Origin of the sequence: Pediococcus sp. EKM201D (assembly GCF_011800215.1) — a bacterium.
GTDB lineage: Bacteria > Bacillota > Bacilli > Lactobacillales > Lactobacillaceae > Pediococcus > Pediococcus pentosaceus.
This window is the reverse complement of record NZ_JAALFK010000006.1, coordinates 1-115,343: the sequence shown is the minus strand read 5'-3', so window position 1 is coordinate 115,343 and position 115,343 is coordinate 1. Positions and strand designations below refer to the sequence as shown.

Here is a 115,343-nt window from a genome sequence, read left to right as displayed (position 1 = left end):
ATGAAGGTGTTATTTCTACAAATCCAACTCGCAAAGTTGTTATTAAGGGTAAAGCACCTGTGAAAACACGAAATAAATTTTTGAATGAGTACGACGTAAAAAAATTAATTCATCAGTTGCAACTTGAAAATCACTTAAATTGGGATTGGTTTTTGCTATTAATCATTAAAACTGGATTACGTTTTTCAGAAGCGCTGGCGCTAACACCTGAAGATTTTGACTTTAATAAACAACTACTACGTGTTAATAAGACTTGGGATTATAAAAGCTGCCATGGTAGCTTCCAAAAGACTAAAAATGAATCTTCTGTTAGAAAAATACGAATCGATTGGCAATTAGCTATGCAATTTTCACAAATGATTCAAAACTTACCCAGTGATCAGCCTATTTTTGTTAATGAAAAGCGCATCTTTAACTCTACCGTGAATAATCGGCTAAAAAAGCTTTGTGAGAAAGCTAAAATTCCTCCAATTTCAGTTCATGGACTAAGACACACTCATGCTTCATTATTACTGTTTGGAAATGTTTCCATTGCAAGTGTTGCACAAAGGCTAGGTCATTCAAGTATGACTACTACTCAAGAAACTTATTTACATATTATTAAAGAATTAGAGGCACAGGATAGTGAAAAAATTATGCAACAGATGACAAAAATTAGTTAAAAAATAAGATATTAAAATTGCTCGGTAGCAATTTTAATATCTTATTTTTTATAGGAACATTTTTTGGAGAAGAGATTCTTTTACCACTCTAAATTTATTTAATTTTTTATTATATATGTCAATTGCTAAATCGATATTAAACATAAAATTTGTTATAAATTTCATCTCACTTTTTGAAGGCATTTGTACAACAATCTCTAAGAAATCTGATTCACGTATTTTCCATTGTCCATATATAACTCCCTGGCGTAGCCTAATCATATCATTTATAAATTTCTTTTTAGTAGATAAAAGTCCTATAAATTCACTATAAATGTGATGTTTGGCATAAAAAATACTATATACTGGTGAAATCAAAGCTTTACCGGTTCTGTTTATGCCTATAGATCCAGTTTCTAGGTTGTTAGAGCTATATATAAAATCTGACAATTCAGTTTTTTTATATTTTTTATTTGAATTACTCAATAAAAAACTTCTATCATATCTTTCTGATTTAGAAATAATACCTTTATTCTTCACAAAAGATTTTAATAAATATTCTTTATTTTCTGTCATTTGCTCATTTCGCAATATTAAGATACTTTTCAATTTTTGCTGTCCCCATTTGACCGTAAAGTTAGTGAATCTCACCTTCGGAATATCTTCTTCTTTTTCAGGAAACATTTGCTGTAACAACGCCTTTTTAAGTAGTTTTAAGGTATCAATCTTACGCTGTTGAAGCCCGGATTCCAAAATTACATGAACATTTTTTGTAATAATGATTTTTTTACTGTTTTTATTTGGATGATTTTTTGATTGTTCAAATTCAAAAAATCATCCAAATTTTGAAGTAATAATGACATAATGTTCTGTTCGTCATAATTTAATGGTACACAAATTTTTATGTCTGACATAACATTATTCATCAATTTAGGATTTCCAACTTTAGATACATATTTCCAGGCAATACGATTAATGATTTCGGCGATTAATTGATTAGCATACTTATCTTTAGATATCAAAACTCCATTAACATTTGTACTATAAAATTTTCCTTTTCTAAAATTTACGGTTCCAGCATTCGCACCATCAGTTGTCCAAGTAATAGCATCTTCGAATAAAAATTTATCAAAATATCCTAGTAGTCCATTGTTTTTAGTTTGTGAAGAATACACCGGATATTTCTTAATATCTGTTTTCACTTCGGAAACGAGTGTCGCTGATAATACCTGACCTCTTGTCACTTTAAATATATTATTAATTTTATCTTGGTTCCAAGGTTCTTTAAAATGAATAGGTCTTATTCGAGGTATAATATGATTATTTTCTGGAATAATTTGTTGTAACAACGCCTTTTTAAGTAGTTTTAAGGTATCAATCTTACGCTGTTGAAGAACGATGAGGTTGTCGATTTTTTTGAATAAAGAACCGATGGCTTGCTGTTCATTTTTTTCTGTAAAAAATAAATTTGCATTTTTAATATCATTGGAATTGATTGATTCAAATGTGGATCCCGTGCTTAATCTCCTCCAATATCCATTAGTCTTCAACCTTAAGAGTGCTTGATATACAAACTCATTTCCTGTAACACTCGCAACGCCTCGGCCGAGTACGACATCAAAACTTGTCTTAGCAACTTCACCAACGGGAGCACGAACGCTTAGTATAATGTCTCCTCTTTTTCCTTTTTTCGTTACTTGCTTAGTCCATACACGAGGAATAACCCAACCGTTTTTCAAATCAGCGTTTCCCTGAACAAGGACATCGTAACTAGAATCATCAGTGTAATTAACAGAACTTGGCGATTGCCCCATTGTAATATTTACCACTTCACCCAACTTCCGTAGTACCCAAGCGTGAAAATTCATATTTAATACTCGCTAAATCCCAAAAATACACTTAAAAAATCACGAAATCGGATATAATAAAAAGTGAATAAGTAAGATTATCATCAAAATTTATGCTTGGTAAGTTTTAGAAGGGATACCACAATGGCGGAAAATCAATTTGAAGAAGCAGTCATTAAAAAATTAACTCAAGAAGGATGGGATTATCGTAAAGATCTATCTGGAGTAAATATCAGCGTGTTAGAAAATCATTGGCGCGATATTTTAAATCGGAATAATAGTAGTAAATTAGAAGGAACTCTATTATCAGATAGTGAATTTGATATGGTAATGTTGGAAATTGCAAAAAATAAAAGTCCGTATCAATCACAATTAATGCTGTCTGGAGCTGGCGGGGTAGGTACAGTACCACTAACTCGAGATGATGGTACTCAACTTGAACTAGAAATTTTCTATGAAGATGAGGTGGCTGGCGGACGCTCCCAATACGAGATTGTTAATCAAATAACTTTTAACGAGTTAAAGGATTCATTGGGAAATAATCGGCGTATTGATATTTTGATGTTGATTAACGGATTACCAGTGGCACACATTGAGGAAAAAGATGAAGCCTTGCAGAGCCAATGGAGGGCTTTTGAACAACTTAAAAAATATGATAGTGACGGAATGTACACAGATTTAATGAGCTTTGTTCAAGTTCAATTTATTTTGTCACAGCATTCAGCACATTATTTTGCGCGTCCACGTGGACCTGAATTTTATAATAAAGATTTTGTGTTTGGATGGCGTGATGAACAAGGAAAAGATATTACTAACACGATGGAATTTATTCACCAAGTTATGGGGATTCCAGCTTTACATCGACTAGTGACGGTTAATATGATTCCAGATGCAGATAATGACAATGTTATGGTTATGCGTTCTTATCAGATTCAAGCTACTCGTGAAATTTTAAGCCGAATGAAGACCATGGATGAGAATCACTTTATCGAAAAAGAAGGTGGCTATATTTGGCACACTACTGGTTCTGGGAAAACGGTAACTTCTTTTAAAGTTGCCCAATTAATTGCATCAATGCCTCGTGTTCGAAACGTAATATTTATTGTTGATCGTGTGGATTTAATTAAACAAACACATGATAATTTTAAGAGTTATGCTTATGAACAATTTAAAAATCGAATTAAAATTGTTAACGGACACACTTTGAAACGTGAGTTGAAATCTAAAAGTGCTGCATCGAACATTTTTTTAATTACAGTTCAAGGATTACATCGCGCGGTTAAGTCTGGGTTAAAGTCGGATGAACGAATGGTCATCATTATGGATGAAGCACACCGTTCAGCAAGTGGGGATGCTGTTAAAGATATCAAAGATGGATTACCTAAAACTACGTGGTTTGGTTTTACTGGAACACCTAACTTTTATAGTGATGAATCTAAGGGAGTTAAGACAACTCGAAATGCTTCAACTCACGACATCTTTGGCAAACAATTACATCGTTATACTATCAAAGATGCGATTGGTGATGGTAACGTTTTGGGATTCGATATTACTTACTATGAACCAGAAATTGTAAAGAATGCAGACACAGATTTAACAGAAGATGAGATTGAACGTGAAGTCTATAATAGTTTGCAATATCGTGAATCAGTGGTCGAAGATATTGTGACAAATTGGCATGATAATGCAGATGGTCCTGTAATTAGTGGTCAACGTGAACCAAATGAATTTCAAGCAATGTTTGCCGTAAGTGGAAAGCAGGCGGCAGCAGACTACTATGCGTTATTCAAAAAAATGGCACCAGATTTACGTGTGGCTATGACTTATTCGAATGACGAGACTAATGGTGACGGAGCAACAAATACACAAGCTGCTTTAAAACAAGCAATTAAAGATTATCAAGCAATGTTTGACACTCGTGATTTCTTTGAAACAGATGATCCTGCTCGAAATTATATTAACGATATTACTAAGCGTTTAGCACGAAAAGGGAATTACAATAGAGGTCAAGAAAAAGATCGCTTAGATTTAATTATCGTATCTGACCAGTTATTGACAGGGTTCGATTCGAAGTATGTCAATATTATTTATATGGATAAGACTCTGAAAGAAGGGCTTTTAATCCAAGCAATGTCACGTACTAATCGAACTTTTGATAAAAACGCTAAGCCATATGGGAAAGTACGTTTTTATCGTCGTGGGTCGGTTATGGAAGAAAATGTTCAACGGGCATTGGTAATTTATACGCGAGGTGGCAGTGAAAGTTCTGTTGATCCAGTTATAGTTGGCCCAGTCGATTACCCACCAATTATTGCACCAAAACCAGCAACTGAAATTAATGAAATCAATCCAATCCTTAAACGTCTTAAAGAGATTGCGGGAGATAACTTCTCACAAATTCCAAAGTCTGAAAAAGAACAGAAAGAATTTATAGAATTAGCTAACCAAGTTAATAACCAGATTAAGCAGTTGCTACAAGGTGAATATAAGATTGGTGAGGAAGTTGCTGATTATGATGTTTTAGGACAAAATACCGGTGAGACTGTTCGCCTAGATTTAGATTCTATGGATGATTTTTCAGCTTTGGAAGCACGATTGAATGATGTGAACAAACTACTACCACCTGATGAAAAAATTGATCTAGGAGCACTAAGCGTTTCTATTAGAAAACATTCTAAAGAAATTGTAGATTATGATCATTTAGTAGACCTATTGAATAAATATATTGATCAAACTACAGAAACTAATCGTAAAGCAATTGAGGACCATATCGCTCCGATGGATGACGATAGTCGTAAAGATATTAATATTATTATAGATGAAATTGCCAGTGGAGATCATACACGTCATTTTAGTACTGAGAGTCTAGACGAGCGACGTACACTAATCCATTCCGAGCGAAAAGAGTTAAAAATTAGGCGTTGGGCAGATGCTCGTAGACATGATGCTAATGAAATTATTAGAGCTTACGATTTATATCGTCCAGGTATTACGCTAAATGATAACCCAGAATTACGAAGTAAAATCGAAGAAATCCAAGATAGTTCTAATATGGGATTCTTTGAAAAAGGGACATTTGAACAAGAAATTATCAGCTTGTTTGATAGTTTATAAATTTATTTTGCACATCAAATTACGGGTACGAAAGTATAAAAAATAATAAGATATTAGAATAGTCAAAATAAGGGGAGTGTAAAATGGCGGCTACAATCGAAGTGAATAAACAAAGTGTAAAACAACTATTGGAGACCGGAAAAAAACAAAAATTTGTGATACCTGAATACCAACGTTCTTATGCTTGGACAGATGAACAAATTCAAATTTTGTTTGATGATTTAGTGGAATATACGGAGAATGATAACGAAAATACATACTTCTTAGGAACTATAGTAGCTTACGAGAATGACCAAGGCGAACAAGAAATTATTGATGGTCAACAACGAATCACATCCTTGTTCTTACTATTAAGAGCTTTTTATACAAAATTAGAATCAATGGTAGAAACTCCAGAATCAAAGAATTTTAAAAGTCAAATCGAAACAGCCTTATGGGAACAAGATGAACTCACAGCGGTTGTTGATTACAAGAAAACTCTTATTGTCTCTAGAGTTATGGGCGATGAAGGAAATAAAATTTTTACCAATATTTTAACTACTGGGAGGGCTAATCCTAAGGCAAAAGATAATTACTCTATAAACTACAATTTATTTTTAGAGTTGATTGAAACGTATGCTGCCTCCCAACCAGAACAATTTTATTATTTAATTAGAAATGTACTTAGCCGTGCTATTCTATTGCCTATTACAGCTGACTCACAGGATACAGCACTCACAATTTTTTCTACATTAAATGATCGTGGTTTAGCTTTATCAGATGCTGATATTTTTAAGGCAAAAATGTATAACCATAAAGATAAAGCAGCTCGTATCCAATTTATTGAAGATTGGCAACACCTGGATGAGGAAGCGAATAATGCTAATGAAAGCATCCAAACTTTATTTTACTATTATATGTTTTATTTAAGAGCATTAGATGGTGATCGTAAAACAACTACGCCAGGCCTTCGTAAATATTATTCTAGAAATAATTTTGAGAAATTGTATAAAGACGATGTGATGGACAAATTAAATGCCATCCTTAACCTCTGGATATTGATTAACAACCGTATTGAGATTGAGGGGGAAGAATGGTATAAAAATATTGAAATTAAACAGGTAATGGATAGTTTAACATCCTATCCTAATGAATATTGGAAATATCCTGTTGTTACGTACTATTTGAAGTATCGTAAAGAAAATAATTTTGAAGTTGATTTTCTTAATTTTTTAAAGAAGTTATTTGCAATTTTGGCTGCTCGCTACATTGTGACACCAACGCTAAATGCTGTAAAAGGTGGAATTTTAAACTTAAATACAGAAGTTATTAAGTCATCAAATCCTAAATTTGAATTTGCCAAAATTGATGAACAAGAACTTAAAGATAAGATAAAAAAAGCTCACCGTAATACGGTTCGTATGATTTTGAAAGTTTTAGCATACCAGCATCAAGATAATTTATTACCTGAAAAATGGGAAATTGAACATATTCTTCCACAAAAATGGCAGTCTAATTATTTCTCTTCTAGTACGGACGAAGAAGTCAAAGAATTAGTCGAACACATCGGTAACAAAGTCCCTTTTGAAAAGAAATTAAATATCACGGCTAGTAATGGGTATTTTAAAAAGAAGCAGGAAAGTTATAATAAATCCCATATTAAATTAATTATTGAATTGTCTAGAAATAATAATGAGTGGGGATTAGATAAAATTCACGAGAGAGATGTACGAACAGCTGACGAAATTTTTCAGTTATTTAGCGAATGGGGATTGAATCAAATAAACGTGAATGAAAAAGGAAAAAATCTAATTGTGATACCAGATGAGAGTTTAAATAAATATCATGAGTATATAGAAATTTTTGATTTAGAAGATAATAACGAAAATCGAAAAGACTTTTTGAATAAAATTAATCCTAAGTAAGTTAATTTTTTTCTGTCTAACAAAGATTTTCCGGATGTGAAATAAGAATTTTAAATACCAGTGTAAAATCAATATAAACATCAAAAAAACGAGAAGAAAATCAACCCGATTTTCCTCTCGTTTTTAATATCTAATCACTAACTGAAAAACGCAACTTCATGTGCTGTGAGCCTAGATTAATAACATCGTTTAAAAGTTTTTGTGAATGTTGGAGTACAATGTCAGCCATTTGTTGATTAGCTTTTTCTAAGGCGTTTGTGGAAAAATCCCCTTGTTGATCAGTCTGGTTTTCCACAGCTCGAACCAGTTGCATAACTTCTTGTTCATAAGTACTTTGCAAGTTTTGATACAAAGCGTAATTGCTATCGCCAATCAAGGCGAGGATGCGACTAATCCAATAAATGTAATTGCTATCTGTAGTTACCGGAGTATCACGATAGCATGCTGGCGTATCGGTAACTTGACTGTAGAAGGGTGCCAAAGCATTGAAAGTGTTGGGACCAAAGGCGAGCCAATGGATTCCGGCAATTGCATCGGGCACACCGTTACGAAGTTCTAAAATATGTGTTTCTAAATTCCGATTAATTCCAATTGGACGAAATTTCTCGGTGGGCGCTACGGTACCATAGGGATCAAAGGGAGTTTCATCAAAGTGGGAACTCAGTAAAAATTTTAAATCTTCAATTGAAATTTTACGGTCGCTCCGGTGGATAAATGGTAAATCTTGATCCGTGGGCTGACCTTTGAAATTATGATCTAAGTATTGATGAACGTACCAAGCTCGTGGATTATTATAATGCTGATCTTTGACAGTTGAACTACCAAAGATATGACGGAAATTTAAAGTGTCAGCATCAGGATTTAGATGATTTTGAGTAATTAAATCAGGCAAATCCGCTGCATACAGATAATCCTCGGAATTGAAAACAAAATAATCAATATTTAAGCGATTTGGTGCAATCACATAGGCATCGTCTGGAATTCGGACAGCGGCCCAGTGGTGACCACCTAACGTTTCCAAGTACCAAACTTCGTCTTGGTCAGCAAAGGCAATTCCGTTCGACTCATAGGTTCCATACTGCTCTAAAAGCGACCCTAAACGTAGCACACCAGTCCGAGCGCTATCGATATATGGAAGAACGAGGGTGGTGATGTCTTCCTCCCCAATTCCTTTTTCCACTAGGGGATCAACACTTAATATCCGTGGGTTACTAGTTATCGTTTCAGTGGCAGTCATGGCGACATTATGTTGATTAATACCACCAGCTCCCCAAACGCCGTAGGTTGCGTCTGCATCAGGTGTTGAAGTATAGCGTACTCCGGTTGTTGGTAATGGAACCTCAATTTCACTATGAACAGAGTGGTAAATTTTTGAATTTTCACTCGGGTTAACTACTACAAACCGTTGTGGATTAGAAGCATCATCGCCGTCTTCATTACGCGCAATGATGGTTGAGCCATTGAGGGATGCTTGCTTACCGACTAGGATTGTTGTACAAGTTTTTTGAACCATTTTACGTTACCTCCAAGAACTATATTTGTCCCTATCTTACTCTATATTATTAATAATTTCAGACTCAAAATACCTCTAAAATCAAATTTTTTCCTACAGATGCGCAAAACTCTCCACCAACTGATGGATATTTAATCCAGCGTAAGTGGGGAGTTTTTATTTTGTACTAAAAATAATTTTTGTTCCATTCAATTATTTTCGTTTGTAAACTAAAACAGTTAGTGGAGCAAAAATGGAGATAATAACGATTCCTGCACCTAATACTATCCAAGCCGATGTAGGCCAAAATCCCGCATTCAGGATGGTTCTTGAAGCATTGATAACATATGAAACTGGGTTAAGTTCGACTAAGATTTTCATGAAAGGTGGAAGTGTCTTTACGGGAACAAAAGCATTCGAAAGAAATACGAGAAGCAACATGGTCATTAGTGAAATACTTTCTACCATGGTGGAACTTTTGGCGAACAAGCCATAAAGCGCGAAAATCCAACTTAATGCCCACCCCAGGAAAACATCAAGAATAACTACTAGAATTACCCATCCTAGACCAGCTGCTGGACGCCAACCCATTAAGTATCCAGTGGTTAAAGAGACGGTGGCTGCAATTAATAAACGTAGAATGTCTGCTAGTAACTGCCCAGCAAGTGGAGCAACTTGGGGAATCGGTAATGTTTTTAATCGATTAAAGATTCCTGTACTAAAGTCGTCACTGATTTGAGTTCCCGATCCAGTAGCAGCTGAAATCAAAGATTGCATTAAGATTCCAGGAACCAATGTGGGCAAATAGGCGTGGATGTTTCCTGCTATTGCACCACTGAATAAGTAACCGAACAATAGCATGAACAAAATGGGTTGGATAACTACATCCAGTAATTTATCTGGATTGTGCAAAGTTTTTAATAGATTGCGATAAGCCATCGTTAAGGTACTTTTAAAAATACTAGTTTTATGAGTTTCTAACATTGTTATGCTCCTTTTATAATTAGTTTTTACCAACAGTCATTGCAAAAAATACATCATCAAGCGAAGGCTGTTTAATTTGAATATCATTTGCGGATAGTTTGGCAACTTGTAAGTTAGTTAAAATTTTAGTGATGTCATCAACTTCATTAAATGACACGTTCACCATATTATCCGTCTGCTGAACTATGCCATTTGTTGCTTCAGAAATTACTTGAACAGCTTGAGTTGCTTGAAGTTCATTTTGAAAAGTTAAATTTAATTTCTTGCTGGCAATCTTTTCTTTTAACGCTTGAGGTGTACCTAAGGCAACTAGTTTTCCATGATCAATCAGAGCGATATGATCAGCTAATTGATCGGCTTCTTCAAGGTACTGAGTCGTTAAAATAACGGTTGTTCCAGATTGGACTAGTTGGCGAATGGTTTTCCACATTTGTTCTCTTGTACGAGGATCAAGGCCGGTAGTGGGTTCGTCTAAAAAAATAATTTTTGGCCGGGCAATTAAACTGATGGATAGATCCAAGCGCCGTCGCATTCCGCCAGAGAAGGTTGCCAGAGGTTTATCTGCAGAATTTATCAATGAAAATTCTTCCAATAGTTCTTGTGTACGTAGTCTTGCTTCACGAAAAGTAAGCCCATTTAATAGCGAAAAGGTCTGTAAATTTTCTCGAGCCGTTAAATCTTCATCAACAGACGCGTATTGACCTGTTAAACCAAATAAAGAGCGGACGGCTTGTGGTTCAGATTGGAGATTATGCCCCAATACTTGAATGGTCCCACTAGTTGGTTTCAATAAGGTAGTGAGCATGCGAAGTATTGTGGTCTTGCCAGCTCCATTAGGACCAAGCAAGGCAAATACCTCGCCGACTTCAACGTTAAATGATACACGGTCCACTGCGGTTTGTTGACCAAATTTTTTACTTAGTGTTTGAATTGCGATTGCAGGTGCTGTTTTCACAAGTTCTGTCTCCTAACATTTTTAAATATTATCAGGGCCCTTGATTTTATATAGTAAGGGCCCTTGATTAAAATGTCAAGGCACCTGAGTATTTTATTGTGTGAGAGCACTTGTTATAATGAACTTATGATAAATAGGAATGGATGGAATTAAAGTGGATAAACTAATTGAAAAACACCAATTGGCAGCTAAACTATTTGAATTTACGACACTGCAAAATATGGCGGATGAGCAGGCTGAACGGCATATGCCAGTTTTTAAAGGACAAAATAAAATCTTAGTGGCATTGAGTGAAGGGGATAATATTTCGCAAAAAGAGTTATCACAACGATTGGGGATTAGCGTACAAGCGATTGCTGAGTTTATTACTAAATTAGTAAAAAAAGGATATATTACTAAAACAAAATCTTCCACAGATGGGCGCGTTCAGTTAATAAAGTTAACGGAAAAAGGACGTAAACAAGCTCAAAAAAGCCTATTTTATATTCCAGAATATCTTGATTACTTGAACGAAGACGAACAAAATCAATTAGCAGCTATTTTGGATAAAATGAATGAGGGAATCCGAGATAATCTACAACTTAATGGGATTCAGAATATTGGAACTCGCTTGCGTTTTGGTCAGTTGAAACGAAAAACTGATGACTATAAAGAATAAGTGCTAAGAATATAATGGTCAATAATTAATAAAGTTCTGTAAATAAAACTAGAATATAAAAACACTCCTGTTCACATTTTAGTGAATAAGAGTGTTTTTTGTTTGATAAAGAAGATAGCTTTTTCAGTCCTTTGCACACTATCTTGAATTTCCCATATTTATAGTTGTAATACTTCCCATATCAAAACGGTGTCTAGTTGTGGAAAATTCGAAAGGTTTACCATTTTGTAAAAAAACGGTTTGCTGTACTTGTAAAACAGGCTCAGTCAAATCACATTTTAAGTACTTTTGATCCATATTATTTGGCTTATCCGCGCTAATTTTACGATATGCAGCGCCTATCTTTAAATCTAAATCATGCTCTATATGAGAGTAAATCGAATTTTTTAGAACATCATCAGATAAATCTCCTAAAATTTTAACGGGCATAATAGAATGTTCTACACAATAGGGTTCCTTATTTAAATAACGTACTCTAATAATGTCATATATTGCATCGGCCTTATTAAGTTGTAACTTTTCTTGCTCCTCAACTGTGGGTAAACGTAACTCATTTTTTAAAACTGTGCTTCTTACAATCGCACGATCTTTAAAAAGTTCAGTCGTACCTACGTACTGGTTAATACTTGTGTCTAATTTTGATAGTGAATCAGCATTAGATTTAACAAATGTACCCTTGCCTTGTTTACTGTAAATCAATCCTTCATAACTTAATAAGTCTAATGCTTTTTGAATTGTCATTCTTGATGTTTTGAATTCTTTGGATAATTTAACTTGTTCGGGAAGTAAATCTCCTGTGGGATAGGTTCCGTTTAAAATACGATTACGAATTATTGTTGCGATATCTTTATATTTTGCCAACTTAATCACCTGCCATTTACCAATCCATTATAACATATGAGTTTTTAATTATGATTTATCTTTTATTTTTAAATGACTTTACATTTAAAAATAAAAGCGCTATCATTGTTTTAAATATAAAAGAGAAGGTGAATGGATTGGCACTAAAGAAAAATTTTTTATGGGGTAACTCCGTTTCAAGTATGCAAAGTGAGGGAGGTTGGAATTTAGACGGAAAAGGCATGTCAGTTTACGATGTTAAACCAGCTACTAAAGATACTTCGGACTGGAAAAACGGAATTGATGAATACCATAAATATCAAGAAGATGTAAATTTAATGCAGGAAATGGGGATGAATTGTTATAGGTTTCAAGTATCTTGGACAAGAATTTTTCCGAATGGTGATGGCGATATAAATGAAGATGGATTTAGATACTACGATAAGTTAATTGAATCCTTATTAGATGCTGGTATCGAACCGATGATTTGCTTATACCATTTTGATATGCCATTGAAGCTGGCTGAAGAATATAATGGCTTTTTTAGTAGATATGTTACAGATGCCTTTGTAAAATTTTCTAAATCTGTTATTGATCGTTATGGGAAGTATGTTAAATATTGGATTAGTTTTAATGAGCAGAATGGATATTTATTTGAAGCCGGTTTTGATAATAGTGGGTATGTTAGCGGAGAAAGAACAATTGAAGCTCTATATACTATTGCTAACAATACGATGGTAGCACATGCTGAAATAGCAAATTATATCCACAGTAAATTTCCAAACGCTAAAATCGGAGGAATGTTAGCTTATCAAGAATTTTATCCAGCTACTAATCATCCAGAAGATGTATTTATTGCACGAAAGGCATCAGAATTTATAAATCAAAATTTTATTAATGCTTTTGTTAACGGAAGATATTCAAAAGAAGTTTTAACTTTTTTGAAGAATAATAATTTGTTATCTACAATTCAAGATGGTGATTTGGAATTAATTGCTAGCCACCGAAACGATTTTATTTCACTTAGTTATTATTACACGATTACTTTGAATCATATTTATCTAAAGAATAATACACCGCCTAATTTTTATATGAGAGATGCCAGTGAACCTAATAAATATTTAGAAAGCAGTGAATGGGGATGGCAAATTGATCCTCTAGGTTTCAGGAACGTTTTAACTAAGTTATCTAATGAAACAAATCTACCTATATTTCCGATTGAAAATGGAATTGGTGTAAATGAAAAAATTAGTGAGCAAAAACAAACTATTATAGATGATTACAGGATTAAATATCACAAAGAACACATTAAGGCCCTTTGCGATGCAGTTAATATAGATGGTGCTAATATCATGGGGTACTTAGGATGGGGATTAATTGACATACCAAGTTCCAAGGGAGATATGCGGAAGCGCTACGGAGTGGTTTATGTAAATAGAGAAAATCATAATTTAAAGGATATGAAGCGTATTCCTAAAGCTAGTTTTTATTGGTTAAAACAAGTTATTAAGAGCAACGGTGAAAATTTAGATTAGTTTACTAAAAGCAAAGGGGTGTTTTCATGGAAACAAAACTAAGTAAAAAGAAATTTATTGATCAATTCACGAATATTGCTTTCAAAATTGGTAATCAAGTTCATCTTCGATCGCTTCGGGATGCATTCGCAATTATTATGCCGTTATTTATCTTAGCTGGAATAGGTGTTTTAGTGAATAATGTTATTTTTCCTTGGATAGTATCAGGAACGATTCTAACTAAATTTCAATTTTTTGGAACCTACATAACGAACGGTACTTTAAATGTAGCAGGTATATTAATAGCACCAACAATTGGATATTGTTTAGCACGAAACAAAAATTATAATAATAAAATAACTGCTGCAATTATGGCGCTGGCAACACTAATTATAATGATGCCTATTAACATAACAGCTACTACGGTTAAGAATAGCCATATGGTTAATGTTACAGGAGCTTTATCATTCCAAAATATTGGAACAACAGGCATGTTTTCGGGGATTATTATTGGTCTCTTGGCAACCGAAATGTTTATAAAATTATCAAAGATTAAAAAGCTTCAGATTCATTTGAGCGATTCGGTGCCATCAGCAGTAGCTGGTTCATTTAATACGATGATTCCAGCATTAATTACAATGAGCTTATTTGCAATTCTAGCCTCAGTTTTAACAGTTGTATTTCATACTGATTTAATCAGTTTAATTACGTCTTTAATACAAGAACCATTGAGAAGAGTTAATACGAGCTTACCTGGATTATTATTAATTTACGGAACAGGTAATTTGCTATTTGCTTTTGGGATTCATCAAGCAGTAATCAACGGAACATTGTTAGATCCGGTTTTATTAATTAATATGAATAAGAACATGGCTGCTTATGCAGCTGGTGATCACATACCATATATTATCAATAATGTTTTTAGAGATACCTTCGGAATGTTGGGAGGTACAGGAAGTACAATTTGCCTTTTAATTGCTACACTTTTATTTTCAAAAACAAAATCAAGCCGTGATATTACAAAAATGGCACTAGTACCAAGTATATTTAATATTAATGAACCAGTTATCTTCGGTTACCCAATCGTATTTAATATTTCATTAATTATACCCTTTGTATTAATGCCAAGCTTAGGAATTAGTATTGCATACTTCTTTACAGCCATTGGTTGGATGCATAAGGTGGTTGTAATGGTACCATGGACAACTCCACCACTCCTTAATTCATATTTAGCTACTGGTGGCGACTGGAGAGCTCCAATTGTTCAAGGGTTAACGATGGTGTTAGGAGTCTTAATCTACTGGCCATTCTTAAAGATTAGTGAAAGAGTAGCTGCTAAACAGGCCGAAATAAATTTATAAACGGTTATTAATTATAGAAGATTAGACATTTATTTAATATTGAAGGCGACGTATTCGGAGTGTTAAGCGAATTCGTCGCCTATTATTATACAGATTTCTAGAACATTTAATTTACGCTTTAGAGATTTACTAAAATGCTTAACTTAATGTGTTTTTAGACTATGTTAAATGATAATTAAATGTAGATATAGATTAATTTGTTGAGAATACTAACACGTATAACATATAAATTTATATTGAAATATTTGACTTTTTTCATCCTTAATGGTTTAATTGTTTAAACCATTAAACGAAAGAAGATATATAAATGACCGATTTTAATCAATTAAAACAAGATTTAAATAGTGTAAGTGAATTTTTAGTTATTTTGGGTGATGAAAAAAGACAGTCAATTATTATTAAATTATTGTCAGAATCGAATTGTGATGGGTTGCAAGTTGGAGAGTTAACGGAAGCTACGGGTTTATCAAGACCAGCCGTTTCGCATCATTTAAAAGTTTTGAAAGAAGCTAAGATTGTTGATTATCGTACTAACGGAACGCGAAATTATTATTATCTAACTCACCATACTGAAGAAATTTTGAAGTTAAAGAATTTCATTGATGAGCTACTAGTAGTGATGGAGGAAAGTAAATGAAACGAGTTTTGATTGTAGAAACTAATGTTGCAAAATATGGCGACACAAAAGAGGCCACAAGATTGTGGCTTGGCGAGAGTGCAGAGTTTGTGGATGAACTTCAAAAAGAAGATGTTCAATTTGATTTTATTAGTCCTAAGGGTGGCTTTGTTCCATTAGATCCCAGAAGTATGAAGTACATTGATCACTCAATTATGAGAATTTATGAGCAACCTGACTTTATTGAGCGAGCACTTAGAAACACATTGAAACCGGCTGATGTTGATCCAAGTCGATACGCAGCGATTTATTATACCGGAGGGCACGGTGTAATGTGGGATTTTCCAGATAATATAGAAATTCAACAACTTGCCAGCTCAATTTATCAGGATGGTGGATATTTAGCATCAGTTTGTCATGGGATTGCCGGACTTTTTAATATTAGAGATCATAACAATGATTATGTAATTGCGAACAAAAATATTACTGGATTCACAACTAGTGAGGAAGTCATTGCTGGTAAACGAAAAATTGTCCCATTTTTAAATCAACAGATGGCTCAAAAGCGCGGGGCTAATTTCAACAAGAAACGTTTTTATAAAAATTATGCAATTCAAGACGGACGTATAATTACGGGACAAAATCCCTTCTCAGTGCGTTCAGTAGCCCAATTATTAATTCAGGAGTTAAAATAATGCAAACAGTTTTAGGAAGTAACGGACAAATAGGTCAAGAGATAGTTAAAGCGTTATATCAAAATTACACCAAGGATTTACGGCTGGTAAGTCGTCATCCGAAGAAGATACACGAGACGGATCAATTAGTTTCAGCTGATTTAACGCGGGCAGAAGAAACTAATCAGGCTATTAAAGGCAGTGAAATCGTGTATTTTGCAGTGGGATTACCCATGAATACAGCATTATGGGAAGCTCAATTTCCGACAGTCGTGAAGAACGTCATTGAAGCGTGCATCGAAAATAATAGCAAATTAGTCTTCTTCGATAATACCTACATGTACGCTAAGAATAGTGATGTCCAAACAGAAAATAGCCCATTTGTTCCTAAAGGGCGAAAGTCTGTGATTAGAGCTAATATAGCTGAAATGGTTCAAGATAAAATGAATTCAGGAGAACTACAAGCCGTAATTTGTCGAGCACCAGAATTTTATGGACCAGCGAAAACACAAGGAATTACCAATACGATGGTTTTTGATCGTGTAAAGGCTGGTCAAGCCGCTAAAATTCCGATCAACGATCGTACTTTACGGTCATTGATTTGGACGCCAGATGCTAGTAAAGCCACTGCCTTAATTGGTAATACACCGGATGCTTATGGACAAGTCTGGCATTTACCATGCGCTGAGGGAGTGAGTTATCAAGATATCATAAAAATTACGGAGCAAGTGACAAACCAGACAGTTAAATTTTCGGTAATTAAGATGTGGCAATTTAGATTGGGAAGTTTATTCAATCCTAAAATTAAAGAATTAATGGAATTGTTGCCAAGGTATAAGTATGATAACAATTTCAACTCTGATAAATTTAAAGCCAAGTTTCCTGATTTTAAAATAACTTCTTTTGAAGAGGGGATTAGTAAAATTTTTGAAAAATAAGCTAATTATCCCTGATGAAAAAAGATACCCTATTAATTATATACCATATGTATAAGGTAAAGCGTTAACTGCATACTATATATTGAATTCGTTCGTTTATTATAGTAAACTAATAACTTATATTCCATTTTAAGAGATCCTTGTTTTGAAGTTAACGGTCGAAGCATATCAATGATTTTTGTATAAAAATACTACTGAAAAAGTTGGTACGTTAATACTTACTAGGCATATCGAATGGGATGAAACTTTATTGAGAATCATAGGAACGACTAGCCGGTTTTATGGATTCAAAGTATAAAGAAAACATAGTGGTTAGTAGCGACTATCAAGCATTAATAAAGTCGTTAACTGAAAATATTGATGAAGGAGTTCAAAGCGCATGACTAGAATATATTTAGCAGGACCATTTTTTTCTGAAAGACAAATTGAGATTATCGATTCCGTTGAAAAAGCTTTAGCTAAAAACGAAACGATTACGGAAGTTTATTCTCCACGATTGCATCAAGAAGGAACGCATGAGCCTTTAACCAAACTATGGGCCAAGGATGTTTATGAACTCGATATGGAAGCTATCAGGCAAAGTGATGTCATTGTTGCTATCTTAGACTTTGATGGCAAGGAAGTTGATCCTGGAACAGCCTACGAAATTGGAGTCGCTAATATGTTAAACAAGCCGGTTGTTACAGTAAAATTGGATCGTGACATCGCCGTAAATATCATGTTAACTGAATCAGCAACCGCCTTTTTCAACGATCCAGAAGGTTTGAGTACCTACGACTTTAAGCAATGCCCATCGATTGAATATACTGGAAAATATAGATAAAAGTAAGTGACAAATTTAGCAGAAAATAAAAAACAGATGCAAAGGGCATTAAAAAGTCCTAGGTGCATCTGTTTTTTATTTTAAGCATTGATTATTTAGTTTGATTATCTACCGTATTTTTCAACATAAATGCTAAAACAATACCAACAATACCGATTCCTGTAGCTACCCATAATGCGGCTTGAGCACCATCAATCAATGCTTGATGCATTCCAAGCGCATACTTAGTTACATTAGTGGTTGCTTCAGTTGAAGCGGGAGCATTACTATTTGCTACGTTTTGCATAATTGAAACTAGCGTGGCGGTACCAAGTGCTGCGCCAATTTGGCGAGTACCATTGTTTCCAGCTGATCCATGAGCAACCAAATTCTTTGGTAAGGAGTTCATCGCCATGGTACTAGCAGGCATCATGGCGAAAGCTAATCCTACATTTCGAAGGGCGTAAAGAGTGATTACTTCCCAAATAGGAGTGGTTAAGGAAATAAAGGATAACATTAATGTAGAAACTGACATTATTGTAATTCCAAACATAATGGCTTGACGACCTTTATTTTTTTCAACCATTGAACCAGAAATTGGAGCAAGTAAAAACATGGCAATCGCACCTGGAAGAAGTGATAAACCAGAATTCATCGCACTTAAATCGCGAACATTTTGTAAATAAAGTGGCAAAATGAATTCAACAGCAACCATTGAAATTTGTGCAATGGCGCTAATTATTGAAGCGATGGTAAAGTTTTTAACAGTAAAAATTCTTAATTCAATCATCGGATCATCGATTACTAACTGACGCCATGACCAGCCTATGATTAAAAGTAAACCTACTACAATTTCAGCCAAAGTGGTGATATTACTCCATCCCTTATTTGAAACTTCTGAAACCCCATAAAGTAACATACCAAAGCCTAAGGTTGATAATAGAACGGATATTTTATCTAGTTTAGTATTTTTATGTGGAACAACGTCGGCCATGAATAATAAGGACATAACTAAAGCGATAGCAATGATTGGGGCCGTTATTCCGAAAATCCAATGCCAACCAAGATGATCAACAATATAGCCGCCTAAAGTTGGTCCAATTGCTGGTGACAAACCAAACACAATTCCTAATGCCATAGTTGGTTTTCCAGATTCGGATTTATCAAAAACTGAAAATAAGATAGTCATGGATAAACCTGAAAGAATCCCAGCACCAATAGCTTGAATTAATCTACCGGTTAATAAGATTAAAAAGCTACCAGATAATAAGGAGACGATGGTACCTAACAGAAAGATTAACGACGAAATGGAAACAAGCTTTTTTGTGTTAAAACGATCTGCCATCCATGCGGAGATGGGGATAAGGATTCCACCGATTAGAGAATAACCTGTTGATAACCAGTTAACATCGGAAACAGAAACCTTAAAGGACTGCATTATCGCCGGCTGGGCCACGGCTAAAATAGTTTGATTTAACATAGCCACAAAAGCGCTGATGATGACTACTGATACTAGTAATGGACGATTATAATTTATTTTTTTCATAATCTTTCCTCCTAAAGAAATATTTAAAAATATAGATGTATTTCAAATAACTAAATATTAAATGTACTTTTTAATATCAATTTAGTTAGCTAAATTGAACAAACACTATTCTATCCTTTAATTAAAGATTGTCAACAATTTAGTTAACTAAATTGTTAAAAAGAATTATAATAGATTTAAACTTACTAAAGGAGAACTATGATGAGCCAAGCAAGTGATATAAATTTTTTAATGCGAAAAATCCAAATAAAAGAGCATCAGTTAGCAAGTGAAGTTTCCGGACAGTATGATTTAACCGAAACTCAAGCTAAAACTTTAGGCTTTATTGAAAAATTTCCAGGTACTAACCAAAAAAACATAGCGGATTCTTTTAGTTTAAGTAATGCGAGCACGTCGGCAATTATTAAGAAGTTAGTCACTAGAGGTTTCATTGAAAAAAAGCCTAATGTAGGGTCACAGGATCGATCTAATCGCCTATATTTGACGGCTGCCGGAGTAAATATTTCAATTGATATTAGAAAAGAATTATCAAAAATTGAAAATATTATTGCTCAAAATTTAACTGAACAAGAGGCTGCTAACCTCATTATTCTATTAACCAAGGTTAAAAAAAGTTTCTCAGAATGATATGGGTGATTTCAAAACTTGGGGTTAGAAATGATGATTATTTTGTGTTATTAGTATCAATAATCTTATTTCGAGGACATTTATTCATTAATCGGTATAATAAATATATACAATATTTTTGAAAGAGAAAGTTGCTTTTGAGCGATTAGGTGAACCAATGTCATTTTTAATTCCAATTAAGTCCGCAATATTGATATTTCCAGTGCTTGCGATACTGTTATCTTTACCATTTTTAATAGTCCAATACCATCGTTACGGTGGAATCATTGCTTGGAGATCGATTGTGATCTTTACTTTTATTTTCTACTTGCTTTGTGCATATTTTTTAATTATCTTACCGTTACCTTCGATTCAGGAGGTCAGACACTTAACGACTCAGCGCTATAATTTGATCCCATTTACGGCTTTGCGGGAATTTATCTCCACAACGTACTTCAACCTAATGCGTCCACAAACTTGGATACCGGCCGTGAAGCAACCAGGGTTTATTCAACCGTTTTTTAATATCATCCTAACAATTCCATTTGGTGTATATTTACGTTATTATTTCAAGCAACCAATTCGTAAAATCGTTTTATATGGTTTTGGATTAAGTTTATTCTTTGAACTGACTCAATTATCAGGATTGTACGGAATTTATCCCCGTCCTTATCGATTGTTTGATGTAGATGATTTAATTTTGAATACTTCCGGGGCTTTCGTTGGCGGTTTAATTACGCCATTTTTGGTAAAGGCATTTCCAACGCGCGAACAAATAGATCGTAGAAGTTATGACCAAGGGCGCAAAGTTACAGTCCTTCGTCGGCTAGTAGCATTAATTTTTGATTACCTAGTGGTGGGAACTATCGTTGGGATTTTTCTGAGTTTAGTGGGCTTGGATAAATTGACGGAGAATGCTTATTTTTCATACTTTATCAGTACCCTAATCATCTTTATCATCATTCCGGTGTTAACGGGCGGTCAGACGATTGGTAAAAAAGTAGTTAAGATTCGAATTACCCAAAAATCTGGTAAACCAGCTGGAATCGGGCAATTAATCTGGCGCCAATTATTAATTTATGATGGGGCTCTTCCAATTTTGTGGGGATTTAACTACATGTTTGTGGAAGTTTTCAGTAAAATGCATCAGTCTCAAATCAATATCTTTTTACTGGGAATGCTAGGCTTATTGACGGTTTTCTTGGGTTTGAATTTTATATGGGGAATCGGATTTAAACATGGGTACTTCTTCTATGATAGTTGGGCGAACACAACACAAATCAGCGAAATAAAGCAGCCTTAAGGTTAAAAAAGAGCGTTATAAAAAAATAAGGAATACTCATCGCAATCAGGATGAGTATTCCTTATTTTTTTGACTGCTCAAGTAGAGCCGTTATTCGATCAACGTTTGTTGGTCTCGATTCTTGAAACATTCGATAATTTGTTTTTTAGTATTTCTTCTGGTGGACAACTCAGGGAGCTCCTTTAAATTAAAAAAAGCAATCGAGCTGGTCTCTAGGCTGGTAGTTAATTCACCACTTAATTTTTTACAATAAAATATTAATTTATAGTAATGGGCTAATGAATTTTCGGGGTTAGATTTATTAGTGTCATAAACCGCAATTAAGTTATTTACGGCAACGTTTAACCCAGTTTCTTCATGAACTTCTTTTACGATATTTTCAACGGGCGAAATACCAACTTCGGCAAAGCCCCCAGGAAGGGCCCATGTTTGGGCTAGAGCATCTTTGACCAACAATATTTGATCGTTTTCATCTAAGATTAAGGCCCGTACGTCAACTTTTGGGGTTGGATAACCAGCTTCTTTTTCAAATTCTAAGTTGGCCTGAGTTAAATGGGAGTTTATAAATTCTTGTGTAATCTGAAATATATCTTCAAAGCGTTCAATATCGTACGGATCTTTAGAATAGTTAATTCCAGCATTTGATATGGTTAATAACCTTTGGAAAAATTCTTTTTCGTCCATCTTTTCCACCTCGATTACTTTCCTTCACGATAACACAATCGGGGTCCACAATTCGAGTGAAACGGTGCGATTAAACTAAAAATTATCATTACGGATTGTTTGGGGGATGCCTTGCAACTTTTAAAGGAGGGGTGTACCATGTAGTTGTTCAAATTTAATAGGCGATGACGTTCGCCATTAATTTAATTGATAATCAATTTGATGACGTCTACTACATGTTTTTAAATGTGTAGTAGACGTCATTTTTTTTGGAAGGAGAAAGAAATATGGCAATTTTGATTGATGCAGTAAAGGCCCGTGAGATTTTTGATTCAAGAGGTAATCCAACCGTAGAGGCAGAGGTACAACTATCTAATGGAATAATTGGGCGTGCTGAAGTTCCATCTGGAGCCTCTACTGGGGAAAAAGAAGCAGTAGAATTGCGAGATGGGGGTTCGCAACTACAGGGGAAAGGGGTTTTAAAAGCAGTTGCTAACGTAAATAGTGAAATTAATAACGCCTTACATGGAGAAAATCCATTTAATCAGGCTCATATTGATCAAATTATGATTAGACTTGATGGTACCCCTAATAAAGCACGGCTGGGAGCAAACGCCATTTTAGGAGTTTCAATGGCAACAGCGCGTGCGGCAGCACTTGCTACCCACCAACCACTTTATCGATATTTGGGTGGGACGGACTTAGAATTACCACAAACTTTCCATAATGTTATTAATGGTGGCGAGCACGCTGATAATGGGATTGATATTCAAGAATTCATGATTACTCCAGTTGAACGTACCAGTTTTCGAGAAGGCTTTGAAAAAATCACTAATACTTATCATACATTGAAAAAAGTTATCGAAGAAGCTGGTTATACTACTGGGCTAGGTGATGAAGGTGGTTTCGCACCTAATTTAAAGAATTCCGAAGATGCTTTGCAAATGTTACATGACGCCATTATTCAAGCGGGTTACACTCCTGGTAAGGAAATTGCCGTTGCTTTTGATGCTGCGGCATCTTACTTTTATAATCGCGCCACAAAAAATTATGATTTTGAGGGTAAGACATATACACCATCGGAATTAGGAACATATTATATTGATTTACTGAATAAATTTCCAGAAATTATTTCGATTGAAGACCCTTACGGTGAGGAAGATTGGAATAATTTTGCTAAATTTACGGATAAATATGGTGAACGTATCCAAATCGTTGCAGATGATCCCGTTTGTACCAACCCCGCTTTAATCCGGGATGCAATTAGTCAAGGAATGGCCAATAGTATTTTAATCAAGTTAAATCAAATTGGGACAATTACAGAGACCTTGGAAGCAATTCGTTTGGCTCGAAAAAATGGTTATACCACAATGATGTCCCATAGATCAGGAGAAACCGGCGATACATTTATTTCTGATTTTACGGTAGCAACCAATGCGGCAGAATTAAAGGCGGGGGCGCCGGCTCGATCAGAACGTGTGGAAAAATACAATCAACTATTGCGAATCGAAGAAGAAATTGGTGTTAGTGATGCACGTTTAGCACATTTTCCAGATGACGTTAAATATGATTAGCATCCTAGGGATTAGAAACAGACCTTAAAACATAGTGAAAGAAATAAAAATCCTGTCAGAATTTTTCTGGCAGGATTCTTTATTTTAAAAGAAAACGTTTAACTAAAAGGTGATGTAATTATTAATATTTACCTAATAGTCTTTGTGTATAGGCTATTTTTTTATTTGACATAATTTAGGTAAACGTTTACCATAACATTATAATATTATTGAAGGAGGAAAGAAAATGGCTGATAGAGTATTAATCGATCCAGCAAAATTTGCAATCGAATTTGCCGAATCTATTTCAAAGAAAGATGTTGCTAGTTCTGAAATTTTGAATGAAGCAAAAAAATATTTACTTAGTTATCTAACTGCTTTTTATCTAATCGAAGATTTTAACAAAATGGAGAATTCTAACTTTAATAGTGAAAATGAGAAAAAATTTGAAGATTTATCTTTCAATGAATTAATCGACCGGGTTAAGCACCTGAATCGGTACTAAAAGGAGAATTTAGCATGAAATTAATTTTAAATACATGGATTTTTGAAAACGCTATCAAAAACGAGGCTGATCAGATTGAGTTAGTTGACCGAGTTGCCAAACTGGGTGCGGATGGTATAGAAGTTCGACGGGAGTATTTTAAAGATATTGATTTAGAGCTTAAAGCAATAGGTGAACGTGCTAGAAAGCAAAATCTAATTGTAAATTACAGCGTGCCAGATGAAATTTTTTTGGAAGACGGTTCAGTGAATCCTCGATTAGAACGTTACTTTGATGAGGGAAAACTAATGGGTATCAATAAAATAAAATTTAACACTGGGCACTTTGATCGATTTACTGGGGACTTAAAAAAAGCGCTGGGCGGATTACCTTTAGATCAAATTGAAATGAATGTTGAGAATGATCAGACTGCTGTCTCAGGAACTGTTCAAGCAATTAAGACTTTTTTAGATCAGGCTAATAAAGCAGGTCTTACACAACTGGGTTATGTTTATGATCTTGGTAATTGGGGCTTCACCCATAGCGATGCCGTTCAAAGTGCTAAAGATTTAGCAAAATATACGCATTATATTCATCTTAAAAACACAATTAAACATGAGGACCAAATGGTAACATCAGCGGACCTAGATACTGGAATGTTTGATTGGAAAAATATTATTTCATATCTGCCACGTGATGTAAGTTTCGCTTTAGAATACCCAATGGAAAATGATGAACAGATCCTTGAGCAAATTAAATTATTTCGTAGGGAAGTGGGTGAATATTAATGGTTTCAGCAATTAGTGCCATCTTGCTATTGATAACATTTGTATTTTTTATTTATTACATCATTAAAGGTGGCAACCTGGTAATCGGATTCTTTGTAATGGCCATTGTATGGTCAATTGTAGGAATGATTCCACCAGATGTGGTCATCCAAAAAGTATTTGCAGAACCGGCATTAAATTATGGCCCGACAATTATCTACATTGTTTTTGGTTCCTGGTTTGGAAGAGTATTGGTTGATAGCGGAATTGCACCTGCTATCTCATGCCAAACAAACCGTATAGGAAAAAAGCATCCTGTTTTAGCCGGGATTTTAATCTTAGTAGTTACTTCATTTATTTTTGTTAGTGCATACGGAGTGGGGTCAGTTATCGCCATCGGAGTTATTTTGCTACCAATCATGCTCTCGGTTGGTATTCCACGTGATTTGGCTTTATCAGTTTTTTCGATGGCTATTGGTGCTCCGATGTATTTAAATGTTGTCTTATACAATCAAGTGAAAGCGTTTTTCCCAAATGCTGTTTATGGTGGTAGATATTTAATTTTCGCAGCAATGGCTGGGATGGTTCAGTTGTTAGTTGTAATTATCTTTTTTGTTTTAAATCGCCATCGAATTAATCCGGACAATGCAGCGCATAATTTAGAAATTATTGGCGCCGAGCAACCAAATGAAGATGAAAAACCTGATATTAGTATTTTCACTTATATTATTCCAATCGTTCCAGTGCTAATGAATATGATTTTTAAGTGGGATGCGATTCCATCCCTCACATTAGCAACGATTTTAGCAATGCTAATGACTGGTAAAATGAAAGGTTATAAACAATTTGTTGAGTTTTTGAATAAAACGATTCAGCAATCTGTTAGTGATATTGCGGGTTTAATTATGTTTTTAATGGCGTTAATTATGTTTAGTGGAGCGGCTTCACTGGATGCACAACGATTTAAACCCATTTTTGCAGCAATATTACCCCATAGTCATTTAGTACTCGCACTGGCAATGGGAGTATTGGCACCTTTAGCATTATTTCGCGGACCTTTACATTTATGGGGAGCTGGAGCAGCTACGGCAGCGGTCCTATCAGGGACGGGATTATTTAACGAGGCATTTTTGATTCCACTTCTGTATGCGCCTGCAATTTTAGCGGTCTCAACTGACATCACCCAGTCTTGGAATGTGTGGGGATTGAATTATATGAAGGTGCAGTCTAAAGACTTTTTGAAGTATGGCGTACCGGTCATGTGGATTATTACTATTATTAATGAATTATTAGTTTATTACTTCTTTGGGTAAATAATAAAGAAATGAGGATGTTTAAAATGAGTGAAGTTATTACAATTGGAGAACCAATTACAACTTTTGCGTCAAAGGAACCCGATGTTTCACTAGTTGACGCGGTTGAATTCCATAAAATTTTAGGCGGAGCGGAATTAAACGTTGCGATTGGTGTTAGACGGCTCGGACATACGGTGGAATATATTTCGAGCGTTGGAACGGAACCTTTAGGGGAATTTGTTATCAAGACTATAAAAAGTCATCATGTAGGAACCCAGTATATTAAGCAAGACAGGCAAAATTGGTCTGCTTTTCAATTAAAGGATATGGTAACCAAAAATGATCCTCAGACGTATAATTATCGTCGTGGATCAGCAGCAGCTCATCTGACAAAAGAAGCGGTTGAAAATGTTAAACTTGATGACGTTAAAATAGCACATATGTCAGGAATTTTTCCAGCAATTTCTGCCACAGCAGAAGAAACTTTCCGCACTTTGATGGATCGATTGGTAGCTAAAGGAACGCTGATTACATTTGACCCCAATTTACGTCCATCCTTGTGGAAAGATCAGGAAACGATGCAAAAAACAATTAATGATTTAGCTGGATTTGCGGATATCGTTCTTCCAGGAATTGGAGAAGGAAAGGTTTTGATGGGTTCAGACGAACCAGAAAAAATTGCTGATTTTTATCTTAAAGGTCAACGGACAAAGACGGTAATTGTTAAAATTGGTCCGGATGGTGCATTTGTTAAAAATAAAGATGGTGAGTCCTTTACTGTTTCGGGTTTTAAAGTAGAAAAGGTTGTCGATACCGTTGGCGCTGGTGATGGATTTGCTTTAGGCGTAATTACGGCCTTATTAGAACATAAGTCGTTAAAAAGCGCTGTTTTACGGGGAAATGCAGTGGGAGCTTTGCAAGTCCAAACACCGGGAGATAATGACGGTTATCCAACGCCATCTGAATTAAAAGCTTTTTATGAAAAAGAGGGGGTCACAGAAGACTAATGAAATTACAAGTTGCAATTGACCGAGTAAAATTAGATGATGCCGTTCGCGTTGCTAATCAATTGGACTCCGTTGTTGATATTATCGAATTTGGCACATCACTGGTTAAAGATTATGGGTTATTAGCGATCAAGCATGCTGACTTAAATTTACACCATGCACAGTTATTAATCGATTTAAAGACAATTGATGAAGGACCTTATGAATTTAAACAAGGTTTTGCAGCCGGTGCCGATATTTTGACGGTTATGGGAGCTTCGTCCGTTGATACAATCAAAAAGGTTTATGAAATTGCTGAAGCACAGGACAAAGAAATGTTTATTGATATGATGGGAATTAATCAAGAACAGCGCGAACAAATTTCGACTTTTAATAAGGCTATATATGGGATTCATCATGCGGTAGATGAGGAGCATGGATTTGATGCGGTTAAGACGGTTGCTGATTTTCATCAAAAGTTTCCTGAAATCGCTCGAATTTCAGTTGCAGGTGGAATTAACTTAGAAGTTGCTCAAGAATTGGCACAGCAAGGAATTGTTGAAAGTGTAATTGTTGGCAGCGGAATTATGAAAGCAAGTAATCCAGTGGCAGCAGCCCAAAAATTTATGGAGGTAATGAACTAATGGAGTTAGTTAATCAAGTTCTCGAAGAAATCAATGAAGTAATGGGAATGGTCCAAGAAAAGCAATTGAAAGAAGCAGAAAATATTATTCAAAAAGATCGTCGTATTTTCGTTTTAGGTGCTGGAAGGTCTGGATTGATGGCAAAAGGATTTGCAATGCGATTAATGCATATTGGTTATACAGTGTACGTGGTTGGTGAAACCATTACGCCGTCCATCCAATCGGATGATGTTCTAGTTTCTGTTTCTGGATCAGGAAAAACTGGCAGTGTTTTAGAATTAACTCAGAAAGCAAAAGCCGACGGAGTTAAAATAATCGCGTTAACTAGTAACGCTGATTCTCCACTTGGAAAGTTAGGGGACGCAACGGTGGTGATTCCCGGTGCTACGAAAAATGGGGATGGGGTTAAATCCATTCAATTGTTAAGTTCACTATTTGATCAGAGTGTGCATATTACTTTAGATGTATTGACGTTATTATTGAGTCGAAGAGATCATGTTTCAAATGATTCGGCTAAGTCGACGCACTCTAATATGGAATAATACTAAAAATAAGCGAGGAAACTAGTCTGAAAGGAAATAGTTTCTTCGCTTGTTTTTGTTGTAGAACAGGATCGATATTAATGTTTGTGTAGATACGCTACCAGGCAGTATATAATGAAATATAACCAATGGTATACTGAAAATATTAAATGAGAAATAATGGCTGGTGGATAAATGACAAAAAAAGCAAATATTAAAGACGTAGCTAACTTAGCAGGGGTTTCGATTGCGACTGTATCACGTTATTTAAATAATGATCTGAGCCGTATGTCAGAAAAAACGGCTCAAAAAGTTCAAGATGCAATTACTAAGTTAAGATATACTCCCAATCTAGCTGCGCGGCAAATGATAACAAAATCTAGTAAGATGGTTGCTGTTCTGATTTCAAACATCGATGACTATTTTTCTACGGAGTTGTTTAAAGGAATTAGTTCAATCCTTGAAAGCAAGGGATATATTGCAGTTATGTTTGATTCTAATTCGGATGCTGATCGTGAAAAAAAATTGCTTAAAACCATCGGGAATCGTATGTTCGATGGTTTAATTATCCAACCGATTAATGATCCACATGCAATTCAAGAAGCACTTGGACGTGAAATTCCAATTGTGGTTGTCGATCGAGGCTTTCACCCCAATCCATGGTCACAAGTAGTTGCTGACAATTATCAGTCGGCTCAAGTGGCGACGAAGTACTTTTTGGATCAGGGATACAAACACGTAGTAGTACTAACATCGGAATTGAATTCAATTAGCTCGCGTTTGGAACGATATCAAGGTATAAAATCATTAACTGATAACATTGACATTATTCAAATTGATGAAAATACTTATAATCAATCTGCTATTTTTGCACAGTTAGCTGAAAAAATTAACAACGTGGATGAAGATATTTTATTTTTTGCGTTAAAGGAAAAGTGGTTATTGGAATTTGTTCCCATTTTAACGATGGAAGCTCAAAAAGAGCACCGTCGTGTTGCAATTACTGGGTTCGCAGATACTAAAATAGTTGCACAATTAGATCCAGAACTGCACTTAGTTACTCAGCAACCATTCTTAATGGGAGCAAGTTCGGCCGAATTAATGATTCAAATTTTAACTGACAAGAATGATATTCCACATGAAGTTATAATTGAATCTAATTTTAAATAAAGTAATAGCGATATTTTGAATTGGATTGAGCCTTTTGAAAGTTTTTCCGACTCTCGGGTGTTAATCCTGCAAGGATTACTGCGGGATATTGATTTGAAAAATTATAGAGTAGCAGTTTGGTGGAATCGACGAAAGGTTTCTAAGTTAATAAATAAAATCGCTGAAAATCAATTCATTTACGAATTGGTTTTTTTATTTTTTACCTTTTTTAATTATTGATTTCAAAAATTGAGAAAATGTAAGGTTGGATTGCTTGTAATTGTGGTACAACTCGCCCAGATTTTCTGCCCAACCACCGCTCACGAAATACACTCCAAATACGATAACCATGAGTATAATAATAAATTTGATGGGATCCATTTTGTCCTCCTTTGGATTAAGTTGATAAGTTTTTCGAGCCCATTATACTCCCGCTTAATTTCATCGCTGTTGATAAGAAACTGTGCTTAAGTAAAAAATAAGGTTTAGTCACAAAAAGGAAATTAGATATGGTGGGACCTATTTAAAAATTTTTTAGTAATTGAGCGATGCAAAATTAGGGATGAATTTCAATAGATCCTTGACACTTTTAATAATTCGTCTTATCCTAGATACATACTTACAAAAAGTAAGCAAATATAATGTTGCTTAACGGGGGGAGTTTACTATGGCAAAAATTAAAGCGGGTCAAGCATTGGCTCAAGTATTGAAAAGTTGGGATATTGATCATATTTATGGTATTACAGCAGATTCTATTAATAACACTGTGGACGGATTATACCAAGAACGAGCAGGTTTGAAGTATATTCAAGTTCGTCATGAAGAGGTCGGTGCATTAGCAGCCACTGCTGATGCCAAGCTAACTGGTAAAATCGGAGTTAGCTTTGGTTCTGCAGGTCCTGGAGCAACGCATCTGTTTAATGGTTTATATGATGCAAAAATGGATCATGCTCCAGTGTTAGCATTAGTTGGTCAATCCAGTACGGAAGTGATGAATACTAATTTCTTCCAAGAAATGAATCAGGACCCGATGTTTGTGGACGTAGCAGTTTTCCATAAACAAGTGGTTAGTGCCGACCAAATCCCATATGTGGTTGATGAAGCTATTCGGGCTGCTTATGCTCAAAAGGGTCCAGCAGTCGTAATTATCCCAGATGATTTATCGGGGCAAGAAATCGACTACACACCTATTAAAACACCTAAGATTTATCAGCAACCAGTTCACTCAGCAATTGCCGATTCAGCGATTACTGACACGATTACCGCTTTAAAAGCAGCTAAACATCCATTGCTTTGGATCGGACGGGGAGCTGCTGGCGCACGTCAACAAGTGGTTCAATTTTCAGAAGATTTTCAAGTGCCAGTCGTTGCTGCGGTGCCAGGTACGGGAATTATGCCATCAGATCATCCTAGTTTCATGGGATCGATGGGACGTCTGGGAACTAAGCCTGCTTTCGAAGTTGCTCAAAAAGCAGATTTAATCTTATTCGTCGGCACGAACTTTCCGTTTGCTCGCTTCTGGCCTAACAATATTAAGGTTATTCAAGTTAACAATAACCCCGAAGATTTGGGTAAACAACGCGATGCTGACATGGCTATCTTAGCTGATGCTAAAGAATTTTTAGATACCATTTTAGCTCAAAATGTTAAGCTACCAGCAAGCAAATGGCTAAAAGCCGCTCAAAAGGATAAAGCTAATTGGGATGCTTGGCTAGAAAAATTATCTAAAAATGATCGAGATGGATTACGGGCAGAGAGTGTTATGGCAGCCATTAAAGATTACGCTGCTGACAATACGGTCTTTGGTCTTGATGTTGGAAATAATACAGAATGGGCCATCCGTCAAATTCCGTTGAATCGTAGCCAAAAATTTACGTTATCAGGTTGGTTTGCGACCATGGGTTACGGGTTACCAGCTGGAATGGCTGCTAAATTGAGTTATCCGGAACGTCCAGTAATCACTATTTCTGGAGATGGTGGTTTTGCCATGGTCATGCAAGATTTGATTACGGAAGTTAAGTATGAAATGCCAATTGTTAACGTGGTTTTGGAAAATAAATCATTTGGATTTATCCAACACGAAAAAATAGTCGCTAACCAAGCTCCTTATGGTATTGATTTACAGGGAGCTAACTGGGCTGGAATAGCTGAAAATATGGGCGCAATTGGATTGACTGCGACGGACTTACCTTCATTAACGAAAGCTTTTGCTAAAATTGATGAACTTCAAAAAGCAGGTAACACAAAACCCATTGTGTTGGATGCTAAAATTGTAAATAATGATCCTGTGGACACTTCATTCATGCCGTTAGATCCTCAAATTTTTGATGAAGCAACTATCAAAAGTTTCCGAGAACAATACGAATTGACGGATGGACAACCAGCACTTAGTGAAATTTTAAATGATCTTAAATAAGGATTCTGTTGATAATCTATAAAACCGTTTGGCTCAATTAGCCAAACGGTTTTTTGTATATGAGTTATAGGTTTGAATTGAACCAAAATAGTAAAAATTACTAGGAATAATGAATCTAATGTTTATTAGTAAATCATTAGAATCGAAAAGATGTATTGGGGGAAATAGTAATCAAATAGCTCTTAAAAAATTCGGTTAGTCAATTTAGTAGCGTTATGATAGGCATTACGCTTATCTAAGCCAAATAATTTTTCTATCAAAAAATAATTGTATAACATAATATTTTAATTAAGGAAGATTAAAATATTATGATAAAAAATTGTGGCGGACTGTTTCTGGTGTTATAACTTTGTTGTGGAAATGTTTTGTCGCGATGACAATGTATTTCCTAATCAATAAACTGTGGAAAGAAGGTGTGAACCCGATGTGGAGCGTATTTTACAGACTTGTTAGTATGATTGGTAAAGTCGCCTGGAAATACAAAGGTAAAATTTTAAGCTACATCGAAAAAGGTTGGACAGCGTCACAGATTTATCATTATGGCAAAAAACATTGTTGGTTCTAATAACCATCGTGAATCAAGTCCTATTATGGGTAGGACTTGATTTTCTTAACTACTTTCGATTTTTTGCTTTGATTTTATCAAGCTCTTTTTTGGTTTTAGATTCTGTTTCTTTGGTTTGTTGGTCCCATATTTCTAACAGCAAGCTTTCACCAACGATAACTATAATTAGGAAACCCCAAATATCTTTTCCTCCAGCTGATGTCATATATTGGTAAAACATAAATACTGCAAAAACTATTGGTAGGATTGCTCCTAAGTATTTTTTTCTAATATTTTTACTTAAAATGTATTGACCAGCTACAAACAATAAACTTATCACGATACCTAGTAAATTTTGATTCATTTTGCTTCCTCTTCCTCTCTGATAGATAGTATTTTTTCCGCAACTGTTAATGAAATTTCATCTTCAATAACAAGGTTCATTATTTTTTCCTTAAATCCCTGTTTTTGGCTATTAGAATCAAATAATTTAATTTTTTTAATTAACTGATCGGTTTTGGTTCTAATTGTGGGATATGAAACATTGTAGTGATGAGCCACCTTTTTTAAAGATCCAGAACATAAAATAAATGTTTTGATGAAGGAAAGCTCTTCATCTGATAAAGTTGAAATCCATTTTTCCATAAATTAATATCACCACCTTTTTGTATATCATAAATCTATTTTTCATAAAATTCAATTATTTTTTAATAAAATGAAAAATAATTTAAATAAAGTTAAAAAGAGGGTGTGCAACAAAAGATAACGAGAAGGCTATTTAAAAGTTATCATGCTAAATTAATTGAATAAAATTATTAACCAACCTAAAAGTGTAACCAGCTGATGTAAATTTTGATGGTTATTGAAAATAATAATGTCAAAAATAGATAAAATATATCAAATTATTATTAGTAATTTTATTCCTTGGAGGATAGAAGGATGGAATATAAGACGGACAAAAGAATTGTTACAATTCATGCAATACAAGGCTTAGTGATAATTATTGCGATGATTTTTTTAATATTGCTATTATTACTGCTCTTTAAAGAAACCAATGTGTTATTTCGAATTTTATCAGGGATGGTAATTTTTATAAGTTTATTGACTTCGTATGAAGCACTGATATATATGCCATTAGCGTATAAGAAAAATAGGATTTCTATTGATAAAAATTTTGTGGTAATTCAAAAAGGACTTTTTATCAAAACGCTGGTAAAAATGCCTATAAGTAAGTTATATACGGTTAAATTAGTTCAAGGACCATTTGAAAAAGTGTTTAACACCAAAAATATCGTGTTAGTTACCTTAGCTGATGAGTTTACAATGCCAGTTTTAAATAGTAGATATGCGGATGTTTTAAGTAGACGTTTAATCAGGGCTATAAAGGATAATGATAAAAAATGAAATTAAAAAGAACCTCAATAATGACCGTAGTCTGGGCTTTTTTTCAATTAATTATTTCCTTAGGCATTATTTACTATCCAGCTAAAAAGATAGTAGAAAAAACAGATAATTATACGATTCATTTTGCAGTGTGGTTATTCATAACGTTACAATTTTTAACCTTTTTTAGTCAGATAGTTAGATGGATGGGTTTTAAATATGGAATTGACGAAAAAAACTTTTATGTAAAAAAAGGTATTTTAAAAATCAGTAGACGAAGTGTACCGATCTTAAAGATTAGACAGTACAAACAAATAACCACTTGGAAGTACAGAATTTTACACATGACCCATATCGTCATTGACACTGGAATTAATTCTGATGAGGGGACGATTGATTTAAACATGATCACTAGAGCAGAGAGCAAATATCTAAAAAATAGATTAAAGATTGCTGGAATTGAGGACGCAGATAGTAAAGAGGTCGATTTCTTTAGAGGTCATTTTAAGATTCAAAATCAAAATGTAAAAAGGATATATAAACCGGCAGTGATTGATATTTTCACTTCATCTATTTCTTCACTTCAAGTAATAATTTTTCTGTTTGCTTTAAACTCTTTTAAGGGTGATATTGAGTACTTTTCATTTGGAAATAAATTAGAGTACGTTTTCGTTAATTACTTGGCGCCATTGAGAGAGGGTAAATATTATTTCTTAGTAATAATATTTATTTTCTTACTGTTGATCTTTTTAGGATTTCTTCGTGAATATCTAGTTTTTGGTAATTTTGAGTTGCTTACTGATGATGAGAATTTTTATAGCTTAGAAGGTCTATTAAATAGAAATATCAATTCATTTAAAAAGAACCGGCTAAAAACCTTTGCTATTAATTCAAATCTATTGATGCAAATTTTTCATTTAAATCAAGTAGAAGTTTTTACATCATCGCCAAGTGATTTTGAAGAGAGTAAGCATGTAATATTACCTTTCATTCGGCAAAAAGATTGTTCAAAAATTTTTAGGAAAGAATTTAACTATCAACATTACCAACCAGTAAAAATAAGATTAAATTACGTAACCGTATTAAAAGTAGTAGTCTTGTTCTTAAGTCTGGAATTAGTTCTATTGTTCACGGATCTATCTTTTAAAAATACAATGAGTCAGTACTTGATTTGGATCTTTTTGATTTACTTTTTGAATCTCATAAAGAATTTAATTTGTACAAATTTACAATATCGTGATGGATTTATTAACACCCGTAGTGGACTTTTCTTTAGAAAAGAATATTTGTCAAAGGTATCAGATATTGAGCGGTATTATTTAAAGCAAGGACCTATACAGAAGTTGCTTAATACGCAAACCATAATAATATGTTTTCGGGGCGCACCAATAAAAAGAAGACGAATATATATGGTAAGTAAGAAAGAATTTAGGAATCTAGAAACCCAATTTAGGCAAAGAACTGAAACCGAGTTATCATAGTAATCTTGTATATGCCAAACTATTTTTAATCCTTTCTTATATAAATTTTGGTTGATTCGCATGTATACTTTACAAGTAAAACAGAACATCAAAATCATGGGAAGTGGATTAATGAAAAGTGAAATACAGAATAAAGCTGAAAAAAACCGCAATCAACGAAATCAAAAAGCTCACGAAAAGACTGTAGCAAGATCAGATACTAAAAGGTATATAACTCAGTTAGCCAATGTTAAAGATTTACAAGAAGTCCAACGTTGGCTAGATAATCGAATGTCAGAATTGAAAGACTAACCTTTTGAGGTTAGTCTTTTTTGTAGAATGGTGAAATATAAAGTTATTTGAATTATTATAAGATGAAGAACACAATTAACCCTTTACCAAAGATAAAAATTTACTATATAAATTTAAATAAAATAATTATTTGAAAAATCACACGATGGGAGACTAATAAATGCATTCAAAAGTTGATCAGATTGAAGTGCGGGGCGGAAATGTCCATAACCTAAAAAATATCAATGTTAATATTCCTTTAAACCAGTTTGTGGCTATCTCGGGTCCATCGGGATCAGGAAAGAGTTCACTCGCTATGGGCATCTTATATGCGGAAGGATCACGACGTTACTTGGAAGCTTTATCGACCTATACCAGGCGACGAATCAATCAAAATAAACGTTCTCAAGTGCAAGAAGTGCGTCATATTCCATCGGCGATAGCTTTACGGCAACGTCCTAGCGTCCCTTCAGAACGTTCAACAGTAGGTTCAATGAGCGAATTATTCAATGTCGTACGTTTAATTTTTTCACGATTGGGTTCAACTGTCTGTCCCAACGGGCATCGAATTCAACCTAGTTTAGAAATTGCTCAATCGATGGATTTACCAGGCGGAACGGATAGTAGAATGGGAATCATCACTTGTCCAACCTGTGGCATTGAATTTATGGCCAAGTCAGCCGAAGATTTTGCCTTTAATTCTGGTGGAGCTTGTGTAGAGTGCCATGGAACTGGTCGGGTTCGTGAATTGGATGAATCCAAATTAATTGGCGATGAAAATCAGACTTTAGCGGAAGGGGCAGTAGCTTCGTGGCATTTGCCGGGACGGAATTTTATGCCAACCGTTGCTGAAACTTTAGGAGTTAGAATAAATGTTCCTTATAAAGACCTAACACCTCATGAAAAAGATATTGTGCTCCATGGAGAGAAAAAACAATATGCGGTAGATTTTCGGACTTCGACCGGCCGAGTTTTCCATACTGATAAAACCCTTTATGAAAATGCTTATGAGGCGGTCTATGATTCACTAAAAACAGTTAAGAGTGATCGAGCAATTAAAAGGGTAAATGATTTCTTTCATTTTTCTACTTGTCCCACTTGCCACGGTTCTCGTTTAAAACCAGAACTATTGACCCAGTTAGTTGGTGGTTTAAATATTGCTGAAGTTTCAGACTTAACTTTAGGAGAACTCCCTGACTGGCAAAAGAAGACCCAGAAGGCATTGCCAGATGAGATGCAGGCAATGGCGAACGTATTATTTAAAGAACTGGTCGATACTTTACGGCCCCTATTGGAGTTGGGGTTAGATTATCTAGCTTTATCGCGAAACGGAAATAGTTTATCAACTGGCGAATTGCAACGAATTCAGTTGGCCAAGACGCTTAGAACGGAAACCACGGGGGTTCTCTATGTCCTCGATGAACCATCTATTGGTTTACATCCTGATAACATTAAAGGGCTAATTAATATTTTTAAGGCACTGATTGAGCAGGGGAATTCTTTGGTAGTAGTGGATCATGAAGTAGCAATTATTGAAGCTGCTGATTGGGTGATTGAAATTGGCCCTGGATCGGGAGATGCAGGTGGTCGAATTATTGCCGAAGATACTCCGGAAAATTTAAGAAAGAATCCGGATTCTTTAATTGGTCCATTTATGACCGGTAAGGCCAACATCATGCATGATAAAGTTCCAGCAACTTCTCAAAATAAGGAGCTGAACACCCAGTTAACGGTTAAAAACTATTTTAATTTAAAAGATATTAATGTAACTATTCCAGGCAATGAAATTACAGCTGTAACTGGTTTTTCTGGAGCTGGTAAGACTAGTTTAATTTTAGATAGTTTGGTTCCGGCCATTGAAGCTAGAGCCACTCGACAAGCGATGCCTCAGCAAGTTAAGGTCCTAGAAACCAAACTAACCAATGTCGTTAGTGTGGATGCTAAACCGATTGGAAAAAATTCCCGTTCTAGTCTAGCAACCTATACTTCCATCATGGATAATTTGCGACGGATGTTTGCTAATTTGCCAGAATCCAAAGAAAAGCACTATGGAATTGCCTATTTCTCTTACAACAATAAACAGGGTGCTTGTGAACACTGTGGTGGAGTAGGATCAATTTCATTAGATATCCAATATTTACCAGATATGGAAGAAGTTTGTCCTTATTGTAACGGAACGCGCTTCAAACCGGAGATTCAAAAAATTCTTTGGCAGGGTTATAGTATTGTTGATCTTTTAAATTTATCGGTTAAAGAGGCTCTTGTAGTTTTCAAAGATGTGCCTAAAATTGAGAAACAACTTAAATTACTCACTGAAATCGGACTGGATTATCTACACTTAGGGGAGAGCACACCAAGCTTATCTGGAGGTGAAGCTCAGCGTTTGAAACTAGTTAACCATTTAAATAAAACCCAGAAGGAGACGTTGTTTGTCTTTGACGAACCGTCTGTAGGACTCCATCCCCGCGATGTCCAAACCTTATTAGGCGTAATCAATCAGCTTAAACAAAAGGGAGCAACCATTATTATCATTACCCACGATTTAGATTTAATGGCTAATGCGGATTACATGATTGATCTAGGTCCTAAAGGGGGCGCTGCTGGAGGCCAACTAATGGGAAGTGGTGCACCAAAGGAACTAGTTCAACAGTCTCAAAGTTTAACGGTCTCGTATTTGAAGCAACATTTTGAAAAATTTGGGATGCTTGATTAAGTTTTACGGAAAATAAATATAATGAATTAAAAAAACTGATACACCAAGGATTAGGGAATCTTTGGTTGTATCAGTTTTTTGCTATCGTAATATTTTTTAAAATATACTAGTGATTTAAGGTATAGGATCGATTAAACTTTCGACTAACAATCTAATCTCATTCAATTCGTCATTTGGCATTCTATCTTTAGATACTAAAACATTGTGTAATCTGTCATCTAAACTACACCAATCGTTATTAGTATATTCAATATTTATATTAATATCAGGAAGTAATCCTAGTAGGGATGAAAGTTCGGTTGCTTAATAAATATCTTTAATACGCATCATTCTTACCTTTCCAATATAAAATTAGATTATAAATTTCATCAATAATTGAATTATTACCAGTCATATAGATATTAGTAAATAAAAATATTACAACCGATTTACAGTTATTACTCTAAAATTATTAGAATTAATTGTTACTGAAATATTCTTTTTGCAGTTGTAAACATAATAATTTTTTCCATTTTTGCTAATTGAATCCGCAGTTTTAATACAATCAGTAATTAGATTTTTGATGGTTAACTTATCCATAACCGAATCTAACTTTTTATTTATTCTCTGATAAACAAGTGTTGTATAGCATAAATGATCTAAAATTGTAGATTTTAAAAATTCATTATTCATTGACGCCTCCATTAATTTTTGAGAACAATAATCATTGTGGCAATTATTCCATCTGTTAATGCAACTATGCCGAATTTTTTATGTTTAACACTATTCCTCTTTATTCATTTAAAAGCTTACCATCATCGTTCCACGCACCGTACATTCTTCCTTCGCGTGTCATGTCTAAAAATTTATTCAATCGACGTTTGTATACGATAGGATGTTTTATTTCTTGTTGAATATTTCCTATTCGTACACGAATGTATAATGCTGGAAATGATTTAAAATTTTTTAATACTTTTTCGTCATCTCTAATTTCTTTCCATATTTCGGAAGCAATTATAAAATTTTCTGTGGACATATCGGGCAATACTGCTCGTCCTGCATCAGTCATTAATCCAATTCTTTCTAAACGCCGGACGCGCTCTTTATTGAGTTCTGTCCAATTATTACTTTTTCTTGGTGTAATACGTTGGACATGTGTTTTTTCATCCAATTTTTTGTTTATTCCGTCAATCCACCCAAAGCAAAGTGCCTCTTCAACAATATCCAAATATAAAATTGTGCCCTTTTTTGGCTTTCTACTCATAATAATCCAAGCCTCTCTTGCAACCTTATGATTTTTCATCAACCATTCACGTAATTGTTCTCTTGTACTAACAGGCAAAATTTCAATGTTATCCCATCTCATTTTTTAACTCCTATAAACTGTGATAAGATTATTCTATTGCATAATGGTGTCAAAAAATGAAAGGGTTAAAATGAAACGCGTTGAACGAATCAATACAATGATACATTATATAAATAATCGTGCGTTTTTCACGATTAAGGAATTAATGGAAGAGTTTCAAATTTCAAAAAGTACAGCAATTCGTGATGTCAACGAAATACGTTTACAAGGAATGCCCATCGTGTCAGAAGTTGGCCCTGAGGGAGGATATTTTGTAGAGCGTAACCGTATGTTACCTAGTATTCGTTTGACAGACTATGAGTTACGTGCAATATTCTTAAGCTTTTTAGCTACTTCTAACCGAGGATTACCATTTTTAGTTGATAGAAAAGCATTAACCGAAAAATTACTTTTGGTTGCTTCAGATGAGCAAAAAGATAACTTACTTGAATTACAAAACTTTGTCTGGATAGGAGGAGTCAATCCAAATCATCCTACTTTATTGAATGAATATGATCGAGCTAACCCATTGCTTGAAAAGGTGATTCAAACTCTTTTGAACACACGACATTTAATCATTACCTTAATTAATGGAGATGAACGCGATATTTATGTTCGGGGAATTTTTCAGCGTGAGTTATCCTGGTTTATAGAGGGTATAAATTTCAAAGATAAAAAACAAATCATTTTACCAATCGAGCAAATAAAAAAGATTTTTCAAAGTAAAGTCTTCATTTCTAAAAAACAGTTTAAGAAAATAGAGCCCCAACAACCAGATCCCAACGTAATTGTTTTGTTAGATAAATTAGCAATTGAAAGGTTTAAGCGTCTCAATTTACCTCATATTTTTTTGCGTTCTGATCATAAAAATATTTTATTAGAGACATTTATTCAGGTAAAAAATGAGATGGAAATAAAAAATGCCACAGATTGGTTACTATATTTAGGAGAAGGAATAAAATTTAAACGATTACCAAAAGAGATAGCTGAATGCATACAAAAAAGATTGGCAAATTTTAGCGATAAGTTGGTTGACTAGATCCGAGCATAATTAAAGTAGAAGCTTCAGCTTGTTAATATTGATTTCAGAATTAGAAAGTAAACAGGAAAAGTTGTCTAAAACTCTAATTTAGAACCGTTTAAAAATATATTAATGTTATAAAAATGAAAACTAACCTAGCAATGATGCAGGTAGACAATTAATGGAAACTATCAAGATTTGTAAAGGAAAAAATATTGAATCTGGTATTGAGTAAAGAGGAATTTTAATAATCAAATGAAATCATAAAACAAAGGCCGAAAAGACTAATCTAAAAAGATTGGTCTTTTTAGTTATAAGTAATTATTGTGATCTAATCACGACTAGTCTATGCTAGCTGCTTTAGTCGCTAGTGCCGTATATATTATGATATACACATATTCATAAAAAAATGTCGTCTTTTGATGTTTTGTTGTCATTATTTGACGTTCTTTGGTGATAGGAATCTGGTTATACTTATCACATAAGTTAAGCAATGAGATGCGAATCAGGAGGATAATTAAAATGGCAAAAACAGCTTTGATTACAGGTGCAACTGGCGGATTAGGAAAGGAATTTGTTAAACTATTTGCAGATAATGGAAATAATTTGGTTATAATTGGTCGTAATTCAAAGAAATTAGCCGACCTAAAAAAAGATGTAGAAAGTAAGTATTCGGTTAAGGTAGATACTATTGCAGTTGATTTCGCAGATGAAACAGCTGCCGAACAGATTTTTGAACAAGTTAAAAATCGAGATATTCAAATTGATTATTTAGTAAATAATGCTGGTTTAGGAGGACAAGGGACCTTTGTTGATCGAACAATGGAACAAGATATCTCCATGATGCGTGTGAATATGTTGGTCCCAACTAAATTAATGAAGCTATTTATTCCAGAACTTGTTAAAAAGGGTTCGGGTAGGGTACTAAATGTTTCATCATCCGCTGCTTTAATACCAGGACCATTACAAGCAGAATATTATGCAACAAAAGCTTATGTAACCTCTTTGAGTAATGCAATCGCATATGAAGTTAAAGGTACTGGCGTTACGGTGACTACTTTAATGCCAGGAGCAATTGACACAGGTTTCGCCAGAGCTGGTGGACTAACCCAGACGAAGATGTTCTCCCATGGAGCTAATCCAACTGATGTTGCTAAAGAAGGATATAAAGGGATGATGTTAGGTAAGTTGAATGTTTTTGCAGGATTATCACCCGTTCAGCGGCCATTCGTTAGTCTAATGCCATTAATGCCCAAGAAGGCTATTATGGGATTTGTAGCTAACCAACAATCAAATTCAAAATAAGGTGAGCAAGAATGAAAAAATTTATTGTTAATGGGCAATATCAACAACTGTTGAAACAAAATGGTTTTGATATTGGAAAAGTTTTTGAAGGCTGCTAAATTACCTGAAAATCTTTTTACACATGAACAGATTCGAGTGACCGAACAAGAGTATTACACATTAATGAATGTAATTGCTAATCAGGCAACTGATCAACAGACCCTTCTCAATCTATCGACATTTAACGGTATTGAGACTTTTTCACCACCTATTTTTGCTGCTTATTGCAGTGAAAATGGTATGAAATTTATCGAACGTTTAGGTCAATATAAGCAATTAATTGGGCCGATTGTATATCAGATTAATCAGAGTGAAGATGCTATAACAGTTACTCTAAAATCCCTAAATGATCAGGTGATTGATTCTAAATTTTTTGTAATTAGTGAGTTTATTTTCTTGGTTAACTTAATCTCAAAAGCTACCGAAATCAAAGTCAAACCATTAAAGGTAACATCCACGTTCATGGATTTTGAACCAGTGCTGGTTAATGTATTAGAAACTAAACCAGTTGTTGGTGAAACTAATAGTATTACATTTAAAATGACTGATCTCGAACTACCATTTTTAACAAATAATGCCGCACTTCGCTCATATCTTACACCGGAATTAAAACGACGGTTATCTGAATTAGACGTTGATGAGTCAGTCAGTGCTCAGGTTCGTAGTGCTTTGGTTGATTTATTACCTACTGGAGAAACAACAGCAGAAGATGTGGCGCGTAAATTAAACGTTAGCAAACGAACTTTGCAGCGTAAATTAAAAGAAGAGGGGACTAACTTTCAGAAACAAATTAATAGTGTACGTGAAATGTTAGCTAAAAGTTATCTAAAAAATACAACGTTGTCTTCGGATGAGATTGCTTATCTGTTAGGTTATTTAGAAGCTAATTCATTTTTGCGGGCGTTTACGATTTGGACGGGAATCAGTTTTAGTGAGTATCGAAAGCAAATTGCAAATAAAGAACGATAAATTCGGAATGATAATTGAGCTAATACCACAAGACAGATTGTTGAGCCCACTAGCGTCACGTTTTTTACATAATGTTAGGGTATTAGTTAGTGAGAAAAGGGATGTAATAACAAAGTATAATCATTAACAGTATATTATGTGGTATTTGATTAAAGACAACTTTCTAAAAAGAGTACGCAAACAAAAAGGATATCAACTTCAGTCGATATCTTTCTCAAATTCATTATCAATATATTCAGTATGTAAAAAGCTGTTTTATTTTTTAAAAATTGTTTTTCTGATTTTACGATATTGACTTTTTTAGTTGCAATATTATTCTTCAGGTAAATTTTCTTTAATTATTCTTGCCGGATTACCTGCAATGATTACATTATCTCCGAATGATTTAGTTACTGTAGAATTAGCACCTACGATAACGTTATCTCCAAGAGTGACTCCTGGTAAAATAACAGAACCGCCACCAACCCAGACATTATTTCCTAGAGTAACGGGAAGACCATTACCAATAAATTTTGCTCGCTCTTTTGGATCTTTGGGATGGAATGCAGAGTATATTTGAACGTGTGGTGCAAGCATACAGTGATCTCCAATCGTAACTGGAGCAATATCTAAGATAACATTGTCATAATTGCACATAAAGTAATCACCAACGTGAATGTTGTAACCGAAGTCACATCTGAAATTTGGTTGAATCCAGGGGCTTACGCCGACTGATCCGAACAATTGCTTAATTATATGAGCCTTTTCTTCTGTGGCAGTGTCATCGAGTTCATTCATTTGTTTGCAAAGGCGTCGTGCACGGGTCTCCTCGGACGCTAATTCAGGATCCATAACATTGTAAGGTTCGCCAGCTAAGAATTTTTCTTTTTCTGTTTTCATTTTATTATCCTTCCGATAAGAAATTGGTCTATGAGCCATTACAAGCATATTAGCATAGATGGGTAAGGAACAATTTTTTTATAAAAAACCAAGAAAACTCACTTTGTGGAATTGCTAGGTGTATCAAACAAAGTTACCCAACAATTTAGTAGATAGCAGTAGCATGAATAAAAAAGAAGATGGTCACATGCATAAGTTTTCAATATTTATATTGGCTTTTTTAGCACTTTCATATTCAGTTTTAGGTTTTTCCCATATCTATTTTAGAATTAAGACAGGATCGTGGAAGTAATTAATGGAAGAACTAACAAGCAAATAAAAGGAATTAGAGCGCTACAAGCGGTATAAAGATAGCCACAAAGAAGAACGGAAAAAACGGTGGCACGACCCAACGCTAAAAGGTATATCACTAAGTTATCGGACTTGAAAGATTTACAAGAAGTACAACGCTGGTTAGATAATAGAATACCAGAATTAAAAGACTAATCTAATTTTCAATTTAAAACTTGTAACAATAGAGTGTACCTTATTGCGTTAGTTTTGAATTATTGAAATGGCCGCAAAATTAAGTGTCATATTAGACTTGTAACATTTTAAGTAAGAGTAGATTTTTAAGGGGAGTGGACAAACAAAAAAAGATATCGATATTAATATCGGTATCTTTTTCCAATTCTCCCCTGAAAATTCGTTGCCATATTCGTTGCCATTTAATGCTATTTAGTGAAACTAGATAAGACACTCTTTTTTTAAAGCCTTGATATATCAATGCTTTACATAGCTGATTTAAAAATTCGCTAAGCTTTTGGCTTAGTTTTATAAAAAATAGCTTGCGAGGCTTAGGTTTTCACAAATGCAGAGGAGATATAATTATCATGGAAAGACGATATTTTATATAAATTGGTAATGCTTAGAAGTTTAAATATTTCGATAGAATGGCTCCTATACTGTGATTACATACAACTTTTGTTCGTGTGCTAAGATCCTAGTAAAGGAGTCTTTTTATATCGAATTCTGATATTCGTTATTCCAATAAATTTAAACAAACAATTATAGATTTATTTCATCAAGTAGGATAATTCCCACACTCAATTAGCTACGGCTCCTATTAAACAGTTGTTGGATCGAAAACATCCTTTTAAGATGATCCACAGTGGTATGGCGAGCCAATCCGATATACTATTCATTTATTTAAAAATACAACGATAGCGAATCAACTAAGTCATTCATACTCTCGTAAGGGAAAGTCAGCCGACAATGCTCGAATGGAAGCTTACCATTCGTTACTGAAACGAGAACTAATTAAGCATCACTATTATAAAACTATTGATCAAGTGGTTCAGGAAGTAACCAAATATAATCACTACTACAGTGAGATTAATGGTCGAGAAACTTACGTATCCCGTGAACAAAGAACCACTTAGATCTACTATGATCCGTCATATTTATTCTTAAATAGCCCTGCAATAAGCCATATTAAAAACAATTTATTCAAGGAATATTTGTGGTGAAAATAAGTAATTTTAAATTTTAAAAACACCTAAAATTATTTTAGTACTGATTAGTATGACGTGGTTTATTTAAAGTTTAATTATTATTGATATAATTTTGTGTGGAATATTGACATATGTGCCCTTTAATTCAACTCTTCTATCAATTTTAACCAAATCTTCTGATAATCGGTTTAATACCGAGCAAGTTGAATATCAAACAGCTATTGATCAACTTGTACAAGATACGGAAATTGCATAGCACTAAGATAAAAAATCTCCTTTATATTATTTGATATAATCAACAATATAAATAAAAAGTAATTATATTATAATTTGGAATTGAAAAGGACTGAAAACTTAAATGACAGTAAAATTAGAAGATGTAGCTGAATTAGCAGGCGTCTCGAAAACAACTGTTTCCAGAGTACTTAATAATCGGGGATATATTAGTGAACAAACCCGTAAGAAAGTTCATGAAGCAATAGAGGAATTACATTATTCGCCTAACGCAGTGGCTAGACAGTTATTTAAGAAAGAAACTAAGCTAGTTGGATTAATATTTCCGTCAGTGGACAATCCTTTTTTTGGGGAGTTAGCAGCAGAACTAGAGAAAAGGCTTTTTAAGCAAGGGTTTAAAGTCTTAATTGGAAATTCAATGAACGATCCTGAAAAAGAAAAAGCCTATCTTAAAGAACTCATTGGTAACCAAGTAGATGGGTTAATTGTCGGGGCCCATAATTATGATATTGATGAGTACAAAGTAACCAATCTGCCCATTGTGGCAATTGATCGAATAATTAATGACGATATTCCTATAATTGCATCTGATAATTATCAAGGCGGTAAATTAGCTACCGAATTGTTAATTAGCAAAGGCGCTAAGAATATCATTGTTACTGATGGACCACTGGATTTACAGACGCCGGCCCATAATCGAAGAATTGCTTATGAATCAGTTATGAAAAAAAATAAACTTATCCCAAAATCGTTTATCATTGATTTTAACTGGAATTTGGATAAAAAAATCAAAGAAATAAAAAGGATGTTCAAAACTTATTCTAATATGGATGCCGTTTTTGCAACAAATGATGCCGATGCAGCACTTATATGGAGAATTGCTAAACGGATGAATGTTAAAGTTCCTGAAGAATTAAAAATTGTGGGGTATGATCGTGCTACCTCAACAAGGATTTTGTTACCAGAACTAACATCCATTGAGCAACCAGTTGAAGAAATGGCTAGTTTAGCAGTTAAAACATTAATAAAAAGAATTAAAGGTGAAAAAACAGAGCCTAAACAGATTGTTCCAGTCACTTTGTGGAAAGGAGAATCGGTTTAGGTTCTTTTTATAAAAAATATATTAACCGGTTGACACATTCAAACAAGAGAGATAAAATAATTTTTGAAAACGTTTTCTAATATTGTGTCATCCGGTTAACACATTTTTGAATTGAGGAGCTTTATTATGAAAATTGATGAATCTGAAATCATTAAAGTAACTAACAATCGTTATCGATTAAACTATCATCTAATGCCAACTTCGGGATGGATGAATGATCCGAATGGATTTGTTTATTTCAAGGGTTATTATCATATCTTTTATCAATATTATCCATACGATTCACAATGGGGGCCAATGCATTGGGGCCACGCACGGAGTAAAAATTTAATTGATTGGGAACGATTACCAGCAGCGCTAGTTCCAGGAGATAAAGAAGACGAAGATGGATGCTTTTCTGGGAGTGCTATTGTTAAAGACGACAAATTATACCTAATTTATACTGGACATCATTACTACGTTAAAAATGATCCAGATAATTTTTGGCAAAATCAAAATTTAGCTTTTAGTGAAGACGGAATTAATTTCACTAAATATGAAAATAATCCAATCATCGCTAATCCACCAAAGGATAATACGATTCATTTTCGAGATCCGAAGGTTTGGGAACACAATGGAAAATACTATGTGGTGATTGGTAGTCAAAATCAAGAAGAAGTTGGTCGTATTTTGATGTATGAATCTGAAGATTTACTAGATTGGGTATTTAAGGGTGTCATTGCTGAATCGAAATCAAGTAAAATCGAAGGATTTATGTGGGAATGTCCCGATTTATTTAGATTGAATGGAAAAGATATCTTATTACTTTCTCCACAAGGAATTGAATCTGAGAATAAAAAATATCTAAATTTATTCCAAACCGGATATTTTGTGGGGCAATTAGACTATGATCAAGTATCTTACGAACGTGATAAATTCACTGAGTTAGATCATGGCCATGATTTTTATGCTACACAAACTATGTTAGCACAAGATGGTCGTAGGATTGTTTTGGGCTGGATGGATATGTGGGAAGCAAAGATGCCAGAACAAGTTGATGGTTGGGCCGGAGCATTAACCTTACCACGAGAATTAACCTTAGTAGATGATCATCTGTATATGAATCCTGTGGAAGAAGTAAAGGAATTACGTACTGATAAATGCGTAGATGAAAGCATTAAAAATACTAAATATTTGCTGGCAAAATTAGGCAAAAAGGAAATTGAATTGAACATTGATTCTCAACTTGAGGATTGGGAAGGAAATATTTTTACATTTTCGATGATTCAAAAAGGAGAAACTAAATTATCGCTGACCTTTAATAAAGATAATCAAGAATTAATTTTATATCGGCATGGAGAAGACCCTAATCGTTACGCTAATTTAGAAAAATGCATGCGCTTAAAATTACAAATATTTATTGATCGAAGTTCAATCGAGTTATTTATTAATGATGGCGAAGTAGTTTTTTCAGAAAGAATCTATTTGATTGATAATTATGATATTTCGTTAGAATCTGATAGTCCAATTGATATGGGGATTCAGGGATATTTTCTTAAAGGGTGTGAATAATATGAATGAAAGTTATTACTATGATGTGACTAAATGGAATGAAGGTAATCCTTTTGAGGATATTGGTGTAGTAATTAATAGCATTATTGCAGATATTAAAAATAAACAAAAACAATTAGATGTTAATGATGGTGGTAAGCCGGGAGCTGTCATTTACTTGCCACCAGCCGATTATCATCTAAAAACACAAGTGAAGATTGACATAAGCTTTCTCAAAATTGTGGGATCAGGTCACGGTTTTACATCTTCCAGCATCAGATTTAATGTTCCAAAAGAAAATTGGGTTAATCTGTATGAATTATGGCCGGGGGGAAGTCGTATATTGAATGAATTATCGATTGAAAAAGATAGTTCAGAAGAAAGTTTAGCAGCATTCTTAGTAAAACGTGACGGTGATCCAAGAATTAGTTCAGTAGAATTTAGTAATTTTTGTATTGACGGGGTTCATTTTATTGATGATGGAACTAATGAACCTAATGTTGAAAATACTTATGTAAACGGAAAAACTGGGATATACGTTGCAAGTGCACAAGATTCATTTAAATTTTCAGGAATGGGACTAGTTTATTTAGAACATGGAATTACAGTTTATAATGCGGATGCCTTAACAATTCATGACAATTTTGTTGCTGAATGTGGAAATTGTATTGAACTTCGGGGATGGGGGCAAGCTTCCAAGGTTACTGATAACTTGATTGGTGCAGGTTTCAAAGGTTACTCAATTTATGCTGAAAATTTCGCACAATTACTTGTAACCGCCAATAATATTTTCCCTCGAGGAAAAAGTATTATTCACTTAAAATCTGTTACTCGATCTTTAATTTCAAATAATATACTACATTCTTTTTACCCTGGAATGGTTATTTTAGAAAAAAATAGTTCAGAAAATATGATTTCTTCTAATCATTTTTTGAGAGACCATGAACCTTGGAAACCAATGCAGATTCATGACAATAATTTAATGGATGATTTTGGATTACTTTCAATTGAAGGAAATGATAATTCAGTTATCGGAAATCATTTTTCAGAAATAATTGATGAAGAATATTTAAGACCAACGGGAATTAAACCAATTATTATCAGAATTAAAAAAGGTAATCATAACTATATTTCAAATAATAATTTTGTGGCAGCTGAGGCTAACGCTAAAACTGGTGATTCTGCATATGCAGCACAAGTTAATTCTTTATTACTAGTGGAAGAAAGAAAAACGTTAAATATTGTGACAGTGCTCGTAGATGAGAGCTCAAATTCAAACACTATCTTGGATTCTGGTTATGAATCACAAGTGGAAATGAATAAAGACAGAAATTCATTTAGACCATTGCCAACAATCTAATTTTAATTCTAGGCTTTATAAAACATAGGGAGTGATTTTAATTGAAAAAAGCTTTCGGTTATTGGAACAGTTCATTTGTTATTTTTATAATGTTTGCCAGTCAAGCAATTTGGTGGTCATTTTTTCAAATATGGCTAATTAATAATTTACATTTTACGGGTTCACAAGTTGGTATTATATATTCTTTTAATTCAGCTGTGACTTTAATTTTAATGTTTGTCTACGGCGTAGTCCAAGATCGTTTAAAATTGAATTCTAGTTTGTTAATTTTTTGTGCAACGTTGATAAGTTTGATTGGCCCATTTTTTTCATGGATATATTTACCGATACTTACCAATCATTTTGCAATTGGCGTTTTGATTGGAGCATTTTATATTCCAGCAGCATTTTTGGCAACTGCACCTTTAACAGAAACCTATGCTGAAAAAGCGAGCAGACAATTTGGATTTGATTATGGTAAGGCTAGAGCATGGGGATCTTTAGGGTATGCATTGGCTACCTTAATTGGAGGTTTCATGTTTCCAATCAATCCCACTCTCAATTTTTGGAGTGGTTCTGTTTTAGGAGTTTTATTCTTGATTGATGCACTTTTTACTAGAAAAAAAGTGATAACTTATCGTCAACGTGAACAAAAGTCGGATGGCAGTTCTATTCCAACGTTATCTGAAATGCTAGATGTTGCTAAAATGCCTACCTTGTATATGATGATTATTTTGACAATGTTTACCTGGACATTCTATACAGTATTTGATCAGCAAATGTTTCCACAATTTTATACTAGTCTTTTTATAAATCAGGGAACTGGTGAACAGCTTTATGGAGTTTTGAATTCAGTTCAAGTTTTTGGTGAAGCAATTATGATGGTTTTAGTTCCATTTTTAATGCACAAGATCGGTGTGAAGAAAACGTTGTTACTAGGTATTACAGTCATGATTGTACGAATTGGATTATGTGGAATTGCCGATACACCATTATTGGTTTCTTTAATAAAAATGCTACATTCAATTGAAGTTCCGTTATTTATGCTTTCAATGTTTAAGTATTTCACTTTACATTTCAATAATAAATTGTCGGCAACGTTATACATGGTTGGATTCCAAATTGCTGCTCAAGTGGGGCAAGTAATACTATCTACACCATTGGGAATTTTGAGAGATACAGTAGGTTATCACACTACATTTTTAGTGATTTCAGCAATCGTATTATGTGCACTAATCTTCGCATTATTAACCTTGAAAAAGGATAACGAAGATGTATATGGTATAAGCTTAGCGAATTAATATAACGATTTCTTAAATCATTAAAGATAAAATAGGAGGATTAGATGCTACTAGGAAGTATTGAAGCGGGTGGAACAAAATTTGTTTGCGCAGTTGGAAATGAGAATTACCAAGTACAAGATCAAATTCAGTTTCCGACTACTACCCCAGAAGAAACATTAAGAAAAACAGTAGATTATTTTAAGAAATTTAAGATTGAAGCTCTAAGTATTGCATCATTTGGCCCAATCGAGATTAGAAAGAATTCAGATAACTACGGCTACATAACGACTACCCCAAAACCAAATTGGAGTAACATTGATTTTGTTGGTTATATCAAAAAATATTTTGATATTCCAATATTTTGGACGACTGATGTTAATGGATCAGCATATGGAGAATATGTGATGTCAACGCTATCTAATGAAAAAATAAATTCGTTGGTTTACTATACAATCGGAACGGGAGTTGGGGCTGGTGTGATTGTCGATGCTCATTTAATTGGAAGTATCGGTCATCCAGAAATGGGACATATTTTATTAAAACGGCATCCAGACGATCTTGATTTCAAAGGTATCTGTCCTTATCATGGCGATTGCCTAGAAGGGCTGGTTGCTGGACCAACTTTCGAAGCTCGTTTAGGAATTAAGGGGCAAGAGGTTGCTACAGATCACCTAGTATGGAAAATAATGGCTTACTATGTAGCACAAGCAGCATTACAAACAACGCTCACGCTTCGACCGAGTAAAATTGTTTTTGGTGGCGGAGTAACGAGTGAAAAATTCTTGCGAAAAGTTCGAATTGAATTTAAAAAGCTTTTAAATGATTATGTTCAAGTTCCAGATTTAGATCATTATATTGTTACCCCTGCGGTAAAAAATAATGGATCGGCAACGGTTGGTAATTTTGCTTTAGCGAATAAAATTTTAAATGAATAAGACCATAATAAAAATACCAAGCTTTTGAGGTATACCCCAAAAGTTAAAGTAAATATTTAGTTGTTACTTAATGTCCTCTAGTAGAATTAAATAAGAATACTTTATATCAATATTGGAAGTTACTTCGTTGTGCAAAATTTGTGCAAAATATTTTAGTTTTTAGCGTGTTTCAATCTAAAAGTCTAAACAAAAAAGCTGATACAACAAGGATTACAAACCCTTAGCTGTACCAGCTTTTCCTATTCAATGGAGTCGGCGGGAGTCGAACCCGCGTCCAAGCATGTCGCCACCATGACATCTACATTCATATTCATACTACTTAGATTTCGCGAATTAAGACGCCGTATGTCGGGGCTTCATTAAAACGCTAGTCTGTAAATCCTCTTCTTAAGCACCCAGGCCAGTACTTAAGCGCAAGTCCACTTCATTTAGGACCCGTATCTAGCCCATGGACGAGACTAGGCGGATCTACGTTAAGCTACTATTAGGCAGCTAAAGCGTAAGAATTGTTATTATTATTTGCAGTTATAATAAACTGAACGTTTTTACGTAGCCGTAACCTACGAAATGCAGTCATGGCTCGACCCATACCTGTCGAATCCATAACGACCCCAAAATAGAACCTATGATTTATTATATCATAGGATGCCAGGTTTTAACGGCGATTTTTATCGTTTTCAATCGGAATTGGTCGATAAGCTAACTGTTGTTGACCTTGGAGATTGTTTAAAAGACGGTCAAGCAATTCTGAATTTTGGAGGTTCTTTAAAAGGTAATCCAGCAAAGCATTTTTAGTTTTTTTCATGAGAAATTCCTCCTTCTATATGCACTCATCATAATACATGATTCAAGAAAGTCAAACAGTTTTGCCTATTGCTTAACTATTCCTTAAATGTCACAATTTAAGTAACTAGGAAAAGAGGAGGAGAGCCATGAGCCAGATTGATGAAATTCATCGAGTCGAGATTGAGATGTTAAAAGTTATTATCGAAATTTGCGATAAACATGATATTAAATACATGCTAATCGGTGGAACATTACTGGGGGCGATCCGGCACGACGGATTTATTCCATGGGATGATGATGTCGATCTAGGGATGACGCGTGAAAATTACGATGAGTTCGCTAGGGTCGCGCCAGTTGAGTTCCAAAATACACATTACTTTATGCAAACGGCGGATACGGATCCCAATTTTGCATTTAGTTATATGAAGGTTTTAGATACCAATACTTATATAGAAGAAAAGAATAATGTTAATGATGCCCACAAGGGAATTTTTATTGATATTTTTCCTTTTGATAAGGTTCCTCGTCAACCTGAAATTCGCCAGGCAGTCTACAATCGCTTTAAGATTAATGACGCCGCAATTCTCGTGCGACTAGGGTACAACATTATCAAAACACCGTTCCGTAAAGCGCCTAACGAGAAGCCTTTAGAGTTGTTCATGAGTGTAGCCAAGTTAAAAGAGCGACGTGAAAATATCATGCGCCTGTATGATAATGAGCCATTTCATCATTATAAAAATTATGCTTCTCAGTACGCCTATGATAAAGAAGTTTTAAGTCAGTCCGAATTAACAGAACTAACCACGCATAAGTTTGAATCCATTGAGGTTTCGATTCCCCAACACTACGACCGTATTTTGAAACGGATGTATGGTGATTACATGCAGCTGCCACCAGAAAAAGAGCGCGTTTCTAAGCACATTGATACGGTGATTATTAATGGAAAACGAATCGAATAGAACCGAGGAATTTTAATGGAAAAACTAAAAGAACGCATGGATGCGTTTAGTGACGCGGTCATTGCGATTATCATTACAATTATGGTATTGGAATTGCCAATCCCCAAGCATGATTTATTTAGCGAATATATGCAATTTGGTAAAGCAGTTGGAATCTTTTTTATTAGTTTTTGTTTTGTAGCAAATATTTGGTACCAACATTCTATGTTATTTAATGATGCAAAAACAATGAATGATCATATTTTTATTCGAGAATTCATTTTTTTAGCTTTCTTAAGTTTGATGCCAATTTTTACAAAAATTATTACTTACGATACCAATCGGACAACGGTTTTAGCTTATGGAATTTTAAATATTATTGTTAATGGATTGTTTGTAAGGCTTAGCTATGCGGTCATCAAACAAAAATATACCGATCAACAAGATATTAAACGTATTTTTCATAAGGTCTACGGTAATCATAATAACTTTTTGGGTTATGCCAGTATTACCATCTTGGTTTTAGCGTACTTTTTCCCTAAAGCGATGGTGGTCGTTTACTTAGCGATGCCCGTTATTTCTTTTGTGACGACACGCCATGATTATACGGACTTACAAGATGTCGCACAGTTACCTAAAAATGAAAAGGAACAGTTCTTAGAGACGTCAGGTAGTAGTCTTCGTGAATTACGTCTAATGCAACGTGAAATTATGCGTAAATATCGTGGAAAAGGCCGCAATAATCCTGAAATGCAGGCCGAACTAACGGCGCTATTCCAGAGTCACCCAGAATTGAAAAATAAAAGAGGCCGTCGCTTTTAATGCGATGACCTCTTTTATTTAACTATCTTAACGAGTGGCTGCGATTGCTAATTCACGGATGTTAACCGCTTGTGGCATATCATAAATGAACTTAACACTTTCAGCAACATGTTTGGGATCCATGGTGATACCACCCATACTCTTTTTCCATTCGCCATAATCGACCAAGGCATTTTGGTCAGTAACGTGGGTGAGGAGTTCAGTTTCAGCAGCGCCTGGGGCAACCATTGAGATTCGGACATTTTTACCAGAAACTTCTTCTCGGATAGTTTCGCTAAGTCCATGAACACCGAATTTAGAAGCAACATAAGCCACATGGTTAACGAAGGTCTTCTTACCGGCTAGGGATGACATATTAATGATGGTTCCATGTTCACGCTCTAACATGCTGGGTAAAACAATTTGGGTTCCATTTAAAACTCCCATAACATTAGTATCCAACATGGTTTGCCACTCGGTTGGGCTTTGGGTAGTCACGTTGCCTAATAGCATCACTCCAGCGTTGTTAACGAGTAAGTCAACTGGTCCAAATTTAGCTTCAGCATGTTCAATAGCTGTTTTAAATTGAGCTTGATCTGTTACATCGACGCTTTCAATCATGACGTTTTCAAAGTTAAGTGGTAAATCTTGAATCTTTTCAACTCGTCGACCTAGTAATAATTCAGGGTACCCCGCCTGATTAAAAATTTTGGCTATTTCTGCTCCAAAACCAGAGCTAGCGCCAGTAATAACAATTAATGGTTTATTCATATTATGTACCTACCTTTGTTTTATGATATATTTGATGTTACTACTTGGAGTTAACTCCAAGTCAAGGAGAAATTTTAGAAATGAAAACATATTTAATTGGCGATATTGCTAAAAAAATGAATGTAACAACCGATACTTTACGTTATTACGATAAAGAAGGGCTATTACCTTTTGCTAAAAGAAATGAAGCGGGTAGGCGAATTTTCACGGAAGATGATTTAGGATACGTGGAAGTGATTAACTGCCTGAAAAAATCGGCGGTGCCTGTCAAAGAAATTAGTCAATTCATCGAGTGGTGTATGCAAGGGGATCAAACCTTAGAACAACGCTATGACTTTATGGTTAAACGAGAAGTGGCCTTGGAACGCCAAATTAAAGAATTAGAAACGCAGCTCGCGTTCTTAAGATGGAAGAAGTGGTATTACGCCCGGGCTAAAGCCGCTAAAACGGAATCAGTTAATTTTAAGCCAGGTACTCAGAGATCAGATCCAGCCTTATATGATCATTATCAAAAACTCCATCCTGCTTCAAATAAATTTATCGAGTAAAAGTGCAATTTGAAATTTACAAAACTGAATTTATATGCTAATCTAACGAGAAGTAGATATAATTATCAACCGTAAGAAGAACGAGTATTTAAGGCCCATAACTTAAAGCGAATTGAGGATAGTGCGAGCTCAAAAAGTTATTCTTTTAAGAAAAACATCTTCTTTGTTTCTAAGCTGAAATCACAGTAGGCTTAGACGGGACCGGCCCGTTACAGCTTGGAAAGCATTTCAATGCTTATTTTAAGATGTTTAATTTAATTAAACGAATTTTGGGTGGTACCGCGAAAGTCCTTCGTCCCTTCTGGGGAGGAGGACTTTTTTATTTGTACCGGACTTTTTACGAGGATAAGAATGGAGGATTTATTCATGGAAAACACATTAGTTAAAACACTCTACTCTCAAGCAGAACATGATGCTGACGTAGAAGTGGAAGTAACTGGCTGGTTAAAAACCATCCGTTCTTCAAAGAAAATCAGCTTTTTAGAAATTAACGATGGTTCTTACATCAAGAATGTTCAGGTTATCATGGACAACAATGCCCTTGAAAACTCTGAAGAAATTCGTAAGGCAGCAATCTATTCTACAATCAAAGTTGTAGGTAAAGTGGCTGATACACCTAAGGCTAAGCAACCATTTGAAATTCAAGCTAGTTCAATCACAATTTTAGGTAGCTCAAACAGTGACTACCCATTGCAAAAGAAGGAACATACTCCTGAATTCTTGCGGGAACAAGCTCATTTACGTCCTCGGACAAATACTTTCTATGCTGTTTTCCGGATTCGTTCATTGGTTTCTTTTGCTGTTCATCAATTCTTACAAAGCAACAACTTTGTTTACGTTAACACACCGATCATCACCAGCAGTGATACTGAAGGTGCCGGTGAAATGTTCAAGGTAACAACGCTAGATTTGAACAACTTACCTAAGAACGAAGCTGGGGAAGTAGATTCAAGCAAGGACTTCTTCAAACAACCTACCAACTTAACTGTTAGTGGACAATTGAATGCAGAAGCTTTTGCTTTGGCTTTTAGAAATGTTTATACATTCGGCCCAGCTTTTAGAGCTGAAAACTCACATACTACGCGTCATGCTTCAGAATTCTGGATGATTGAACCAGAAATGGCCTTTGCTAACCTTCAAGATATTATGAATACTTCTGAAGATTTGTTGAAGTATGTAGTTAACTATCTTTTGGGAAATGCTAAGGAAGAATTGGAATTCTTGAACGGTGCCGTTGATCCAGAATTAAAAGCTCGTTTGGAAGCTACTAAGGATGCTGACTTTGCCCGAGTTTCATACACAGAAGCCATCGACATCTTAATGAATGCCGACCAAGAGTTTGAAAACCCAGTCGAATGGGGCATTGATTTACAAACTGAACACGAAAGATACTTAAGTGAAAAGGTATATCAAAAACCCGTCTTTATCACGGATTATCCTAAGGACATTAAGGCCTTCTACATGCGTGAAAATGAAGACCACAAGACTGTAGCTGCAGTTGACCTTTTGGTTCCTGGTATCGGTGAATTAATCGGTGGTAGTCAACGTGAAGAACGTCTCGACAAGATCAACGAAAAGATTGCCGAATTCCATCTCGATCCTAAGGAATACGAATGGTACGCTGAACTAAGAAAATACGGTGAAACTGAACATTCTGGTTTCGGAATTGGATTCGAAAGATTACTTATGTACGTAACTGGAATCGAAAACATCCGCGATGTAATCCCATTCCCTCGTACACCAGGAAATGCTAGTTTCTAATTTAATCGTTAAAATAAAAAGCACCCAATCACAGATTGGATGCTTTTTTATTTGAAAAATTTTCCTACCAATGAAACGCCACCTGCACCCCCATAATTAACATCCGCACCCCAATTGTTGCCAGAATCAATCCCATCAACTTCGTAATCACGTTCACAATGTTATTACCCAATTTAGCCATAATTTGTTCCCCGTAGATAAAAATGAAATAAGTAATGACCGATAGAACGACAAAAGCACTAATCACGATGAAGGGATTGGTACTACTCGACAAGTTCATAGTAGTGGCGATGGTTCCAGGACCAGCCAGCACCGGCATAGCCAGTGGAGAAATCGCTACGTCAGTATTGTTACTGTTGACGGAATCTTTAACCGATTGTTTGGGATCATGCTGAATAGGGGACACGTTCCCTTGAATCATGTGATAACCAATCAAACCTAGGATGATTCCACCCATGATCCGCAAAGCCGAAAGATTAATACCAAAGATACTGAAAATGTAATTACCTAATAATGCAAAAAGTGCCACAATCACGGTCGCGACGATGAAGGCTAAGCGCGCAATGGCATTGACCTCTTTTCTACTATTATCAGCAGTCAAACTCACAAACATGGGTAAGTTAGCAAAAGGGTTCATAATTGCGAAAAAGGCGGTAAATGATAGCAAAAAAGCTTGAACTAAATTCATAGTGCACCTCCATTAATTAAGTTAAATTAGCTTAACTTAATTATATGGGGGAACGATTTAAAACCCAATTAATATGGCTGGTTAAGAGGGGAAAATCGGTCTTTAAAAGCGAATCTCCAAAAATACCCGATTTTTGAAAAAAGAGCTTGTATTTAGCTAAACGTGTATAATATAATGCTTATAAAGATAGATAGCATTAGCCAGCACTTATCTATCTTTATGCGTTTTTATACATGCTGAATGCTGGGATTCAGTGTGTCAACATCCCTAAAGACACCCATAATTACGAATTATAGTATTAATCCAAAATAGAGGAGGCTAAAAATTTTACATAAAAATAAGACTTTTATATATTATGAAAATATTCACAATATATAAATAAGAGTCATTAGTAAGATCTGAATTATTGATGATTAGATTAGTTGTAGTATCGGGGAAGCAGATTAAAAAAGGGGTATTAATAAAATGAAGAAAATTATTTTAAGTGCAATGTTATGTGGTGGTATGTTATTAGGTGTTGCCAACAGTGGCGTAGCTCATGCAGCTGATAAGCTAACCGGGAATACAACCGCAACTGCTACAGTTACTAAAGGTGATGTCACGTTAGACATTGATTCTACAATCAATTTTGATCCACAACCTTTAAGTGGGGATGTAAACTTTGGTTCTCAAGATGTTAACTATAAAGTTACAGATTATTCTGGAGATACTAAAGGATACCAACTATCTGCTAAATTAGGTGACACAGATGCAACTCGTACGGTAAAAATTGGTGACACGACACTTTCTGATGCTGCAGCCGTAGTAGCATCTAAAGATTCTAATATCGTCGGGGAAAACGCTGATAAATTATCTGTAAGCCTTGAATATAATGGAATAAAAGAAGTAAAGGATTATAGCACTGCTATTCAATGGAATTTAACTAAGACTCAAACAGAACAAATTACAGAATAGCACCATTATTCCGAGGAGAGACTTAGTTCTCTCTTCTTTTTTTGAAAAGAGATCGATATGAAAAAAATATTCACGTTGGTATTTATATTTGTAATCAGCATTCTAACTGCGACGAATGTACATGCTGATCATAAACTTGCTAGTTATTCAGTGACACCCATTTTTTCGGAACATCAGACGGATGGAGCCGATAGCTATTTTGACATCAGATGGCCACCAGCTAGTAAGGAATCATTTGGTATTAAAATCACAAATAATACTAAAAAGACCAAGCAATTTGAAATTGAAGTGAACAAAGCTCGGACTAATCGTAACGGTATTGTTGACTATTCTGATCGTACTCCGGAAAAAGCTAATACGGTTTACAAATTAACTCAAATGATTAGGTTGCCTAAAGAAGTCGAAGTTGCTCCCAACAGTAGCCAAATTATTCATGGCAGCATTAGTTTTCCAGCTAAAGATTTCAATGGAATTTTGATGGCTGGATTACATTTTACGGAGAAAACGACAACAGCAAAGAAAAATACAGTTTCTAACACGATTGCTTATAACATTCCGTTCGTAATCCGCGGAAATCATGACCAACGTCCCACACCACGGTTATCCCTAGATCAATTGAAGATGACTAAACCTAACTTGAGTACTTACGAATTAGATGCAAAGCTGACCAACCATCATCAAAATTTACTTAAGAGTGTCAAAACGGTTTCGTCCATCAAAAATATGGATAATAAAACCCTCAAAAAGGAAACTAAGCGGATTGACATTACGCCCGAAACAACTTTTGAGAATCCTATCCAAGTACCTAAAAATATAAAAGCAGGTCAATACAAGCTTGTTTTGACCATGCAACATGGAAAAGATCATTGGAAATTTGAAAAGAACTTCAAGATTAAGCCAGCTGATTTGAAGGTCGCTAAGCGCCATCAGATTCAAAATCATTCGGCCTTATTCATCGGACTGGCGGTAATTGCGCTCATCGTAATTGGCGTTGGCTGGATTATATTCAAGAAGCTAAAACGAAAATAGTTTTTTAACCCAAAAGAAGGCTCGCCGTTAAGCGAACCTTCTTTTTATTTGTCGTCTTTATGCATTTTATCTTTGAGTTCTTCCATGGCGCCTTCAGCTGATTCCTTGACGTCTTTAAGCTTATCTTTGACTTTACCAGTCATATTTTGAGCTTTACCTTTAGTTTCTTCTTTTTTGTCGCCAGTTACTTTGCCGGCACCTTCACGAACTTTACCTGTAACTCTATCTTTAGTATTTTCCAATCTTTCGTTATCAGACATAAAACAATACCTCCTAAAAGTTAAGTTTTTTGGTTCATCTCCATTGTAGCAAGTCCACCATCTAAAGTAGTAATGATATGCTCAACTTGAGTCGATGGACAAAAAGTTGTATCATGAAACCGAATTCAAAATTTAATAAATATCTGCACTAGGGGTGTTCTTAGAAGAACTGAGATACGCTTGTTCAGCGTGATCCCTTTGAACCTGTAAGTTAGTACTTGCGAAGGAAAGTGTTTAATTGTTGAAACCAAAACCATCCTTCTGTCTACAAAAGGGTGGTTTTTTCGACATTAAGGGCAGTGATAGATATTGGTAAGGAGCTTATTATGAACCTTCAAGATATTGCCAAAATCCGGGAAGTTAATCCGGTAGTAGTTAATTATGCTAATTTTGTTACCCCATTTTTGGTGGCGAATGGCTTAAATGCGGTGGGAGCTTCTCCCATCATGAGTGATGAAGTCAGTGAAGCGGAGGAACTCGTCCAACTCGCATCGGCCGTGGTGATTAATGCGGGCGCTTCTCGTAAAGAGAGCTGGCCACTGATGAATAAGCTGTGTGAAGCAGCTAATCAATATCAAAAACCACTCGTCTTAGATCCCGTCGCAGTCGGTGCCACCCAGTACCGCAAAGCCCTCAATTTGATGTTACTAGAAAAATATCATTTCGATGTGATTCGTGGAAATATCGGAGAAATCGCCGTTTTAGCCGGTATCGATTGGCAAACGCGCGGTATCGACGCTGGAAATGGGACCGGCGACATGAGCGCAGTTGTCCAAGCTTGTGCCCAGAAATTTAACAACGTGGTGATTGCTAGTGGTGAAGTCGATTATATCAGCGACGGTCAACAAGTGATCACGGTGCACAATAACACTAAGTTGTTACCAGCCATCGTGGGCTCCGGCGATTTATTGTCCAGTATCGTAGGAGCGTTCAGCGCCGTAGCTGAAAATACTTTAGATGCTGCTGTTACCGCTAGTTTGGTTCTCTCGTGTGCGGGAGAACGCGCAGCGGCACAACTCGATCAACAAAATCGACCAGGCAGTTTTTTGTCCTATCTTTTAGACGAATTAGCTAATATCACCCCTGAACAAGTTCAAGACCTTATGAAAATTGGAGAAGCATAAATCATGAAAAGTAAATTAGTACCTCAAGTTTTAACCATCGCCGGCACCGATAGTGGTGGGGGCGCCGGCATTCAAGCCGATATGAAGACGATGCAGGAGCGTCACGTTTTTTCGACCTGTGTGGTGGTGGCCGTTACCGCTCAAAACACGTTAGGCGTGCTCGATGTAGAAGTTATGCCCAAACGAATGATTGACCAACAATTTAAAGCTTTGGCGGAAGATCTAGATATCAAGGTAGCCAAGACTGGCATGCTTGCTAACACCGCGGTGGTGAACGCCGTGGTGGAAAACTATCAAAAATACGACTTTGGGCCACTCGTCGTCGATCCCGTCATGATTGCTAAAGGGGGCGCAAAGCTCCTGAGTGATGATGCGATTGATGCCGTGCGTACCCAACTCGCACCGCTGGCTTACTTAATCACCCCCAACTTACCGGAAGCAGAAAAATTAGCTGGGATGGAAATCAAAAATAATGCCGATGTGAAAGAGGCCGCTCGTCGCCTGCAACAACTCGGGGTTAAAAACGTCTTAATTAAGGGCGGTCATTTTAGTGATCAACCTGAAAGTCGAGATTACGTCCTATTTGAAAATGGCGAAGAAATGGAATTGACGGGACCCCGTTTTGAAACGAATAACACCCATGGCACAGGCGACACGATTTCTTCCGTGATTGTTGCCGAACTAGCCAAGGGAGCATCTTTGAAAGCAGCCTTGTGCACCGGTAAAGCATTTATCAATGCGGCGATTAGTGATGGGATTCAAGTTGGCCATGGACATGGTCCCTTGAACCATTGGGCTTATGGCGAGGAAGAACAATGAAATTCAATTCAGATATGTTAAAAATTTATTTTGTGGCCGGCACCCAAGATGTTGCTAATAAGGCGGACTTCTTACCTAAAGTGGAAGAAATCTTACAAGCTGGAGCAACGGCCTTTCAACTACGGGAAAAGGGTTATAACAGTATCGATAATCCAGCTGAATTAACCGAACTGGCTGAAAAATGCCATCAGTTAACCCAAAAGTATCACGTACCGTTGTTCATTGATGATGACGTGGACTTAGCTTTAGCCATTCATGCTGAAGGCATTCACGTGGGTCAAAAAGATGAAAAAATTGAGTCAGTTTTAAAACGGGTTCAGGGTTCGATGATTGTCGGGTTATCTTGTAATACTGAAGTGCAAGTCAAACAGGCTAACCAACTCGATGGAATTGATTATCTGGGAACCGGGACGGTCTTTGAAACGACCTCTAAAGCCGACGCGGGAGCCGCACTCGGTGTAGCCCAACTCCAAGAACTCGTCGAACTGAGTCGCTATCCAATCGTCGCCATCGGGGGTATCACGCTTGATAATCTCCCCCAGACGATGGCTACGGGAGTCAAAGGCTTTGCGGCCATTAGTATGTTTACGCAGATGACGGCAGTGCCCACCCAAATGCAAAAAATTAAAGCGATCGTTAAGGGATGAGGAGGAAAGTTATGTTTTCAGCACGTTTAAAAGCAATTGCTCAACCAGTCCTCGCCGACATTGAAAATCATCCATTCGTGCGAGGGATTCAAGCGGGGGCCGTTCCGGCAGCGGCCTTAATGGTCTACGTTGAACAGGATACCTGTTTTTTAGATGCCTTCGCTAAAGTCTATGCGGGCGCCCTTTCCAAATGTACTACTAAAGACCAGATGCGCTTTTTTGAGGAACAGATTCGCTACACTTTAAATGACGAAGCTGGTGCGCATCAAATCCTATGTGACATCGCTGGTCAAAAGCTCAGCGACCATCAACATGCCGAACAGCGACCAATTACCTACCTATATAATGAGCATCTTTTTAACGCTTTACGAACGGGAGATTTAATCGACTTAATTGCGGCAATGTTACCTTGTCCTTGGACGTATACTGAAATTAGTCAGCAAATTGTGGACGGAGCAGCACCAGATAATCCCTTCTTACCCTGGATTGAATTTTATCAACCCCAACCAGGCCAAATTGATGACAGCATGGTAAAAACTTTATTTGGTATGGTTGACGAATTAGCAATAGGTCTCAGTGAGGAACGCCAACATGAAATCGAACAACGTTTCTTGCGAAGTTGCGAATTAGAGTATGAATTTTGGGAACAAGCATACTATCAAAAAGATTGGAAATATAAAAATTAGGCCAAGCGTGTTAGTATAAAAGTAAATAGGTGACGAATTTAAGAGGAGGTGACTTAATTGTCAGACTCCTTTTATTATTTACCCGTCATTAACAACCCAGAGAGAAGAAGAGGAATTACATGAATCCACAGGCAGTTTTGAAATCAAATTTTGGATATGATGCGTTTCGACCAGGGCAGGAGCAAGCCATCAACGCAGTTTTGGACCACCAAAACGTTTTGGCCGTCATGCCAACGGGCGGTGGAAAATCACTATGTTATCAAATTCCAGCCTTGATGCAGGCGGGACTAACCTTAGTTATTTCGCCTTTGATTTCTTTGATGAAAGATCAAGTTGATGCCCTAGCAGCCAATGGAATTGACGCCACCTTCATCAATAGCTCCTTAGATTATGCGGAAATCAACGAGCGGTTTAGCCAAGCGCGTCAGGGTGCGGTGAAGCTGCTTTATATTTCACCAGAACGCCTCGATTCCGAATACTTTGATCGTTTAGCAGAACTACCGATTGATTTGATTGCCATCGATGAAGCCCACTGTATTTCACAGTGGGGGCATGATTTTCGACCGAGCTATCTAAAATTAACGGATATCATCCATCATCTTCCGACCCGACCAACGATTATCGCTCTTACCGCTACGGCGACGCCTCGGGTAGCTGAGGATATTAAGCAACGCTTAGCCATCCAACAGGAAGTTCAAACTGGATTTGCTCGACCTAATCTTTCATTTAAAGTGGTCAAGGATCAAGACAGTGACCGTTTTTTGATCGACTACTTAAAATTGAATCCAGATCAATCGGGTATTATCTACGCCAGTACGGTGAAAGAGGTCGAACGGCTCCATCGACTTTTAACAAAAAAGCATTTCCAAGTGGCCATGTATCATGGACAACTTTCGAAAGAAGAACGTCGGCAAAATCAAGATGACTTTCTGTATGATCGAGTGCTAGTTATGATTGCAACCAACGCGTTTGGGATGGGGATTGATAAGAGTAACGTGCGCTTTGTCATCCACGACCAGATTCCGGGCAGTATCGAATCCTACTATCAAGAAGCGGGGCGTGCAGGGCGAGACGGTCTACCGAGTGAAGCCATCTTGTTATACAAATTGCGCGACGTTCAGATTCAGCACTACTATATCGAACAATCCGAACGAGACGAAGCCAGCATGACGATGGAATACCAAAAGCTACAGGCGATGAGTCAGTATGGTAATACGCAAAAGTGTTTACAGCGCTACATTCTAAATTACTTCAATGAGGATGCTCCAGACTGTGGGCAATGTAGTAACTGTTTGGATACGCGAGCTCTACAAGACGTGACGATTGAGGCTCAGCAAGTGTTGTCTTGTATCCGGCGGATGGGGGAACGATTTGGAAAAGAAATGGTCGCCCTCGTACTGACGGGTTCGAAAAATCAGCGGGTAAAACAGCTGCACTACGAAAAATTATCGACATACGGTTTAATGCAGCAGCGGACCAAGAAGAGCGTGACCGAATTAATCGATTTTCTCACAGCGGCTGGATACATCGCCCCAGACGGCGGCCAGTTTCCCGTCTTGAAAATCACCGAGGAGGGCTTACGCGTCCTTTTAGGTCAACAAAAAGTTGCTCGGAAAGTGGCAGCTAAGGCGAATAAGTCCTTACCAGAAAACGACGCGCTGTTTGAAGAATTGCGGGCGCTTCGTCGGGAACTAGCTGAAAAGCAAAACGTTCCACCGTTTGTCATCTTTTCCGATCAAACTTTGCGAGATATGTGTACAGTCATGCCAGATACGCTCGATGAAATGTTAGACGTAAAAGGAATCGGGGAAAGCAAACTCCAAAAATATGGCGAACAGTTCTTCCAAATTTTACGAAATTATCAAGAAGCTTAGTATTTGTTAAAGTGCTGAGCTTTTTTTGTTAGAATTTATAAGGATAGGTATAAAATGTTGCTACTGCCAATGAGTGAGGAGAATGCTACTTGCGAATCAGAACACTGCTAACCTGGTTGTTGCTTTTCTTGGGAGCAACGTGGGTCATCAAAAATAACATAGTCCAGATACCAGATAATGTGCAACAGACATTTCGTAACGGAGTTAGTCGGGTGACGACTAACTTAAATTCGATTTTGGATTCAAACTGGAATTTTAATCAGAACAAGACGTCGACCAAAAAGGATGTCAGCGACGACGCAACCCCGGTGGAATCGATTGTCAAAAACAAAAATTTATCGAATAAATACTACTATAGTTATCAAGCGGGAACCCCGGAGGCTGTCCAGAACGTTTTTAAGCGTGCCATTGCGACTTACAATGCCACGGGGATTGTTAAAATTGTTCCAGGAGCGGAACAAGGCTGGCTAAATCATTTAGAGCTGGGAACCTATCGTAAAAATGTACCGCTAAACCAATCTCGCACGATTGAGCTAGGGATTGGTGGACCAAAAATTATGGAACAAACGGGCGTAGTTAGTCGAATCGCCAACCATGCGTCCGCCAAACTCAACATTTACTACAACAAAGCCGTTTCACAAGCTGTCGCCACCCATGAAGTCGGGCATGCCTTGGGCTTAGATCACAGCCAAGCTGAGGATTCGGTCATGTACCCGTTGGATCGTGAACAAACGGCTTTATCGCCATCCGATCTTGCTGGTTTAAAATCAATTTATGGAGAAACTAAGTAAGAGCTACTAATGCAAATTAGGAGCTCTTTTATTTTGTTACAAAACATTACGGCAATATTACAATATGGAGTAAATGCCCGATAACAAAGCCCGTTTTCGGGTTAAGACGTTGAAAATTTATAGATTAAATGATAGATTTAATTGTGACTTATTAAAAATGGAGAGATACTGTATGAAAAAAACACTAACGTGGTTAGGAGTGGCGGTTGGTTCGTTAGCCGTTTTTGCTGGTGCAGGGTTCGGTGTAACCTTGGTCAATAAGGACTCACTTGCTACACATATGATTGCAAAGTACACGGGAAAAAGTAATACTTCCTCAAGTAGTTCTAGTACCACATCTTCTTCAGTAGAAGACTCAGCAACCTTAAAAGTTGCTAAGAGTTCCAATTTAGATTCGATTTTAAATAATGGTGAATATAACGGTTCAGCAGCCTTAGCGACGGGTAAGAAGATTCTTACTAGTTCACGAGGCTATGCTAACCATGCTGCTAAAAATGAAATGACGGCGAATAGCCAATTTTTAGTGGGGAAAATCCAAGATACGATTAATGCTGGGATTATCATGCATTTAATCGATACAGGGAAAGTTAAGCTCAACGATAAGCTTTCAAAATATGACAGCGAAGTTGCTGGAGCGGAATCCGTGAAGGTCGCCGATGTGATGAATCAGGCTTCAGGGATTACGGCGGATACCATCTCCAGTAGCGGTAAGACTAAGAGCTTAGTCAAGGAAGTTAATGCGAATGCTACCTTTGATTCGACAATGCAAGGAACCTTTGCAGACTCTAGAGCCAATACCATTTTACAAGCGGCGATCATCGAAAAGGCTACTGGCGAATCATATCATTCGGTTGTCAGCGATTTGATTGATCAGTTAGAACTCTCGAATACCGCTTGGGGAATGAAAAATAAGACTGTCGATTACTACCGGGTGGATAATGTAGGTTCAGCATCGAAGGTAAGCAATTCCACTTTAGATACAGCGGAACTCAATCGCTTGGGTAGTGATCAGTTGGTGAGCTCGCCAGCCGATGTCGCTCAGATGTATAACTACCTATTTAACAGTGATTATGTTTCCAGTTCGACTTTAGACAAAGTCTTCGGTCAGGCTAGTGGCCATGTGGCTGGCTTTGCGGTTAATGGGGATGCCTTGAGCCTCACCCAAGCCGTGGGCGGTGGACGTAACCGTATCGAATGGAATCTTAAGCAAAAAACCGGAACATTCCTATTTAGTAATTACATCAATGGGGAAAATAACCTGTCATCAATTTCAAAAAATATGTTTGACTATCTAAAATAAACCTTGGAGGAACTCATGGAATCAGTAGAATCACAACAAATTAGTATCGGTCAGATTTTGGCGATACTACGTAAACACATTGGATTAATTTTTGCTAGTACGTTTATCGTAACTTTATTAGCCGCCTTTATGACTTTTTTTGTTATGACACCAAAGTACAGTGCTACGACTCAAATTTTGGTTAATCGTAAGTTATCAGAAGATATGGCAGGGGCTCAATACCAACAAGCACAAGCCGATGTTCAAATGATTAGTACATATAAAGATATTATTACTAGCCCCACGGTTCTGAAGACGGTTAATACTAAATTACAAGGCCAACCGGGATACGGAAAGGGCAATGTAGATAGCTTAAAGGGTTCGCTTTCAGTTAACAGTCAACAAAATTCTCAAGTCTTTTCGATTACGGCTAAGAGTACGAATCCTGAGACGGCAGCCAAGATGGCGAATGAGACAGCCACAACTTTTAAAAGTAAAGTGGTTAAGATTATGAGTATTAATAACGTATCTATCGTTTCTAAAGCAACCCCTGATGATCAACCGGTTAGTCCAAGAACCAAGTTAAATATTGTAGCCGGTTTGGTAATTGGCTTGATTTTAGGAATTGGTTTGGCATTCTTACGCGAATTCAGTGATCGGACCGTTACGTCTGAAGAATTCTTAACGGAAGAATTAGGACTTAAAGGTTTGGGGATTATTAGTGAAATTAACGCAACTGATATTCGTCGTAAAATCACACCAAAACTTGGAGTACCAATGAGTGATGGTGATCAATCTAGAATGCGGAGAAGGGTGTAGGTAGTCGAAATGTTTAAGAAGAAGCAAAAGTTAGATAATGAAAGTCTTAAAAATGGTGTGGGATTAGTCACCTTTACTGATCCAACCTCCACGATTGCAGAACAATTTAGAACCGTACGGACCAACATCCAATTTTCGTCGGTTGATAAGTCATTGAAGTCAATTGTTTTTACTTCATCGGCGCCATCAGAAGGAAAGTCAACGGTAAGTAACAACGTGGCGGTCACTTGGGCGGATCAAGGTAAGCGGGTTTTGATTGTTGATGCCGATATGCGTCGTCCTACCGTGCATCGTACCTTTAGTGTTAGCAATGCTGTCGGATTAAGTAACCTCCTTGCGGAGACTGGTAGCTTGAAAAATGCTATCCACGAAACAATTATTAATAATCTTTCCGTAATGCCAAGTGGCCCAATCCCACCTAATCCATCAGAATTATTAGGTTCAACTAAGATGGTGGCGTTGTTAAAACAATTAACAGAAGTATTTGACATGGTAGTAATTGATGCGCCACCTGTGAACACAGTGACCGATGCTCAAGTTTTAGCGGCTCATGCAGATGGAACCATTTTAGTGGTTCCTCAAGGAATTGCTGAAAAAGCCGGTGTTCGTCATGCTAAGCAGATGTTAGAAACAGTCCAAGCAAATATTTTAGGAGCAATCTTAAACCGAGCAACCGCTGAAAAATCAACAGGTTATTACGGCGGTTACTATGGTGGTTATTACGGGACGGATGATAAATAATGACGAATTTAATTGATTTACATTGTCATATACTGCCAGGTGTCGACGACGGTGCCAAAGATTTACCAATGGCACTCGACATGGCCCGTGAAGCAGTTAAACAAAACATTACACATATTTTATTAACTCCGCATCACATGGACGGTATGTATACGAACCACAAAGCAGACGTGATTCGTAAGACAGCGGCTTTCCAACAAGAACTAGATGCGGCCGGAATTCCTTTGACGGTTTTTCCAGGTCAAGAAGTTCATTTAACGGGAGAACTGTTAGATGCAATCGATAATGACGATATCTTGTTTATGGATGAGGGGGGCAAGTATTTGTTATTAGAATTGCCTCACAGTGGAATTCCGGAATATACGGAAACGATAATTTTTGAATTGTTGGCTCGGGGAATTACTCCGGTAATTGCCCATCCAGAGCGCAATCATGGCTTCCAAAAAGATCCCGATCGGCTTTACGACTTTGTGGAGATGGGGTGCTTAACCCAACTTACCAGTAGTAGCTATTTGGGAGTGTTTGGAGAAAAGGTAGAGCAATTAACGCAAAAAATTATTGATGCGCGTTTAGGCTTTGTCTTTTCATCGGATGCACACAACTTTGAAGGACGGCGTTTTCTAATGCAAGATGCCTTTAATAAATTAACTAAAGAAACAACAGATCGGAAAGCCGAACTTTTCAACTATAATGCTAAGTCAATTGTGAATGGGGATTCAATTAAGACGGAAAGCATTCTGCACGTGTCTTCGACGAAGACAAAGAAAAAGAAAAGATTCTGGCTATTTTAATGGAGATTAAGATGGTTGAAAACAAAAAAGTTCTAATAGATGAACAAGCTCAAAATCAGCGATATGTCTATCGCTTTTTCAAGAGAATGCTAGATATTGTAGCTAGTGTAATCGGTTTAATTGTATTATCCCCAATCTTTTTAATTGTTAGCTTAGCCATCAAGGCCGAGGATCGGGGACCAATCTTTTATTCACAGGTAAGATTGGGAAAAGGTCAACGGCCTTTTAAAATGTATAAATTTAGATCAATGATCGTTGATGCTGATAAAAAACTTGAAAAACTACTTAAACAAAATGAAGTTGAAGGCGCGATGTTCAAGATGAAAGAAGACCCACGAATTACTAGAGTGGGTCGTTTTACACGTAAACATAGCTTGGACGAATTACCTCAACTATTGAATGTCTTAGCAGGCGATATGTCTTTAGTTGGTCCTCGCCCCCCATTAGAAAGAGAAGTAGCAGACTATTCTGAACATGATAAACAGAGATTGATTGTTAAACCAGGTTGTACGGGTCTTTGGCAAGTAACGGCACGAAATGACGTTGATTTTAGTGGAATGGTAGATCTTGATTTACAATACATTGAAAAAAGTGGTTTGATGTTTGATGTGATTATCCTCTTTAAAACAATTGGAATTGTTTTTAAACCTAATGGAGCATATTAATAAAGGGAGAAAAAAATTGGAAACTAAGAATGTATTTATTGTAGGTGCAAAAGGAATACCGGCAAAATATGGAGGATATGAATCATTTGTTGAACAATTAACTGCTAGGAAAGTATCTGATAATATTCACTATTTTGTTGCATGTAGAAAAGATTTATCAGATAACAAAAATGATATTTTTATGCATAATAATGCGACATGTTTTAATGTGGATGTTCCAAATGTTGGTCCAGCAAGAGCAATATTATATGACATTAAGGCCATGGAATGGTCGATTAAGTATATTAAAGAAAATAATATTGAAAATCCACTTATCTATGTATTGGCATGTAGAATCGGTCCTTTCATAAATAAATATAAAAAGCAATTGAAGCGTTTAGGCGGAAAATTGTACGTAAACCCAGATGGTCATGAATGGTTGAGAGCTAAATGGAGTAAACCGGTTAGAAAATACTGGAAAATTTCTGAACAATTAATGGTAAAACATGCAGATTTACTTGTTTGTGATAGTTTAAATATTGAAAAATATATACAAACACAATACAAGAAATATAATCCTCAAACGACTTTTATTGCCTACGGGGCTGACATTAAACAATCTACTTTAGAAAATGATAGTATTGAGCTTCTCGATTGGTACAAAAAATTTGACCTAGAGGCAAATAATTATTATCTAATTGTAGGTAGATTTGTACCAGAAAATAATTATGAAACAATGATAAGAGAGTTCATGAGGAGTAACAGTGAAAAAGATTTAGTTATTGTAACTAATGTTGAGAAGAATACATTTTTCAATAATTTGAAAGAAAGTACTGAATTTGAGTCAGATAAGAGAATTAAATTTGTTGGTACTGTATATAACCAAAACTTACTCAAAAAAATACGAGAAAATGCATATGGATATTTACATGGACATTCAGTAGGGGGCACTAATCCTTCCTTACTGGAAGCACTGGCAAGTACGAGATTAAACTTACTTTATAACGTAGGGTTTAATAAAGAAGTAGCTGAAAGTAGTGCTTTATATTGGAATAAAGAGACGGAAAACTTATCTTCTTTAATCGATTCTACAGATAGATTAGAAGAAAAAGAAATAAATGAACTGGATGAGCTGTCCACTTCAAGAATAAGTGATAATTATTCGTGGAATAAGATAGTTAATGATTATGAAAAGCTATTTAAGAAAGTGAACGATAATGGATAAAGAATTACGTAAATTACAACTAATTGATATAAATATTTTAAATGAAGTTGTTGATATTTTAGAAGAAAATAAACTTAGATATTTTCTAATAGCTGGCACACTTCTGGGAGCGGTACGGCATAAGGGGTTTATTCCATGGGATGATGATATGGACATTGCTATGCCACGGAAGGACTATGATAAATTTTTAGACATATTTTCTAAAAAATTACCACCATATTTACATGTAAAGAATTTTATGACAGATTCAACATTTAAATATTACATTACTAGAATTATTGACGATAGATATAAGGTTCAAGAAATACGAAACGAAAATATTGATGAATCAATTACGAATATTTCTATTGATATTTTTCCAATAGATGGTGTTCCGGATAATTCTTTAAAAAGACAAATATACTATTTTAAAATTCTGACATATCGTGCCTTAATATCACTTATACAAAAAGAGAATATAGATAAAGCTCGGAAACGTAAAATGTGGGAGAGAATCGCCATATTTATTGGCACTAAGGTCCCTTTAAGGAAAATTATTAACCCAAATAAGTTACATTATAGAATTGATAGGCTTTTAAAGAAACAGTCAAATAATAGTAAGTATGCTGGAAGCATAATGGGAGCGTATCGTACAAAAGAAATTATGCCAAGGAAATATTTCGGGGAAGGAAAAAAGTATACTTTCGAAGGAAGAACTTTCAGAGGACCTACTGATTATGATAGTTATTTGAAACATATGTACGGAAACTATATGGAGCTACCTGACATAGAAGAACAAAAAAATAAGAGGCATTTTAAGATACTATAGGGAGCGGGGGTTTGATGTTAAATAAACGAATTTTACAGTCTTTAAAATCATATATGAAAGCTGGGGAACTCCCATTAATGTTGGGGTTATTGCCATATTTTCTTAGTAAAGAAAAAGTAAGTATGGAATTATTTAGAAGCAGGCTAAATTATTCTATGTATAAGAAAATAAAAAAAAGATATGTTGGAAAAAAAGTTAAAGACTATACCCAAAAGGTAAAACGGCCTCTTAAAAATCCAATTTGGTTTATGTGGCTTCAGGGGATAGATAGTGCTCCCGTATTGGTACAAAAGAATTTTTCTTATTTGAGAAAGAATTTTGGTGAACAATTAATAGAGATTAATTCAGAAAATTTATCTAAATATATTGATTTACCTGATTTCATTTTGAAGAAAAAGCAAGAAAATAAGATTACTAATACACATTTCTCAGATTTAGTAAGGATTCAACTATTAGCAACATACGGAGGAACGTGGATTGATTCTACAGTTCTTGTAGAAAAAAAATACTTCAGAGAATTGCCTGATATCGTAATTCCACGTACATTAAAACCTGGAAAAGATGGCAATATCATCCCTATATCTAGTTGGTTTTTAAAATTTCCCGCTAATAATCCGTTAATAGTTCGTACAAGAAATCTTTTATTTAATTATTGGGAGAAAAATAACCAATTAATAGATTACTTTTTATTACATTACTATATAGTTATAGCTTCTAAGGAATTAGATGGCTACATTGAAGATTTACCTCCGATTGATAATAGTCTTCCTCATTATTTAATGCTTGAAATGAGGAAGAGACCATTAGATGTAGACGAAATCAAAAATAAAATGAAATACTCAAGATTAATTAAGTTAACAAATAAAACAATATCCGCGTATGAAAATGATAACTATAGTAGGTTGATAAGTATTTTAGAGACATGGAGTTAATAATGAACTTGAAAATATCTATTATTGTACCAGCTTATAATTTAGAAAAATATATTTCAAAAACTTTAGATTCTTTAAGAAAGCAAACTTTTGATAATTTTGAAGTATATATTATTGACGATGCTTCTACAGATAAAACAGTAGAAAATGTGGAAAGGTTTTGTGAAATAGATAAGCGTTTTAATTTAATTAAATTACCTCAAAATGGAGGAATATCGCATGCAAGAAACGTTGGGATCCAAGTTGCTAAAGGTGATTATATAATTTTTGTAGATGGCGATGATTCCTTGAGCAGGGATGCTTTAAAAAAATTGAATCATGAAATAAGTGTAAGTAATGAAAGAATCGATGCAGTCTACTTCAATTTAAAGGTAGTCTCTGATGGTGATAATACTGTTACAGTTAGAGAAAAAAGATACGAAAAAAATAGGGTGAAGGATGGAATTCTGGACACAAAGCAAGCTTTATGGGCCTTATTTTCGAATAAAATAAAGCACACTACTCCGACTTATCTGTTTAGACTTGATATCTTAAAAAATAATGATATTAATTTTCCGGAAGATAGAGACTATGGGGAAGACTTTGCAACAATTTATCGTATTCTTGCTAAATCAAAAAATATTAAGATAATAAGTGATCGTTTATATTTGTATACACAACGCGTGGGATCTGCAACACATACGTACAATATCAAATATGCTCAAGATAATTTAAAAACAGTGCGCGAGATTGAATCATTCTTAAAGAAAAATTCACAATTCCAGTTTTTAAAAAATAACAAAGATCTATATTTAGTTCCAAGATTAATCACTTCTTTAAGTATAGTATCGAAAATAAAAAACAAAAATACTGAAGAATTCACTTTAACGAAAGATATCGAAAAGATGATTAATAAAAGAGCAATACTGTTTTTATCAAAAAAATATTCTTTGGAAGTTAAATTTAAAATTCTTCTTAATAAAATACATCTTTTAAAATATGTATTTTATTTTAAAAGATAAAATATAAGGAGTCATTATTATTTTCATGGGAAAAGAACGTAAAGGAAATTTATTCTTAAGGATAGTCATAGTATGCATTTTATTATTACAAGTGAACTTGTTCGATTTGATTCCAGAAAATTCTTTTTGGGATAGTATCAATTCAAATACCAATAAATACTTAGTATTAATAATCATTTCTTTAGCATTAATTATTAAGTTGTTACTAAATGGAATGTCAAATAGTCCTAAGAATACGATAGACAACTCGGTAATTTTTTTCTTTTTAGCTACTTTAATTGTGATGCTTGGATCAATGTGGGTTTATGAACAAAGTTTTTATACTTCATTTGCAAATGGTTATTATTATTTAGTTTTTCCACTCAGCTATTTTTTGTTAAAAGACTACTTCAAATATCAAAAAAATATTAGCTTTTTTATCAACACTGTTGTTTTAATAGGAATCATATATTCTGTTTTATATATTTTGAAATCGAAATACGGAATAAGTATTGTCCACCCTGTAGCTGTTGTTGATTTAAATAACATGTTATCTGGGAATGGCAATTCTGGTTTTGTTAGATACCAAGTTCCTGCGGATTATATTTTCTTTTCAAGCTTTATATATAACCTTGCAGTTATTAATGAAATAAAAAAAATTAGCATTCCTTATTTTTTGATTCAAGGAATATTTGTATTTAATCTATTTTTTGTTGGGCAAGTACGTACTTATTTTTCAATAACAGTAATTTTTATCGTATTTACTGTTTTTATGAAATTAATAAAAAGATCTGGAATATTAGCTCCTATATTGTTAATGCTCTCTACACTAAGCGGGATAGCCATAGTATTTTATTTAATTAAAAAATTAGGTTTTTTCGAGGGTGATAGAATTTCCAGTACATTAGTACGTACAGAAGCAATTCCATATTATTTATCCCAGGCATTTAATCACAAATTATTTGGGATCGGCTTTCCAGATACAGGTACACATTATTTATTGATACACGGTTTTTCTCATATTTTTAATAGTTCAATTTTTTACATTGAAGATACTGGGATATTTGGAATAATCGGTGTTTTTGGACTCATGGGCATTATATTTACTTTATGGTTGCTTAAGGGCATATTCAAAGATATCATTCGAAATGATCACAAATTTCAACAAATCGGCGTAGTAGTACTATATTTAAGCTTATTTGTAACATTAATCCCACTAAATTCTCCACGGGTGATTTTAATGGCTTTTTACTTACTAAGTATAAAAGAATTTAGAAAGTTTTCTGCTATAGACAGAATAGGTAATTTTTAATGAAAAATATTTTTATAATATTAAATTACAATTCCTTTTTTAAGGTAAAAAAAATAGTAAAACAATTGGTTAGATATAAGAACGTTGATGAACTAGTAATTATTGATAATAATTCAAAAGAAATTGATGTGGAAGCGTTAAGAGAATTAAAGAATAAAAAAATAACGGTTTTTTATAGAAAAATAAATGACGGTTACGCCAGAGGAAACAACTATGGTGTGAAAAAAGCTATGGAGCTCTTTGGGGAAAAAAATATTTTTTTTATTGTTAATCCGGATATAATTGTAACCGATGAAGCGATTAAAGTTACAAGCAGTTTTATATTAAATAATAAAGATATTGCAGGCGTGGTTGCACCTACTGAAGAAAGTAAGAAATCTGCTTGGAAAGCTACTACTCCATACACTAATATGTTGTTTGATGGTGGTTTTGTTGGTTGGCTGGCCACGAAATTTAAATTGAATAATAAACTAAGATTTTATTTAAAAGAGATAGAACAGAATCAGGAAAGCATCCATGTGGACGTTATTTCAGGAGCTTTTTTTGGATTTTATGGTCCTACTTTTAAATTGGTTGGTATGTTCGATAATAATACTTTTTTGTATTATGAAGAAGAAATCTTATTTATCAAGTTAAATAGAAAAGGCTTTAAAAATTATATACTATCAGATGTAAGTTATATGCATACTCATGATTATTCTAAAAATAAAAATAATGTAAAAACTGTAAAAATTTCCAATCAGAGTCGTAAGTATTTATTTCAAAATTATTTTCACCTTAATTTTTTTGAAAAGTTATTAATAAATTTGGCTAATTTTGACGCAATTATGTTAGCGGGGAGTAGAGATATTAAAAACTCATTAATTAAAAGTAAAAGTGATAGCTAAGGAGGAGTTTCTACAAATGAAAGGTATAATTTTAGCTGGTGGTTCAGGAACAAGGTTGTATCCAATAACAAAAGCAACAAGTAAACAATTAGTCCCAATTTATGATAAACCAATGATTTATTATCCATTATCTGTACTAATGTTAGCTGGTATTAAAGATATACTATTAATTTCAACTCCTGAATTTACAGAACAGTTTGAAGAATTATTTGGCGATGGGTCTCAACTGGGGTTACACATTGAATATAAAATACAAGAGCATCCAAACGGTTTAGCGGAAGCATTTATTTTAGGTGAAGATTTTATAGGTGATGATTCAGTAGCACTAGTGTTAGGAGATAACATCTTTTATGGTGCAGGACTTTCGAAACTTCTACAAGAAGCAAGTCAAAAAGAATCTGGTGCTACAGTATTTGGTTATCAAGTTAAAGATCCAGAGCGTTTTGGGGTTGTAGAGTTTGATAAAGAAGGCCACGCAGTATCTATTGTCGAAAAACCTAGTCATCCTAAGAGTAATTTTGCAGTTACAGGTTTATATTTCTATGATAACGACGTCGTAAAAATTGCTAAACAGATTAAGCCATCTGATCGTGGAGAACTTGAAATATCGGATATTAATGATACATACTTAAAAAATAATAAGTTAGACGTCCAAGTTATGGGACGTGGTTATGCATGGCTAGACACCGGTACACATGATTCATTGCTAGAAGCTTCAAGCTTTATTTCTACGATTCAGAAACAACAAAATCTGAAAGTAGCCTGTCTCGAAGAAATAGCCTATCGTATGGGATACATCACACGTGAACAAGTTTATGATTTGGCACAGCCATTAAAGAAAAATGATTACGGAAAATATCTATTGAGATTAATCGAGGGGTAATTTAAATATGGGAAAATTAAAAGTTACAACTACAAACTTACAAGATGTAAAAATTATTGAACCAGCTGTTTTTGGAGATAACCGAGGCTTCTTCACTGAAACATATTCAGAAAGAGATTTTAAAGAAGCAGGAATAAACATCGATTTTGTACAAGATAATCACTCACTTTCTGCTCAAGCGGGTGTTTTGCGTGGTTTACATTTTCAACGAGGTAAGGCAGCTCAAACAAAGTTAATTAGAGTAGTCTCTGGTGCTGTTTTAGATGTGATTGTTGACGTAAGAAAAGGTTCACCAACATATAAAAAGTGGGAAGGATACATTATATCTGAAAGTAATCACCGTCAATTACTTGTTCCAAAAGGCTTTGCTCATGGTTTTGTTACATTAACTGATAATGTAAACTTCCTCTACAAGTGTGATAATTACTATGATGCGGAGGCAGATGGTGGAATTTCATTTAAAACTCCTGAATTAAATATTGATTGGCCTATTGATTTTGATACAGCAATCACTTCTGAAAAAGATGCGGCGCAACCAACATTTACAGAATTTGAAAAAGATAACCCATTTGTTTATGGTGAAATATAAGGAGACTTATGATGAAAAATATTATTGTTACTGGTGGAGCTGGCTTTATAGGTTCAAACTTCGTACATTATGTGGTAAATAACCATCCAGAAGTTAATATTACAGTTTTAGATAAACTTACTTATGCAGGAAATCGTGCAAACTTGGCAGGATTACCCGCTGATAGGGTTAGCTTAGTTGTAGGTGATATTGCGGATGCAGAATTAGTTGATAAACTAGTTAAAAGTGCGGATGCCGTAGTCCATTATGCTGCTGAAAGTCATAATGATAATTCATTAATTGATCCTAGCCCATTTATTCAAACGAACATTATTGGTACATATACGTTGATAGAAGCTTGTAGAAAATACGGAGTAAGATTCCATCATGTATCTACTGACGAAGTTTATGGAGATTTACCATTAAGGGAAGATTTGCCTGGACACGGTGAAGGAAAAGGGGAAAAGTTTACTCCAGAATCTAGATATCAACCAAGTAGTCCTTATTCCTCATCCAAGGCGAGTTCAGATTTGTTAGTGCGTGCATGGGTAAGATCGTTTGGTTTAAAGGCTACAATCTCTAATTGTTCAAATAACTATGGCCCTTATCAACATATTGAAAAATTCATTCCTCGACAAATTACTAATATTTTAAGTGGCATTAAACCTAAGCTCTATGGTACTGGAAAAAATGTTCGTGACTGGATTCATACTAACGACCATTCGAGAGCAGTTTGGACCATTTTAACTAAGGGTAAAATTGGGGAAACATATCTTATCGGTGCTGACGGAGAAAAGAATAATAAAGAAGTCTTAGAATTGATTCTCCAAGAAATGGGACAATCTAAAGATGCCTATGAAATGGTAAAAGACCGTCCAGGTCATGATTTGAGATATGCAATCGATTCAAGTAAACTGAGAAGTGAATTAGGCTGGGAACCTAAATTTACTAACTTTGAAGATGGACTCCAAGATACAATAAATTGGTATAAAGATAATGAATCTTGGTGGAAAGATGAAAAAGCTGAAGTAGAAGCAAAATATGCTAATAACGGTCAATAAACAATTATATGGTAGGCATTAAGCCTACCTTTTTTGGAGGTAAAAATGGATAATTTAATCATTGGGGCTAATGGACAACTTGGTACAGAACTAAGAAAATTATTAGATGAAAAACGTATTGATTACACTGCAACTGATTCCAAAGAATTGGATATTACAGATAAAGTAGCTGTAGAAACTTTTTTCGATAAAAACACTCCTAAATATGTTTATCATTGTGCTGCATTTACAGCTGTGGATGATGCAGAGGAGGAACCAGGTAAGGGTTTAAATCAAAAGGTTAATGTTCAAGGTACGAAAAATGTTGCAGAAGCTGCTGAAAAGATTGGTGCTACTTTAATTTATATTAGTACGGATTATGTATTTGATGGCAATAATACTGGAATGTACACAGAAAATGATCAGCCTAATCCTAAGAATGAGTATGGAAAAGCCAAGTGGGAAGGAGAACAAATTGTTTCTTCTACCATGAGTAAATATTACGTAATTAGAACTTCTTGGGTCTATGGTGAATTTGGTAAAAACTTTGTTTTTACAATGTTAAATCTAGCTAAGACACATGATAAGTTAACTGTAGTAAACGATCAAATAGGACGTCCTACTTGGACGAGAACGTTGGCTGAATTTATGTTATATGCAACCGAAAAGGACTTAGAGTATGGACTTTATCAACTTTCTAATGAGGATGAATGTTCGTGGTATGAATTTGCTAAAGAAATTTTAAAAGATAAAAAGGTAAAAGTTTTACCAGTTACTTCAAAAGAATATCCTCAAAAGGCATATAGACCTAAACATTCAGTTATGGATTTAAGCAAAACTAAGAGTACAGGTTTCAAAATTGTTGATTGGAAAGAGGCACTTTCTAAATTTTTAGAAAACGTGGATTAGCGAGGATTAATTAAATGAAAGTTGTTAAGAACTATTTATATAACGCCTTCTATCAGATATTTGTTCTGTTAGTTCCTTTAGTTACTACGCCATATCTTTCAAGAGTGTTGGGTCCTCATGGTGTGGGAATTAATTCTTATACTAATTCAATTATCCAATATTTTATTCTTGCAGGTAGTATTGGAATAGGCATGTATGGTAATCGTCAAATAGCTTTTGTTAGGGATGATAGAGAGAATTTAACAAGAACTTTTTATGAAATATTTTTCCTGAGGATTATCACAATATCGATTGCTTATGTATTTTTTATTGTTTTTTTGTTATTAACTAAAGAATATAGATTATATTATATAGCTCAATCAATTTCTATTATCGCAGCCGCTTTTGATATTTCATGGTTTTTTATGGGTGTTGAAAATTTTGCTGTAACTATATTCAGAAATTTAGTCATAAAAATTCTATCTTTGATATGTATATTTACTTTCGTTAAGTCCTTTAATGATTTATTTATTTATATAGCTATTCTTTCTCTTTCACTCTTATTTGGAAATTTAACTTTATTTCCAAGTTTAAAGAGATATGTAGGTAAGGTTAATTGGAAAAAACTCGGTATATTAAAACATTTAGCTCCTTCAATTTCTTTATTTATTCCTCAAATAGCAATTCAAATCTATCTAGTTGTTAACAAGACAATGCTGGGTTCTCTCGACTCAGTAGTCGCTGCTGGATATTTTGATCAGTCGGATAAAGTAATAAGATTAGTATTGGCAATTGTAACAGCTACGGGTACTGTAATGCTACCTCATGTTGCTAATGCATACATGCGAGGGGATGTGCAAAAGACGAAAGAATCCCTATATAGTAGCTTTTCATTTGTCTCTGCATTATCGGTACCAATGATGTTTGGTATGATAGCAATTACGAAAAAATTTGTTCCTTTATTTTTCTCAGAAAAATTTATTGCTATAGTTCCTCTTATGCAAGTAGAATCGATTGTTATATTAATAATTGCATGGGGCAGTGCGATAGGGGTCCAATATTTGTTACCCACACAGCAAAATAAAAACTATACAATGTCCGTAGTATTAGGTGCGATAGTAAATATTATTATAAATGTACCGTTAATTTTATGGTTGGGTGCTTTCGGAGCAAGTATTGCCACGGTTTGTTCAGAGATAACTGTAAGTGGGTACCAATTATTTTCTATTAGAAAACAGATCAGTTATAAAAATTTATTTCATGATTTTGGAAAATACATTTTAGCGGGTTTTTTAATGTTTATGATTGTTTTATTGTTAGATAACAGACTAGGTTATTCTTGGGGAATGCTATGGTTGGAAGTGATTATAGGAGCTTGCACTTACCTATTATTTTTATATCTGTTAAAAGCAGATATCTTAAAAGAAGCTAAAAAAATTTTAAAAATAAAATAAAACTTAATTGGTAAATCTATTTTAAAAAAATTGAAGGGAAAACTAATTTAAAAAGTTAGTTTTCTTTTTTGGGTGTTATCTTTTATAAAAGATTATGGGTCTATTAATAATAGAGAAGGAAAAATAAATATGAATTTAAATTATATTGCAAATTGGGATGCTAATCGAAGAACTACCTGGTCGGGAACAACGTATTCGTTATTATTAGCAATGGAAGAAAGTAACCATGTTTTTGATGTTAATATGAATGATAGCCTTGTTCAATTTTTGTCCAAGATTAATTTAAAAATGGTCGAACATATAGGAGTTGATTTATTCTCTCGATATCTTCAAAAAAGATTAAGAAAATTAGCATTGAACCAAATATCAAATGATTCTGTTAATGTTCAGGTTCATAGTATTGTAAATTTACCCAATTCATATATTTATGAAGATTTAATTTGGGAAGTACTAGCGTATATTAGAAATAATGATCCTAGCTCGTTTTCAATTAGCGGTTTTCAAAAAATCAACGACAAAACTTTTAAATATCAGTTAACTCGTCAGAGAGAATTAATCGGGAATGATAAAACGATTTTATCAATGTCTCACTGGTTAACAAATTTTATCAATAAGGAAACTTCACATAGGGCGGTGTACGTTGGTGGTGGTATTAACACTCCATTAATTAAAACGTCAATTAAAAAAAGAGATAATCAGACATTTTTATTTGTTGGTAGAAGTTTTTACCGTAAAGGGGGGGATATTGTAGTTTCGGCATTCAATAGGTTGAAATTGAAATATCCTAATGCCAAGTTAATTATCGCTGGCCCAGATAAAAATAAAATTTCAAAGAAAACTTTGAATATGAATGGAATAGATTTTATTGGTGATGTATCTGTAGATAAAATTGGCCAATTAATGACAACTGCAACGTGTTTTGTTATGCCATCGAGATTTGAAGCGTATGGATTGGTTTTTATCGAGGCTATGGCTAATGGAATGCCAATTATAGCTCGGGACAAATATGAAATGCCTTATTTTGTTTCTGAGGGCTCCGGCTTGGTTATGCGTACAGAGAAGAACGAGAGTTTAGAAATAGATAATTTATTAAAGTGCATGACAGAATTATTAGAAAATAGAAATCAATATTTAGAAAAGGCTCAGGAAGTTGCTCCTAATATAGCCAAAGAATATTCTTGGGCGGCAGTAGCTAATCGTATAACAAATGTAATTGAGGATGATAAGTTATAAGCTATAATTCCATGTGAATCGGTTATTTTTTACGACTTTACATATTAGGATAAAGTGTATAAATACGCCTATGTATAGATTTTTATTTAAAAATAACAAGAAAATTAACTATTTAACTCTTGGAAACTATCGGTGATAGATGTTAAAGCTAATATTATGCAATCTTAGATAAAACTATTTTTTATGAGAAATTTTCTAAACCTAATATTGTCCATTTAGCTGTAAGTAATAAAATAGATATTGTATCTATATTTATGCTATTGAAAATGAAATTCTTTCCAGTCTTGTTCTGTTATAAGTCTATATGTGAGAGAAATTAGAGATACTTCGACATGTAAAAAAACTAGCGAAAAGGGATTTCCCTTTTCGCTAGTTTTTTAATTTTTATCTTGCATTAACGGTTTAACAAATGCTGAAAAGAGAATGTAACCAGCAATGACTCCGCAAGCATTAGTAATGACGTCAGTGATATCAACGGTTCTTTGAATGTTGATCAACACGTCGAGTACTAACTGCATCCCTTCATTGAACAAGCCGGTCATTCCAGCCGCTATCACTACGAGGAACCAATTCAGATGTTTATGGAAAAGGATTCCTAGATAAACTCCTGCTGGAATCGTCATCACGATGTTCATGAATGAACCCATCGAACGTAAGGCTGACGGAATATAAATGATTTTAGCATGATGCCAATAGAAGTAGCGCACGTCATAGTAGTAAGGGTCGATGAAATATTGTCCTGGTGTAAACAACAGCCATGCTACACATACTAGATAAATTGCTAGACTTCCATATACAATCGCTCTTTTAACACTTGGGCGTCGCTCAAATGCTACTAAACAACCAATCACGATCAACAGGGAGAGACCGAGAAACGGTAGATATTTAATTACGAACATAAGTAGTCTCCTCCTTAAAGATTTACCATCTATCTTATGATGATTTGCGCTTGGTTACAAGGTAAACCGGAATTCCTAATAAAGTTATAACTATTCCGGTCGTGGCCAATATTGGTTGGTCGATAATTGTCGTGACTAAGACGAAAATTCCACCTAGAATAGCAATTACTGGTAAAAATGGATAGAGGGGGACTTTATATGGTCGTACTAAATCTGGTTGCGTGTGACGTAGCTTAATGACTGCATAGAAAATCAAAACGTTAAAGATCCACATGACAAAGATTAACATGTCGGTCAACAGGTCAAAGGAACCAACAATCATCATTAGTCCAGCGATTACTAATTGGACGATTCCAGCCACGTAAGGGACCGCTGTGCGTGATAATTTACTTAGATGATTACTCATTGGCAGAGAATCTTCTTTAGCCATGGCGTAGGGGATGCGCATTCCGGTCATCGTATAACCATTCAAAGCTCCATAAACGGAGATTAAGATTCCAATGGTGACTAGTTTTCCACCGATATTACCAAAGAGCTGTCCCGCAGCGGTAGAAGCTGCATTTAGATTGCCAGCTAAATCGCTGATTGGGAGGGTCTTCAAAAAGACCAGATTAATGCCAAGATAGACGATCATGATGCCAGTTAGTCCCAAACCAATCGCAAGGGGCAAGTCTCGTTTAGGATTCTTCATTTCTCCAGCAATTGCGCCAATTCCTAACCAACCATCATAGGCAAAAAGGGTTGATAACAATCCGCCACTAAAACCGGTTAAAGTTTGAGAAGTCGTAAAATGCTCCGGAACCAAGCTAAGATGGACATTGCTTGGAGCAAAAAGTCCAAAGGCAATAATCACCGCAATCGGAATTAACTTGGCAATCAAGGCCACCGATTGGAGACGTGCACCGTGCTTGGTACCTAGTAAATTAATTCCCGTAATTGAGGCCCCACAGATGACCGCAATTGGTAAGATTAGTCCAGCTTTCAAATGAAAGAGGTTGGTAAATTGCGTTCCAAAAATAATGGAAAGGGCAGCGATGTTAGCGGGGAAGTAAATTAAGGTCTGCGCCCAGCCTAATAGAAAACCGGTTAGTTTCCCATAAGTGACTTCGAGGTATTTAATGGCGCCCCCGGTAACCGGTATCGCCGAAGCTAATTCGGCACTGGTCAGTCCGGCGCAAATCGTTAGTAGACCACCAGCTAGCCAAGCTAACAGGCTTAGTCCCGCGGATTGCGTGCTAGCTGTTACACTAGAAACCTTGAAAAAGACTCCCGCTCCAATCACCGTCCCCATCACGGTCGAAAAGGCTGCAAAGAGCCCGATGTTCTTTTGCAGGTGAGTATGTTCGTTTTTATTCATAAATTCTTTCCTCTATATGCTTTAAGACTTATTTTACTATTATAAATAATTTTGCTCAGGAGTGGTAATTATCTAACAAATAAATCACCTTTCTAGCTGGAAGATGAATTTAATATTTAGCTATCATGGCTTGTAGTTGCTTTAAGTAGCTGGTCTTAAGCTGTTCGGGTGCTTCAATCGTCAGGTGTTTACCAAAGGAAACTAGGTAGTGAGTCATATAGGCCAATTCAGCTTGATTGTAGCCGCCTACGATGTAAGGCACATCATCAATCATTTCTAAGTGCATGTTGGGGTAACTATGTTTTAAGAAGAGTTCCTTACCAAAGGGCGTTAACCGGCATTTGAATGGAATGTTATGGTAGGTACTTTCATACTGGTCCTGTAAAGCTTTGAGTTCCGCCAGCGTTAAGGTGGGGGCCTTAGTCGGATTTATCTTTAAATCATGCATATAATCACACCGATAAGTGCCCCAGCGCTGGGTGTCCGGATTATAGGCACTCGTAAACCAAATTCCATTACGATAGAAGAGTTCGTAGATTTGGAGCTGAATGTGGACGTCCTCATATTGCGTGTAATGAATTCGGATAACCTGTTCTTCTAAGATGGCATTCAGAATGATTTCAAGGTTGGCGACGTCACCAACGGGAGCCACGTTATGATAGTGAACGACCGCAAGCAGGTTGGAAATATCCTGCTGATTTTCCGGAGACATTGTCGCAAATAGTTTTTGTTGAATCCGAGCATAAGATTCGTCAAAAGGAGTGACAGAAAGTACTCGCAAAGCCTTCAAGGCAAAGAAGATGGCTTGGACTTCCTTCTTATTAAAATAAATTGGGATGAGGTTGGATTGATTCAATAAGCGGTAACCTCCGTTGCGTCCCGGTTCGGTATAGTAGGCTAGGCCCATCGCTTCTAATTCTTGAATATCGCGTAAGGCTGTCCGTTTAGATATGCCAAATTCAGTGATGAGATCCTTTAGCTGAAAGGAATACTTGTCTCTGAGAAAGATTAATTCTTGGTTTAAACGTTCTGATTTTTTCAATTGCTAATCTCCTATTTAAAAGGTGCCATGTTTTGGCGCCTTTTTATTATATACTCGGTTTAACGAAGTGAAAAGGGAGATTTTAAAGATGAAAACATTAATTATTAACACCCATCCAGATTTTACTAACGAGGAACACTACTCCATTAAGCTCCAGAAGTTATTCATGGAGAAATTCCAGGAGCGTTTTCCCGCTGACCAACTAACACTTTTAAACCTTTATGATATCGAGGTCCCTCGCATTGAAAAAGGCCAACTCATGGATGTTTGGCAAAAACAAATCGCAGGAGAACCACTATCAGCTACGGAACAAGCAGTTGCCGATCAATCAGCGCACTTACTGGCTCAATTCAAGGAACACCACCGGATTGTAATTGTGGCACCACTCCATAACTTTAACGTCACGTCCCGCATGAAAGACTACATGGATAATATTATGATTGCCCGGGAAACCTTTAAATACACCGAAGACGGATCCGTGGGATTGATGACCGATGATTATCGGGTGCTATTACTCCAAGCTAGTGGCTCCATCTATACAAACCATGATCGTTATACGCCTTTGGAATTTTCTCATTTCTATCTCCAAAAAATGTTTGAAGAAATCATGGGCTTTGACCAATTTTCAATTGTGCGGGCCCAAGGAACGTCCGTCATTACTCCTCAAGCCGTTTGGGCCAATGTTCCAGCTGATATGCAAAAAGCTTTTGATCAATTCTACGCTGACTAACTAGTAGTAGGCTACCGAGTTAAATCGATTCGAATATTGGATTAGATTAGAGTACAATATTCAAAAAGGAGGTAGCCCATGGAGCGTAAAAGACATGCTAAGTATCGGCCTAAATTTAATATGCGATTTGTCCATCACCGTCGACGAATAATTTTAGGAGCTTTTCTGCTCGTGGTGCTACTAGCCGTGGCTGGCGTCTGGGTAGTTAAAAACCAACAACGCGGGGCACGGTTGGCGCTAGCGCCGTATCCCATTCATGGCTGTGTGATTGATCAGGAAAATGGCATTATCGATTTTAATTCCTTACAAAAGCAGCACATTTCATTTGTGTATCTCAATGCCACGACCGGGGCGACTTACTTTGATGATAGTTTTAATACAAATTATAGTCGGATTCAATCCACTGATCTTAAAGTTGGGATTGTGCATAACTTTAGTTTCCAAAAGCGTCCCAAAGCCCAACTGCGTTTTATTAGCCAAAAGGTCAAGAGTAATACGGGACAGCTGCCCGTGGTGATTCGAGTGAGTTACTATGGGGATTATAATGCTAAGCGGGTTGATTGGAAAAAGGCGGGTCCCGATTTAGCTGACTTGGTTAAATTGCTAGCTAATTACTATGGACAGGCGGTTGTGATTAAGACGACGCCGGCCATTAAACGACAACTGGATCCTACTTACATTAAACAAAGTAAGTTTTGGCTAGAAGAACCCCAGATTAAAAAACACAATCGGCGGGTTCAATTTGTCGAATACGATGCGGAACAAAAATTTAAAAATGATCATAGTGATTTGGAACTTCCCGTCTCCTATTTTAATGGTTCACAAAAGACTTGGAATGAACAAACCAACTAAAAAGAGTTGTAGGTAACCGAACGGGGTTACTCACAACTCTTTATTTTTTTTAGATTCAATAATGGCATAGGTTTCGTTATTCGCTTCGTCATAAATGCTGATGGGACGATAATCATTCGCTTTAATTATTAAATGATAGCCAAAACGGTCGATAAAGGTAATTCCGTAATCATCTAGAGCTTCTACGACGGTCTTGAGCAATTTGCCATCCAAATAGACATCATAGTTAGGACGGATGTCTAATTCATGCTCCCGATCAGTAGTTTGATCGTGATACAACCATGTTCCAGCAAAGAAAAATGGACTCACGCCTTTAGGATCCTTAGCCGGTTTTTTTGAATCAAGTCCAATGAATGAAAATAGTTCACCGAACGCATTTTTTTGCCAGTTCATCGCTTCAACTCCCTCTCTCAATCTTCCGTTTAAATATACCATTAATTAAACCGGGGAAGTAGTGAAAAGACTCTGTTTTTAGGAGTTGTTAATAAAATGAATTAAAGTGAAATAATTCCGTAATACTGTAGTTTTAAGGTAAAATAGAAGTATGAAATTAAAAGGAGGAACTACCATGATTAAATTTGGAATTATTGGTACTAATTGGATTACACAACAATACGTTGACGCTGCTCACGCTACCAACGAATGGAAGCTAGTTGGGGTATATTCACGGACCATTGAAAAAGCAAAATCATTTGGTGAAAAGAATGGTGCTACTAAGTTCTATGATCAGATTGAAGACTTAGCTAACGACCCCGAAATTGATGCCGTTTACATTGCTTCGCCAAACAGTTTGCATTTTCAACAAGCCCAACAAGTCTTGGCAGCGGACAAAGCTGCGGTAGTAGAAAAGCCAATCGTCGCTAATCCGACGGAATGGGAAGAACTCTATCAAACTCTAGAAGCCCATCCAAAAGCTCGTTTATTTGAAGCGGCTCGGCACCTACATGAACCTAATTTCCAAGCCATTCAAAAACAAGTCGGCGAGTTGGAATTAGTCCAAGGGGCTACGTTAACCTATGCTAAATATTCCAGCCGTTATGATAGCTACCTCGCTGGCAACGAACCAAACATTTTCTCATTGAAATTTGCTGGTGGAGCTCTCCAGGACTTAGGTGTTTACCTTGCATACGATGCAGTAGCTTGGTTTGGGATGCCGGAAGAAGTGGCTTACTTCGCCCAAAAGTTGCGGACAGGAGCTGATGGTAAGGGCGTTGCCATCCTACGCTATCCCGAATTTGATGTGACTTTAAATATTGGGAAGAACGTTAATTCAGAACTTGCGTCTGAAATCTATGGCGTTAAGGACAGTATCGTCATGGATAATGCGGCTGAGCTTAATCAAGTTGAATATATTGACGCTCAAGGTCAACGAACGGTGATTAGTGAAGCACCAGATGACAATCCGATGATTGCAGAAGCACGGGACTTTGCGCGCGTTATTAATGATCCGGAAAATGAAAAAAACGCCACCGATTATCAAAATTGGCTAGAAATAAGTCGAAATGTAAATAAACTACTATATAATCTCCGTCAAAATGGTAAGATATATTTTACCAATGAAAAAGAAGAGGACTAAACATTAATGAATGATTTATTTAAAAAGCATTTTAACGAAAAGGGTTTTGCAGAACCGACTTTGATTCAACAAAAAGTCGCTGAACCCCTTCGAAATGGGGAATCGGTGCTCGGACTATCACCCACTGGTTCGGGAAAGACCCTCGCATTTGCCTTGCCGTTGATGGAAAAAATCACGCCTGGCGATGGAACTCAATTATTAGTACTATCTCCATCACAAGAACTTGCCATTCAGACGACGGATGTTTTCCGCGAATGGGCAGCTTTGATTGGACTTCGGGTCACTTCGATTACAGGGGGTGCCAACGTCCAACGTCAAATCGAACGCTTGAAGAAGAAACCGGAAATCGTGGTCGGTACTCCTGGTCGAGTTTTAACGTTAATTAACGAACGTCGCTTAAAAGTGAGTGAAATTCAAAGCTTGGTCATTGATGAAGCCGATGAACTTCTAACTGGTGAAAACCTTGAAGGAACCCGCCAAATTGAAGATCAACTCCTAGCTGATGTGCAATTAAGTTTCTTCTCCGCTACTAACGATTTAGCGCTAGATGATTTGGAAGCTTGGTTTGATGTGCATCCACAAGTGGTGGACGTCCGTGCTGAAGACAACACTCGCGGTCACGTTCAACATGGTTGGATTGAAGTGCCTGAAAAGATGAAAGCGCGCATTTTAAAACAACTTAGTCGAGTCAAAAACTTCCAAGGTCTGGTCTTTTTTAACCACGTTTCGACGATGGAAAAGACAGCGGCTTTATTGAAGCATGAAGGCGTAGATGTCGGTAAAATTGCGGGACATCAAGTCCAAATCGATCGTGCAGCGGCCATGCGACGTTTTAAGAAAAAGGAATTGTCACTATTAATGGTAACTGATGTAGCGGCTCGAGGCTTAGACATCGATCGTTTACCAGCGGTGATTAACTACGATATTCCTCACAACGCTACTACCTATACGCATCGCGTGGGGCGGACTGGTCGGATGGGACAAGATGGGTATGTCATCAGTCTGGGAAATGATCATGATATTCGTGACTTACGAAAGATGACAAAGGAATTGGGCATTGAGGCTGAAAAATTAGCCATCCAAAATCGGAAAATCATTTTGGCTAGTGAATACGTTGAAGCACCTAAAACACCATCAATCAAGGCAACTTCAACCAAAAAATCAGCTCCTGAACAAAAGTCACAAGCTGGGACTAAGACTCCTAAAAACTCTAAAGCAAAGAGTCAAAAGCAATTTGATAACCCTCCCGCAACCCCCAAGAAGAAGGGTAAAAAGAAACATTCTAAGCGTAAAGGAATGCGGCGCGTTAAGAAAGAGTTATAAATTTATTGAATTTTGGTTAATTATATTTTTTATAGTTAAAAAAAGGCCTAAATAGTGTAATATAGTCACTGTTGAAAGGTGGGTATATTTTTATGCGTAGAGAACATACAAAAAAATCGCATACTGTGCGAAACACGATTTTAATCGTTCTGGCAGTTATTTTACTTGGAGGAGGGGTCTACGGTTTTCGGAAGTATCAAAATGTGAAAAATGCCGTGGATAATACCTATAGTAGTGCAGGAATTAAAAAACAACGTAATACAAATAGTTTGTTAAATGGTAAGAAGCCCATTTCGATTTTATTAATGGGAACTGACACGGGGGCTTTAGGTCGTTCATATAAAGGACGGACGGATAGTATGATGGTGGTAACCATTAATCCGAAGACTAAAAAGACCACGATTACTAGTATTCCGCGTGATTTAGGTGTTACTATTCCAGGTTATGAATCGAAGTCACCTTCTAAGATCAATGCTGCTTACGCCTTTGGTCAAGCTGGAACGGCGATTAAAACTGTTCAACAAGTGTTCAACGTTCCGATTGATTTCTATGTTTTAGTTAACATGGGTGGTATGGAAAAAGTTGTTGACGAAGCTGGTGGAGTAGACATCACGCCAACTTTGAGCTTTACGTATGATGGATATACCTTTACTAAAGGGGTTAAAACCCATATGAACGGGAAGAAAGCCTTGGCTTATTCAAGAATGCGCTACGATGATCCTCAAAATGACTATGGACGTCAGACTAGACAACGAGCAGTGTTAACTGCTATCATCAGCAAGAGCAGTTCTGTATCAAGCTTATTAAACAAAGATTTTATAGATTCAATTTCTAATGAAACTAAGACCGACTTTACCTTTAACGATCTAGTCGACTTGGCTAAAAACTATCGTTCATCAACCGGTAGCATTGAAGAAACCCATGCTCAAGGGGATGGACAGATGGTTAATGGTCAATCCATGGAAATTGTTTCAAACACCGAATTACAACGGGTGACTAACTTTATTCGCAATGGATTAAGTTTAGAACACGAAAAGACGGGCACCGCAGCCCTGTCTGCAAGCAGTGCTAACACTAGTGATAGTAGTGTGGAAGCAGCTAATATCAATGCAGGAAATTAAGGAAAACTAAGGAGATAGAATCATGGCAGCAGAGTCAGAAGCAGTAAAAGAAGAAAAAAAACCATTTGATGTTGGTGACGAAGTTACCGTAGCAAAGACCGATTTGCTACCAACTGGATTCGAAGGAACCGTTGGTAAAGTTTATGAAAACTCAATTTTAATTGAAATTGATCCGAACAGCGTTTCTAATCCACGCTCGGAGGAGTTGCATGACCTTCACGGACGGGTAGTCGTTCGAATGAGTGAAGCTAAGAAAAAATAGGGTTAGGAAAACTCTAAAATTTGGCGTAACTTAACCGCCAATTTTAGAGTTTTTTGTTAAGATGTATTATTTTTGTAAGCAAAAAAGGGTTGTTTATGATAAAATACATGAAGTTAGATTGTGTACAATAAAAATACTACATTAAAGACGTATAAGGAATTATCTGTACATTATTAAGTTTATCTAAACTTAACGATGTATGAGGCTTTTGATAAGTATTTTATAGTTGCTTTTGCTATTATAAATATTGTAAGCATATCCAACGGTATATTGTAATATTATTGATAGAGAAAAGGGGAATGACAATGTCAAAAAAGATTGATCTTAACTCTGATGAACTGATTGGCAGTCGCGAAGCTAGCTTGATGTGGGGCAAGCAAAAGGATTATGTTCGCACAATTTATAACAAATATCCAAAGCGCTTTCCGGAAGGCACCATCCGTAAGTTCGGTAAGCAGTTAGTTGTAACTCGTGATGGTATGGAAAAAGTCACAGGAGTTAAATACGAAGAACTAAAAGAAGAAGACATCAACAAAGCTAAAGAAAACAAATAATTTTTTGACTTAGAGTACAGGTAGCTGGATTAGACTTCTAATTTAGAGGTCGACGCCGACTACATCGATAGAAATTAGGAAATTCTTTTTTACAGTCCTAACCGAAAAGCCATTTGATCCAATGTTGTTGGGCTAGATGGCTTTTTAGTTTAATTTGATATAAAAAAATCACCCAATCTTAATTCGATTGAGTGATTTTTTGTTTTGGTTCGCATATGATTAACGAATCCCAGTATTATCAACACTTCTAGCTGTATTCAAATGTCCCCGGCGAGAATCGAACTCGCAACCTATCGCTTAGGAGGCGATTGCTCTATCCAGTTGAGCCACGGAGACTTAACTAGTTTATTTTCGCACGATTTTTTAACGATGTAAAGCAGTGGATGAGCCTTTTTATAACGTTTTATGGGTTATCTTTCGTTAAAATTGAATTGATACGGTCTTTTTAGGACTTTGGTTGTGCTGATACAAAGAAGAAAGCGAACATTAAATGCTTGTTTTATATTTAAAGTTAGTGTATATTATTTCGTGGTGACAAAAGTACACCAAATTTATGCACTTCGAGGGGACAAAAATGAAAGTATTTGACTATGAAGACATCCAATTAATTCCAGCAAAATGTATCGTCCGTAGTAGAACCGAATGTGATCCTACAGTGGTCTTGGGAGAACATCGTTTTAAACTACCTGTGGTTCCAGCTAATATGCAAACTATCATCAATGAAGAGATTGCTGAAAAGTTAGCTGAGGATGGATACTTCTACATTATGCATCGTTTTGAACCTGAAAGAAGAATGGACTTTGTTAAAAAGATGAAAGACAAAGGCTTGATCAGTTCAATTAGTGTTGGGGTTAAAGACGATGAATATGCACTAATTGATCAACTTGCTGAAGAAAATCTTACTCCCGATTACATTACCATCGACGTGGCTCATGGTCATGCTCAAAGTGTAATCGACATGATCCACTACATTAAAGAAAAATTACCAGCTGCTTTCGTGATTGCAGGAAACGTTGGAACGCCAGAAGGAGTCCGTGAACTGGAAAATGCTGGTGCCGATGCAACTAAAGTCGGAATCGGACCTGGTAAAGTATGTATTACTAAGATTAAGACCGGCTTTGGAACTGGTGGTTGGCAATTATCAGCTCTCCGTTGGTGTGCTAAAGTGGCTCGTAAGCCATTAATCGCTGATGGAGGAATTCGGACTCATGGTGATATTGCTAAATCAATTCGATTTGGTGCAACTATGGTGATGATTGGTTCATTATTTGCCGGACATATCGAATCACCAGGTGAAACTAAGGTGGAAGATGGCGTGAAGTATAAAGAATACTTCGGTAGTGCTTCGCAATACCAAAAGGGTGAAGCTAAAAACGTTGAAGGTAAGAAGATTTGGATCCATCAACGTGGACATTTACGTGATACACTCCAAGCAATGCGTGAAGATCTCCAATCATCGATTTCCTATGCGGGCGGTAGAGATTTGGAAGCCATCCGTAAGGTCGATTATGTGATTGTGAAGAATTCGATTTTTAATGGTGATGTATTGTAAAAAAGAGTGTGGATGAAACCAACCCGGTTTTGCTCACACATCTCCAATACCAAAATCTAAAAAAATAACTCAACTTAAGCGCAAATCTGAACTAAAGGTTTGTGCTTATACTGGGTTAACCAGAAAAAAAGGCATCAATCGCAATTTGCGACCGATGCCTTTTTTTAATTAATTATTATTATTTAGCCCAGTTACCATTTCGGAAAACCGGAACGATGCTACCGTCGGGTTTAATTCCATCAATGTGCATTTGATCCGAGCCAACCATGAAATCAACGTGGGTCTGACTGATATTCATGCCATGACGTTGTAATTCATCTGGAGTCATCGAACTTCCGTTTTCGATGGTAAATGGATAAGCTTCTCCCAACGCCATGTGGTCAGAAGCATTTTCATCAAAAAGGGTGTTGAAGAAAATTGTATTTGATTGTGAGATTGGTGAATCATCGGGAACCAAAGAGATTTCACCGAGTGATTTCGCACCATCGTCGGTTTGGAGGAGGTGTAAGAGTACTTCTTCACCACGATCAGCGGCAGCTTTAATTACCTTACCCCGTTCAAAAGTGAGGTGAATTCCCTCAATAATCGTGCCTCCATAGCTTAGCGGTTTCGTCGAAGTGACGGTACCGTCGATGTGGAGATTATCTGGGGCAGTGAAAACTTCTTCTGTAGGAATATTAGCGACGAAGGTGTTCCCAGCTGCATCCTTTGCATCAGCGGCGACCCAGATATGACCTTTAGGTAAACCTACAGTAAGATCGGTTCCAGGGGCCTGGTAATGCAAGGCAGCGAAAGCTTGTTGATTAAGCCAGTCCGCATGGTGAGCAAGGTCCGCAATTTTATTTTGCCAAGCTGCAACCGGATCTGCTTGATCGACCAGCGTGGTTTTGAAAATGGCTTGCCATAAAGCTTGGACGGCCTCATCGCCCTTTAATTCTGGAAAGACCAATTCAGCCCACTTAGGATCAGCGGCGGCCACCACCAGCCAGCTAATATCGTTGTTAGTAGTGACTTGCATGATTGGGCGCTTAGCTAAACCTTGGGCAGCTTGGTAAGCAGCGATGCGTTTGCTAGGAACCTCGGCGAGGGCATTAGGGTCATCACTAATTAAATTGATACGAGATACGCGCTGATCGGCTAAGAATTGCCATTTATCTTTTTCGTAATCAAAAACTTGACCAATCCGTGCTTCAGACGCATGCATTAAGAATTGGCGAGTAGTTTCAATATCGCTCCATTCTAAAATTACGTCTGCGGCTCCTAAAGCATAGGCTTCGGCGGTAATCAGGTTGGCTAGATGTTTTTGCGTTACGGAAGCATTTAGAATAATCGTTTGTCCTTTTTGAACATTCACGCCAACACGGGTGATTAATTGGGCATACTTCTTTAAATTTTTTTCAAGTTCGCTGTCATTCATACTGGGAAAACCTCCTTATTTTTTTACTATCCTAGCATATTTTATGCAGGAATGCTGATATAATATTCTTAGAAGTTGAAGGGTGGCTATAAAATGAAGCAGATTAAAGTAATGAGTATCTTTGGGACACGACCAGAAGCCATTAAGATGGCACCAGTGGTTAAGGCCATGAAAAATGACGACCGGTTTGAACCCATCACGGTGGTGACTGGCCAGCACCGTGAAATGCTCGACCAAGTTTTACAAATTTTCCAGATTAAACCAGATTATGATTTGAACATCATGGAAAAGAGTCAAACTTTGAGTAGCATTACAAGTAAGGTCTTATCCGGCATGGACGAAATTTTAAATCACGATCGCCCGGATTTAATTTTGGTACATGGAGATACAACGACAACTTTCTCAGCAGGCTTGAGTGCTTTTTATCACCAAATCCCTGTTGGACACGTGGAGGCTGGTTTACGGACTTGGAATAAGTATTCCCCATTTCCAGAAGAAATGAACCGCCAAATGACCGATGTGCTAACAGATCTTTATTTTGCTCCAACCACAACCAGTGAAGCAAACTTGCTTCAGGAAAATCATCCACAAAAACAAATTTTTGTGACTGGTAATACGGCGATTGATGCCTTACATGATACGGTCCAAAAAGATTACCAAAATGAGGTTCTTGATGAAATCAAGGCCGAACATCGGATTATCTTAGTTACCATGCATCGCCGTGAAAACCAAGGCGTTCCGATGCAACGAGTGTTTAAAGCCATCCGCCAAGTGGTCGACGAAACTCCTGATGTGGAAGTGATTTTCCCTGTCCATCTCAACCCTAAGGTTCAACAGATGGCAGAAGAGGAATTGGGCAATGACGCTCGAATCAAATTAATTGCTCCTTTAGATGTACTGGACTTCCATAACATTGCTGCTCGGAGTTATTTGATTATGACTGATTCCGGTGGAGTCCAAGAAGAAGCCCCATCCCTCGGCAAACCAGTCCTCGTGCTCCGCGATACGACAGAACGTCCCGAAGGGGTTGCTGCCGGAACTTTGAAGTTAGTCGGTACCGATCCAGTAGAGGTTAAAAAACAAATGACCTTGTTGTTGAATGATGCGGAGGCTTACAACCAAATGGCTCAAGCTAAGAATCCGTATGGAGACGGGACAGCGTCGAAACAAATTCTAGACGCCATTGCTAAATGGCAAAATCAGTAATCATTGTATTCGTTTTCGATATAATAAAGGAGCTGTGACTAAGCTACGATAACTTGTCGGTTATCTAGCAGCTGTCACAGCTCCCTTTATATTATTAATAGCTATTGGGCGTTAAATTTATCCACTAGGCTACTTGCAAAATTATCCAAACGGTCTAAATCTTCTTGGGATTCAGGGGCAAGGTTAATTTTAAGATTTTCCGCACCTTGAATGGCGTGGGCTTTAGTCATGGCTTCACTGAACTTATCGACCGCTAAGCAATAATATTCAGCGTAAAAGGTATCTCCAGAACCAGCTACTCCAAAGATTTTACCAGAAAGGTCAAGTTCAGCGAGGTCATCAAAGAAATCCATTCCTTCTTCTGGTAGAGCTCCTTCATCGTAGGTGTAAGGAACAATGACGTTAATGTCATAATCTTTTAGTTCGGAAGCATCCGTTTGTGAAATTTCAGTTTCATCGACTTCAACGCCGAGGTCTTCTAGGGCTTCAGTGATGATGTCGGCACAATCTTCATTGTTACCAGTGATAGTGGCAAAAACTACTTTAGCAGTGGGCATATTTAAGTAACCTTCTTTCCAATTAATTCTTATCAAAGTATAGCAAAAAAGGAGCTGATTAACATTAATTCAGCAGAAACTAAAAAAATTACCATGATTACCGCCCAGAAAAAGGCTGGTCGCTACAATGTTTTTCTTAATGGTGAATATGCATTTCCCATTAGTGAAGAAACCTTTATCCATTTTCGTTTAAGTAAAGGGATGGAAATTACGGGCGCGCTCTTAGAAGAGATTGGTGAATATGAGACGAGTGCGGAAGCCTACAATAAGGCTTTAAATTTCTTAACGGGTCAATTGCGGACGCAAGATGAGGTGGCTAAGAAACTCCTCAAGCTGGATTTCCCAGAAGAGGTTGTCGGTCCTGTGTTAGCTAAGCTGACTGATTTGAACTTGCTGGATGATGCCGAATATGCCAAGAGTTACGTTCGGACGATGATGAAGACGGGGGACAAGGGACCGCGTTATCTAATCAACCATTTGCGTCAAAAAGGGGTTTACGAGAATTACATCCAAACGGGCCTTGCTCTTTTCACTGCCGAAGACCAAGTGGAGCTGGCGGTCCAAGTCGGCAGCAAAATTCAAAAACGCCAAAGTAATTCCGCCCTTAAACAACAGAAACTCAAAGTTCGACAGACTTTGATGAATAAGGGCTTTAATTCGGCTACGATTGATTTAGCACTCCAGAAAATCGAATTTAAGGTTGACGAGGAGGCTGAATATGAAAAGTTAGTTAAGTTGGGTGAACGTTTAATTCGAAAACATGCGGGTCTCCCTGCCTATAGTAAAAAAGCCAAAATCAAGCAGGCTTTGTACAACAAAGGCTTTGAAATTGACTTGATTGAACGGTTCATGCGTGAAAACGAGTTATAGAATTCTGTAGGAAAGCTTAAAGCATGGTGCAAATCTAAGGCTGATTTTGTTATAATTGAAGAGAAATTCAAAGCTTTCAGCTGTAGAAAGTGGGCTTAGGCTATGTCTCAGTACTCAGAAAGACCAAGAGAGGGCGAGTATATTGCGATAAAAAGCTATAAGCATGATGGGAGTTTGCATCGGACTTGGCGTGAGACCATGGTCCTGAAAAACAACGAAGATGAGTTTATTGGATGTAATGACCATACGGTGGTCATTGAAGATGATGGTCGTCGTTGGGTGACCAGGGAGCCTGCGCTAGTGTATTTTAATAAACATACGTGGTTCAATGTGGTGGCGATGATTCGAGACAGTGGGGTTTCGTATTATTGTAATATTGCGTCGCCGTTTGTGTTGGATCGCGAAGCCTTAAAATATGTCGATTATGATTTGGACGTAAAGGTTTTTCCAAATGGCGAACGGCGCCTACTTGATATGGACGAATTTGAACAATTCAGTAAAAAATGGCGCTATCCTCAAGATACAATCAAAATTTTATTGGATAGCGTTCGCGAATTAACGGGTTGGATTGATGAAAAACGTGGGCCATTTTCGGTCGAGTTTATTAATATTTGGTACAAACGTTATCTAAATATAGCGGAGCGAAATACTCGATAAAAAAGGAGGTGTGCATAACACTTCCTTTTTGTGTAAAAAATACTAAAATTAGAATGACGATATCATGCGAGGAGTACGTTATGTTTGAAAAATTTAGAAAAACGCCATTGATGTATTGGTCTTTGGAACTACTGATTGTGGCGACTTTAATCTGGGTGTGTACGAAGATTGATTTCCTGTTTACCCCGATTGGGACGTTTATTAGTACCGTGTTCATGCCAATCATCTTAGCTACCTTTTTGTATTATATGCTCAATCCCTTGGTAAAGTTGTTAACTAAGGTCCGTTACAAGAAGTTTAAGATTCCCCGCACCTTAGCAATCGTAATTGTGTTTGTCCTGTTTATCACGTTGATTGTATGGGGAATTAGTTCTTTCTTACCGAACTTAATTGATCAGGTTTCCCAAATGCTGGGGAACTTGCCTTACATTGTCAAAAGGTTGCAAAAGACGATCCCACAATTGTTAGAACATTCGTGGTTGAAGAAGATTGACTTTGCGCCCTTTATCAAAAATATCAATAGTGAGATTGGTAAGTATGCGGAAGGCTTTTTAGCAGGGACGGCCCTGCATATCGGTAATCTGATTTCTACCTTAACTAATGCCACAGTGGTGGTGATTACCGTGCCAATCATCTTGTTCTATATGCTAAAAGATGGTTACAAATTGATTCCCACAGTTGCCCAAGTGGTTCCACACCGGAATCGTAAGAATGTGGTGGATTTATTTAATACCATGAGTGATACTTTATCTTCGTACATTTCAGGACAAGTCATTGAATGTTTGTTTGTCGGGACGTTTACGGTCATCGGTTATATGATTATCCAACAGCCCTACGGGTTACTTCTCGGAGTGATTGCGGGAATCTGCAATATCATCCCTTATGTGGGTCCATATTTTGGAATTTTCCCATCTTTACTAGTGGCAATTGCTCAATCACCGGGCCAAGTTGTTTCAGTGATTATTGTGGTATTGATTGTTCAACAGGTGGACGGAAACTTTATCTATCCTAATGTGATTGGTAAGTCACTCCAAATTCACCCGTTGACCATTATTATTTTATTGTTGGTGGCTGGAAAGATTTCTGGCATTCTCGGAATGATTTTAGCGGTGCCAGCATATGCGATAGTTAAAGTCTTGATTAACTTCATTCATCACATCTGGAAGTTAGATCAAGAAACCATTGAAGAAAAAATTAAGCCTCAAAAATAATAATAAATTGGTAGATATAATGGTAGTATGGTAATATCTACAGAGTTAGATAATATAATTCAAGGAGAATAAATCTTGACAAAAGTAATTACTTACGGAACTTTTGACTTATTACATAAAGGTCATATCCGTCTACTCAAGCGTGCTAAGGCACTAGGGGATCATTTAACCGTTTGTGTTTCAACTGATGAATTCAATGCCATTAAGGGCAAAAAAGCTTATACGTCTTTCGAAGATCGTAAGTACATTTTGGAAGCGATCAAGTATGTTGATGAAGTTATTCCAGAACGTGATTGGGATCAAAAGATTAGCGATGTTAAGGACCATGACATTGATATCTTTGTGATGGGTGACGACTGGGAAGGTCAATTTGATTTCCTAAAAGATTATTGCAAGGTCGTCTACTTGCCACGTACGGCTGGTATCTCAACTACTAAGATCAAAAAAGATCTTGGACTAGGCGATTACAAAAAAGATTAGGACTACAAACTAAGATTGGGATGTCTAGACGATTCCAATCTTATTTTTTAGAGAGAAAGGAACTACTATGAATCAACAAGATTTAAAAAATGCGGTGGAAAAACGCCGGACGTTTGCCATTATTTCCCATCCGGATGCTGGTAAGACGACGATTACAGAACAACTATTGCTCTTCGGGGGCGTTGTGCGCGAAGCCGGAACGGTTAAAGCCCGTAAATCTGGCAATTATGCTAAGTCGGACTGGATGGAAATTGAAAAGAAACGTGGAATTTCGGTTACTAGTTCGGTTATGCAATTTGATTATGCTGGTAAACGAATTAACATCTTGGATACTCCTGGACATGAGGATTTCTCAGAAGATACTTATCGAACCTTGATGGCCGTGGATTCAGCTGTCATGGTAATTGACTCCGCTAAAGGGATTGAGCCCCAAACTAAAAAGCTTTTCCAAATTTGTAAAATGCGCGGTATTCCAATTTTCACTTTCATGAACAAGTTGGATCGGGATGGACGTGAACCCCTAGACTTGGTTAATGAATTGGAAGAAGTCTTAGGCGTAGAAGCTTATCCGATGAACTGGCCGATTGGAATGGGTAAGGGACTAGCCGGATTGTACGATATTTACAACAACCGCATTGAACTACATACTGATGAACCAGAATTTTTGGAACTCAACGCTGAGGGTGAACTCAAGGAAAGCAATCCGATCGAAGAGGAAAGTGTTTTCCAAGACGCCATGATGGAAGTTTCTTTAATGAAAGAAGCCGGCAATCAATTTGATGAAGCCAAGATTGCTACTGGGGAGTTGACTCCGGTCTTCTTTGGTTCAGCTTTGACTAACTTTGGGGTTAAGACTTTCTTAGATGCTTATCTCCAATACGCTCCTGCACCAACTTCACATAAAGATGAAGCCGGTGAAGAAATCGAACCAACTGAAGAAGAATTTTCAGGATTTGTGTTCAAGATTCAAGCTAATATGAATCCTAATCACCGTGACCGGATTGCCTTTTTGCGTATTTGCTCTGGAGAATTTGATCGTGGGATGGATGTCACTTTGAACCGGACGGGTAAGACTTTACGTCTTTCTAATTCCACTCAATTCATGGCAGACACGCGTGAAAACGTGGAAACAGCGGTTGCGGGAGATATCATCGGACTTTATGATACGGGTAACTTCCAAATTGGCGATACTATTTACGCTGGCAAACATGCCATTCAATTTGAAAAATTACCACAATTTACACCGGAACTATTTATGCAAGTTTCTGCTAAAAACGTGATGAAGCAAAAGTCCTTCCATAAGGGAATCAAGCAATTGGTTCAAGAAGGAGCTGTCCAGCTTTATACTAACTACACTACTGGAGATTATATTCTCGGTGCCGTAGGTCAACTTCAATTTGAAGTTTTCCAATTCCGGATGCAAAATGAATACAATTCCGAAGTAGTTATGCAACCTATGGGTAAAAAGACTGCGCGCTGGATTGACCCAGAACAACTCGATGAAAAAATGTCGTCTTCACGTAACTTATTGGTTAAAGACCGTTATGGACAACCATTGTTCTTATTTGAAAACCAATTTGCAGAACGTTGGTTTGCTGGTAAATACCCAGATGTTAAACTAACGGCCAAACTCTAAAAACTAAATCTTTCTAAATTAACACCTCAAATGGGGTTAATTTTTTAGTTTTTAATATATAATGGTTAAGTTGTATCAAGAAATATCACGTGGAGGAACGATAGCATGAATCGTTTATGGGGTAAATTTCGACAGGGGCTAAATACTAAATTTGGCTTCTTCATGCTAATTACAGGTTTATTTTGGATTAAATCGTACATAGCATATCAAACAAAATTCACGCTGGGTGTTCAGGGTGGCATGCAAGAATTGATTCTCGCCATCAGCCCGCTGGGTTTTGCCATACTTTTGTTCGGGATTGGATTGTATATCCGTGGTAAGTGGGCCTACTGGTACATGATTATTATGGATATCATCTTATCGACTTGGCTATTTGCCAACATCCTTTATTATCGCGAGTTTTCAGATTTCATTACCTTTAATTTAATTAAGGGTTCTGGGTCAGCCTCCGATAATCTAGGAAAGAGTTTGATGGGAATTCTACGAACTACTGATTTCCTAGTTTTTATTGATGTAATTTTCGTTATTGCTATTTTAGCGTTTGGATTCGTTAAGATAGACCAAAGCAAGTTCAAGTTAATGAACTCCTTTGCGGTGACGGTCCTATCGATTGGGGTTTTAGCAGCTAACTTGGCTTTAGCTTATTCCAACCGTTCAGGATTATTGACGCGGACCTTTGATAATAACTACATTGTTAAGTACCTAGGACTACAAAGTTTCACTTTGTATGATGGGGTTAAGTCATTTGAAAACAGCAATAAGAAAAAGGAAGCTAAGGGTTCACAATTAGATCCGATTAAGAAGTTCATCAAAGAAAATAATGTTCCCGCTAATGTTGAATACAAAGGGGTGGCTAAGGGTAAAAATGTCATTATCATCCATTTGGAAAGTCTTCAACAATTTGTAATTAACAAAAAATGGAAAGGCGAAGAAATTACGCCGAACATTAATAAGTTCTACAAGGATAAAAATACTTTAGCTTACGACAACTTCTTCAATCAAGTTGGTCAAGGTAAGACGGCAGATGCCGAAATGATGCTGGAAAATTCCTTATTTGGTTTGGCAGAAGGTTCGGCGATGGTAACTGACGGGACCACTAATACTTTCCAATCGATGCCCGCTTTAATGCAACAAAATGGGTATTCGACGGCCGCTTTCCATGGGGATGTAGCTAGTTTCTGGAACCGAGACAACGCTTATAAGTCATTTGGTTATCAATACTTCTTCAGTAAACAATATTACACATTGAAGAAGGGCTACGTTAGTGGATACGGGATGAAGGATAAGCTTTTCTTACAACAATCGGCTAAGTACTTGGAACAATTACCACAACCGTTCTATGCTAAATTGATTACGGTCTCGAACCACTATCCATACGGAATCGAAAAGAAGAACGTTTCTATCGACAAATGGGATACCGGTGATTCAACCGTTGATCCGTATGTGCAAACTGCGCATTACTTAGATCAATCAATTGGGGAATTACTAAATTACTTGAAGAAAACTGGTTTGTACAATAAGAGCACCATCATGATGTATGGTGACCATTATGGGATTTCTAACAACCATAAGCCGGCCATTGCCAAGATCTTAGGTTTGAAGGGTGTAACCAACTATGATCTTGCCATGTTCCAAAAGGTTCCTTTCATGATTCATTCACCTGGTCTAAAGGGTGGTGTTAACCACAACTACAGTGGTGAAATTGATGTGATGCCAACCTTATTGAATTTACTCGGCATCAAGACGCCAGGCGCTTACCAATTTGGACATGATATTAATTCAAAACAATACAACCAGATTGTGGCGTTCCGAAATGGGGACTTTGTTTCGAAGAAGTATACCAAGTACGGGGGCGACCTCTACTTGACGGCCACTGGTGAACAAGTCACAGACGAAACACCTGCTCAAAAACAAGAAGTGAAAAAGATCCAAGATTACGTTAATAAAGAACTCGAATATTCAGATAAGATTATTAATGGTGATCTCTTGCGCTTTGCCAAGTTGGATTGGTTTAAGAAGGTTAATAAGTCAGACTACAGTTACAATATGAAGTCGGCGCTCGAACAACTAAATAAAGCTCAAAGTTCTAAGACGAGTTTGATTGAACAAAACCACGGCAAATCAACGTTGGATGATTATGAAACGGATGCTCCTGAACTAGAAAGCAATGCTGATAAATCATCTAGTTCAAGCAGTAGTTCTTCAGATAGCTCAGCTTCGAAGTCTTCAAGCAGTGATTCAAGTAGTAGCTCTAGTTCATCATCTGAAAGTAGTAAGTAACTTAAAGACTGAGAAGAGACCTTTAGGGGTGCTTCTCAGTTTTTTTATTAAGAGAGGAAGCGATTTTATGGCAAGTCATTTGATAATTCTACTATTAGTGGGACTAATGGCCGGAATTTTTGGAGCCATCCTGGGAATTGGGGGCGGAATGATTATTACTCCAGTTTTAACGGTGGCAATGGGATTAGATATTAAGTATGCGATTGGGGCTAGTATCATCGCGGTGATTGCAACGAGTTCGGGGGCAACCATTGCATATTTAAAAGATGAGATGCTTAATTTACGAGTAGCGATGTTTTTAGAAATTGCGACGACCGTCGGGGCGATTGTTGGGGCAATTATGACCGGAATATTTAACTCGACCGTCCTTTTTGTGCTTTTTGGTTCTTTCTTGGTATTTTCTTCTTGGAATATGTACCGCAAGTTGCGTCGCGGCGGTGGTGAAGAAGGTAGTACTAAAAATGATCGTTTAGCAAATCAACTCAACTTAAATGGTAGCTACTATGATAAAGCTCTTAAGAAAAATGTTGATTACCAAGTAGAAAATGTTCCCGGCGGTTCAGCCGTAATGTTTGGGGCCGGATTAGCCAGTGGATTATTAGGAATTGGTAGTGGAGCTTTCAAAGTTATGGCAATGGATAACATTATGAAGATGCCACTTAAGCCTTCTAGTGCTACCAGTAATTTGATGATGGGAGTCACCGCTGCTGCCAGTGCCATGGTCTATTTCTTTAATGGTTCCATTCATGCTGATATTGCAGGACCATTAGCGATTGGAATTTTATTTGGAGCTCAATTGGGAAGTCGGATTATGCAACACCTACAACCCCGTTGGATTCGAATGATTTTTATTCCCGTTCTTTTATATATGGGATTGCAAATGATTCTTAAAGGATTTGGGGTGAACATCTAATGAATGCTAAAAAACAAGAGATGCAACACGTGGAATTAGTCATTGGGCGTGTCCTTCAAGTGGGAGTATATATTTCAGCGCTAGTGATTCTATTAGGAATTGGTCTATGGTTATTTAAGAATGGTTCTGGATATTCGGGGGCTTTACCGACTCGGATTACGCCTATCTTTCATGGGGTGTTAGCTTTTAAACCTTATGCGGTTTTGATGTTTGGAATTTTCTTATTAATTTTGACACCCGTTTTACGAGTAATTGTTTCAATATATGCCTTTGCTAAAGAAGGCGACCGTTTGTACGTGGTCATTACTACAATCGTACTAGTAATTCTAATTATTGGTATGGCAATTGGTTATCGCGGATAAAAAAAGAAGAGGTTAGGTAAACCATAATTGGTTTATCTAACCTCTTTTTATTATTTAATCTTTTTTAGGAGCACCAGTAATTTCAATTTGATCATCTTTAATCTTAGCGTTTAGTTGCTTTTCTGCTGGATGGTCAAGATAGAAGTCCGCGATGCGATCTTCAATTTGTTCTTGAATTACCCGACGCAATGGACGAGCACCCATCTTAGGATTGTAGCCTAAATCAACTAAGCGTTCTTCAACTGGTTTGGTTACATCAACGTGTAGTCCTTGAGTTGCCAACATGCTATTAACGTCTGCAATCATTAAGTCGACAATTTGCATTAAGTTTTCCTTAGTTAAGGCTTGGAACTCAACAATGTCGTCAAAACGGTTCAAGAATTCAGGCTTGAAGTAATTTCCCAGTTTGTCAAGGACGGAGTGGGTCTTACCTTGAGCAGCTGCTCCAAAACCAACATCAGCTTGTACGTCACCAGTTCCGGCATTAGAAGTCATGATAATGATGGTATCTTTGAAGCTTACTGTCCGACCTTGTGAATCAGTTAGACGACCATCATCCAAGATTTGCAAGAACATATGCATGACATCTGGGTGAGCTTTTTCCACTTCATCTAGGAGAACTAAGCTGTATGGATGACGACGAACTTGTTCAGTTAATTGACCCGCTTCTTCGTAACCAACGTACCCTGGAGGCGAACCGATTAGTTTTGATATTGAATGAGGCTCCATGTACTCACTCATATCAAAGCGAATCATGGAATCCTTAGAACCAAACAATTGTTGCGCAAGTTGCTTAGCTAACTCAGTCTTACCAACTCCGGTAGGACCGACGAAGAGGAAGGAACCAATCGGACGACCAGTTCCGTTTAAACCAATCCGGTTACGACGAATGGCCCGAGAAATCTTATCGACAGCTTCATCTTGTCCAATGACGTGATCTTTCAAGTTTTCTGAAAGATTTTGAAGTTGTTCTTGTTCCTGCTTTTGCAAGTCACCAACTGGAATGTCAGTCTTAGTTTCGATAATCTTTTCCATATCTTCTTCAGTGACCGTTGGTTGTTCTTCGCTACTTGTTGCACCATCTTTGTTCTTTTCAAGCTTAGAAACTTGATCACGGTAGTAAGCTGCTTTTTCGTAATCTTCTGATTGAAGGGCAGCTTTCTTTTGAGCTTCCGCTTCATCAATCTTCTTTTGAATGGTTTCTGGATCAGCGATGTTAATCGTTAGATTCTTCTTAGAACCAGCTTCATCAAGGAGGTCGATGGCCTTATCAGGAAGGAAGCGATCTTGAATGTAGCGTTTTGATAATTTTACGGCTGCTTCGATTGCATCATCCGTGTAGTGAACATGATGATAATCTTCGTATTTCTTTTGAATTCCTTTTAGAATCTTAATAGCTTCTTCTTCACTAGGTTCATCGACTTGCACTGGTTGTAAACGACGGGCAAGGGCCGCATCCTTTTCAATGTCTCGGAATTCTTTAAGCGTTGTAGCACCGACTAATTGGAAGTCGCCTCGGGCAAGGGCTGGTTTAAGAACGTTACCAGCATCCATGCCGCCTTCAGCATTACCAGCTCCAACAATTTCATGGATTTCATCGATGAAGACGACCATGTCTTTGTTAGCTTGAACTTCTTTCATTAGTTGTTGCATACGTTGTTCGAATTGACCACGAATTCCAGTACCTTGAACTAGAGAAACTACGTCCAAACGCACGATTTGTTTATTAACTAGCTTTTGAGGAACAGAACCTTCCACAATCCGCTGAGCCAATCCTTCTACGACAGCAGTTTTACCAACCCCAGCTTCACCAATTAAAACTGGGTTATTTTTAGTACGACGATTTAGAATTTCGATGACCCGTTCAATTTCGCTGTCACGACCGATTACGGGATCAATCTTACCTTGTTTAGCTAAATCAGTTAGGTTCAAGCCATACTGACTTAAAAGTGATCCGCCGTTGCCACGGTTGTTAGGATTACCACCTGAACCATTTCCACCACCTGGTTGAGTAGGGGGAACTTGTTGTCCATAGAGGTTTTCGGGTTGTCCCATGTTACCGCCTTGCATCGCACGGAAGATATCATCTAAGTTTCCAAATCCAAATGGATCTTGTGCCATACGAGCACCTCCGTTTCTATTAATGTTATTATTTCGTTGATTTTTTAAAAGTTGATAGCAATTCTGACACAGATTAACTTCTGTACGTTGACCATTCACGTTCGTATAGAGGTGAATGCTTGCTTCGTTCTTTTGACAGTTTTGACAAAGCATCTGCTGTCTCCCTTCTTTCAAAAATATGAAACGATAATTAGTCAAATAATGTTTGACCAATATTGACCATACCTAAATTATACACACTCTATTTCAGAGTGCAAGTAGTTTGATTTGAAAAAAAGATGGATAATCAGGTAATATTATTGTTGATAACAAAGTACTTAATGGTATAGAATAAATAGACCGAAGTGAGGTGACAACATGCGAGATTATTTACAGCTTTTGAATGATTTAAAGGATGGTTCAATCAAAGAGCTAAAGATTACTGCAGAGGAGTTCCAAGATTTCCAGCCACGTTTTATGGAATTTCCTGAAAGAAAGCAAGTAATTGGAAAAGCAGACCGTGGCGGGATTGTTGTTTATCACTTTGAACGTATCAAAGATAAATAGCGGATTTATTTAAGTTTTATGTAAGGGCTTGCTTTGCAACTAATAAATTGATATTATTCTTATCAAAGGCTTATAAATAATTAGTGTACGTTCACTACTTATTTGGGTCAAAAATATATGTGTAATCAAAAGGAGATATTTTATTATGGAAAAACGCGACTTTCATGTAATTGCAGAAACAGGTATTCATGCACGTCCAGCAACATTGTTGGTACAATCAGCTAGCAAGTTCAACTCAGACATTCAATTAACTTACAAAGACAAATCAGTTAACTTGAAGTCAATCATGGGTGTTATGTCACTTGGTGTTGGCCAAGGCGCAGACGTTACTATCTCAGCTGATGGTGATGACGAAGCAGACGCAATCGCAGCACTTGAAGATACAATGAAAAAGGAAGGACTATCTGACTAATGGCTGGCACATTAAAAGGTATTGCGGCCAGTGATGGGATTGCCATTGCTAAAGCATATTTGATGGTGGATCCAGATCTTTCTTTTGAAAAGAAAAACATTACTGACGTTGATGCAGAAATCAAACGCCTTCACGATGCTTTGGAAAAGTCTAAAGAAGAACTTTCACTCATCAAAGCTAAGGCTGCAGAAAACCTTGGTGCTGAAGAGGCAGAAGTTTTCGAAGCTCATTTAACCATTCTTTCTGATCCAGAATTGATTGGTAATATTGAAGACAAAATTAAAAACGACACAATTAATGCAGAAGAAGCTACTAAAGAAGTTACGGATAACTTTATTTCAATGTTTGAAGCAATGACTGATAATGCTTATATGCAAGAACGTGCCGCAGATATTCGTGACGTTACTAAACGTTTGATGAGTCACTTGTTGGGTGTGGAACTTCCTAACCCCGCTTTGATTGATTCAGAAGTCGTTATTGTTGCGCACGACTTGACTCCAAGTGATACAGCTCAATTGGATCGTCGTTACGTTAAAGGCTTTATTACAGATATTGGTGGTCGTACATCACATTCTGCAATCATGTCTCGTACCCTTGAAATTCCAGCAGTTGTTGGTTCTGAAAAGGCTACTACTAGCGTAAAACAAGGCGAAATGATGATTGTTGATGGACTTACAGGGGATGCAATTATTGCACCTACTGATGACGAAATCAAAGCTTATCAACAAAAGGGTGAAGAATTTAAGGCTCAAAAAGCTGAATGGGAAAAACTTAAGAATGAAAAGACCGTTTCAAAAGACGGCGTTCATTTTGACTTAGCTGCTAACATCGGTACACCGGATGATTTACAAGGTGTTCTTGACAATGGTGGTGAAGCCGTTGGTTTGTTCCGTTCTGAATTCTTATACATGAATGCTTCCGAGTTACCATCAGAAGATGAACAATTCGAAGCTTATAAGAAGGTTGTTGAAGGCATGAACGGCAAGCAAGTTGTTGTTCGTACGATGGATATCGGTGGAGACAAGGAACTTCCTTACTTACCACTTCCAGAAGAAATGAACCCATTCTTGGGTTACCGTGCAATCCGAATTAGTTTGGATCGTACAGATTTATTCCGTACACAACTTCGTGCTTTGCTCCGTGCTTCAGCATTCGGTAAGCTAGCAATTATGTTCCCAATGATTGCTACAGTAGCCGAATTTAAGAAGGCCCGTGCTATCTATGATGACGAACGCCAAAAGATGGTCGATGCTGGACAAGAAGTTGGTGAAATCCAAGTCGGTATGATGATGGAAATCCCAGCTGCTGCTATGATTGCTGATAAGTTGGCTAAGTATGTAGACTTCTTTAGTATTGGAACAAACGATTTGATTCAATACTCATTCGCTGCTGATCGTGGTAACGAAAAGGTTTCATACTTGTATCAACCATATAACCCATCATTGCTTCGCTTAATCAAGCAAACTATTGATGCTTCACATGCTGAAGGCAAGTGGACTGGTATGTGTGGTGAAATGGCCGGCGATCAAATCGCTGTTCCAATTTTAATGGGACTTGGTTTAGACGAATTCTCAATGAGTGCAACTTCAATCTTGAAGACTCGTTCATTGATGAAGAAGTTAACAACTGACGATATGAAGAAGTTAGCTGAAAAGGCTGTTACAGAAGCTGAAACTAACGAAGATGTAATCAAGTTAGTTCAAGAAACTGTTGACAACATTTAATCTAAAGCAAACTATTTTAGAACCGCTGACCTTAGTGTCGCGGTTCTTTTTTATTCTCTAGGAGGAAAATCAATGAAATTAAAATTAAAGTCGGGAGCCCAAATCTTTTTTGAAGATGAAGGACAAGGTACACCTATTCTGTTTTTAACGGGCTTTGGAGGCAATACTGAAATTTGGTCGGGGCAAGTGAACTTCTTTTTGCAAAGAGGCTATCGAGTGATTCGATTAGATTATCTAAATCACGGTCAATCTGATCGAGTGGACGTTGATCTTCAAATCGGAGATTTAGCGGATGAAGTTTTACAATTAGTAGATTATTTACAATTAAAAGAACCCATCGGAATTGGTAATTCGATGGGAGCAGCAGTATTGTGGAATATTATTAACCTTCGAGGCTGGGATTTCTTGAGTAAGGCCATCTTTGTGGATCAGTCACCTAAGATGTTAAATGATCAACAGTGGCACCTCGGATTTAAAAATTTAGCGGAGGATAATTTTGATGAAGTAATGAACGAACCGATTGTCCGTCCAGCCTATAAACACATTGATGATTTTGTCTTCAAAAATTCTAAGGCCATTGATTCGGCCTATCCATTTTCTCAACCTCAGAACCGAGCTTTGGTTAAAGGGCATGCGAAAAAGGATTGGCGCTTTGTCTTAGAACAGGCGACGAAACCAGTGTTGTTTATAATGGGGGAAAAAAGTCCCTTCTTTGATAGCACCAAGACCGCTGAACTATCTGCCTTAAATGCTAATATCACGGTTAATATAATGAAAAATGTGGGGCACATTCCGATGGCAGAGGACCCCGCTGAATTCAATCGATTAGTATTACAATTTGTCTAAGGTTGACGGGCGAGGTTTGCATATCACATTTTAAACCAATATAATTAACACCAACACATAGTTATTTAGTATGGAAAGGGAGATTTGCTGTGAATATTGGATTGTTTACCGACACCTACTTTCCGCAGGTAAGCGGAGTAGCTACATCGATAAAAACACTACGAGACCAGCTTGAAAAGCAAGGCCATCAAGTGTATATCTTCACTACTACAGATCCTAAGGTCGATACCAATGTATACGAACGGAACATCTTTAGGTTTACGAGTGTTCCGTTCGTATCTTTTACAGATCGGAGGATTGCAGTTAGTGGATTTATTCGGGCTGCTCAGCTGGCCAAAGAGTTAAACTTGGACATTGTTCACACGCAAACTGAGTTTTCACTAGGCTGGATGGGAAAGTTTGTGGCTAAGTCTTTGAAAATACCACTTATTCATACATATCACACCATGTACGAAGACTACTTGCACTACGTTGCTAATGGTAAATTGCTCAAGCCATATCATGTTAAACAGATGACGCGGGCCTTTTGTTATCATATCGACGGAATTGTTGCTCCTAGTGAACGAGTTTTAGATACGATTGAAGGGTATGGCATCAACGTTCCGATTCGAGTAATCCCAACCGGGGTCAACCTAGAACAGTATCAAAAACCAAATAAGCGTAAGCAGTGGCGAGAAAAATTGGGTTACGACGAAAATAGTCCTATTCTTCTTTCACTAAGTCGTTTGGCCTACGAGAAGAATATTCAAGAAGTGATTGATAGTTTCCCAGCCATCTTAAAAGAGGTACCTAATGCACAACTGCTAATTGTAGGGGATGGGCCAGCGCGTGCCAGTCTGGAAAACCAAGTGCATGACTTACATTTAGAAGATAGTGTCCAATTTACCGGAGAAATCAACAATGATCACGTCTATGGTTTTTATCAATTAGCTGACTTATTTGTTTCAGCTTCAGATACTGAATCACAAGGTCTTACATATATTGAGGCTTTAGCATCGAACTTAAAGGTGGTTGCTAAGTCAGGTCCTTATACAGATGAACTACTAGATGATATTTCTTTAGGAAAAGTGTTTAATACTGAAGATCAATTAGTAGCTGCAATCAAGGACTACATTGAACATCCAGATGCTTATAATGATCCAGCACCACGTGAAAAGAAACTCTATGAGATTTCAGCGGATTATTTTGGTAAGCAAGTTGTTGATTACTATAGTAGTGCAATTAGTACACATACAGATTTAGAGTTAGACGAAGATTCTGAATAGAATCGGGTTAAAATCAGAATAATTTTGTTTAATGTTAGGGGTTAAGGTATGCCAATTAAGGTCAACATGTTTTCATCAGCTAGCAAGGTAAAGGGGCAAGGCGTCGGCAGTGCGTATGAAGAACTCATTCGTTTGTTGAAGACCCATTTTCCAAAGCAAATCGATGTTTCAATCAATAAATTTACTAAGGCTGATATTAGTCACTATCACACCATCGACCCTAATTTCTATTTATCAACCTTTTCTAAAAAAAGGGGAATTAAGGTCGGGTATGTGCACTTTTTACCGGAAACGATTGAGGGAAGCTTAAATATCCCACAACCTTTCCGTTCTATTTTTTATAAATACATTATCTCGTTTTATAAGCGGATGGATCATATTGTAGTGGTGAATCCTACGTTTATTGATAAATTAGTTGCTTATGGGATTAGTCGAGATATTATCACTTATATTCCTAATTTTGTCCGTAAGAACGAATTTTACCGTTTTACAGAGGTAAATCGGGATGCAGTACGGGAACGGTTGGAGGTTAATAACCGTTTTACCGTGCTAGGTATCGGACAAGTCCAGGAACGTAAAGGGGTTAAAGATTTTATCAAACTTGCGGAAAATAACCCCGATAAGTATTTTATCTGGGCAGGAGGCTTTTCATTTGGACGATTAACCGATGGATATGCCGATTTGAAGCAGGTGGTTGATAATCCACCGCATAATTTAAAATTTACGGGGATTGTAGACCGTAACACGTTGGTAGAATACTACAATGCGGCCGACCTATTTCTATTACCTTCATACAATGAATTATTCCCAATGTCGGTTTTAGAAGCCTTTAGTTGTGGTGTTCCAGTCATGTTGAGGGACTTAGAGTTGTATCATTCCATTATTAAGGGGTACTATATACCTACTCAAGATTATGAGGATATGAATACTCAACTCAAATTAGTATCAGAAGATAAAGAAAGGCTGAATAAGTTTAAGCAGCTATCAGACGAAGCTTCGGAAGAATACTCTGAAGATCATCTAGCTGATATATGGTTAGACTTTTATTCATCTTTGACCAAATAGGGGGAGTTTATCTATGTCAAGGAGGAATAAAGTAGTCCTTGTGGTGATGATTCTAGCTGGTATTATAATTTTTGGCTTTTCATTACGAAACGTTAATTTGAATCAGATGGCACGAGATGTTGTCCATCTGAATATGTGGTGGCTACTTGTAGCTTTGGGATGCATTATGCTATACCTTGGGTTAGAAGCAGTAGCTACTAAAATGTTAGTTCAAAGCAACGGGGATCGTTTATCATGGAGGGATGCTATCCGAATTCCACTGATTGAACAGTTGTTTAACGGGATCACGCCCTTTTCATCGGGGGGACAGCCCGCTCAATTGGTGGCTTTAATGCAAAATGGGATTGAAGGTGGTCGAGCGAGCTCGGTTCTCCTAATGAAGTTTGTGGTATTCCAGTCCATGGTCGTCATCAACTTCATTTTTAGTTTATTGATCGGCTTTCAGTACCTTGAAGAGAAAATTCGTTTCTTATCTTGGTTCGTCTTATTTGGCTTTTTAATCCATTTAGCGGTGATTATTGGCTTGTTGATGATTATGTATTGGCATAACTTCACTAAGCGGCTGATATCGGCTATTTTTATCCCAATTAAGCATTTTGTCAGTAAGGAACGTTACACAACTTGGAAAGTGACGTTAAATGAGAAGGTCGACTCCTTCTATCAAGAGAGTGTCAGGATGAAATCACAGTGGAGATTACTAGCTAAAGTAGCTCTGGTGACCTTCTTGCAACTTCTTTTTTACTATCTAATCCCGTACTTTATCCTATTAGCTTTAGGAAAGAGCGGTGTTAATATCGTAATGGTTACTTGTTTACATGTGCTAATCTTCATGGTTATCTCTTTATTCCCAATTCCAGGGGGAGCAGGGGGAGCTGAATACGGCTTTAGTGTCATCTTCGCTCAGTTTGTTGGTAATAATAGTAAGCTAGTCTTAGCTATGATGATCTGGAGAATCCTAACCTATTACTTTGGAATGTTCGCTGGGATGGTTGCAACTGTAGTTAAACCACATAAAGTAAACCGCGTAAAAGTCGTTAAAAACGAGTGATTTCACTCGTTTTTATTTTTTTTTCAAAAAAGGGTTGACCAATCCCCGTTATCTTGATAATATATTTAAGTGCTCTTCTGAAGGGCACGTACGACTGGTTAAACTTCAAATCTTGATAAAAAAGAAATGAAAAAAGTTCTTGACAAGATATAACGAAGTTTGGTAAACTGGTCAAGCGAGGTTAACGCCTCGGTCGTTGAGAACAAGGAATTGTTTAAAAAAGCTTTTAAAAAAGTTGTTGACAATAATTGCTCTCGATGATATAGTTAAATAGTTGTCAAAAGCGCTAACAACGTTGATATGGCAACGATAGTAGACCTTTGAAAACTGAACAAAATTTTGACAATCAATAGTGTAGGGTCTTACAAATCGCAAGATTAT

110 protein-coding genes, 1 tRNA gene, 1 other RNA gene, 2 riboswitches and 1 other annotated feature (1 of these 115 running past the window's edge) are annotated in these 115,343 nt (G+C 36.4%); of the genes, 86 read left to right on the top strand and 26 right to left on the bottom strand.

Going from position 1 to position 115,343, the window contains the following annotated elements; genetic code table 11:
• A protein-coding gene (locus HFC68_RS08690) for a site-specific integrase (protein WP_167399814.1) crosses the window boundary here: on the top strand, positions 1-662 show its 3' portion. 268 nt of this gene lie to the left of the window's left edge; the window shows 662 of its 930 coding nt (coding positions 269-930); the start codon falls outside the window, past its left edge; its stop codon occupies positions 660-662.
• 48 nt (positions 663-710) lie between these two features.
• On the opposite strand, the gene HFC68_RS09310 is transcribed toward HFC68_RS08690, so the two are convergent.
• Positions 711-1,325, bottom strand: coding sequence for a hypothetical protein (locus HFC68_RS09310; RefSeq protein ID WP_218574223.1), 615 nt, complete (start codon positions 1,323-1,325; stop codon positions 711-713).
• 71 nt (positions 1,326-1,396) lie between these two features.
• Positions 1,397-2,509 carry a restriction endonuclease subunit S gene (locus HFC68_RS09305; protein WP_167400603.1) on the bottom strand — a complete coding sequence of 371 codons (1,113 nt, stop codon included), beginning with the start codon at positions 2,507-2,509 and terminating at the stop codon, positions 1,397-1,399.
• Positions 2,510-2,632: 123 nt separating this feature from the next.
• Between HFC68_RS09305 and HFC68_RS08680 the strand changes: the two genes are divergently transcribed.
• A complete protein-coding gene (locus tag HFC68_RS08680; protein WP_167399813.1) occupies positions 2,633-5,602 on the top strand; it encodes a type I restriction endonuclease subunit R in 2,970 nt (989 codons plus the stop codon).
• Between the two features lie 83 nt (positions 5,603-5,685).
• Complete coding sequence (locus tag HFC68_RS08675) at positions 5,686-7,506, top strand: DUF262 domain-containing protein (RefSeq protein ID WP_167399812.1); 1,821 nt, start codon at positions 5,686-5,688, stop codon at positions 7,504-7,506.
• Between the two features lie 130 nt (positions 7,507-7,636).
• On the opposite strand, the gene HFC68_RS08670 is transcribed toward HFC68_RS08675, so the two are convergent.
• The 3 genes from HFC68_RS08670 to HFC68_RS08660 form a co-directional block, all read right to left on the bottom strand.
• Positions 7,637-9,019: a C69 family dipeptidase gene (locus HFC68_RS08670; RefSeq protein ID WP_167399811.1), complete on the bottom strand. Its 1,383-nt coding sequence runs from the start codon at positions 9,017-9,019 to the stop codon at positions 7,637-7,639.
• 192 nt (positions 9,020-9,211) lie between these two features.
• Positions 9,212-9,982: an ABC transporter permease gene (locus HFC68_RS08665; protein WP_167399810.1), complete on the bottom strand. Its 771-nt coding sequence runs from the start codon at positions 9,980-9,982 to the stop codon at positions 9,212-9,214.
• A 19-nt stretch (positions 9,983-10,001) separates the two neighbouring features.
• On the bottom strand, positions 10,002-10,937 hold the full coding sequence (locus tag HFC68_RS08660; RefSeq protein ID WP_167399809.1) for an ATP-binding cassette domain-containing protein: 936 nt from the start codon (positions 10,935-10,937) through the stop codon (positions 10,002-10,004).
• Between the two features lie 154 nt (positions 10,938-11,091).
• Between HFC68_RS08660 and HFC68_RS08655 the strand changes: the two genes are divergently transcribed.
• The gene (locus HFC68_RS08655) at positions 11,092-11,595 is read left to right on the top strand and encodes a MarR family winged helix-turn-helix transcriptional regulator (protein WP_159250957.1); all 504 of its coding nucleotides are present in this window, start codon (positions 11,092-11,094) and stop codon (positions 11,593-11,595) included.
• A gap of 138 nt (positions 11,596-11,733) precedes the next feature.
• Here the strand turns inward: HFC68_RS08655 and HFC68_RS08650 are convergent, their stop codons facing one another.
• On the bottom strand, positions 11,734-12,456 hold the full coding sequence (locus HFC68_RS08650; protein ID WP_099299869.1) for a GntR family transcriptional regulator: 723 nt from the start codon (positions 12,454-12,456) through the stop codon (positions 11,734-11,736).
• Positions 12,457-12,506: 50 nt separating this feature from the next.
• On the opposite strand from HFC68_RS08650, the gene HFC68_RS08645 reads away from it, so the two are divergent.
• The 6 genes from HFC68_RS08645 (at position 12,507) to HFC68_RS08620 (ending at position 18,361) form a co-directional block, all read left to right on the top strand.
• Positions 12,507-13,970 (top strand): glycoside hydrolase family 1 protein, encoded by a 1,464-nt coding sequence (locus HFC68_RS08645; RefSeq protein ID WP_099299870.1) that lies wholly within the window; start codon positions 12,507-12,509, stop codon positions 13,968-13,970.
• Between the two features lie 26 nt (positions 13,971-13,996).
• Complete coding sequence (locus HFC68_RS08640) at positions 13,997-15,310, top strand: PTS sugar transporter subunit IIC (protein WP_167399808.1); 1,314 nt, start codon at positions 13,997-13,999, stop codon at positions 15,308-15,310.
• 307 nt (positions 15,311-15,617) lie between these two features.
• The gene (locus tag HFC68_RS08635) at positions 15,618-15,947 is read left to right on the top strand and encodes a helix-turn-helix transcriptional regulator (protein ID WP_060743387.1); all 330 of its coding nucleotides are present in this window, start codon (positions 15,618-15,620) and stop codon (positions 15,945-15,947) included.
• Entirely contained in the window at positions 15,944-16,621 is a 678-nt protein-coding gene (locus tag HFC68_RS08630) for a type 1 glutamine amidotransferase domain-containing protein (protein WP_167399807.1), read from the top strand. The genes HFC68_RS08635 and HFC68_RS08630 overlap by 4 nt, the downstream gene beginning before the upstream one ends.
• Entirely contained in the window at positions 16,621-17,538 is a 918-nt protein-coding gene (locus HFC68_RS08625; RefSeq protein WP_060743388.1) for an NAD-dependent epimerase/dehydratase family protein, read from the top strand. Before HFC68_RS08630 ends, HFC68_RS08625 begins: the two co-directional genes overlap by 1 nt.
• Before the next feature lie 379 nt (positions 17,539-17,917).
• Positions 17,918-18,361, top strand: coding sequence for a nucleoside 2-deoxyribosyltransferase (locus HFC68_RS08620; protein WP_029257780.1), 444 nt, complete (start codon positions 17,918-17,920; stop codon positions 18,359-18,361).
• A 91-nt stretch (positions 18,362-18,452) separates the two neighbouring features.
• Here HFC68_RS08620 and HFC68_RS08615 read toward each other — a convergent pair whose 3' ends face one another.
• Positions 18,453-19,886: a DHA2 family efflux MFS transporter permease subunit gene (locus HFC68_RS08615; protein WP_167399806.1), complete on the bottom strand. Its 1,434-nt coding sequence runs from the start codon at positions 19,884-19,886 to the stop codon at positions 18,453-18,455.
• Between the two features lie 201 nt (positions 19,887-20,087).
• Between HFC68_RS08615 and HFC68_RS08610 the strand changes: the two genes are divergently transcribed.
• Positions 20,088-20,513 carry a MarR family winged helix-turn-helix transcriptional regulator gene (locus tag HFC68_RS08610; protein WP_029257782.1) on the top strand — a complete coding sequence of 142 codons (426 nt, stop codon included), beginning with the start codon at positions 20,088-20,090 and terminating at the stop codon, positions 20,511-20,513.
• A 157-nt stretch (positions 20,514-20,670) separates the two neighbouring features.
• Entirely contained in the window at positions 20,671-21,795 is a 1,125-nt protein-coding gene (locus tag HFC68_RS08605) for a VanZ family protein (RefSeq protein ID WP_167399805.1), read from the top strand.
• A 90-nt stretch (positions 21,796-21,885) separates the two neighbouring features.
• Here the strand turns inward: HFC68_RS08605 and HFC68_RS08600 are convergent, their stop codons facing one another.
• Positions 21,886-22,479, bottom strand: a complete 594-nt coding sequence (locus HFC68_RS08600; RefSeq protein WP_167399804.1) for an NUDIX hydrolase N-terminal domain-containing protein — start codon at positions 22,477-22,479, stop codon at positions 21,886-21,888.
• 151 nt (positions 22,480-22,630) lie between these two features.
• Positions 22,631-22,697: riboswitch (Fluoride riboswitch) on the top strand.
• Between the two features lie 48 nt (positions 22,698-22,745).
• Here HFC68_RS08600 and eno point away from each other — a divergent pair.
• From eno to spxB, 9 genes are all read left to right on the top strand, one after another.
• Positions 22,746-24,032, top strand: coding sequence for a phosphopyruvate hydratase (eno, locus tag HFC68_RS08595; RefSeq protein WP_167399803.1), 1,287 nt, complete (start codon positions 22,746-22,748; stop codon positions 24,030-24,032).
• 226 nt (positions 24,033-24,258) lie between these two features.
• On the top strand, positions 24,259-24,516 hold the full coding sequence (locus tag HFC68_RS08590) for a hypothetical protein (RefSeq protein ID WP_055126067.1): 258 nt from the start codon (positions 24,259-24,261) through the stop codon (positions 24,514-24,516).
• A gap of 14 nt (positions 24,517-24,530) precedes the next feature.
• Entirely contained in the window at positions 24,531-25,283 is a 753-nt protein-coding gene (locus tag HFC68_RS08585; protein ID WP_099299876.1) for a sugar phosphate isomerase/epimerase, read from the top strand.
• Positions 25,283-26,575, top strand: a complete 1,293-nt coding sequence (locus tag HFC68_RS08580) for a hypothetical protein (protein ID WP_055126069.1) — start codon at positions 25,283-25,285, stop codon at positions 26,573-26,575. Before HFC68_RS08585 ends, HFC68_RS08580 begins: the two co-directional genes overlap by 1 nt.
• A gap of 26 nt (positions 26,576-26,601) precedes the next feature.
• Positions 26,602-27,564 (top strand): sugar kinase, encoded by a 963-nt coding sequence (locus HFC68_RS08575; RefSeq protein ID WP_060743397.1) that lies wholly within the window; start codon positions 26,602-26,604, stop codon positions 27,562-27,564.
• On the top strand, positions 27,564-28,187 hold the full coding sequence (locus HFC68_RS08570; protein ID WP_060743398.1) for an orotidine 5'-phosphate decarboxylase / HUMPS family protein: 624 nt from the start codon (positions 27,564-27,566) through the stop codon (positions 28,185-28,187). The genes HFC68_RS08575 and HFC68_RS08570 overlap by 1 nt, the downstream gene beginning before the upstream one ends.
• Positions 28,187-28,729 (top strand): 6-phospho-3-hexuloisomerase, encoded by a 543-nt coding sequence (hxlB, locus tag HFC68_RS08565; protein ID WP_060743399.1) that lies wholly within the window; start codon positions 28,187-28,189, stop codon positions 28,727-28,729. The genes HFC68_RS08570 and hxlB overlap by 1 nt, the downstream gene beginning before the upstream one ends.
• A gap of 174 nt (positions 28,730-28,903) precedes the next feature.
• Positions 28,904-29,878, top strand: a complete 975-nt coding sequence (locus HFC68_RS08560) for a LacI family DNA-binding transcriptional regulator (RefSeq protein ID WP_167399802.1) — start codon at positions 28,904-28,906, stop codon at positions 29,876-29,878.
• A 646-nt stretch (positions 29,879-30,524) separates the two neighbouring features.
• Positions 30,525-32,273, top strand: a complete 1,749-nt coding sequence (gene spxB / locus HFC68_RS08550; RefSeq protein WP_167399800.1) for a pyruvate oxidase — start codon at positions 30,525-30,527, stop codon at positions 32,271-32,273.
• A gap of 614 nt (positions 32,274-32,887) precedes the next feature.
• Here the strand turns inward: spxB and HFC68_RS08545 are convergent.
• Both HFC68_RS08545 and HFC68_RS08540 read right to left on the bottom strand, forming a co-directional pair.
• Entirely contained in the window at positions 32,888-33,181 is a 294-nt protein-coding gene (locus HFC68_RS08545; protein ID WP_055126076.1) for a hypothetical protein, read from the bottom strand.
• Positions 33,178-33,462 (bottom strand): DUF2089 family protein, encoded by a 285-nt coding sequence (locus HFC68_RS08540; protein ID WP_055126077.1) that lies wholly within the window; start codon positions 33,460-33,462, stop codon positions 33,178-33,180. Before HFC68_RS08540 ends, HFC68_RS08545 begins: the two co-directional genes overlap by 4 nt.
• Before the next feature lie 294 nt (positions 33,463-33,756).
• Between HFC68_RS08540 and HFC68_RS08535 the strand changes: the two genes are divergently transcribed.
• From HFC68_RS08535 to HFC68_RS08520, 4 genes are all read left to right on the top strand, one after another.
• Positions 33,757-34,221 (top strand): PH domain-containing protein, encoded by a 465-nt coding sequence (locus HFC68_RS08535; RefSeq protein WP_167399799.1) that lies wholly within the window; start codon positions 33,757-33,759, stop codon positions 34,219-34,221.
• Entirely contained in the window at positions 34,218-35,681 is a 1,464-nt protein-coding gene (locus tag HFC68_RS08530) for a PH domain-containing protein (protein WP_055126079.1), read from the top strand. The genes HFC68_RS08535 and HFC68_RS08530 overlap by 4 nt, the downstream gene beginning before the upstream one ends.
• Positions 35,682-35,792: 111 nt before the next feature.
• Entirely contained in the window at positions 35,793-35,972 is a 180-nt protein-coding gene (locus tag HFC68_RS08525; protein ID WP_023440158.1) for a hypothetical protein, read from the top strand.
• A 160-nt stretch (positions 35,973-36,132) separates the two neighbouring features.
• Entirely contained in the window at positions 36,133-38,664 is a 2,532-nt protein-coding gene (locus tag HFC68_RS08520) for an excinuclease ABC subunit UvrA (RefSeq protein WP_167399798.1), read from the top strand.
• A 417-nt stretch (positions 38,665-39,081) separates the two neighbouring features.
• Here HFC68_RS08520 and HFC68_RS08515 read toward each other — a convergent pair whose 3' ends face one another.
• Both HFC68_RS08515 and HFC68_RS08510 read right to left on the bottom strand, forming a co-directional pair.
• On the bottom strand, positions 39,082-39,336 hold the full coding sequence (locus tag HFC68_RS08515) for a DUF3781 domain-containing protein (protein ID WP_158190447.1): 255 nt from the start codon (positions 39,334-39,336) through the stop codon (positions 39,082-39,084).
• A 100-nt stretch (positions 39,337-39,436) separates the two neighbouring features.
• Entirely contained in the window at positions 39,437-40,009 is a 573-nt protein-coding gene (locus HFC68_RS08510) for a YdeI family protein (RefSeq protein WP_167399797.1), read from the bottom strand.
• A gap of 70 nt (positions 40,010-40,079) precedes the next feature.
• Between HFC68_RS08510 and HFC68_RS08505 the strand changes: the two genes are divergently transcribed.
• The 3 genes from HFC68_RS08505 (at position 40,080) to HFC68_RS08495 (ending at position 43,322) form a co-directional block, all read left to right on the top strand.
• Positions 40,080-41,027: a YafY family protein gene (locus HFC68_RS08505; protein WP_167399796.1), complete on the top strand. Its 948-nt coding sequence runs from the start codon at positions 40,080-40,082 to the stop codon at positions 41,025-41,027.
• 504 nt (positions 41,028-41,531) lie between these two features.
• Positions 41,532-42,314 (top strand): SDR family oxidoreductase, encoded by a 783-nt coding sequence (locus HFC68_RS08500; RefSeq protein ID WP_167399795.1) that lies wholly within the window; start codon positions 41,532-41,534, stop codon positions 42,312-42,314.
• Positions 42,315-42,386: 72 nt separating this feature from the next.
• Positions 42,387-43,322, top strand: coding sequence for an AraC family transcriptional regulator (locus HFC68_RS08495; RefSeq protein ID WP_167399794.1), 936 nt, complete (start codon positions 42,387-42,389; stop codon positions 43,320-43,322).
• A 312-nt stretch (positions 43,323-43,634) separates the two neighbouring features.
• Here HFC68_RS08495 and HFC68_RS08490 read toward each other — a convergent pair whose 3' ends face one another.
• Positions 43,635-44,201 (bottom strand): sugar O-acetyltransferase, encoded by a 567-nt coding sequence (locus tag HFC68_RS08490; protein ID WP_158190448.1) that lies wholly within the window; start codon positions 44,199-44,201, stop codon positions 43,635-43,637.
• A 1,851-nt stretch (positions 44,202-46,052) separates the two neighbouring features.
• Between HFC68_RS08490 and HFC68_RS08485 the strand changes: the two genes are divergently transcribed.
• The 5 genes from HFC68_RS08485 to scrK all read left to right on the top strand — a co-directional run bounded on the left by HFC68_RS08485 (position 46,053) and on the right by scrK (position 52,117).
• Entirely contained in the window at positions 46,053-47,030 is a 978-nt protein-coding gene (locus tag HFC68_RS08485; protein ID WP_158190449.1) for a LacI family DNA-binding transcriptional regulator, read from the top strand.
• 126 nt (positions 47,031-47,156) lie between these two features.
• A complete protein-coding gene (locus HFC68_RS08480) occupies positions 47,157-48,581 on the top strand; it encodes a sucrose-6-phosphate hydrolase (RefSeq protein WP_158190450.1) in 1,425 nt (474 codons plus the stop codon).
• 1 nt (position 48,582) lies between these two features.
• A complete protein-coding gene (locus tag HFC68_RS08475; protein ID WP_158190451.1) occupies positions 48,583-49,920 on the top strand; it encodes a NosD domain-containing protein in 1,338 nt (445 codons plus the stop codon).
• A gap of 41 nt (positions 49,921-49,961) precedes the next feature.
• Positions 49,962-51,200 (top strand): oligosaccharide MFS transporter, encoded by a 1,239-nt coding sequence (locus HFC68_RS08470; RefSeq protein WP_256677790.1) that lies wholly within the window; start codon positions 49,962-49,964, stop codon positions 51,198-51,200.
• 44 nt (positions 51,201-51,244) lie between these two features.
• Complete coding sequence (scrK, locus tag HFC68_RS08465; protein WP_158190452.1) at positions 51,245-52,117, top strand: fructokinase ScrK; 873 nt, start codon at positions 51,245-51,247, stop codon at positions 52,115-52,117.
• 244 nt (positions 52,118-52,361) lie between these two features.
• Here scrK and ssrA read toward each other — a convergent pair.
• Positions 52,362-52,730, bottom strand: a transfer-messenger RNA (tmRNA) gene (ssrA, locus tag HFC68_RS08460).
• 42 nt (positions 52,731-52,772) lie between these two features.
• Positions 52,773-52,922 (bottom strand): hypothetical protein, encoded by a 150-nt coding sequence (locus HFC68_RS08455; RefSeq protein WP_011673131.1) that lies wholly within the window; start codon positions 52,920-52,922, stop codon positions 52,773-52,775.
• Between the two features lie 127 nt (positions 52,923-53,049).
• On the opposite strand from HFC68_RS08455, the gene HFC68_RS08450 reads away from it, so the two are divergent.
• Positions 53,050-53,862, top strand: a complete 813-nt coding sequence (locus HFC68_RS08450) for a phosphorylcholine transferase LicD (protein WP_069825194.1) — start codon at positions 53,050-53,052, stop codon at positions 53,860-53,862.
• A 15-nt stretch (positions 53,863-53,877) separates the two neighbouring features.
• Positions 53,878-54,663 carry a TMEM175 family protein gene (locus HFC68_RS08445; protein WP_011673132.1) on the top strand — a complete coding sequence of 262 codons (786 nt, stop codon included), beginning with the start codon at positions 53,878-53,880 and terminating at the stop codon, positions 54,661-54,663.
• A gap of 27 nt (positions 54,664-54,690) precedes the next feature.
• Here the strand turns inward: HFC68_RS08445 and HFC68_RS08440 are convergent, their stop codons facing one another.
• Positions 54,691-55,413 carry an SDR family oxidoreductase gene (locus HFC68_RS08440; RefSeq protein WP_167399793.1) on the bottom strand — a complete coding sequence of 241 codons (723 nt, stop codon included), beginning with the start codon at positions 55,411-55,413 and terminating at the stop codon, positions 54,691-54,693.
• 80 nt (positions 55,414-55,493) lie between these two features.
• Between HFC68_RS08440 and HFC68_RS08435 the strand changes: the two genes are divergently transcribed.
• Positions 55,494-55,961, top strand: a complete 468-nt coding sequence (locus HFC68_RS08435; RefSeq protein ID WP_069825196.1) for a MerR family transcriptional regulator — start codon at positions 55,494-55,496, stop codon at positions 55,959-55,961.
• Positions 55,962-56,023: 62 nt separating this feature from the next.
• Positions 56,024-56,264, top strand: a binding site (T-box leader).
• A gap of 63 nt (positions 56,265-56,327) precedes the next feature.
• Positions 56,328-57,722 (top strand): asparagine--tRNA ligase, encoded by a 1,395-nt coding sequence (gene asnS / locus HFC68_RS08430; protein ID WP_167399792.1) that lies wholly within the window; start codon positions 56,328-56,330, stop codon positions 57,720-57,722.
• 64 nt (positions 57,723-57,786) lie between these two features.
• On the opposite strand, the gene HFC68_RS08425 is transcribed toward asnS, so the two are convergent.
• Positions 57,787-58,410: a MarC family protein gene (locus HFC68_RS08425; RefSeq protein ID WP_167399791.1), complete on the bottom strand. Its 624-nt coding sequence runs from the start codon at positions 58,408-58,410 to the stop codon at positions 57,787-57,789.
• Positions 58,411-58,875: 465 nt separating this feature from the next.
• On the opposite strand from HFC68_RS08425, the gene HFC68_RS08420 reads away from it, so the two are divergent.
• Together HFC68_RS08420 and HFC68_RS08415 are read left to right on the top strand one after the other, a co-directional pair.
• Positions 58,876-59,364, top strand: coding sequence for a hypothetical protein (locus HFC68_RS08420; protein WP_069825198.1), 489 nt, complete (start codon positions 58,876-58,878; stop codon positions 59,362-59,364).
• Between the two features lie 57 nt (positions 59,365-59,421).
• Positions 59,422-60,393 (top strand): DUF916 and DUF3324 domain-containing protein, encoded by a 972-nt coding sequence (locus HFC68_RS08415; RefSeq protein ID WP_167399790.1) that lies wholly within the window; start codon positions 59,422-59,424, stop codon positions 60,391-60,393.
• Between the two features lie 44 nt (positions 60,394-60,437).
• Here the strand turns inward: HFC68_RS08415 and HFC68_RS08410 are convergent, their stop codons facing one another.
• On the bottom strand, positions 60,438-60,653 hold the full coding sequence (locus tag HFC68_RS08410) for a CsbD family protein (RefSeq protein ID WP_002833966.1): 216 nt from the start codon (positions 60,651-60,653) through the stop codon (positions 60,438-60,440).
• Between the two features lie 140 nt (positions 60,654-60,793).
• A riboswitch (TPP riboswitch) is annotated at positions 60,794-60,899 on the top strand.
• A gap of 80 nt (positions 60,900-60,979) precedes the next feature.
• Here HFC68_RS08410 and thiM point away from each other — a divergent pair.
• The 23 genes from thiM to HFC68_RS08295 all read left to right on the top strand — a co-directional run bounded on the left by thiM (position 60,980) and on the right by HFC68_RS08295 (position 83,078).
• Complete coding sequence (gene thiM, locus HFC68_RS08405; protein WP_069825200.1) at positions 60,980-61,777, top strand: hydroxyethylthiazole kinase; 798 nt, start codon at positions 60,980-60,982, stop codon at positions 61,775-61,777.
• Positions 61,778-61,780: 3 nt separating this feature from the next.
• Positions 61,781-62,596, top strand: a complete 816-nt coding sequence (thiD, locus tag HFC68_RS08400; RefSeq protein WP_167399789.1) for a bifunctional hydroxymethylpyrimidine kinase/phosphomethylpyrimidine kinase — start codon at positions 61,781-61,783, stop codon at positions 62,594-62,596.
• Entirely contained in the window at positions 62,593-63,243 is a 651-nt protein-coding gene (thiE, locus tag HFC68_RS08395) for a thiamine phosphate synthase (RefSeq protein ID WP_167399788.1), read from the top strand. The genes thiD and thiE overlap by 4 nt, the downstream gene beginning before the upstream one ends.
• 11 nt (positions 63,244-63,254) lie before the next feature.
• Positions 63,255-63,929 carry a thiaminase II gene (gene tenA, locus HFC68_RS08390; protein WP_161506621.1) on the top strand — a complete coding sequence of 225 codons (675 nt, stop codon included), beginning with the start codon at positions 63,255-63,257 and terminating at the stop codon, positions 63,927-63,929.
• A 119-nt stretch (positions 63,930-64,048) separates the two neighbouring features.
• Complete coding sequence (recQ, locus tag HFC68_RS08385; RefSeq protein ID WP_167399787.1) at positions 64,049-65,803, top strand: DNA helicase RecQ; 1,755 nt, start codon at positions 64,049-64,051, stop codon at positions 65,801-65,803.
• Positions 65,804-65,892: 89 nt separating this feature from the next.
• Entirely contained in the window at positions 65,893-66,594 is a 702-nt protein-coding gene (locus tag HFC68_RS08380; RefSeq protein WP_167399786.1) for a matrixin family metalloprotease, read from the top strand.
• Between the two features lie 172 nt (positions 66,595-66,766).
• Entirely contained in the window at positions 66,767-67,894 is a 1,128-nt protein-coding gene (locus HFC68_RS08375; protein ID WP_167399785.1) for a serine hydrolase, read from the top strand.
• A 15-nt stretch (positions 67,895-67,909) separates the two neighbouring features.
• Positions 67,910-68,692, top strand: a complete 783-nt coding sequence (locus HFC68_RS08370) for a YveK family protein (RefSeq protein WP_161506624.1) — start codon at positions 67,910-67,912, stop codon at positions 68,690-68,692.
• Positions 68,693-68,701: 9 nt separating this feature from the next.
• Positions 68,702-69,433 (top strand): CpsD/CapB family tyrosine-protein kinase, encoded by a 732-nt coding sequence (locus tag HFC68_RS08365; RefSeq protein WP_161506625.1) that lies wholly within the window; start codon positions 68,702-68,704, stop codon positions 69,431-69,433.
• On the top strand, positions 69,433-70,224 hold the full coding sequence (locus HFC68_RS08360; protein ID WP_161506626.1) for a tyrosine-protein phosphatase: 792 nt from the start codon (positions 69,433-69,435) through the stop codon (positions 70,222-70,224). The genes HFC68_RS08365 and HFC68_RS08360 overlap by 1 nt, the downstream gene beginning before the upstream one ends.
• The gene (locus HFC68_RS08355) at positions 70,224-70,889 is read left to right on the top strand and encodes a sugar transferase (protein ID WP_161506627.1); all 666 of its coding nucleotides are present in this window, start codon (positions 70,224-70,226) and stop codon (positions 70,887-70,889) included. Before HFC68_RS08360 ends, HFC68_RS08355 begins: the two co-directional genes overlap by 1 nt.
• Positions 70,876-72,093 (top strand): beta 1-4 rhamnosyltransferase Cps2T, encoded by a 1,218-nt coding sequence (cps2T, locus tag HFC68_RS08350; RefSeq protein WP_161506628.1) that lies wholly within the window; start codon positions 70,876-70,878, stop codon positions 72,091-72,093. Before HFC68_RS08355 ends, cps2T begins: the two co-directional genes overlap by 14 nt.
• Positions 72,086-72,901 carry a phosphorylcholine transferase LicD gene (locus HFC68_RS08345; protein ID WP_094104641.1) on the top strand — a complete coding sequence of 272 codons (816 nt, stop codon included), beginning with the start codon at positions 72,086-72,088 and terminating at the stop codon, positions 72,899-72,901. The genes cps2T and HFC68_RS08345 overlap by 8 nt, the downstream gene beginning before the upstream one ends.
• Before the next feature lie 14 nt (positions 72,902-72,915).
• Complete coding sequence (locus tag HFC68_RS08340; RefSeq protein ID WP_161506630.1) at positions 72,916-73,833, top strand: capsular polysaccharide synthesis protein; 918 nt, start codon at positions 72,916-72,918, stop codon at positions 73,831-73,833.
• A 2-nt stretch (positions 73,834-73,835) separates the two neighbouring features.
• Entirely contained in the window at positions 73,836-74,834 is a 999-nt protein-coding gene (locus HFC68_RS08335; RefSeq protein ID WP_161506631.1) for a glycosyltransferase family 2 protein, read from the top strand.
• Positions 74,835-74,859: 25 nt separating this feature from the next.
• Entirely contained in the window at positions 74,860-76,125 is a 1,266-nt protein-coding gene (locus HFC68_RS08330; protein ID WP_161506632.1) for a hypothetical protein, read from the top strand.
• The gene (locus tag HFC68_RS08325) at positions 76,125-77,012 is read left to right on the top strand and encodes a glycosyltransferase family 2 protein (RefSeq protein ID WP_161506633.1); all 888 of its coding nucleotides are present in this window, start codon (positions 76,125-76,127) and stop codon (positions 77,010-77,012) included. Before HFC68_RS08330 ends, HFC68_RS08325 begins: the two co-directional genes overlap by 1 nt.
• Positions 77,013-77,028: 16 nt before the next feature.
• Positions 77,029-77,895 (top strand): glucose-1-phosphate thymidylyltransferase RfbA, encoded by an 867-nt coding sequence (gene rfbA, locus HFC68_RS08320; protein ID WP_161506634.1) that lies wholly within the window; start codon positions 77,029-77,031, stop codon positions 77,893-77,895.
• 7 nt (positions 77,896-77,902) lie between these two features.
• A complete protein-coding gene (gene rfbC, locus HFC68_RS08315; RefSeq protein ID WP_094104631.1) occupies positions 77,903-78,484 on the top strand; it encodes a dTDP-4-dehydrorhamnose 3,5-epimerase in 582 nt (193 codons plus the stop codon).
• 11 nt (positions 78,485-78,495) lie between these two features.
• Entirely contained in the window at positions 78,496-79,524 is a 1,029-nt protein-coding gene (gene rfbB, locus HFC68_RS08310) for a dTDP-glucose 4,6-dehydratase (protein WP_162879416.1), read from the top strand.
• Positions 79,525-79,569: 45 nt separating this feature from the next.
• A complete protein-coding gene (gene rfbD, locus HFC68_RS08305; RefSeq protein WP_167399784.1) occupies positions 79,570-80,412 on the top strand; it encodes a dTDP-4-dehydrorhamnose reductase in 843 nt (280 codons plus the stop codon).
• A gap of 14 nt (positions 80,413-80,426) precedes the next feature.
• Positions 80,427-81,845, top strand: coding sequence for a polysaccharide biosynthesis C-terminal domain-containing protein (locus tag HFC68_RS08300; RefSeq protein ID WP_167399783.1), 1,419 nt, complete (start codon positions 80,427-80,429; stop codon positions 81,843-81,845).
• 129 nt (positions 81,846-81,974) lie between these two features.
• Positions 81,975-83,078 carry a glycosyltransferase family 4 protein gene (locus HFC68_RS08295; RefSeq protein ID WP_117311175.1) on the top strand — a complete coding sequence of 368 codons (1,104 nt, stop codon included), beginning with the start codon at positions 81,975-81,977 and terminating at the stop codon, positions 83,076-83,078.
• Between the two features lie 377 nt (positions 83,079-83,455).
• On the opposite strand, the gene HFC68_RS08290 is transcribed toward HFC68_RS08295, so the two are convergent.
• The 3 genes from HFC68_RS08290 to HFC68_RS08280 all read right to left on the bottom strand — a co-directional run bounded on the left by HFC68_RS08290 (position 83,456) and on the right by HFC68_RS08280 (position 86,376).
• Entirely contained in the window at positions 83,456-83,977 is a 522-nt protein-coding gene (locus HFC68_RS08290) for a VanZ family protein (RefSeq protein ID WP_036673118.1), read from the bottom strand.
• A 34-nt stretch (positions 83,978-84,011) separates the two neighbouring features.
• Positions 84,012-85,334: an APC family permease gene (locus tag HFC68_RS08285; protein WP_167399782.1), complete on the bottom strand. Its 1,323-nt coding sequence runs from the start codon at positions 85,332-85,334 to the stop codon at positions 84,012-84,014.
• Between the two features lie 109 nt (positions 85,335-85,443).
• The gene (locus HFC68_RS08280; protein WP_167399781.1) at positions 85,444-86,376 is read right to left on the bottom strand and encodes a YafY family protein; all 933 of its coding nucleotides are present in this window, start codon (positions 86,374-86,376) and stop codon (positions 85,444-85,446) included.
• Positions 86,377-86,464: 88 nt separating this feature from the next.
• Here HFC68_RS08280 and HFC68_RS08275 point away from each other — a divergent pair, with 88 nt between their 5' ends.
• Together HFC68_RS08275 and HFC68_RS08270 are read left to right on the top strand one after the other, a co-directional pair.
• Positions 86,465-87,106 carry an FMN-dependent NADH-azoreductase gene (locus HFC68_RS08275; RefSeq protein ID WP_099300068.1) on the top strand — a complete coding sequence of 214 codons (642 nt, stop codon included), beginning with the start codon at positions 86,465-86,467 and terminating at the stop codon, positions 87,104-87,106.
• A 78-nt stretch (positions 87,107-87,184) separates the two neighbouring features.
• Entirely contained in the window at positions 87,185-87,958 is a 774-nt protein-coding gene (locus HFC68_RS08270) for a GH25 family lysozyme (protein WP_060743440.1), read from the top strand.
• 30 nt (positions 87,959-87,988) lie between these two features.
• Here HFC68_RS08270 and HFC68_RS08265 read toward each other — a convergent pair whose 3' ends face one another.
• Positions 87,989-88,351, bottom strand: coding sequence for a DUF4828 domain-containing protein (locus HFC68_RS08265; protein WP_159291732.1), 363 nt, complete (start codon positions 88,349-88,351; stop codon positions 87,989-87,991).
• Positions 88,352-88,526: 175 nt separating this feature from the next.
• Here HFC68_RS08265 and HFC68_RS08260 point away from each other — a divergent pair, with 175 nt between their 5' ends.
• The 5 genes from HFC68_RS08260 to HFC68_RS08240 all read left to right on the top strand — a co-directional run bounded on the left by HFC68_RS08260 (position 88,527) and on the right by HFC68_RS08240 (position 92,794).
• On the top strand, positions 88,527-89,534 hold the full coding sequence (locus tag HFC68_RS08260) for a Gfo/Idh/MocA family protein (protein ID WP_023440200.1): 1,008 nt from the start codon (positions 88,527-88,529) through the stop codon (positions 89,532-89,534).
• 6 nt (positions 89,535-89,540) lie between these two features.
• Positions 89,541-90,857 carry a DEAD/DEAH box helicase gene (locus HFC68_RS08255; RefSeq protein WP_128887500.1) on the top strand — a complete coding sequence of 439 codons (1,317 nt, stop codon included), beginning with the start codon at positions 89,541-89,543 and terminating at the stop codon, positions 90,855-90,857.
• 92 nt (positions 90,858-90,949) lie between these two features.
• Complete coding sequence (locus HFC68_RS08250; RefSeq protein ID WP_011673176.1) at positions 90,950-91,978, top strand: LCP family protein; 1,029 nt, start codon at positions 90,950-90,952, stop codon at positions 91,976-91,978.
• Positions 91,979-92,000: 22 nt separating this feature from the next.
• Positions 92,001-92,240, top strand: coding sequence for a hypothetical protein (locus HFC68_RS08245; protein WP_002833920.1), 240 nt, complete (start codon positions 92,001-92,003; stop codon positions 92,238-92,240).
• A 299-nt stretch (positions 92,241-92,539) separates the two neighbouring features.
• A complete protein-coding gene (locus tag HFC68_RS08240) occupies positions 92,540-92,794 on the top strand; it encodes a helix-turn-helix domain-containing protein (RefSeq protein WP_029257834.1) in 255 nt (84 codons plus the stop codon).
• A gap of 262 nt (positions 92,795-93,056) precedes the next feature.
• Here the strand turns inward: HFC68_RS08240 and HFC68_RS08235 are convergent.
• Positions 93,057-93,130 (bottom strand) — tRNA-Arg (locus HFC68_RS08235).
• Positions 93,131-93,368: 238 nt separating this feature from the next.
• Between HFC68_RS08235 and HFC68_RS08230 the strand changes: the two genes are divergently transcribed.
• Positions 93,369-94,346, top strand: a complete 978-nt coding sequence (locus HFC68_RS08230) for a GMP reductase (RefSeq protein ID WP_002833918.1) — start codon at positions 93,369-93,371, stop codon at positions 94,344-94,346.
• Positions 94,347-94,524: 178 nt separating this feature from the next.
• On the opposite strand, the gene HFC68_RS08225 is transcribed toward HFC68_RS08230, so the two are convergent.
• Positions 94,525-95,763 (bottom strand): aminopeptidase, encoded by a 1,239-nt coding sequence (locus HFC68_RS08225; protein ID WP_167399780.1) that lies wholly within the window; start codon positions 95,761-95,763, stop codon positions 94,525-94,527.
• A gap of 93 nt (positions 95,764-95,856) precedes the next feature.
• Here HFC68_RS08225 and wecB point away from each other — a divergent pair, with 93 nt between their 5' ends.
• Positions 95,857-96,969, top strand: a complete 1,113-nt coding sequence (wecB, locus tag HFC68_RS08220; RefSeq protein ID WP_061812649.1) for a non-hydrolyzing UDP-N-acetylglucosamine 2-epimerase — start codon at positions 95,857-95,859, stop codon at positions 96,967-96,969.
• A gap of 101 nt (positions 96,970-97,070) precedes the next feature.
• Here the strand turns inward: wecB and HFC68_RS08215 are convergent, their stop codons facing one another.
• A complete protein-coding gene (locus HFC68_RS08215; RefSeq protein ID WP_167399779.1) occupies positions 97,071-97,526 on the bottom strand; it encodes a flavodoxin in 456 nt (151 codons plus the stop codon).
• Between the two features lie 93 nt (positions 97,527-97,619).
• Between HFC68_RS08215 and recX the strand changes: the two genes are divergently transcribed.
• From recX to HFC68_RS08175, 8 genes are all read left to right on the top strand, one after another.
• Complete coding sequence (gene recX / locus HFC68_RS08210; RefSeq protein ID WP_167399778.1) at positions 97,620-98,396, top strand: recombination regulator RecX; 777 nt, start codon at positions 97,620-97,622, stop codon at positions 98,394-98,396.
• 102 nt (positions 98,397-98,498) lie between these two features.
• Positions 98,499-99,053 carry a DUF402 domain-containing protein gene (locus HFC68_RS08205; protein ID WP_167399777.1) on the top strand — a complete coding sequence of 185 codons (555 nt, stop codon included), beginning with the start codon at positions 98,499-98,501 and terminating at the stop codon, positions 99,051-99,053.
• A gap of 80 nt (positions 99,054-99,133) precedes the next feature.
• Positions 99,134-100,264: an AI-2E family transporter gene (locus HFC68_RS08200; RefSeq protein WP_167399776.1), complete on the top strand. Its 1,131-nt coding sequence runs from the start codon at positions 99,134-99,136 to the stop codon at positions 100,262-100,264.
• A 75-nt stretch (positions 100,265-100,339) separates the two neighbouring features.
• Positions 100,340-100,744, top strand: a complete 405-nt coding sequence (tagD, locus tag HFC68_RS08195) for a glycerol-3-phosphate cytidylyltransferase (protein WP_002833910.1) — start codon at positions 100,340-100,342, stop codon at positions 100,742-100,744.
• A 67-nt stretch (positions 100,745-100,811) separates the two neighbouring features.
• On the top strand, positions 100,812-102,380 hold the full coding sequence (locus tag HFC68_RS08190; protein ID WP_061812651.1) for a peptide chain release factor 3: 1,569 nt from the start codon (positions 100,812-100,814) through the stop codon (positions 102,378-102,380).
• Between the two features lie 105 nt (positions 102,381-102,485).
• The gene (locus HFC68_RS08185) at positions 102,486-104,660 is read left to right on the top strand and encodes an LTA synthase family protein (protein ID WP_029257839.1); all 2,175 of its coding nucleotides are present in this window, start codon (positions 102,486-102,488) and stop codon (positions 104,658-104,660) included.
• Positions 104,661-104,727: 67 nt separating this feature from the next.
• Positions 104,728-105,573: a sulfite exporter TauE/SafE family protein gene (locus HFC68_RS08180; RefSeq protein WP_002833906.1), complete on the top strand. Its 846-nt coding sequence runs from the start codon at positions 104,728-104,730 to the stop codon at positions 105,571-105,573.
• Positions 105,573-105,935, top strand: a complete 363-nt coding sequence (locus HFC68_RS08175; RefSeq protein ID WP_002833905.1) for a DUF1634 domain-containing protein — start codon at positions 105,573-105,575, stop codon at positions 105,933-105,935. Before HFC68_RS08180 ends, HFC68_RS08175 begins: the two co-directional genes overlap by 1 nt.
• A gap of 54 nt (positions 105,936-105,989) precedes the next feature.
• On the opposite strand, the gene HFC68_RS08170 is transcribed toward HFC68_RS08175, so the two are convergent.
• Positions 105,990-108,209: an ATP-dependent Clp protease ATP-binding subunit gene (locus HFC68_RS08170; protein WP_029257840.1), complete on the bottom strand. Its 2,220-nt coding sequence runs from the start codon at positions 108,207-108,209 to the stop codon at positions 105,990-105,992.
• A gap of 204 nt (positions 108,210-108,413) precedes the next feature.
• Here HFC68_RS08170 and HFC68_RS08165 point away from each other — a divergent pair, with 204 nt between their 5' ends.
• The 7 genes from HFC68_RS08165 to HFC68_RS08135 all read left to right on the top strand — a co-directional run bounded on the left by HFC68_RS08165 (position 108,414) and on the right by HFC68_RS08135 (position 114,962).
• On the top strand, positions 108,414-108,602 hold the full coding sequence (locus HFC68_RS08165; protein WP_002833903.1) for a hypothetical protein: 189 nt from the start codon (positions 108,414-108,416) through the stop codon (positions 108,600-108,602).
• 145 nt (positions 108,603-108,747) lie between these two features.
• On the top strand, positions 108,748-109,014 hold the full coding sequence (locus HFC68_RS08160; protein ID WP_002833902.1) for a phosphocarrier protein HPr: 267 nt from the start codon (positions 108,748-108,750) through the stop codon (positions 109,012-109,014).
• The gene (gene ptsP / locus HFC68_RS08155; protein WP_002833901.1) at positions 109,014-110,738 is read left to right on the top strand and encodes a phosphoenolpyruvate--protein phosphotransferase; all 1,725 of its coding nucleotides are present in this window, start codon (positions 109,014-109,016) and stop codon (positions 110,736-110,738) included. The genes HFC68_RS08160 and ptsP overlap by 1 nt, the downstream gene beginning before the upstream one ends.
• Before the next feature lie 72 nt (positions 110,739-110,810).
• Positions 110,811-111,584, top strand: a complete 774-nt coding sequence (locus HFC68_RS08150; protein ID WP_167399775.1) for an alpha/beta fold hydrolase — start codon at positions 110,811-110,813, stop codon at positions 111,582-111,584.
• Between the two features lie 89 nt (positions 111,585-111,673).
• On the top strand, positions 111,674-112,849 hold the full coding sequence (locus HFC68_RS08145; protein ID WP_167399774.1) for a glycosyltransferase family 4 protein: 1,176 nt from the start codon (positions 111,674-111,676) through the stop codon (positions 112,847-112,849).
• A gap of 48 nt (positions 112,850-112,897) precedes the next feature.
• The gene (locus tag HFC68_RS08140) at positions 112,898-113,914 is read left to right on the top strand and encodes a glycosyltransferase family 4 protein (protein WP_167399773.1); all 1,017 of its coding nucleotides are present in this window, start codon (positions 112,898-112,900) and stop codon (positions 113,912-113,914) included.
• 13 nt (positions 113,915-113,927) lie between these two features.
• A complete protein-coding gene (locus tag HFC68_RS08135) occupies positions 113,928-114,962 on the top strand; it encodes a lysylphosphatidylglycerol synthase transmembrane domain-containing protein (RefSeq protein ID WP_167399772.1) in 1,035 nt (344 codons plus the stop codon).
• Positions 114,963-115,343 lie beyond the last annotated feature (381 nt).

Bases quoted from the DNA above. Each gene is read 5' to 3' on its own strand.
- HFC68_RS08570 (WP_060743398.1), top strand. From the start codon at position 27,564: ATGAAATTACAAGTTGCAATTGACCGAGTAAAATTAGATGATGCCGTT.
- HFC68_RS08535 (WP_167399799.1), top strand. From the start codon at position 33,757: ATGGAATATAAGACGGACAAAAGAATTGTTACAATTCATGCAATACAA.
- HFC68_RS08605 (WP_167399805.1), top strand. From the start codon at position 20,671: ATGTCATTTTTAATTCCAATTAAGTCCGCAATATTGATATTTCCAGTG.
- HFC68_RS08520 (WP_167399798.1), top strand. From the start codon at position 36,133: ATGCATTCAAAAGTTGATCAGATTGAAGTGCGGGGCGGAAATGTCCAT.
- HFC68_RS08615 (WP_167399806.1), bottom strand. From the start codon at position 19,886: ATGAAAAAAATAAATTATAATCGTCCATTACTAGTATCAGTAGTCATC.
- HFC68_RS08355 (WP_161506627.1), top strand. From the start codon at position 70,224: ATGGAGATTAAGATGGTTGAAAACAAAAAAGTTCTAATAGATGAACAA.
- HFC68_RS08200 (WP_167399776.1), top strand. From the start codon at position 99,134: ATGTTTGAAAAATTTAGAAAAACGCCATTGATGTATTGGTCTTTGGAA.
- HFC68_RS08675 (WP_167399812.1), top strand. From the start codon at position 5,686: ATGGCGGCTACAATCGAAGTGAATAAACAAAGTGTAAAACAACTATTG.
- HFC68_RS08330 (WP_161506632.1), top strand. From the start codon at position 74,860: ATGGGAAAAGAACGTAAAGGAAATTTATTCTTAAGGATAGTCATAGTA.
- HFC68_RS08135 (WP_167399772.1), top strand. From the start codon at position 113,928: ATGTCAAGGAGGAATAAAGTAGTCCTTGTGGTGATGATTCTAGCTGGT.
- HFC68_RS08560 (WP_167399802.1), top strand. From the start codon at position 28,904: ATGACAAAAAAAGCAAATATTAAAGACGTAGCTAACTTAGCAGGGGTT.
- HFC68_RS08160 (WP_002833902.1), top strand. From the start codon at position 108,748: ATGGAAAAACGCGACTTTCATGTAATTGCAGAAACAGGTATTCATGCA.
- HFC68_RS08285 (WP_167399782.1), bottom strand. From the start codon at position 85,334: ATGAATAAAAACGAACATACTCACCTGCAAAAGAACATCGGGCTCTTT.
- hxlB (WP_060743399.1), top strand. From the start codon at position 28,187: ATGGAGTTAGTTAATCAAGTTCTCGAAGAAATCAATGAAGTAATGGGA.
- HFC68_RS08680 (WP_167399813.1), top strand. From the start codon at position 2,633: ATGGCGGAAAATCAATTTGAAGAAGCAGTCATTAAAAAATTAACTCAA.
- HFC68_RS08205 (WP_167399777.1), top strand. From the start codon at position 98,499: ATGTCTCAGTACTCAGAAAGACCAAGAGAGGGCGAGTATATTGCGATA.
- rfbA (WP_161506634.1), top strand. From the start codon at position 77,029: ATGAAAGGTATAATTTTAGCTGGTGGTTCAGGAACAAGGTTGTATCCA.
- HFC68_RS08415 (WP_167399790.1), top strand. From the start codon at position 59,422: ATGAAAAAAATATTCACGTTGGTATTTATATTTGTAATCAGCATTCTA.
- HFC68_RS08300 (WP_167399783.1), top strand. From the start codon at position 80,427: ATGAAAGTTGTTAAGAACTATTTATATAACGCCTTCTATCAGATATTT.
- HFC68_RS08175 (WP_002833905.1), top strand. From the start codon at position 105,573: ATGAATGCTAAAAAACAAGAGATGCAACACGTGGAATTAGTCATTGGG.
- HFC68_RS08185 (WP_029257839.1), top strand. From the start codon at position 102,486: ATGAATCGTTTATGGGGTAAATTTCGACAGGGGCTAAATACTAAATTT.
- HFC68_RS08515 (WP_158190447.1), bottom strand. From the start codon at position 39,336: ATGAATAATGAATTTTTAAAATCTACAATTTTAGATCATTTATGCTAT.
- HFC68_RS08640 (WP_167399808.1), top strand. From the start codon at position 13,997: ATGGAAACAAAACTAAGTAAAAAGAAATTTATTGATCAATTCACGAAT.
- tenA (WP_161506621.1), top strand. From the start codon at position 63,255: ATGTTTTCAGCACGTTTAAAAGCAATTGCTCAACCAGTCCTCGCCGAC.
- HFC68_RS08140 (WP_167399773.1), top strand. From the start codon at position 112,898: ATGCCAATTAAGGTCAACATGTTTTCATCAGCTAGCAAGGTAAAGGGG.
- HFC68_RS08530 (WP_055126079.1), top strand. From the start codon at position 34,218: ATGAAATTAAAAAGAACCTCAATAATGACCGTAGTCTGGGCTTTTTTT.
- HFC68_RS08365 (WP_161506625.1), top strand. From the start codon at position 68,702: ATGTTTAAGAAGAAGCAAAAGTTAGATAATGAAAGTCTTAAAAATGGT.
- HFC68_RS08450 (WP_069825194.1), top strand. From the start codon at position 53,050: ATGAGCCAGATTGATGAAATTCATCGAGTCGAGATTGAGATGTTAAAA.
- HFC68_RS08260 (WP_023440200.1), top strand. From the start codon at position 88,527: ATGATTAAATTTGGAATTATTGGTACTAATTGGATTACACAACAATAC.
- HFC68_RS08585 (WP_099299876.1), top strand. From the start codon at position 24,531: ATGAAATTAATTTTAAATACATGGATTTTTGAAAACGCTATCAAAAAC.
- HFC68_RS08370 (WP_161506624.1), top strand. From the start codon at position 67,910: ATGGAATCAGTAGAATCACAACAAATTAGTATCGGTCAGATTTTGGCG.
- HFC68_RS09310 (WP_218574223.1), bottom strand. From the start codon at position 1,325: ATGTTTCCTGAAAAAGAAGAAGATATTCCGAAGGTGAGATTCACTAAC.
- HFC68_RS08190 (WP_061812651.1), top strand. From the start codon at position 100,812: ATGAATCAACAAGATTTAAAAAATGCGGTGGAAAAACGCCGGACGTTT.
- HFC68_RS08420 (WP_069825198.1), top strand. From the start codon at position 58,876: ATGAAGAAAATTATTTTAAGTGCAATGTTATGTGGTGGTATGTTATTA.
- HFC68_RS08275 (WP_099300068.1), top strand. From the start codon at position 86,465: ATGAAAACATTAATTATTAACACCCATCCAGATTTTACTAACGAGGAA.
- HFC68_RS08410 (WP_002833966.1), bottom strand. From the start codon at position 60,653: ATGTCTGATAACGAAAGATTGGAAAATACTAAAGATAGAGTTACAGGT.
- HFC68_RS08600 (WP_167399804.1), bottom strand. From the start codon at position 22,479: ATGGACGAAAAAGAATTTTTCCAAAGGTTATTAACCATATCAAATGCT.
- HFC68_RS08540 (WP_055126077.1), bottom strand. From the start codon at position 33,462: ATGGAAAAATGGATTTCAACTTTATCAGATGAAGAGCTTTCCTTCATC.
- HFC68_RS08665 (WP_167399810.1), bottom strand. From the start codon at position 9,982: ATGTTAGAAACTCATAAAACTAGTATTTTTAAAAGTACCTTAACGATG.
- HFC68_RS08165 (WP_002833903.1), top strand. From the start codon at position 108,414: ATGCGAGATTATTTACAGCTTTTGAATGATTTAAAGGATGGTTCAATC.
- HFC68_RS08625 (WP_060743388.1), top strand. From the start codon at position 16,621: ATGCAAACAGTTTTAGGAAGTAACGGACAAATAGGTCAAGAGATAGTT.
- HFC68_RS08580 (WP_055126069.1), top strand. From the start codon at position 25,283: ATGGTTTCAGCAATTAGTGCCATCTTGCTATTGATAACATTTGTATTT.
- HFC68_RS08425 (WP_167399791.1), bottom strand. From the start codon at position 58,410: ATGAATTTAGTTCAAGCTTTTTTGCTATCATTTACCGCCTTTTTCGCA.
- HFC68_RS08505 (WP_167399796.1), top strand. From the start codon at position 40,080: ATGAAACGCGTTGAACGAATCAATACAATGATACATTATATAAATAAT.
- asnS (WP_167399792.1), top strand. From the start codon at position 56,328: ATGGAAAACACATTAGTTAAAACACTCTACTCTCAAGCAGAACATGAT.
- thiE (WP_167399788.1), top strand. From the start codon at position 62,593: ATGAAATTCAATTCAGATATGTTAAAAATTTATTTTGTGGCCGGCACC.
- HFC68_RS08455 (WP_011673131.1), bottom strand. From the start codon at position 52,922: ATGAAAAAAACTAAAAATGCTTTGCTGGATTACCTTTTAAAGAACCTC.
- recQ (WP_167399787.1), top strand. From the start codon at position 64,049: ATGAATCCACAGGCAGTTTTGAAATCAAATTTTGGATATGATGCGTTT.
- cps2T (WP_161506628.1), top strand. From the start codon at position 70,876: ATGGAGCATATTAATAAAGGGAGAAAAAAATTGGAAACTAAGAATGTA.
- HFC68_RS08340 (WP_161506630.1), top strand. From the start codon at position 72,916: ATGTTAAATAAACGAATTTTACAGTCTTTAAAATCATATATGAAAGCT.
- HFC68_RS08440 (WP_167399793.1), bottom strand. From the start codon at position 55,413: ATGAATAAACCATTAATTGTTATTACTGGCGCTAGCTCTGGTTTTGGA.
- HFC68_RS08590 (WP_055126067.1), top strand. From the start codon at position 24,259: ATGGCTGATAGAGTATTAATCGATCCAGCAAAATTTGCAATCGAATTT.
- HFC68_RS08545 (WP_055126076.1), bottom strand. From the start codon at position 33,181: ATGAATCAAAATTTACTAGGTATCGTGATAAGTTTATTGTTTGTAGCT.
- HFC68_RS08500 (WP_167399795.1), top strand. From the start codon at position 41,532: ATGGCAAAAACAGCTTTGATTACAGGTGCAACTGGCGGATTAGGAAAG.
- HFC68_RS08670 (WP_167399811.1), bottom strand. From the start codon at position 9,019: ATGGTTCAAAAAACTTGTACAACAATCCTAGTCGGTAAGCAAGCATCC.
- thiD (WP_167399789.1), top strand. From the start codon at position 61,781: ATGAAAAGTAAATTAGTACCTCAAGTTTTAACCATCGCCGGCACCGAT.
- HFC68_RS08635 (WP_060743387.1), top strand. From the start codon at position 15,618: ATGACCGATTTTAATCAATTAAAACAAGATTTAAATAGTGTAAGTGAA.
- HFC68_RS08230 (WP_002833918.1), top strand. From the start codon at position 93,369: ATGAAAGTATTTGACTATGAAGACATCCAATTAATTCCAGCAAAATGT.
- HFC68_RS08645 (WP_099299870.1), top strand. From the start codon at position 12,507: ATGATTTATCTTTTATTTTTAAATGACTTTACATTTAAAAATAAAAGC.
- HFC68_RS08255 (WP_128887500.1), top strand. From the start codon at position 89,541: ATGAATGATTTATTTAAAAAGCATTTTAACGAAAAGGGTTTTGCAGAA.
- HFC68_RS08435 (WP_069825196.1), top strand. From the start codon at position 55,494: ATGAAAACATATTTAATTGGCGATATTGCTAAAAAAATGAATGTAACA.
- HFC68_RS08345 (WP_094104641.1), top strand. From the start codon at position 72,086: ATGGATAAAGAATTACGTAAATTACAACTAATTGATATAAATATTTTA.
- HFC68_RS09305 (WP_167400603.1), bottom strand. From the start codon at position 2,509: ATGAATTTTCACGCTTGGGTACTACGGAAGTTGGGTGAAGTGGTAAAT.
- HFC68_RS08170 (WP_029257840.1), bottom strand. From the start codon at position 108,209: ATGCTTTGTCAAAACTGTCAAAAGAACGAAGCAAGCATTCACCTCTAT.
- HFC68_RS08360 (WP_161506626.1), top strand. From the start codon at position 69,433: ATGACGAATTTAATTGATTTACATTGTCATATACTGCCAGGTGTCGAC.
- HFC68_RS08490 (WP_158190448.1), bottom strand. From the start codon at position 44,201: ATGAAAACAGAAAAAGAAAAATTCTTAGCTGGCGAACCTTACAATGTT.
- HFC68_RS08215 (WP_167399779.1), bottom strand. From the start codon at position 97,526: ATGCCCACTGCTAAAGTAGTTTTTGCCACTATCACTGGTAACAATGAA.
- recX (WP_167399778.1), top strand. From the start codon at position 97,620: ATGATTACCGCCCAGAAAAAGGCTGGTCGCTACAATGTTTTTCTTAAT.
- HFC68_RS08335 (WP_161506631.1), top strand. From the start codon at position 73,836: ATGAACTTGAAAATATCTATTATTGTACCAGCTTATAATTTAGAAAAA.
- HFC68_RS08250 (WP_011673176.1), top strand. From the start codon at position 90,950: ATGCGTAGAGAACATACAAAAAAATCGCATACTGTGCGAAACACGATT.
- HFC68_RS08620 (WP_029257780.1), top strand. From the start codon at position 17,918: ATGACTAGAATATATTTAGCAGGACCATTTTTTTCTGAAAGACAAATT.
- HFC68_RS08475 (WP_158190451.1), top strand. From the start codon at position 48,583: ATGAATGAAAGTTATTACTATGATGTGACTAAATGGAATGAAGGTAAT.
- HFC68_RS08445 (WP_011673132.1), top strand. From the start codon at position 53,878: ATGGAAAAACTAAAAGAACGCATGGATGCGTTTAGTGACGCGGTCATT.
- rfbC (WP_094104631.1), top strand. From the start codon at position 77,903: ATGGGAAAATTAAAAGTTACAACTACAAACTTACAAGATGTAAAAATT.
- HFC68_RS08575 (WP_060743397.1), top strand. From the start codon at position 26,602: ATGAGTGAAGTTATTACAATTGGAGAACCAATTACAACTTTTGCGTCA.
- HFC68_RS08525 (WP_023440158.1), top strand. From the start codon at position 35,793: ATGAAAAGTGAAATACAGAATAAAGCTGAAAAAAACCGCAATCAACGA.
- eno (WP_167399803.1), top strand. From the start codon at position 22,746: ATGGCAATTTTGATTGATGCAGTAAAGGCCCGTGAGATTTTTGATTCA.
- HFC68_RS08265 (WP_159291732.1), bottom strand. From the start codon at position 88,351: ATGAACTGGCAAAAAAATGCGTTCGGTGAACTATTTTCATTCATTGGA.
- HFC68_RS08180 (WP_002833906.1), top strand. From the start codon at position 104,728: ATGGCAAGTCATTTGATAATTCTACTATTAGTGGGACTAATGGCCGGA.
- HFC68_RS08225 (WP_167399780.1), bottom strand. From the start codon at position 95,763: ATGAATGACAGCGAACTTGAAAAAAATTTAAAGAAGTATGCCCAATTA.
- HFC68_RS08510 (WP_167399797.1), bottom strand. From the start codon at position 40,009: ATGAGATGGGATAACATTGAAATTTTGCCTGTTAGTACAAGAGAACAA.
- rfbB (WP_162879416.1), top strand. From the start codon at position 78,496: ATGAAAAATATTATTGTTACTGGTGGAGCTGGCTTTATAGGTTCAAAC.
- scrK (WP_158190452.1), top strand. From the start codon at position 51,245: ATGCTACTAGGAAGTATTGAAGCGGGTGGAACAAAATTTGTTTGCGCA.
- HFC68_RS08610 (WP_029257782.1), top strand. From the start codon at position 20,088: ATGAGCCAAGCAAGTGATATAAATTTTTTAATGCGAAAAATCCAAATA.
- HFC68_RS08270 (WP_060743440.1), top strand. From the start codon at position 87,185: ATGGAGCGTAAAAGACATGCTAAGTATCGGCCTAAATTTAATATGCGA.
- spxB (WP_167399800.1), top strand. From the start codon at position 30,525: ATGGCAAAAATTAAAGCGGGTCAAGCATTGGCTCAAGTATTGAAAAGT.
- HFC68_RS08375 (WP_167399785.1), top strand. From the start codon at position 66,767: ATGAAAAAAACACTAACGTGGTTAGGAGTGGCGGTTGGTTCGTTAGCC.
- thiM (WP_069825200.1), top strand. From the start codon at position 60,980: ATGAACCTTCAAGATATTGCCAAAATCCGGGAAGTTAATCCGGTAGTA.
- HFC68_RS08295 (WP_117311175.1), top strand. From the start codon at position 81,975: ATGAATTTAAATTATATTGCAAATTGGGATGCTAATCGAAGAACTACC.
- rfbD (WP_167399784.1), top strand. From the start codon at position 79,570: ATGGATAATTTAATCATTGGGGCTAATGGACAACTTGGTACAGAACTA.
- HFC68_RS08325 (WP_161506633.1), top strand. From the start codon at position 76,125: ATGAAAAATATTTTTATAATATTAAATTACAATTCCTTTTTTAAGGTA.
- HFC68_RS08485 (WP_158190449.1), top strand. From the start codon at position 46,053: ATGACAGTAAAATTAGAAGATGTAGCTGAATTAGCAGGCGTCTCGAAA.
- HFC68_RS08630 (WP_167399807.1), top strand. From the start codon at position 15,944: ATGAAACGAGTTTTGATTGTAGAAACTAATGTTGCAAAATATGGCGAC.
- HFC68_RS08480 (WP_158190450.1), top strand. From the start codon at position 47,157: ATGAAAATTGATGAATCTGAAATCATTAAAGTAACTAACAATCGTTAT.
- ptsP (WP_002833901.1), top strand. From the start codon at position 109,014: ATGGCTGGCACATTAAAAGGTATTGCGGCCAGTGATGGGATTGCCATT.
- HFC68_RS08290 (WP_036673118.1), bottom strand. From the start codon at position 83,977: ATGTTCGTAATTAAATATCTACCGTTTCTCGGTCTCTCCCTGTTGATC.
- HFC68_RS08245 (WP_002833920.1), top strand. From the start codon at position 92,001: ATGGCAGCAGAGTCAGAAGCAGTAAAAGAAGAAAAAAAACCATTTGAT.
- HFC68_RS08150 (WP_167399775.1), top strand. From the start codon at position 110,811: ATGAAATTAAAATTAAAGTCGGGAGCCCAAATCTTTTTTGAAGATGAA.
- wecB (WP_061812649.1), top strand. From the start codon at position 95,857: ATGAAGCAGATTAAAGTAATGAGTATCTTTGGGACACGACCAGAAGCC.
- HFC68_RS08240 (WP_029257834.1), top strand. From the start codon at position 92,540: ATGACAATGTCAAAAAAGATTGATCTTAACTCTGATGAACTGATTGGC.